This window comes from Nonomuraea sp. B1E8, assembly GCF_039871515.1.
In the GTDB taxonomy this organism is placed as follows: domain Bacteria; phylum Actinomycetota; class Actinomycetes; order Streptosporangiales; family Streptosporangiaceae; genus Nonomuraea.
Genome location: NZ_JBDPLS010000001.1, coordinates 799955 through 909609 on the forward strand (window position 1 = coordinate 799955; position 109655 = coordinate 909609).

Annotated in this window: 121 protein-coding genes and 1 tRNA gene (2 of these 122 running past the window's edge); 28 read left to right on the top strand and 94 right to left on the bottom strand. The window is 69.3% G+C overall.

What is annotated here, in order from left to right:
- A protein-coding gene (locus tag ABGA98_RS03620) for a DNA-processing protein DprA (RefSeq protein WP_347616725.1) crosses the window boundary here: on the bottom strand, positions 1-216 show its start. Its footprint begins 690 nt before the window's first position; 216 of the gene's 906 nt are visible here — the first part of the coding sequence; the start codon lies at positions 214-216; the stop codon falls past the left edge of the window.
- 82 nt (positions 217-298) lie between these two features.
- The gene (locus tag ABGA98_RS03625) at positions 299-862 is read right to left on the bottom strand and encodes a TetR family transcriptional regulator (protein ID WP_347616726.1); all 564 of its coding nucleotides are present in this window, start codon (positions 860-862) and stop codon (positions 299-301) included.
- Between the two features lie 78 nt (positions 863-940).
- Between ABGA98_RS03625 and ABGA98_RS03630 the strand changes: the two genes are divergently transcribed.
- Positions 941-1804 (top strand): SDR family NAD(P)-dependent oxidoreductase, encoded by an 864-nt coding sequence (locus ABGA98_RS03630; RefSeq protein ID WP_347616727.1) that lies wholly within the window; start codon positions 941-943, stop codon positions 1802-1804.
- Positions 1805-1827: 23 nt separating this feature from the next.
- Here ABGA98_RS03630 and ABGA98_RS03635 read toward each other — a convergent pair whose 3' ends face one another.
- Positions 1828-4233 (bottom strand): glycoside hydrolase family 2 TIM barrel-domain containing protein, encoded by a 2406-nt coding sequence (locus ABGA98_RS03635; RefSeq protein ID WP_347616728.1) that lies wholly within the window; start codon positions 4231-4233, stop codon positions 1828-1830.
- A 212-nt stretch (positions 4234-4445) separates the two neighbouring features.
- Between ABGA98_RS03635 and ABGA98_RS03640 the strand changes: the two genes are divergently transcribed.
- The gene (locus tag ABGA98_RS03640; protein ID WP_347616729.1) at positions 4446-5504 is read left to right on the top strand and encodes a hypothetical protein; all 1059 of its coding nucleotides are present in this window, start codon (positions 4446-4448) and stop codon (positions 5502-5504) included.
- Between the two features lie 413 nt (positions 5505-5917).
- Here ABGA98_RS03640 and ABGA98_RS03645 read toward each other — a convergent pair whose 3' ends face one another.
- Positions 5918-6310 carry a hypothetical protein gene (locus tag ABGA98_RS03645; RefSeq protein ID WP_347616730.1) on the bottom strand — a complete coding sequence of 131 codons (393 nt, stop codon included), beginning with the start codon at positions 6308-6310 and terminating at the stop codon, positions 5918-5920.
- 425 nt (positions 6311-6735) lie between these two features.
- Here ABGA98_RS03645 and ABGA98_RS03650 point away from each other — a divergent pair, with 425 nt between their 5' ends.
- Complete coding sequence (locus ABGA98_RS03650) at positions 6736-6918, top strand: hypothetical protein (protein ID WP_347616731.1); 183 nt, start codon at positions 6736-6738, stop codon at positions 6916-6918.
- A 78-nt stretch (positions 6919-6996) separates the two neighbouring features.
- Here the strand turns inward: ABGA98_RS03650 and ABGA98_RS03655 are convergent, their stop codons facing one another.
- Positions 6997-7233: a hypothetical protein gene (locus ABGA98_RS03655; RefSeq protein WP_347616732.1), complete on the bottom strand. Its 237-nt coding sequence runs from the start codon at positions 7231-7233 to the stop codon at positions 6997-6999.
- The gene (locus ABGA98_RS03660) at positions 7230-7418 is read right to left on the bottom strand and encodes a hypothetical protein (protein WP_347616733.1); all 189 of its coding nucleotides are present in this window, start codon (positions 7416-7418) and stop codon (positions 7230-7232) included. Before ABGA98_RS03660 ends, ABGA98_RS03655 begins: the two co-directional genes overlap by 4 nt.
- Positions 7419-7430: 12 nt before the next feature.
- Between ABGA98_RS03660 and ABGA98_RS03665 the strand changes: the two genes are divergently transcribed.
- Positions 7431-8018: a serine hydrolase domain-containing protein gene (locus ABGA98_RS03665; protein ID WP_347616734.1), complete on the top strand. Its 588-nt coding sequence runs from the start codon at positions 7431-7433 to the stop codon at positions 8016-8018.
- Here the strand turns inward: ABGA98_RS03665 and guaA are convergent.
- Complete coding sequence (guaA, locus tag ABGA98_RS03670) at positions 7960-9507, bottom strand: glutamine-hydrolyzing GMP synthase (protein WP_347616735.1); 1548 nt, start codon at positions 9505-9507, stop codon at positions 7960-7962. The genes ABGA98_RS03665 and guaA overlap by 59 nt on opposite strands.
- 96 nt (positions 9508-9603) lie before the next feature.
- Here guaA and ABGA98_RS03675 point away from each other — a divergent pair, with 96 nt between their 5' ends.
- Positions 9604-10542, top strand: a complete 939-nt coding sequence (locus ABGA98_RS03675; RefSeq protein WP_347616736.1) for a hypothetical protein — start codon at positions 9604-9606, stop codon at positions 10540-10542.
- Here the strand turns inward: ABGA98_RS03675 and ABGA98_RS03680 are convergent.
- Positions 10533-11354 (bottom strand): SDR family NAD(P)-dependent oxidoreductase, encoded by an 822-nt coding sequence (locus ABGA98_RS03680; RefSeq protein WP_347616737.1) that lies wholly within the window; start codon positions 11352-11354, stop codon positions 10533-10535. The two genes, ABGA98_RS03675 and ABGA98_RS03680, sit on opposite strands and share 10 nt — an antisense overlap.
- Before the next feature lie 52 nt (positions 11355-11406).
- Entirely contained in the window at positions 11407-12900 is a 1494-nt protein-coding gene (locus tag ABGA98_RS03685; protein ID WP_347616738.1) for a DUF885 family protein, read from the bottom strand.
- Between the two features lie 78 nt (positions 12901-12978).
- Between ABGA98_RS03685 and ABGA98_RS03690 the strand changes: the two genes are divergently transcribed.
- The gene (locus tag ABGA98_RS03690; protein ID WP_347616739.1) at positions 12979-13722 is read left to right on the top strand and encodes an N-acetyltransferase; all 744 of its coding nucleotides are present in this window, start codon (positions 12979-12981) and stop codon (positions 13720-13722) included.
- Here ABGA98_RS03690 and ABGA98_RS03695 read toward each other — a convergent pair.
- Positions 13680-14315 (bottom strand): TetR/AcrR family transcriptional regulator, encoded by a 636-nt coding sequence (locus tag ABGA98_RS03695; RefSeq protein ID WP_347616740.1) that lies wholly within the window; start codon positions 14313-14315, stop codon positions 13680-13682. The genes ABGA98_RS03690 and ABGA98_RS03695 overlap by 43 nt on opposite strands.
- Before the next feature lie 130 nt (positions 14316-14445).
- Here ABGA98_RS03695 and ABGA98_RS03700 point away from each other — a divergent pair, with 130 nt between their 5' ends.
- Both ABGA98_RS03700 and ABGA98_RS03705 read left to right on the top strand, forming a co-directional pair.
- A complete protein-coding gene (locus ABGA98_RS03700) occupies positions 14446-16704 on the top strand; it encodes a serine/threonine-protein kinase (RefSeq protein ID WP_347616741.1) in 2259 nt (752 codons plus the stop codon).
- Positions 16705-16736: 32 nt separating this feature from the next.
- The gene (locus ABGA98_RS03705) at positions 16737-18728 is read left to right on the top strand and encodes a beta-propeller domain-containing protein (protein ID WP_347616742.1); all 1992 of its coding nucleotides are present in this window, start codon (positions 16737-16739) and stop codon (positions 18726-18728) included.
- Positions 18729-18732: 4 nt separating this feature from the next.
- On the opposite strand, the gene ABGA98_RS03710 is transcribed toward ABGA98_RS03705, so the two are convergent.
- Together ABGA98_RS03710 and ABGA98_RS03715 are read right to left on the bottom strand one after the other, a co-directional pair.
- A complete protein-coding gene (locus ABGA98_RS03710) occupies positions 18733-20466 on the bottom strand; it encodes a glycerol-3-phosphate dehydrogenase/oxidase (protein ID WP_347616743.1) in 1734 nt (577 codons plus the stop codon).
- Positions 20467-20543: 77 nt separating this feature from the next.
- A complete protein-coding gene (locus ABGA98_RS03715) occupies positions 20544-21314 on the bottom strand; it encodes a DeoR/GlpR family DNA-binding transcription regulator (protein ID WP_347616744.1) in 771 nt (256 codons plus the stop codon).
- A 129-nt stretch (positions 21315-21443) separates the two neighbouring features.
- Between ABGA98_RS03715 and ABGA98_RS03720 the strand changes: the two genes are divergently transcribed.
- Genes ABGA98_RS03720 through ABGA98_RS03735 form a run of 4 tightly spaced genes read left to right on the top strand, consistent with a single transcriptional unit; the run spans position 21444 to position 25279 of the window.
- A complete protein-coding gene (locus ABGA98_RS03720) occupies positions 21444-22316 on the top strand; it encodes a sugar isomerase (protein WP_347616745.1) in 873 nt (290 codons plus the stop codon).
- The gene (gene nagA / locus ABGA98_RS03725) at positions 22313-23449 is read left to right on the top strand and encodes an N-acetylglucosamine-6-phosphate deacetylase (RefSeq protein ID WP_347616746.1); all 1137 of its coding nucleotides are present in this window, start codon (positions 22313-22315) and stop codon (positions 23447-23449) included. The genes ABGA98_RS03720 and nagA overlap by 4 nt, the downstream gene beginning before the upstream one ends.
- Complete coding sequence (locus tag ABGA98_RS03730; RefSeq protein WP_347616747.1) at positions 23446-24441, top strand: 1-phosphofructokinase family hexose kinase; 996 nt, start codon at positions 23446-23448, stop codon at positions 24439-24441. The genes nagA and ABGA98_RS03730 overlap by 4 nt, the downstream gene beginning before the upstream one ends.
- Positions 24442-24454: 13 nt before the next feature.
- The gene (locus ABGA98_RS03735; protein WP_347616748.1) at positions 24455-25279 is read left to right on the top strand and encodes a class II fructose-bisphosphate aldolase; all 825 of its coding nucleotides are present in this window, start codon (positions 24455-24457) and stop codon (positions 25277-25279) included.
- 7 nt (positions 25280-25286) lie between these two features.
- On the opposite strand, the gene ABGA98_RS03740 is transcribed toward ABGA98_RS03735, so the two are convergent.
- From ABGA98_RS03740 to guaB, 6 genes are all read right to left on the bottom strand, one after another.
- Positions 25287-26072: an aminoglycoside phosphotransferase family protein gene (locus tag ABGA98_RS03740; RefSeq protein ID WP_347616749.1), complete on the bottom strand. Its 786-nt coding sequence runs from the start codon at positions 26070-26072 to the stop codon at positions 25287-25289.
- Between the two features lie 9 nt (positions 26073-26081).
- Positions 26082-26288, bottom strand: a complete 207-nt coding sequence (locus ABGA98_RS03745) for a hypothetical protein (protein ID WP_347616750.1) — start codon at positions 26286-26288, stop codon at positions 26082-26084.
- Positions 26289-26417: 129 nt separating this feature from the next.
- Positions 26418-27626, bottom strand: a complete 1209-nt coding sequence (locus ABGA98_RS03750) for a sigma-70 family RNA polymerase sigma factor (protein WP_347617697.1) — start codon at positions 27624-27626, stop codon at positions 26418-26420.
- Positions 27627-27629: 3 nt separating this feature from the next.
- Entirely contained in the window at positions 27630-27884 is a 255-nt protein-coding gene (locus ABGA98_RS03755; protein ID WP_347616751.1) for a hypothetical protein, read from the bottom strand.
- 63 nt (positions 27885-27947) lie between these two features.
- Positions 27948-29069, bottom strand: coding sequence for a GuaB3 family IMP dehydrogenase-related protein (locus ABGA98_RS03760; protein ID WP_347616752.1), 1122 nt, complete (start codon positions 29067-29069; stop codon positions 27948-27950).
- A gap of 4 nt (positions 29070-29073) precedes the next feature.
- The gene (gene guaB / locus ABGA98_RS03765) at positions 29074-30555 is read right to left on the bottom strand and encodes an IMP dehydrogenase (RefSeq protein ID WP_347616753.1); all 1482 of its coding nucleotides are present in this window, start codon (positions 30553-30555) and stop codon (positions 29074-29076) included.
- Positions 30556-31039: 484 nt separating this feature from the next.
- Between guaB and ABGA98_RS03770 the strand changes: the two genes are divergently transcribed.
- Together ABGA98_RS03770 and ABGA98_RS03775 are read left to right on the top strand one after the other, a co-directional pair.
- Positions 31040-32050, top strand: a complete 1011-nt coding sequence (locus tag ABGA98_RS03770; RefSeq protein ID WP_347616754.1) for a helix-turn-helix transcriptional regulator — start codon at positions 31040-31042, stop codon at positions 32048-32050.
- 39 nt (positions 32051-32089) lie between these two features.
- A complete protein-coding gene (locus ABGA98_RS03775) occupies positions 32090-32467 on the top strand; it encodes a DUF5319 domain-containing protein (RefSeq protein WP_090930411.1) in 378 nt (125 codons plus the stop codon).
- Positions 32468-32576: 109 nt separating this feature from the next.
- Here the strand turns inward: ABGA98_RS03775 and ABGA98_RS03780 are convergent, their stop codons facing one another.
- From ABGA98_RS03780 to groES, 3 genes are all read right to left on the bottom strand, one after another.
- Positions 32577-33212: a sigma-70 family RNA polymerase sigma factor gene (locus ABGA98_RS03780; protein ID WP_347617698.1), complete on the bottom strand. Its 636-nt coding sequence runs from the start codon at positions 33210-33212 to the stop codon at positions 32577-32579.
- 427 nt (positions 33213-33639) lie between these two features.
- Entirely contained in the window at positions 33640-35259 is a 1620-nt protein-coding gene (gene groL / locus ABGA98_RS03785) for a chaperonin GroEL (protein ID WP_347616755.1), read from the bottom strand.
- Between the two features lie 71 nt (positions 35260-35330).
- On the bottom strand, positions 35331-35645 hold the full coding sequence (groES, locus tag ABGA98_RS03790) for a co-chaperone GroES (RefSeq protein ID WP_197093639.1): 315 nt from the start codon (positions 35643-35645) through the stop codon (positions 35331-35333).
- Positions 35646-36049: 404 nt separating this feature from the next.
- On the opposite strand from groES, the gene ABGA98_RS03795 reads away from it, so the two are divergent.
- Together ABGA98_RS03795 and ABGA98_RS03800 are read left to right on the top strand one after the other, a co-directional pair.
- A complete protein-coding gene (locus ABGA98_RS03795) occupies positions 36050-37228 on the top strand; it encodes a methyltransferase domain-containing protein (protein ID WP_347616756.1) in 1179 nt (392 codons plus the stop codon).
- A gap of 191 nt (positions 37229-37419) precedes the next feature.
- Positions 37420-39294, top strand: a complete 1875-nt coding sequence (locus ABGA98_RS03800) for a hypothetical protein (RefSeq protein WP_347616757.1) — start codon at positions 37420-37422, stop codon at positions 39292-39294.
- A gap of 35 nt (positions 39295-39329) precedes the next feature.
- Here the strand turns inward: ABGA98_RS03800 and tsaD are convergent, their stop codons facing one another.
- From tsaD to ABGA98_RS03860, 12 genes are all read right to left on the bottom strand, one after another.
- Positions 39330-40361: a tRNA (adenosine(37)-N6)-threonylcarbamoyltransferase complex transferase subunit TsaD gene (gene tsaD / locus ABGA98_RS03805; protein WP_347616758.1), complete on the bottom strand. Its 1032-nt coding sequence runs from the start codon at positions 40359-40361 to the stop codon at positions 39330-39332.
- Positions 40354-40785 carry a ribosomal protein S18-alanine N-acetyltransferase gene (gene rimI / locus ABGA98_RS03810; protein WP_347617699.1) on the bottom strand — a complete coding sequence of 144 codons (432 nt, stop codon included), beginning with the start codon at positions 40783-40785 and terminating at the stop codon, positions 40354-40356. The genes tsaD and rimI overlap by 8 nt, the downstream gene beginning before the upstream one ends.
- Before the next feature lie 11 nt (positions 40786-40796).
- Positions 40797-41444, bottom strand: coding sequence for a tRNA (adenosine(37)-N6)-threonylcarbamoyltransferase complex dimerization subunit type 1 TsaB (gene tsaB / locus ABGA98_RS03815; protein ID WP_347616759.1), 648 nt, complete (start codon positions 41442-41444; stop codon positions 40797-40799).
- 78 nt (positions 41445-41522) lie between these two features.
- The gene (locus tag ABGA98_RS03820) at positions 41523-42452 is read right to left on the bottom strand and encodes an aminoglycoside phosphotransferase family protein (RefSeq protein ID WP_347616760.1); all 930 of its coding nucleotides are present in this window, start codon (positions 42450-42452) and stop codon (positions 41523-41525) included.
- Positions 42453-42484: 32 nt separating this feature from the next.
- Entirely contained in the window at positions 42485-43021 is a 537-nt protein-coding gene (locus tag ABGA98_RS03825; RefSeq protein ID WP_347616761.1) for a class F sortase, read from the bottom strand.
- 3 nt (positions 43022-43024) lie between these two features.
- A complete protein-coding gene (locus tag ABGA98_RS03830; RefSeq protein WP_347616762.1) occupies positions 43025-43699 on the bottom strand; it encodes a hypothetical protein in 675 nt (224 codons plus the stop codon).
- A gap of 167 nt (positions 43700-43866) precedes the next feature.
- A complete protein-coding gene (gene tsaE, locus ABGA98_RS03835; protein WP_347616763.1) occupies positions 43867-44325 on the bottom strand; it encodes a tRNA (adenosine(37)-N6)-threonylcarbamoyltransferase complex ATPase subunit type 1 TsaE in 459 nt (152 codons plus the stop codon).
- On the bottom strand, positions 44325-45374 hold the full coding sequence (locus ABGA98_RS03840; protein ID WP_347616764.1) for an alpha/beta hydrolase: 1050 nt from the start codon (positions 45372-45374) through the stop codon (positions 44325-44327). The genes tsaE and ABGA98_RS03840 overlap by 1 nt, the downstream gene beginning before the upstream one ends.
- A 19-nt stretch (positions 45375-45393) precedes the next feature.
- Positions 45394-46542: an alanine racemase gene (gene alr, locus ABGA98_RS03845; RefSeq protein ID WP_347617700.1), complete on the bottom strand. Its 1149-nt coding sequence runs from the start codon at positions 46540-46542 to the stop codon at positions 45394-45396.
- An 80-nt stretch (positions 46543-46622) separates the two neighbouring features.
- On the bottom strand, positions 46623-48086 hold the full coding sequence (locus ABGA98_RS03850; protein WP_347616765.1) for an NAD(P)H-hydrate dehydratase: 1464 nt from the start codon (positions 48084-48086) through the stop codon (positions 46623-46625).
- Between the two features lie 9 nt (positions 48087-48095).
- On the bottom strand, positions 48096-48446 hold the full coding sequence (locus ABGA98_RS03855) for a holo-ACP synthase (RefSeq protein ID WP_347616766.1): 351 nt from the start codon (positions 48444-48446) through the stop codon (positions 48096-48098).
- Positions 48447-48456: 10 nt separating this feature from the next.
- Positions 48457-49869: an alkaline phosphatase PhoX gene (locus ABGA98_RS03860; protein WP_347616767.1), complete on the bottom strand. Its 1413-nt coding sequence runs from the start codon at positions 49867-49869 to the stop codon at positions 48457-48459.
- 161 nt (positions 49870-50030) lie between these two features.
- Between ABGA98_RS03860 and coaA the strand changes: the two genes are divergently transcribed.
- The 6 genes from coaA to ABGA98_RS03890 all read left to right on the top strand — a co-directional run bounded on the left by coaA (position 50031) and on the right by ABGA98_RS03890 (position 55454).
- The gene (gene coaA / locus ABGA98_RS03865; RefSeq protein WP_347617701.1) at positions 50031-50933 is read left to right on the top strand and encodes a type I pantothenate kinase; all 903 of its coding nucleotides are present in this window, start codon (positions 50031-50033) and stop codon (positions 50931-50933) included.
- Between the two features lie 169 nt (positions 50934-51102).
- Positions 51103-52029: a DUF389 domain-containing protein gene (locus ABGA98_RS03870; protein WP_347616768.1), complete on the top strand. Its 927-nt coding sequence runs from the start codon at positions 51103-51105 to the stop codon at positions 52027-52029.
- A gap of 39 nt (positions 52030-52068) precedes the next feature.
- Entirely contained in the window at positions 52069-52977 is a 909-nt protein-coding gene (locus ABGA98_RS03875; protein ID WP_347616769.1) for an ABC transporter ATP-binding protein, read from the top strand.
- A complete protein-coding gene (locus tag ABGA98_RS03880; RefSeq protein ID WP_347616770.1) occupies positions 52970-53827 on the top strand; it encodes an ABC transporter permease in 858 nt (285 codons plus the stop codon). The genes ABGA98_RS03875 and ABGA98_RS03880 overlap by 8 nt, the downstream gene beginning before the upstream one ends.
- Positions 53824-54738 carry an ABC transporter ATP-binding protein gene (locus ABGA98_RS03885; RefSeq protein WP_347616771.1) on the top strand — a complete coding sequence of 305 codons (915 nt, stop codon included), beginning with the start codon at positions 53824-53826 and terminating at the stop codon, positions 54736-54738. Before ABGA98_RS03880 ends, ABGA98_RS03885 begins: the two co-directional genes overlap by 4 nt.
- Positions 54738-55454 (top strand): ABC transporter permease subunit, encoded by a 717-nt coding sequence (locus tag ABGA98_RS03890; protein ID WP_347616772.1) that lies wholly within the window; start codon positions 54738-54740, stop codon positions 55452-55454. The genes ABGA98_RS03885 and ABGA98_RS03890 overlap by 1 nt, the downstream gene beginning before the upstream one ends.
- 169 nt (positions 55455-55623) lie before the next feature.
- Here the strand turns inward: ABGA98_RS03890 and glmM are convergent, their stop codons facing one another.
- The 3 genes from glmM to rplM form a co-directional block, all read right to left on the bottom strand.
- On the bottom strand, positions 55624-56982 hold the full coding sequence (gene glmM, locus ABGA98_RS03895; RefSeq protein WP_347616773.1) for a phosphoglucosamine mutase: 1359 nt from the start codon (positions 56980-56982) through the stop codon (positions 55624-55626).
- Position 56983: 1 nt separating this feature from the next.
- The gene (gene rpsI, locus ABGA98_RS03900; RefSeq protein ID WP_347616774.1) at positions 56984-57508 is read right to left on the bottom strand and encodes a 30S ribosomal protein S9; all 525 of its coding nucleotides are present in this window, start codon (positions 57506-57508) and stop codon (positions 56984-56986) included.
- Between the two features lie 75 nt (positions 57509-57583).
- Entirely contained in the window at positions 57584-58027 is a 444-nt protein-coding gene (rplM, locus tag ABGA98_RS03905) for a 50S ribosomal protein L13 (RefSeq protein WP_347616775.1), read from the bottom strand.
- Positions 58028-58413: 386 nt separating this feature from the next.
- Between rplM and ABGA98_RS03910 the strand changes: the two genes are divergently transcribed.
- The 3 genes from ABGA98_RS03910 to ABGA98_RS03920 all read left to right on the top strand — a co-directional run bounded on the left by ABGA98_RS03910 (position 58414) and on the right by ABGA98_RS03920 (position 62390).
- A complete protein-coding gene (locus tag ABGA98_RS03910) occupies positions 58414-59097 on the top strand; it encodes a CAP domain-containing protein (RefSeq protein ID WP_347616776.1) in 684 nt (227 codons plus the stop codon).
- A 24-nt stretch (positions 59098-59121) separates the two neighbouring features.
- A complete protein-coding gene (locus ABGA98_RS03915) occupies positions 59122-60027 on the top strand; it encodes a hypothetical protein (RefSeq protein ID WP_347616777.1) in 906 nt (301 codons plus the stop codon).
- A 101-nt stretch (positions 60028-60128) separates the two neighbouring features.
- On the top strand, positions 60129-62390 hold the full coding sequence (locus ABGA98_RS03920; protein ID WP_347616778.1) for a hypothetical protein: 2262 nt from the start codon (positions 60129-60131) through the stop codon (positions 62388-62390).
- On the opposite strand, the gene truA is transcribed toward ABGA98_RS03920, so the two are convergent.
- The 52 genes from truA to ABGA98_RS04180 all read right to left on the bottom strand — a co-directional run bounded on the left by truA (position 62355) and on the right by ABGA98_RS04180 (position 102509).
- Positions 62355-63239 carry a tRNA pseudouridine(38-40) synthase TruA gene (gene truA / locus ABGA98_RS03925; protein WP_347616779.1) on the bottom strand — a complete coding sequence of 295 codons (885 nt, stop codon included), beginning with the start codon at positions 63237-63239 and terminating at the stop codon, positions 62355-62357. The two genes, ABGA98_RS03920 and truA, sit on opposite strands and share 36 nt — an antisense overlap.
- 75 nt (positions 63240-63314) lie before the next feature.
- Positions 63315-63899, bottom strand: coding sequence for a 50S ribosomal protein L17 (gene rplQ, locus ABGA98_RS03930; protein ID WP_347616780.1), 585 nt, complete (start codon positions 63897-63899; stop codon positions 63315-63317).
- A 181-nt stretch (positions 63900-64080) separates the two neighbouring features.
- A complete protein-coding gene (locus tag ABGA98_RS03935; RefSeq protein ID WP_132337053.1) occupies positions 64081-65097 on the bottom strand; it encodes a DNA-directed RNA polymerase subunit alpha in 1017 nt (338 codons plus the stop codon).
- Positions 65098-65230: 133 nt separating this feature from the next.
- Entirely contained in the window at positions 65231-65857 is a 627-nt protein-coding gene (gene rpsD / locus ABGA98_RS03940) for a 30S ribosomal protein S4 (RefSeq protein ID WP_132509686.1), read from the bottom strand.
- A 21-nt stretch (positions 65858-65878) separates the two neighbouring features.
- Positions 65879-66283 carry a 30S ribosomal protein S11 gene (gene rpsK / locus ABGA98_RS03945; protein WP_132337049.1) on the bottom strand — a complete coding sequence of 135 codons (405 nt, stop codon included), beginning with the start codon at positions 66281-66283 and terminating at the stop codon, positions 65879-65881.
- A 45-nt stretch (positions 66284-66328) separates the two neighbouring features.
- The gene (rpsM, locus tag ABGA98_RS03950) at positions 66329-66709 is read right to left on the bottom strand and encodes a 30S ribosomal protein S13 (RefSeq protein ID WP_132617274.1); all 381 of its coding nucleotides are present in this window, start codon (positions 66707-66709) and stop codon (positions 66329-66331) included.
- A 221-nt stretch (positions 66710-66930) separates the two neighbouring features.
- Positions 66931-67044: a 50S ribosomal protein L36 gene (gene rpmJ / locus ABGA98_RS03955; RefSeq protein WP_003956441.1), complete on the bottom strand. Its 114-nt coding sequence runs from the start codon at positions 67042-67044 to the stop codon at positions 66931-66933.
- A 24-nt stretch (positions 67045-67068) separates the two neighbouring features.
- Positions 67069-67290: a translation initiation factor IF-1 gene (gene infA / locus ABGA98_RS03960; protein WP_030451477.1), complete on the bottom strand. Its 222-nt coding sequence runs from the start codon at positions 67288-67290 to the stop codon at positions 67069-67071.
- 272 nt (positions 67291-67562) lie between these two features.
- Entirely contained in the window at positions 67563-67748 is a 186-nt protein-coding gene (locus ABGA98_RS03965; protein WP_347616781.1) for a DUF4236 domain-containing protein, read from the bottom strand.
- Between the two features lie 84 nt (positions 67749-67832).
- Positions 67833-68234, bottom strand: coding sequence for a VOC family protein (locus ABGA98_RS03970; protein ID WP_347616782.1), 402 nt, complete (start codon positions 68232-68234; stop codon positions 67833-67835).
- Positions 68235-68324: 90 nt separating this feature from the next.
- Entirely contained in the window at positions 68325-68750 is a 426-nt protein-coding gene (locus tag ABGA98_RS03975) for a DUF1707 domain-containing protein (protein ID WP_347616783.1), read from the bottom strand.
- 14 nt (positions 68751-68764) lie between these two features.
- Entirely contained in the window at positions 68765-69574 is an 810-nt protein-coding gene (map, locus tag ABGA98_RS03980; RefSeq protein WP_347616784.1) for a type I methionyl aminopeptidase, read from the bottom strand.
- Positions 69575-69686: 112 nt separating this feature from the next.
- Positions 69687-70337, bottom strand: coding sequence for an adenylate kinase (locus ABGA98_RS03985; protein ID WP_132509682.1), 651 nt, complete (start codon positions 70335-70337; stop codon positions 69687-69689).
- Entirely contained in the window at positions 70337-71641 is a 1305-nt protein-coding gene (gene secY, locus ABGA98_RS03990; protein ID WP_347616785.1) for a preprotein translocase subunit SecY, read from the bottom strand. Before secY ends, ABGA98_RS03985 begins: the two co-directional genes overlap by 1 nt.
- A gap of 169 nt (positions 71642-71810) precedes the next feature.
- On the bottom strand, positions 71811-72278 hold the full coding sequence (rplO, locus tag ABGA98_RS03995; RefSeq protein ID WP_347616786.1) for a 50S ribosomal protein L15: 468 nt from the start codon (positions 72276-72278) through the stop codon (positions 71811-71813).
- Between the two features lies 1 nt (position 72279).
- Entirely contained in the window at positions 72280-72462 is a 183-nt protein-coding gene (rpmD, locus tag ABGA98_RS04000) for a 50S ribosomal protein L30 (RefSeq protein ID WP_080043226.1), read from the bottom strand.
- 2 nt (positions 72463-72464) lie between these two features.
- Entirely contained in the window at positions 72465-73094 is a 630-nt protein-coding gene (gene rpsE, locus ABGA98_RS04005) for a 30S ribosomal protein S5 (protein WP_132632155.1), read from the bottom strand.
- A gap of 49 nt (positions 73095-73143) precedes the next feature.
- A complete protein-coding gene (rplR, locus tag ABGA98_RS04010; RefSeq protein ID WP_132599495.1) occupies positions 73144-73527 on the bottom strand; it encodes a 50S ribosomal protein L18 in 384 nt (127 codons plus the stop codon).
- Between the two features lie 2 nt (positions 73528-73529).
- The gene (gene rplF, locus ABGA98_RS04015) at positions 73530-74072 is read right to left on the bottom strand and encodes a 50S ribosomal protein L6 (RefSeq protein ID WP_347616787.1); all 543 of its coding nucleotides are present in this window, start codon (positions 74070-74072) and stop codon (positions 73530-73532) included.
- 16 nt (positions 74073-74088) lie between these two features.
- On the bottom strand, positions 74089-74487 hold the full coding sequence (gene rpsH / locus ABGA98_RS04020; protein WP_132509675.1) for a 30S ribosomal protein S8: 399 nt from the start codon (positions 74485-74487) through the stop codon (positions 74089-74091).
- Between the two features lie 207 nt (positions 74488-74694).
- Positions 74695-74880, bottom strand: a complete 186-nt coding sequence (locus tag ABGA98_RS04025; RefSeq protein WP_132337023.1) for a type Z 30S ribosomal protein S14 — start codon at positions 74878-74880, stop codon at positions 74695-74697.
- Positions 74881-74882: 2 nt separating this feature from the next.
- On the bottom strand, positions 74883-75458 hold the full coding sequence (gene rplE, locus ABGA98_RS04030; RefSeq protein WP_132509674.1) for a 50S ribosomal protein L5: 576 nt from the start codon (positions 75456-75458) through the stop codon (positions 74883-74885).
- Positions 75458-75763 (bottom strand): 50S ribosomal protein L24, encoded by a 306-nt coding sequence (gene rplX, locus ABGA98_RS04035; protein ID WP_347617702.1) that lies wholly within the window; start codon positions 75761-75763, stop codon positions 75458-75460. The genes rplE and rplX overlap by 1 nt, the downstream gene beginning before the upstream one ends.
- An 8-nt stretch (positions 75764-75771) precedes the next feature.
- On the bottom strand, positions 75772-76143 hold the full coding sequence (gene rplN, locus ABGA98_RS04040) for a 50S ribosomal protein L14 (RefSeq protein ID WP_347616788.1): 372 nt from the start codon (positions 76141-76143) through the stop codon (positions 75772-75774).
- Between the two features lie 213 nt (positions 76144-76356).
- A complete protein-coding gene (gene rpsQ / locus ABGA98_RS04045) occupies positions 76357-76650 on the bottom strand; it encodes a 30S ribosomal protein S17 (protein ID WP_132599491.1) in 294 nt (97 codons plus the stop codon).
- A complete protein-coding gene (gene rpmC, locus ABGA98_RS04050) occupies positions 76643-76879 on the bottom strand; it encodes a 50S ribosomal protein L29 (RefSeq protein ID WP_132337013.1) in 237 nt (78 codons plus the stop codon). Before rpmC ends, rpsQ begins: the two co-directional genes overlap by 8 nt.
- Positions 76879-77298, bottom strand: a complete 420-nt coding sequence (gene rplP / locus ABGA98_RS04055) for a 50S ribosomal protein L16 (protein ID WP_347616789.1) — start codon at positions 77296-77298, stop codon at positions 76879-76881. The genes rpmC and rplP overlap by 1 nt, the downstream gene beginning before the upstream one ends.
- Before the next feature lie 2 nt (positions 77299-77300).
- A complete protein-coding gene (rpsC, locus tag ABGA98_RS04060; RefSeq protein WP_132599487.1) occupies positions 77301-78158 on the bottom strand; it encodes a 30S ribosomal protein S3 in 858 nt (285 codons plus the stop codon).
- The gene (gene rplV, locus ABGA98_RS04065) at positions 78158-78511 is read right to left on the bottom strand and encodes a 50S ribosomal protein L22 (protein WP_132599484.1); all 354 of its coding nucleotides are present in this window, start codon (positions 78509-78511) and stop codon (positions 78158-78160) included. Before rplV ends, rpsC begins: the two co-directional genes overlap by 1 nt.
- A gap of 24 nt (positions 78512-78535) precedes the next feature.
- Entirely contained in the window at positions 78536-78814 is a 279-nt protein-coding gene (gene rpsS, locus ABGA98_RS04070; RefSeq protein ID WP_090930455.1) for a 30S ribosomal protein S19, read from the bottom strand.
- A gap of 11 nt (positions 78815-78825) precedes the next feature.
- Positions 78826-79662: a 50S ribosomal protein L2 gene (rplB, locus tag ABGA98_RS04075; RefSeq protein ID WP_132509668.1), complete on the bottom strand. Its 837-nt coding sequence runs from the start codon at positions 79660-79662 to the stop codon at positions 78826-78828.
- 131 nt (positions 79663-79793) lie between these two features.
- Positions 79794-80096: a 50S ribosomal protein L23 gene (rplW, locus tag ABGA98_RS04080; RefSeq protein WP_080043238.1), complete on the bottom strand. Its 303-nt coding sequence runs from the start codon at positions 80094-80096 to the stop codon at positions 79794-79796.
- Positions 80096-80740, bottom strand: a complete 645-nt coding sequence (rplD, locus tag ABGA98_RS04085; RefSeq protein WP_347616790.1) for a 50S ribosomal protein L4 — start codon at positions 80738-80740, stop codon at positions 80096-80098. The genes rplW and rplD overlap by 1 nt, the downstream gene beginning before the upstream one ends.
- Positions 80737-81390 (bottom strand): 50S ribosomal protein L3, encoded by a 654-nt coding sequence (gene rplC / locus ABGA98_RS04090; protein ID WP_132336998.1) that lies wholly within the window; start codon positions 81388-81390, stop codon positions 80737-80739. Before rplC ends, rplD begins: the two co-directional genes overlap by 4 nt.
- Before the next feature lie 14 nt (positions 81391-81404).
- Positions 81405-81713 carry a 30S ribosomal protein S10 gene (gene rpsJ / locus ABGA98_RS04095; RefSeq protein ID WP_012887830.1) on the bottom strand — a complete coding sequence of 103 codons (309 nt, stop codon included), beginning with the start codon at positions 81711-81713 and terminating at the stop codon, positions 81405-81407.
- A gap of 254 nt (positions 81714-81967) precedes the next feature.
- Positions 81968-83161 (bottom strand): elongation factor Tu, encoded by a 1194-nt coding sequence (gene tuf / locus ABGA98_RS04100; protein WP_347616791.1) that lies wholly within the window; start codon positions 83159-83161, stop codon positions 81968-81970.
- Between the two features lie 287 nt (positions 83162-83448).
- A complete protein-coding gene (gene fusA / locus ABGA98_RS04105; protein WP_347616792.1) occupies positions 83449-85548 on the bottom strand; it encodes an elongation factor G in 2100 nt (699 codons plus the stop codon).
- Positions 85549-85737: 189 nt separating this feature from the next.
- Entirely contained in the window at positions 85738-86208 is a 471-nt protein-coding gene (gene rpsG, locus ABGA98_RS04110; protein WP_020542314.1) for a 30S ribosomal protein S7, read from the bottom strand.
- Entirely contained in the window at positions 86208-86582 is a 375-nt protein-coding gene (gene rpsL, locus ABGA98_RS04115; protein WP_043623420.1) for a 30S ribosomal protein S12, read from the bottom strand. Before rpsL ends, rpsG begins: the two co-directional genes overlap by 1 nt.
- A 729-nt stretch (positions 86583-87311) precedes the next feature.
- Positions 87312-91187 (bottom strand): DNA-directed RNA polymerase subunit beta', encoded by a 3876-nt coding sequence (locus tag ABGA98_RS04120; protein WP_347616793.1) that lies wholly within the window; start codon positions 91185-91187, stop codon positions 87312-87314.
- A 16-nt stretch (positions 91188-91203) separates the two neighbouring features.
- A complete protein-coding gene (gene rpoB, locus ABGA98_RS04125; protein ID WP_347616794.1) occupies positions 91204-94671 on the bottom strand; it encodes a DNA-directed RNA polymerase subunit beta in 3468 nt (1155 codons plus the stop codon).
- A gap of 435 nt (positions 94672-95106) precedes the next feature.
- A complete protein-coding gene (locus tag ABGA98_RS04130) occupies positions 95107-95604 on the bottom strand; it encodes a hypothetical protein (RefSeq protein ID WP_347616795.1) in 498 nt (165 codons plus the stop codon).
- Positions 95601-96101: a hypothetical protein gene (locus tag ABGA98_RS04135; RefSeq protein WP_347616796.1), complete on the bottom strand. Its 501-nt coding sequence runs from the start codon at positions 96099-96101 to the stop codon at positions 95601-95603. Before ABGA98_RS04135 ends, ABGA98_RS04130 begins: the two co-directional genes overlap by 4 nt.
- Positions 96102-96305: 204 nt before the next feature.
- Positions 96306-97307: an ABC transporter ATP-binding protein gene (locus ABGA98_RS04140; RefSeq protein ID WP_347616797.1), complete on the bottom strand. Its 1002-nt coding sequence runs from the start codon at positions 97305-97307 to the stop codon at positions 96306-96308.
- A gap of 302 nt (positions 97308-97609) precedes the next feature.
- Positions 97610-98005 (bottom strand): 50S ribosomal protein L7/L12, encoded by a 396-nt coding sequence (gene rplL / locus ABGA98_RS04145; protein WP_347616798.1) that lies wholly within the window; start codon positions 98003-98005, stop codon positions 97610-97612.
- Between the two features lie 69 nt (positions 98006-98074).
- The gene (gene rplJ, locus ABGA98_RS04150) at positions 98075-98599 is read right to left on the bottom strand and encodes a 50S ribosomal protein L10 (RefSeq protein WP_347616799.1); all 525 of its coding nucleotides are present in this window, start codon (positions 98597-98599) and stop codon (positions 98075-98077) included.
- A gap of 239 nt (positions 98600-98838) precedes the next feature.
- Positions 98839-99657, bottom strand: coding sequence for an LppX_LprAFG lipoprotein (locus tag ABGA98_RS04155; RefSeq protein ID WP_347616800.1), 819 nt, complete (start codon positions 99655-99657; stop codon positions 98839-98841).
- A 273-nt stretch (positions 99658-99930) separates the two neighbouring features.
- Positions 99931-100650 carry a 50S ribosomal protein L1 gene (gene rplA / locus ABGA98_RS04160; RefSeq protein ID WP_347616801.1) on the bottom strand — a complete coding sequence of 240 codons (720 nt, stop codon included), beginning with the start codon at positions 100648-100650 and terminating at the stop codon, positions 99931-99933.
- A 61-nt stretch (positions 100651-100711) separates the two neighbouring features.
- The gene (gene rplK, locus ABGA98_RS04165; RefSeq protein WP_132335276.1) at positions 100712-101143 is read right to left on the bottom strand and encodes a 50S ribosomal protein L11; all 432 of its coding nucleotides are present in this window, start codon (positions 101141-101143) and stop codon (positions 100712-100714) included.
- A gap of 120 nt (positions 101144-101263) precedes the next feature.
- Positions 101264-102031, bottom strand: coding sequence for a transcription termination/antitermination protein NusG (gene nusG / locus ABGA98_RS04170; protein ID WP_347616802.1), 768 nt, complete (start codon positions 102029-102031; stop codon positions 101264-101266).
- Between the two features lie 81 nt (positions 102032-102112).
- Positions 102113-102358, bottom strand: a complete 246-nt coding sequence (gene secE, locus ABGA98_RS04175) for a preprotein translocase subunit SecE (RefSeq protein ID WP_347616803.1) — start codon at positions 102356-102358, stop codon at positions 102113-102115.
- Between the two features lie 78 nt (positions 102359-102436).
- Positions 102437-102509: transfer RNA gene (locus ABGA98_RS04180), tRNA-Trp, on the bottom strand.
- A 178-nt stretch (positions 102510-102687) separates the two neighbouring features.
- Between ABGA98_RS04180 and ABGA98_RS04185 the strand changes: the two genes are divergently transcribed.
- Positions 102688-103896, top strand: coding sequence for a pyridoxal phosphate-dependent aminotransferase (locus ABGA98_RS04185; RefSeq protein WP_347616804.1), 1209 nt, complete (start codon positions 102688-102690; stop codon positions 103894-103896).
- Positions 103897-103905: 9 nt separating this feature from the next.
- Here ABGA98_RS04185 and ABGA98_RS04190 read toward each other — a convergent pair whose 3' ends face one another.
- Positions 103906-104472 carry a hypothetical protein gene (locus ABGA98_RS04190; protein WP_347616805.1) on the bottom strand — a complete coding sequence of 189 codons (567 nt, stop codon included), beginning with the start codon at positions 104470-104472 and terminating at the stop codon, positions 103906-103908.
- Positions 104473-104502: 30 nt separating this feature from the next.
- Positions 104503-105192 (bottom strand): hypothetical protein, encoded by a 690-nt coding sequence (locus ABGA98_RS04195; RefSeq protein WP_347616806.1) that lies wholly within the window; start codon positions 105190-105192, stop codon positions 104503-104505.
- 92 nt (positions 105193-105284) lie between these two features.
- On the opposite strand from ABGA98_RS04195, the gene ABGA98_RS04200 reads away from it, so the two are divergent.
- Positions 105285-106310 (top strand): adenosine deaminase, encoded by a 1026-nt coding sequence (locus ABGA98_RS04200; RefSeq protein ID WP_347616807.1) that lies wholly within the window; start codon positions 105285-105287, stop codon positions 106308-106310.
- On the opposite strand, the gene ABGA98_RS04205 is transcribed toward ABGA98_RS04200, so the two are convergent.
- Positions 106299-107273 (bottom strand): hypothetical protein, encoded by a 975-nt coding sequence (locus tag ABGA98_RS04205; RefSeq protein WP_347616808.1) that lies wholly within the window; start codon positions 107271-107273, stop codon positions 106299-106301. The genes ABGA98_RS04200 and ABGA98_RS04205 overlap by 12 nt on opposite strands.
- Positions 107260-107799, bottom strand: a complete 540-nt coding sequence (locus ABGA98_RS04210; RefSeq protein WP_347616809.1) for an RNA polymerase sigma factor — start codon at positions 107797-107799, stop codon at positions 107260-107262. Before ABGA98_RS04210 ends, ABGA98_RS04205 begins: the two co-directional genes overlap by 14 nt.
- Positions 107800-107923: 124 nt before the next feature.
- Between ABGA98_RS04210 and ABGA98_RS04215 the strand changes: the two genes are divergently transcribed.
- Complete coding sequence (locus ABGA98_RS04215; RefSeq protein ID WP_132637921.1) at positions 107924-108667, top strand: methyltransferase domain-containing protein; 744 nt, start codon at positions 107924-107926, stop codon at positions 108665-108667.
- 37 nt (positions 108668-108704) lie between these two features.
- On the opposite strand, the gene ABGA98_RS04220 is transcribed toward ABGA98_RS04215, so the two are convergent.
- Together ABGA98_RS04220 and ABGA98_RS04225 are read right to left on the bottom strand one after the other, a co-directional pair.
- Positions 108705-109592: a carbohydrate ABC transporter permease gene (locus ABGA98_RS04220; protein ID WP_347616810.1), complete on the bottom strand. Its 888-nt coding sequence runs from the start codon at positions 109590-109592 to the stop codon at positions 108705-108707.
- Positions 109592-109655, bottom strand: the end of a protein-coding gene (locus ABGA98_RS04225; RefSeq protein WP_347616811.1) for a sugar ABC transporter permease. It continues 821 nt past the right edge of the window; 64 of the gene's 885 nt are visible here — the last part of the coding sequence; the start codon falls outside the window, past its right edge — the gene reads right to left on this strand; its stop codon occupies positions 109592-109594. Before ABGA98_RS04225 ends, ABGA98_RS04220 begins: the two co-directional genes overlap by 1 nt.

Here is a 109655-nt window from a genome sequence, read left to right on the forward strand (position 1 = left end):
CTGCTCCCACGCGGCGATCTCCTCGTTCGCCTGGGCCATCGCCTCTTCCAACGGGTCGGAGAACAGATCGATGGGGGCAAGGCTCTCACGCAGCAACGCCTCCGCGGAGGCGCCTTCGGTGAGGTGCTGCACGAGCTCGCGTTCACCCTTCTCCGTGGAGATACGGCGAAGCAGCGCCACTGTCGCGGCGCGTTCCCTCTCGTCCCGATGGCTCACACCCACAGAGTAGTGTCCTGGCCCGCCCCACGTCATCCCCGCCATCGAACACATGATCCAATATTGACGAACGGTCCACGATTCAGGTGAGGAACGCCGGGCGGAGCATGGTGAAGGCGCGGTCGACCAGGGTGAGGCGGTCGACGGCGCCGCCGGTGCGCAGCCATTCGCGGGCCACCGCGTCCAGGGCCGCGCCCGCCGCTGCCGCCGCCAGGTCGGCCTCCAGCGGCGGCATCCCGCGGTCGGCCAGTGCCTGGATGATCCGGGTGCGGGCCTCGTCGCGTTTCTGCAGGAGCCTGGTGCGCAGCGCGGGCGTGGACTCGATGAGCCGCATCGCGTCGGCCTGCGCGCTGATGCGCGACTCCCAGCCGCGCAGCACTGCGTGCAGGCACTGCCACGGCTCCTCCTGCGGCGGCCGGGCGGCGATCTCCTGCGCGACCTGCTCCCCCATCGTCTCGATCTCGCCGAAGACGACGTCCTCCTTGGTCGGGAAATAGCGGAAGAAGCTGCGTTTCGACATCCCGGCCGCCCTGGCGATGTCGTCGACGGTCGTCTCGTCGAAGCCGCGCTCGGCGAACAACTCCAGCGCCCGCCCGGCCAGCTCGGCGCGTACGGCGCGCCTGGTGCGATCCCGCAGACCTTCCATTCGTGCATTCTACACTGATTGCCATCTGTGGCACTCGGTGTCATATTGGTCCATCGATCTCGAAGGTGGTGGATCTTCATGCACGGCAAGACCGTCCTGGTCACCGGCGGCACCGGTGGCATAGGCAAGGAGACCGCGCGCGGGCTGGTCGCGCGCGGCGCCCGGGTGATCCTGGTCGGCCGCGACCCCGTACGCGCGCGGCGGGCGGCGGACGAGCTCGGCGCGGGCGGTGGCCGGGTCGAGGCCCTGACCGCGGACGTGACCAGGCAACGCGACCTCGCCAGGCTCGCCGCTCAGGTGGCCGAACGTTGCGACCGGCTGGACGTACTGATCAACAACGTCGGTACGAACCCGCCGCGCCGCACCCTCACAGAAGACGGCGTGGAGGCCACCTTCGCCGCCCACGTGCTCACCCCGTTCACGCTCACCCGTCTCCTCCTGCCCCTGCTCGGCGGCCGGGTCGTCAACCTCACCGGAGGCATCCCCGGCGGCCCGATCGAGCTGGACAACCTGCAGGCGGAGCGGCGTTACCTGGGGTGGACGTTCAGCCAGTACAACCACACCAAGACGATGCTCATGGCGATGAGCCTGCGCTTCGCCGAGCAGGAGCAGGTGGCCGGCAGCGGCGTCACGGTCAACGTCGCCTACCCCGGCCACGGCCACACGCCGATGAACCAGTCGATGACGGCGGCCGGCTTCCCCTACGTGTACCGCCCGATCGTCCCGCTGCTGCGGGCCGTGACACCGCGGGTCTTCGGCGACCTGAGCAAGCCGTCCCGCTCCAGCGTCCACCTCGCCTCCAGCGGCGACGTGGAAGGGGTGACCGGGACGTACTTCACCAGCAAGTGCCGCCGCGCTCCCTGGCCGGCCAGCGCGCTCGACCGGCGCAACCAGGACACGATCTGGGCTCTGTGCGAGGACCTGACCAGGGAGACGGTCTGACGTCACGCCATCAGAAACGCTGGCTACCCGGCCTTGCCGGAAGGTGCGGGGGTTACCAGCCGAGGGCCGACGTTCCAGCCGTCGAGCAGCACCCGGCGCTCCTCCGGCGGTACGCCGTCCCACTCGCAGCGGAGCACCCGTTCCTCGCCGGGCAGCAGGTCGATGGCGTTGTCGTCCCAGCGCATCCAGCCCTGTGCGGCGGCCGGCCGCGCGTCGAGCAGGCGCAGGAACGGCGCCGCCGGCCCGTCCTCGTGCCGCACGCGCAGCGTCCACGTCGTGCCGGCGGTCTCCAGGTGCGTGGAGACCCTGGCCTCGCGGAGCGTGAGCAGCCCGGCGAAGTCGGGGCCGGAGGTCAGCAGGTAGCGGTTGCCGGTGGACAGGTCCAGGAGGAGCAGCTCCCCGTCACCGGCGCACCGGATCTCGCCCAGCGGCCGCGGCGGGCCGCCTTCGGTCGTCCAGTGCTCCTTCGCGAGCTCGCTCCCGTCCAGGCGGAGGAAACGGGCCGTGACCTCCGCCGGACCGTCCGACCAGGCCCAGACCGTGGCGGTGACCTCGCCGCCCACGCGCTGAGCCGGGAGCGCCGCGCAGACGTGGGCGTTGCGGTACGCCCGGCGTACGTAGTGGTAGACAGCCTTGGGCTCGCCGAAATAGTCGACGGCGGCCGTGCACCACCCGTTGGGGAAGGACTCGTTGAGCTGCCACGGCAGCACGCCACAACTCTCGGGCCGGCGCAGGTTGGCCTCCACGGCGTACCGCAGCCCGTCGGCCTGGAGGAACTGGCTGGCCCTCGACATGGTCGCGAGGTCGCCGATCGCGCCGCCGAACGCCTCCTGGACCAGCGGCTCGTTGTTCCACCACCGGCCGAGGTGGTCCCAGACGGGGTGGCGGGTCGTCGGAAGGCGGCGCGCCTGCTCGGGCACGACCGACTCGATCGCCCGTACGTTGCTCATCCCCTCGACCCCGAACTCGCTGAGCAGCAACGACCGCCCCCGGTCGTAGAAGCCGTAGTGATCGGACAGACCCTGGTGCTCCCACGGGCCGTGCGCGTCGTGCGGGCTCGGGCCTTCGAAGGTGTTGCCGAACACCGGCCCGGACGGTGAGGTCGGCAACCAGTGCCGGTCGGGGTCGAGCCGCGCCACGACGTCATGCAGCGCCTGGAGCACCGGGGATTCCGCGTCGGTCAGCGGGACGCCGTCGGCTCGCTGCAACTCGTTCCCGCCGCACCAGACGGCCAGGCTGGGGTGGTTGCGGCGGGCGGGCACGATGCGCTCGGCCTCCCACGCCATCCGCGCGACGAACGCCTCGTCCTCGCTGGGCACGCTGCGCATGCCGGAGCTGGACTGGGCGAACTCCTGCCAGACCAGAATCCCGTACTCGTCGCACAGGTCGTAGAACATGGTGCTCTCGACGAGCCCGCCGCCCCACACCCGCAACATCGTCACGCCGGCGTCGCGGGCCAGCGTGAGGAGGTGCCGCACCCTGGCCTCCTCGACCGCGCCGTAGAGAGCGTCGGCGGGCACCCAGTTCCAGCCCTTGATCGTGACCGGCTCCCCGTCGACGGTCAGCCGGTACGGGAGCGCACCCGTCTGGTCGGCGCGGAACCGTACGTCGCGGAAGCCGACGCGAACCCGGCGCTCGTCGCCCTTCACCGCGGTGGTCAGCTCGTAGAGGTGGGCCTCGCCGTGGCCGTTGAGGCGCCACCGGCGGGGCTGCCCGACCTGGAGGACCGCGTGCTCGCCGGTGGCCGTCGCGACCACCCGGCCGTCGGCGTCCCTGAGTGTGTGCTCGACGTCCACCTGCGGGCCGTCCACCTCGGTTCTCACGACGATTTCCGAGCCCGCGGGCCGGGCCCAGACGTCGGCCAGCCTCGTGGGCCCGGTGACGCGCAGCCGTACGGGCCCCCACAGTCCTTGGTGCACGATTCGCGGGCAGAAGTCCCACCCGTACCCCATCCGCCCCTTGTGCACGCTGACCTTGGCCGTGTAGCCGACCTGCGGCTCGCTGACGGGCGCCGGATCCACGACCACCGCCAGGCTGTGTTCGCCCGTGATGAGCCCGGTCACCTCGACGACCAGCGGGACGTACGTGCCCTCGTGCGTGGCGATGCGCTCGCCGTCGAGGTAGACGGAGGCGGAGTGGTCGATGCCGTCGAACTCCAGGAACGCCCGCTCCCCGGGTGCCATGTCCGGCGCGCTCAGCCTGGTCCGGTAGACCCAGGTCCGCTGGGACACCCACTCGGAGAGCAGGCTCTGCCTGCCGACGTACGGGCTCGGCACCTGGTCGGCGGCCAGCAGATCCGCCAGCACGCTGCCCGGCACCCTCGCGGGAATCCACCCGCCCGCGCCGCGGCCGTCCCTGGCGTGGAGCTGGGCCCGGTGCAACTGCCAGTCGTCCCCGAGGAAACCCCGAAGCTCCCATCGCTGATCCATGCGCGCCTTCCGTCCGCTTGTGTGGGATCGTTCCCACACAAGCCTAACGGTGGAAGGGCGAGGCTGCGTCGGCGGATCCCGTCACCCGGGTGGCGCGCCGGCGGCCATGGCCTTCACGTCCGCGGTCGTCACCGGCCGGAGCACTGCCTCGCGGACGGCGGTGAACCAAACCTCAGGTTCATCTGTCTGATGAGTAGAGCGAGGAGGTTCGCATGCCCATCAGACCGGTTGCCACCACCTTCATGGCCCTGGCACTGACCATGGCCGGCGTCCAGCCGACGAGCGCACAGGGGGCGAGCACGCCCACCACGAACGTCCAGTCCATCGAATCGAAACCGTGGATCAAACTCGCGGGCACGTCGGGCAAGCTCAACGACGGGCCGGGAGCGGTCCGCCTGGCCTCGTACTCCCTGGTCTTCGACGCCGGCCAGGGCTACTACGGCTACCTGCGCGAGGGCGACAGGTTCGTCAGGACGCCGTACCGCGAGGCGCTGGTAGCGCCCGGGCAGCGGTGGGTGGCCGGGATTCCGGACCACCGGCTGTGGCTGCCCATGAAGAAGATCGACCTGATCGATCGTCAGAGCCGCCGGAAGTACACCATTTCCCTGCCCGCGCCGGCGACGTCCCCCGAGTGGTCGCCGGACGGCCGCACGCTCCTGCTCACGGCGTACGACAAGCACCGTGACGGAAGCCTGACCATCATCGGCTTCATCACCGTGAACGTGGCCGACCGCGTTCCCCGCCTGGTCAAAGCCGGGCCCCGCCGCACCGTCTCCGACTGGTCCATCGGACGTACCCTCCGCTTCTACTTCGCCGGCAGGTCCGGCCGGGTGCTGGCCAAGCACAACGATGCGGACCCCTCTTCGCCCAAGAGCCGCATCGCCGTCTACGACCAGCGCGGGAAGTTGCGCAGGTTCTACACAGGCGTCGGCGCCTTCGACGTGTGGTCCGCCGTGACGGTCTCCTCGCCCTCGGGGCGGTTGTTCGCCACAGTGGTCCGCAAGGGCGACAACAGGGTGCAGATCGGCATCGTAGAGGCTTCGACCGGGAAGATCCTCCACCGGATCGGCAAGAAGGACGTCCGCGCCTTCGCCGGCTGGTACGACGACGAGCACATCATCGTGAAGCGGGTGAACGGCCTCACGCAGCTCTTCCAACGCGTCGACCTCTCCGGCAGGGCCGACCTCGACCTGATCAAGGAGAAGCTCGTCGTCGGCATCGCCGACTACAAGCCGCACCTGGAGCGGGTCAACTTCGTGCGCCCGAACTAGCCGCTCCAGCGTGCACCCCGGGTCCGACGTCACGCCACACGTGCGCTGCATCGCACCACTCCATGGTCAGGGCAATGAAGCGCAACGGGACCCTCTTCATCGGCGCGGCGCTGACGTTGATCGGCACGCTGGTCCACGTCTTCCCCCGCACCAGACGATGGTCACCGTGATCCTCGGGCTGGCCGGTGCGCTGTCGTACACCGTCGGCATCGGCGGGATACGGCGGGCCCGGAGCGCGAGCCGTACGTCGTGATCGCGGCCTGCGTGACGTGGGGCGGCTTGCCGCCCCACGTCACGCTCCGCCGGCCCCGCGAGGCTCTCCCCCTCCGTCCGCGCGCTGGCCCCGGCAGCCGCACCGCCGCTGACCGGCCGGTCCGTCGCCGACGACGCGGCTGCCTACGGTCGGGGTCCCGTCATCCGGTGAAGCGGATCGTGGCGCCCTTGCTGGTGATGGCCAGCACGCGGAAGGAAAGGGTGTTCTTGCCGTTGCTCTGCATGTTGCCCCGAGCCCCTTCACCCAGGGAAGTCGTCAAGCCGGGCGCCCGCACCACGACCATGTCCTGGTTGAAGATGCCGCCGACGAACTCCTTGGAGACGTACACCCTGGAGAAGCCGTAACGCTTCGCGGAGATGCGAAAGCTCACCTTCTTCGAGAACGTGAACTTGCATTTCCCGTCGTAGCAGCCGCGGTAGCTGGGCTTGGCCGTGGCGGCGGCGGGGGTGGCGGCCACGACGGGCGTCACGACCATGGCGCACGCAAGGGTCAGGGCGCTGATGGCCTTCCTGTGCATGGTCTTACCTTTCATCCGTTCAACGAAAGCGTGATCTTTCTATCGCGTCTCCGGCGGGAGGGGTCCCGACGCCGTGGCACGACACTGGTGGCTGATGTCGTCGCGCGAGCAAGGGAGCAGAGATGCCAGGCGTACCGACCGGGCGAATGGCGCTGGTGAGCGCGGTGACCGCAGCCGGACTGCTCACCGGCTGCGGCTCCCCGGCCGAGAAAATGGCCTCGCCGGCTACGTCCCCGCAGCCTTCCCTTTCTGAGGCGAGTCCCCCGTCGTCGGCCCCCTCCCCATCAGCGACGCCCTCGCCGTCATCGACCCCCTCGCCGACGCCGTCGGCGCTCCCGAAGGCCAGGAACGGTACGAGACTCCGGGCGTGCCGGGACGCGAAGTGCGAGGTGCTCATCTCGGACGGTCGGACCATCAGGCTGGACGACAAGTGGGGCTTGATGCCCATCAACGTCACCGTCGAGGACGACTCGGTCACCTTCCACGCCTTCACCGCGTCCGGCATGCAGGTCACCATGTCCGAGCAGACGCCGGACCAAGGAGGCCCCAGCACCATCAACGACGTCAGCTTCGAGGTCCTGGCGGTCAAGGGGAAGAAGGCCGTCATCAAGATCACGCACTAGGAGAGCGGTCACCAGGCGTCGCAGACGTACAGCAGGCTGTACGTGACCCACCGCGACGACCGTTACATCGAGAAGTGATCACACCGTCCCGTTGCCTGCCTGTGTTCGCCTCCAGAAGGCACGAAGCAGATCAAGCGCGCTGAAAAGGCCGGGGCTGGCGTACGTGAGGTCTTCGGCGAGCCTGGGGTACTCGGCCACCCATGCAGGTGGCGGATCGGGGATGTCCGCAGGCACCAAGTGGGTGTCTCGAGCGGCGAACACGTGGTGCACCACATCGAGCAACCCAAGGTTCACCGATGTCGTATAGCGGCTCATGTGAACTCCTGGATGGCCCGCTCCACGGCGAGCTCGGCCCGGGCACCGGCTCGTTGTGCGGCTTTCAGACGTTGCCCCTTGGTCGCGGCGCCACGATCGAGCAGCTCAGCCACGGCCAAGTCGATCAGGTCCTGGCCGGCCCGGTCCGCCGCGGACTCCGCGATCGCGCGTACGGGTTTCGTCACTCGAAAGCCCTCATGCTCTTCTACTTCATCACCGCGCAACCCGGCAGCCCACAGGACCTGCTGAAGACCGCCTTCGCCCACAAGGCGTCGTTCGCGCCGGGCAAGAAGTGGGAGTACAGCAACACCGGCTACATCGTGCTCGGCCTGCTCATCGAGAAGATCGACGGCAAGCTCGTCGACATCACCAACCTCGACCCGTCGTGGGGCGGCGCCGCCGGCCAGCTCATCGCCACCCCCAGCGATCTCAACCGCTTCTGGCAGGCCCTGATGGACGGCAAGCTCCTCAAGCCCGCGCAGCTCAAGGCCATGAAGAAGACCGTCAAGGCACCCGGCATGCCGGCTGGCTGGGAGTACGGGCTCGGCCTGATGAAGATGCCGGTGAGCTGCGGCACGGCATGGGGGCACGGCGGCGACATCGACGGCTACGAGACCCGCGGCGGCGTCACCGACAAGGGCGGGCCCTCGGCCGCGTGCGGCGGGTGGGGTGACCTTGGCCGTGCCGTAAAGGATGGTCCCGCAGAACCTCCGCGGACGGAAAGCGTCACTCCCACTCGATCGTGCCGGGGGGCTTGCTGGTCACGTCGAGCACCACGCGGTTGACCTCGCGGACCTCGTTGGTGATCCGGGTCGAGATGCGGGACAGCACGTCGTAGGGCACCTTCGCCCAGTCGGCCGTCATGGCGTCCTCCGACGTCACCGGGCGCAGCACCACCGGATGGCCGTAGGTGCGCCCGTCGCCCTGCACCCCCACCGAGCGCACGTCGGCCAGCAGCACCACGGGGCACTGCCAGATCTGCCGGTCGAGGCCCGCCCTGGACAGCTCTTCGCGGGCGATCGCGTCGGCCTCGCGCAGCAACTCGAGGCGCTCGCGCGTCACCTCTCCGACGATGCGGATGCCCAGGCCGGGGCCGGGGAACGGCTGGCGCCAGACCATGGCGGCGGGCAGCCCGAGCTCCTCACCGGCCCGGCGGACCTCGTCCTTGAACAGCGCCCGCAGCGGCTCCACCAGCGTGAACCGCAGGTCGTCCGGCAGGCCGCCGACGTTGTGGTGGGACTTGATGTTGGCGGTGCCGGTGCCGCCGCCCGACTCGACCACGTCGGGGTAGAGCGTGCCCTGGACGAGGAACTCCACGGGCTTGTCGGCCATGATGGCGCGCTGTTCGTCCTCGAAGACGCGGATGAACTCGCGGCCGATGATCTTCCGCTTCTCCTCGGGGTCGGTGACGCCTTCCAGCGCCTTGATGAAGCGGTCGGCGGCGTCGACGACGCGCAGCTTGACGCCGGTGACGGCCACGAAGTCGCGCTCGACCTGCTCGGCCTCGCCCTTGCGCAGCAGGCCGTGGTCGACGAAGACGCAGGTCAGCCGGTCGCCGATGGCGCGCTGCACGATGGCGGCGGCCACCGCGGAGTCGACGCCGCCCGACAGCGCGCAGATCGCGTGGCCGTCGCCGACCTGGCGGCGCACGGCCTCGACGGAGTCTTCGACGATGTTGAGCATGGTCCAGGACGGGCGGCAGCCGGCCGCCTCGAGGAAGTGCCTGAGCACCGCCTGCCCGTGCTCGGAGTGGAGCACCTCCGGGTGGAACTGCACGCCGTAGAGGCCCTTCTCGGGGTGCTCGAAGGCGGCGACCGGCGTCTGGCTCGTCGAGGCGGTCACCGTGAACCCCTCGGGCGCGCTGGCCACGCTGTCGCCGTGGGACATCCAGACCTTCTGGGCGCTCGGCAGGCCCGCGAAGATGACGCCCTCGTGGAGAACTTCGAGCGCGGTGCCGCCGTATTCGGCGACGCCCGTGCGGGCCACCTCGCCGCCCAGCGCCCGCGCCATGGCCTGGAAGCCGTAGCAGATGCCGAACGTGGGCACGCCCGTCGCGAACAGCCCGTGCGGCACGGGCGGCGCGCCGTCGGCGTAGACCGAGGAGGGACCGCCGGACAGGATGATCGCCTTCGGATTCTTCGCCATCATCTCCTCGACGGGCATCGACGAGGGGACGATCTCGGAGTAGACGTGGCACTCGCGCACCCGCCTGGCAATGAGCTGCGCATACTGCGCGCCGAAGTCGACCACCAGAACCGTGTCGAATTCAGACACTGAAGACCCTCCAGAAGGCGGAACGCGGTGAGTACAGTCTATCGGCCTTGTGCATTACGCCTGGCCTGGCTCCCGCTCTCGTGCTAACACAGAACAATGGATCTTGTCTGGCCGGCGACGACCTGGGCTCTCTGGGTCGCCACCCTGGCCGCCGCCTTCAAGGTGTCCGGTCGCGACAGGACCCCGGAACGGGAGCCGCGCCATCCGGCGCCCGCCCCCGTGGCGGAGCTCTTACGCGGCATGCGGGTGCAGGACGTGTTCCATTCGGCGCTGTTCGAGCTGGCGGGGCGCGGGTGGGCCATCGTGGAGGGCGACCGGCTGTCGCTGACGCCGCGGCGGGCGGAGCCCCTCCTGCCGTACGAGCAGTGGGTGCTCGATCAGGTGAGCACCCGGATGGGCGGGGCTCCGAGGGCCCCGGTGATCGCGCTCATGCCCGACGGGCAGGCGCTCGACCGCGAGTTCCTCCCCCTGGTCCGGCAGTGCGCCATCGACCTCGGGCTGGCGCGGCGGCGCTGGTCGAGCATGATCGTCCCGTTGCTGCTGGCCGGCGGGCTGGTGGTCCCGTGGTTCGCCACCGTGTCCGCGGCCGGCCTGTCATGGCCCGGGATGATCGCGACGATGGTGTCGTTCGTGGCCGGGTTCGGGCTGCTCCTGGCGGGCCGCGGGTTCCTGCTGACTCCCGCCGGACGTGAGGTCGCCGGGCCGGGGCACGTGGAGGTGAACCCGCAGCAGGAATGGATCTTCACGGGCAGCGGCTGGCGCGGCGTGGAGATCGTGCCGGCGGCCGCCGTCGCGCGGGGCCCGAAGCGGCAGGAGATCAGGGGTCACGTCGTCAAACGCTGGGTCGAGGTCGCCACGGACACAGAGAACACCTACCACATCGCGGTGCACGACGGCAGCTCGGAGACGGCCGTCGCGTTCCGGGTCAAGCAGGGCGTCTACCAGGACGTGCTGCCGGGTGACTCCGTACGCCTGCTGGTCAAGCCGCGCAGCGGCACGGTGGTGCGGGTGCTGGCCCACGAACGTCAGTGGTGAACCGGCAGCCGCCCGCTGAGCAGCGTCTCGGTCTGCAGGCGTAACCGCGCGGCGTGCTCCGGGTCGGTCAGCAGCAGGAACCTCTCGTCGCGGATGGCCTCCACCACCAGGCCGGCGACCTCGGACGGCTCCACGCCGCGCTCGACCGCCCTGCTCACCGCCTCCTGCGCGGCCACCTCGTCCTGGCCGGGCACGGTGGCCAGGCTCGGAGGTCGCAGCCGCGCCGAGTCGGCGATGCGCGTCCTGACCGCGCCGGGGCAGAGCGCGGTCACGCGCAGCTTGGAACCCGCATCGGCCAGGTCGTGGGCGAGCGCCTGGGAGGCGGCCAGCGCGGCGTGCTTGCCGACCGCGTAGCCGCCCGTCCCCGGCGTGGTGAACAGCCCGGCCACGGACACCGTGTTGACGATGTGTCCCTCGGTGTCCTGCTCGATCATGCGGGGCACGAACTCGCGGATGCCGTGCAGCACGCCCCACAGGTTCACCCCGAGCAGCCAGGCGAGGTCCTCCTCGCCGCGGGTCCACAGGTGACCGCCCTGGAAGACGCCCGCGTTGTTGCACAACACGTGTACGGCCCGCAGCTCCCCGAAACACCGGTCGGCCAGGTGGCGTACGGAGGACGCGTCGGACACGTCGGTGATCTGCGTGAGCACCTCGGCGTCGCCCGCCCGCGCGGCCGTCTCCGCGAGCGCCCCGTGATCGACGTCGGCGAGCATCAGCGTCATGCCCTCGGCCGCGAACCTGAGGGCCAGCGCCCGCCCGATGCCGCTGCCCGCGCCCGTTATCACGGCGACCTTGCCGGAGAGCTCGCGCACGGACAGACCTCCTCAGCGACCGGCACTGCAGGGTGCTCCGGATCACCAGACGCTACAGGATGCCACCGATCAAGCCCAGAGGCGGCGAACCGAGATCGAGCAGCGACTTGTGGAAGCGCTGCAGGGTGAAACCGGCGCCCCATTCCCTGCGGGCCTGCTCGCGCAGGTCGCGGATGAGCAGCTTGCCCCACGTGTAGCGGCCGTACGTCGGGTCGAACGACGCCCGTTCCGCCTCCGCCGTCGCGGCGGGGCCGGCCAGGTGCGTGTCCGACGCGAACCGCCTGGCGCCCTCCTCGACCGTCATCTGGCCGGTGTGCACGCCGATCGCGCAGGCCAGCCGGGTGACGCGGATCAGCGCCTCCAGCCAGACGCCGATCTCGAAGCGGGGGTCGCCGGCCTCGAAGCCCTCCTCGACGCAGAGCTCCTCGGCGTAGTGGGCCCAGCCCTCGATGAACGCGGTCGACTGCAGCAGCCTGCGCACCTCCGACGGCGCCCGCCGCAGTGCCCTGGCGTGCGAGAAGTGCCCGGGGGCGACCTCGTGCACGTTGATCGCGGGCAGCGTGGTGCGGCTGAAGACCTCCAGCCACTCCTCCTGGTCCTGCCGCGGCCAGCTGGGGTCGGGCGGCGTGACGTGGTACCAGGAGGGGCCCTCGGGCTCGCCGGGCGCGTTCCACGCCATCATGGCCATCGCCCAGCGGCGCGACTCGGGCGCCGGCCCGACCAGGCACTCGCCGTCGTGGTAGGGCACGAGGTCCTTCTCGCGGGTGAACGCGATGGCCTTCTCCGTGCCGACCCTGGCCGCCTCGATCACGCCGTCGGCGTCGGGGTGGTCCTTGACCAGCTCGCGTACGACGTCGAGGGGCGGGCGGCCCTGCTCGCCCAGCTTGGCGCAGGACTCGGCGAGCAGCGCCATGAGCCGGTCGCGCTCGGCGTCGGCCCGCTCCGCCAGCCTGCCCAGGTCGACGGGGAGCCCTTCGGCCGTGCCCATGAGACCGGCCAGGGCCTCGCCGCCGAGCGCCGCGTCGGGGTCGCCCTCGTCCGCCGCCCGCTGGATGTGGGCGACGAGCCTGCCGTGCGCCTGCAGCGCGGTCTCGTCCGTGACCCCGGCGGCCAGGCCCTTGGCGGTGTTCACCAGGGATTTCGCGACGGGGGCCGGGATCCGGTCGAGCGCGTCGATCGCGTTGCTCACGGCTTCCGGCCACAGTGCGAGGTGGGCGGCCTTGGCCTCGGCGCGGTCGCCGGCCGGGGCGTAGTCGCGGTCGTAGCAGGCCAGGTCGAGGTTGGACAGGTGGAGCAGCGGGTTCCTGCGGTGCAGGGCCAGCTCACCGAGCCGGGTGCGCAGGCCCTCCTCGAACACCTCCAGGTGCCTGGCGTCGTGTGAGCCGGCGGGCGCGGCTCCCTCGCCGAGCCGGGCCAGTCCGGCGCGTACGCCGTCGGGCGACAAATCCTGGATCCGGCCGTCGTACTCGTGCCTGCCGCCGCCCTCGCGCGCCTCGGGCACGATCAGGTCGGCGACGGCTCTCAACCTGGCGTCAAGTTCGGTCATGGCGCCGACGCTAGCGCACAACTTTTGCGCAGATTAATGGCGCGCGTCCCAGTAGACCGGAATGCGAAACTGGGCCGTATGGCCCTCCAGATCACGACGCTCGCGGAGCGTCCGGAGCTCGCGCCGGCGTTGTGGGACATGGACCATACGTGGCAGGAGTTCATGCTCAACGACCCGATCGCCGACCTGTTCTACGCGGTCGCCACCACCGCCTACGCCGACTACGTGCTCGTGGCCGACGACGACGCCGAGCCCGGCAGGCTGGTGGCGCGGGCGTGCATGATCCCGTTCGTGGCGAAGGGGTCCGAGCTGCCCGACGACGGCTGGGACGCCGTGATCCGCTCGGGCCGGCTGGCCCGCGACCGCGGCGCCCGGCCCGACGCCGTCTCCGCCCTGGAGATCACCGTGCGGCGCGACCTGCAGGGCACGGGGCTCTCCTCGCAGATGGTGGCGGCGATGCGCCGCCACGCCGCCGACCGCGGCTTCTACGAGCTCGTCGCGCCGGTCAGGCCCAACACCAAGCACCTCGAACCCCACACCCCCATGAGCGAGTACGCCTTCCGCACCCGCCCCGACGGCCTGCCCCATGACGCCTGGCTACGGGTGCACGTGCGGGCCGGCGGGAAGATCGTCAAGGTGGCGCCGCGCTCGATGGTGATCGCGGGCACGCTCGCGGAGTGGCGAGGGTGGACGGGCCTGCCGTTCGACCGTACGGGGGCCGTCGAGGTGCCGGGAGCGCTCAATCCCGTGCACTGCGACGTGGAACACGACCACGCCGTCTACGTGGAGCCCAACGTCTGGGTCTGCCATCCGCTGGGCTGACCCGGCTCAGGGCGGACGCGAAGTCCGTCGACGATCCGCCACATGGACCGGTGGCAGAGCGCGCGGAAGTCGTCCTCGTCCATCCCCATCCGGCCGCTCAGGAACTGCTGCACCAGGCCCTGCGTGCACGACGAGACGGTCAGCGCGGTCTCGAGCACGTCGTCCTCGCGCAGCAGCCCCGTGCGCATGCCCTCTTCTGCGAGCTCCGCGAGGACGGCGAACGGCGGGCCCTGCCCGTCGCGGAAGTCCTCGGGGAAGCGGCGTGCCCCCGTCCACGCGTCGAGGACCAGGAACCGGTACAGGTGCCGGTTGCCGAGCGCGAAGTCGAGGAAGTCGTCGAGCGCCGCCGAGATCCGTTCCAGGAGATCCCCCGAGGGGGATCGCCGCCGCCACTCCGCGGCCAGCTCGCTCGCGCTGCGGTTGGCGACGGCCCGCAGCAGCGCATCCCGGTTGGGGTAGTGCCGGTAGATGGCCATGGCGGTGATGCCCGCGGCGTCACCGACGCGCCGCATGCTGACCGCGGCGGCGCCCTCCTCGTGGAGGATGCGCTGCGCTACGGTCACGATGCGCTCGGCGGTACCAGCACCCGTCACGTTTACAGCGTATGCGCAGGAGCGAGATGGCGGTGCCCCGATGGACGCCATGTGCCGGGAGGAAGAAGATTCGGTATCGCTACCGGCAGGTAGTTTTTGCCGATGCATGGCATGGGGACACAATTCCTCCATGGCATCCATCGCTCCGCTACGACCCGGAGATCCGCCACGGCTGGGCGGCCTGGATCTCACCGGCAGGCTAGGCGAGGGCGGCCAGGGCGTCGTCTACCTCGCCAGCGACCCGTCGGGCACACGCGTGGCCGTCAAGTGGATGCGTCCCGACCTGGCGGGCGACCAGGTGAGCGTCGAGCGGTTCCTGCGCGAGGTCGAGGTGGCCCAGCAGGTCGCGCCGTTCTGCACCGCCGCCGTCCTCGGCACCGGCGTCGAGCAACACCGCCCCTACATCATCAGCGAGTTCATCGAGGGGCCGTCGTTGCAGCAGGTCGTGATGGAGGAGGGGCCGCGCTCGGGCTCCGTCCTGCACCGGCTGGCCATCGGCACCGCCACCGCGCTGGCCGCCATCCACCAGGCCGGCATCGTGCACCGCGACTTCAAGCCCGCCAACGTGATCATCGGCGCCGACGGGCCCAGAGTGATCGACTTCGGCATCGCGCGGGCGCTGAACGCCACCGCGACGATCACCGGCACGGTCGTGGGCACGCCCGCGTACATGGCGCCCGAGCAGATCATGGGGCACACCGCCGGGCCGGCCGCCGACATGTTCTCGTGGGCCAGCACGATGGTGTTCGCCGCCTCCGCCCGGGCTCCGTTCGGCAGCGACACGATGCCCGCGGTGATCAACCGCGTGCTCAACCAGCACCCCGACCTCGGCATGCTGGACGGCCAGCTGCGCGACGTGGTGGTCGCGTGCCTGGCCAAGGACCCCGCGCAACGGCCGACCGCGGAGCAGGTCATCATGCGGTTGCTGCAGCGCCCCGCGCCCAACGCCGGCATCCTCGCCGAGGCCGCCGCCGAGGCCGCGCCCCAGGCGCCCTTCGCCCATCACCGAGGACAACCCTCGGGGCCGCACTCAGCGCCGCACCCCGGGCCGCACTCAGCGCCGCACTCCGGGCCGCACTCCGGGCCGCACTCCGGGCCGCACTCCGGGCCGCACTCGGGCCCCCACCCGGGACCCCACTCGGGGCCGCCTTTCGGCCGGCCGCACGGACCGGTCGCGCCGCCGGAACCACACGCCGCCACCGTGCCGCCCCCGCACCATCCAGGGCCCTGGCCGCCGGCGCGGCACGAGCAGATCGCCCATCAGCCGTACGCCACGCAACCGCAACGCAAGAACAGGACCCCGCTGATCGTCGGCGTCACGGTGGCGGTCGCCCTGCTGCTGCTCGCCGGCGTGGTCGTGACCATCCAGGTCAACCAGGCCTCGCTCGCCGAGCCGTCCCGCACCAGGACCCACGGGCCGTCGCGGACCACCGCGACGCGCGACCCGTCGCCGGGCACCACGCGGGCCGCCGTGCCGCCCACCGGCACGAAGACGCGGCTTCCCGGCGGCGAGATCCACCTGTACGAGAATCCCGCCGACGCGATCTTCCTGACCTCCTACGAGATCAAGGACGAGAAGAAGGACGACTGGATCGACTACGCCAGGGACTCCCTGCACGGCTCGTTCACGAAGTACGCCGGCAATTGGGAGTCGATGGTCTCGCCCGACGGCCGCTACCTCGCGCACCGGGGCAGGAGCTACAGCTCCGACGACTTCGACTTCATCGTCATCACCGACCAGGACTCCGGCGAGCGTTCCACGATCAAGATCGTGAAGGAACCCCTGATCAGCACCATCAGGGCCTGGTCGAAAGACGGCGAGCGCATCCTGCTGAACACCGAGAAGAAGAACGGCGACGACTGGCTCCACCTGGGCTTCACCATCGTCGACGTGGCCACGAAGAAGGCCACCACGATCGACGTGGCCGACACCTCGATCCGCGGGACCGCCTTCGGCTTCGACGGCGCCGACGAGGGCACGGTCAACGTCTATGGCGACGAGAAGAACCAGGGCCTGCGCTTCTTCGACGCCGAGGGCAGGGCCACCCGCTCGTTCCCCGGCATCGGCACGATGTCGGCCGGCACGCAGGACATCTTCTCGCCCTCGGGCCGCGCGTTCGTCACCGACTGCCCCAACGGCGGTGGCGGGGACCACTGCATCTGGGACTCGGAGTCGGGCGAGCGCCTGCGCAAGTTCTCCTCCGACTGCGACAAGGTGCTCGGCTTCTACGACGAGAAGCACCTCTACTGCTGGGAGCAGGACAACGCGCCCAACGACGAGGTCCAGGTGATCGACTTCAGCGGGAAGCTGCTGCGCAAGCTGCTGGAAGTGCCCGACGACATCAACTTCAGCCCGGCGTTCACCATCAATCCGGACAGAGTTTCCTGAACCGCCCTGCCCGCACAACCGTGATGGAGGGCATGAAGACGCTGATCCGTACGGCCGTGACCGCTACGGCGCTGGCGACGGTGGCAGCCGCCTGCGCCTCCGCGCCGGAAGGGGCGCCGCCCGGCAGGACGAGCCTGGGCGCCGCCCGCCTGGTGGCCTACACCGGATGCGACGACCTGCTCGCGGGCCTGCGCGAGCAGGCCGCCAGGAACGTCGGCCCGTACGGCTTCGGCAACGCCATGCCCATGACCGCCAGGGCGGAGGCGAGGGCCGACACCGGGGCCTACACGCCCGAGCACTCCACGACCAACGTGCACGAGGCGGGGGTGGACGAGCCCGACCTGGTCAAGACGGACGGCGACCGGCTCGTCACGGTCACGGACGGCACCCTGCGGATCATCGACACCGCCACGAAAAAGGTCACCGCGTCCCTCGACCTGACCGGCGGCGACGGGCCCGGCGTCCCCGCCGACCTGCTGCTCTCCGGGGACCGCGCGCTGGTCATGTTGCGCGGCGGCGGCGCCGTGTACCGCTCCTTCGGGCCGCCGCGCGACACCCGGTACGTGCTGGTCGACCTGGCCGGCGAGCCCAAGGTGCTGAGCACGGTCGAGCCGCAGGGCACGTACGTCGACGCCAGGATGGTCGGCTCGACGGTCAGGCTCGTCACCCGCAGCCAGCCGGACATCACGTTCCCGCAGGTCAGACGGGGAGACGTCCCGGAGGCCGAGCGCGTCAAGCGGAACCAGGAGGCCGTGCGCAAGGCGCCGGCCGAGGCCTGGCTGCCCAAGATCAAGATCACGGACGCGTCGGGGACGGCCGAGGAGAGCACCGTCGCGTGCGACCGGGTCAGCCACCCCGCCGACTACACCGGCACCTCGATGTTGACCGTGCACACCATCGACCTGGCCCAGGGAGTCGCCGGCACCGACCCGATCGCTCTGGCGGCCGACGGCGACATCGTGTACGGCACGGGCGGCAGCCTCTACGTGGCCAGCAACCCGCTCTGGTGGGGCATGCCGTTCCGCCCGCTGCCGGTCGCCCCCACCACCTCGCGGGGCGTGGCCCCGGCCGAGGAGCCCACTCCCAGCGAACCCGCCGTGACGGGCACCATGGTCGATGTCCCGCCGACCAGGATGACGGTCACGGCGACGTCGCCTCCCGTGCCCCGGCCGATCCCCACGCTCCCGCCCGAGGAGACGCAGATCCACCGGTTCGACGTCTCCAAGCCGGGCCCGCCCGCCTACGTGGCGTCGGGGAAGGTGGCGGGACGCCTGCTGAACCAGTACTCGCTGTCGGAGCACGAAGGTCACCTCCGCGTCGCCACCACGCTCAACTCCCGGGACGGCCGGAGCAGTTCGAGCACCGTCCACGTGCTCGACGCCGCCACCATGGAGATGAAGGGCGAGGTCGGCGGCCTCGGCAAGGGCGAGCGCATCTACTCGGTCCGGTTCATCGGCCCCGTCGGCTACGCCGTCACGTTCAGGCAGGTCGATCCCCTCTACACCCTCGACCTGCGCGACCCGGCGGCGCCCAGGGTGACCGGCGAGCTGAAGATCACCGGCTACTCCGCCTACCTCCACCCGGCCGGCGACGGCCGGCTGATCGGCATCGGCCAGGAGGCGAACGAGGAGGGCAGGACGCAGGGCACGCAGGTGTCGTTGTTCGATGTCAGCGACCCCGCCTCCCCGCGCAGGTTGTCGCAGCTGTTCCAGAAGGACTCCGGCTCCGAGGCCGAGTGGGACCCGCACGCCTTCCTCTACTGGCCCAGGACCGGCCTGGCGGTGCTCCCGCTGAGGAGCGGCGACGAGTCGGGCGCGCTCGCGCTGAAGATCTCCGATTCGGGCGTGTCGAAGCTCGGCATGATCAGGCATCCGGCGCAGCGCGGGGAGAACGAGCGCGGTTTCCAGCCCGGCATCCAACGCTCGGTGGTCATCGGCGACTCCTTGTGGACGGTCTCCCCCCAGGGCGTGCAGGTCAACGACGCCACCACGCTCGCCGAGCAGGCGTGGATCCCGGCAGGCTGATCGGCTAGGACTCGGGCGCGACCACGGGGACGATCTCCGGCGCGCCGAGCCTGATCGCGTCGGCCTCCTGGTCGGAGTCCTGCTCCTGGGAGCGGCGCTCGGCCTCCACGCGTTTGGTGAAATATCCCACCTCCCGCTTGACCTGCTCGCCGTCCCAGCCAAGCGGCTCGGCGAGCAGTTCGGCCGACTCCTGCGCCACGGCCACGCCGCGGTGGAAGGTCTCGATGGAGATGCGCGTACGCCGGGTCAGCACGTCGTTGAGATGCCGGGCGCCCTCGTGCGTGGCGGCGTAGACGATCTCGGCGCGCAGGTAGTCGTCGGCCCCGCTCAGCGGCCTGCCCAGCGACGGGTCACGCTCGATCAGCTCCAGCACCTCGTCGATCAGCGAGCCGTAACGCTGCAGCAGGTGCTCGATCCTGGCCACGTGCAGCCCGGAGGTGTGGGCGATGCGGTGCCGGGAGTTCCACAGCGCCTGGTAGCCCTCCGCGCCCGCCAGCGGGACGCGGTCGGTGCACGAAGAGGGCACCCGCTGGTCGAGGCCGTGCGCCACGGCGTCGACCGCGTCACGCGCCATGACCCGGTACGTGGTGTATTTTCCGCCGGCGGTCATCACCAGGCCCGGCACCGGATGGGCGACCACGTGCTCCCTGGACAGCTTGGACGTCTCGTCCGACTCGCCCGACAGCAGCGGGCGCAGCCCCGCGTAGACGCCTTCGACGTCGTCGCGGCTCAGGGGCACGGAGAGCACGGCGTTGACGTGGTCGAGCAGGTAGTCGATGTCGGCCCTGGAGGCGGCCGGGTGGCCCTTGTCGAGGGTCCACTCCGTGTCGGTGGTGCCGATGATCCAGTGCCGTCCCCAGGGGATCACGAAGAGCACGGACTTCTCCGTACGCAGGATGATCCCGGTCAGCGACTGGATCCGGTCGCGCGGCACGACGAGATGGATGCCCTTGGAGGCGCGTACGTGGATCTGGCCCCGGCCGCCGACCAGTTCCTGGATGTCGTCGGTCCAGACCCCGGTGGCGTTGACGACCTGCTGGGCGCGGATCTCGAGCTCCTCGCCGCTCTCCAGGTCGCGCACCCGCACGCCGGTGACCCGCTCCCCCTCCCGCAGGAACCCCACCACCTGCGCCCGGGGAGCGATGTGGGCGCCGTAGGTGGCCGCGGTGCGCAGCATGGTCATCACGTAGCGGGCGTCGTCGACCTGCGCGTCCCAGTACTGGATGGCGCCCGTGAACGCGCTGCGCTTCAGCGCGGGCGCCAGCCGCCGCGCCCGCGACCTGGACAGGTGCCGGTGGCCGGGCACGCCGCGGGTGAGCCCTGAGGCGAAGCCGAGCGTGTCGTAGAGAGCCACGCCGGCGCCGACGTAGGCCCGTTCCCAGGCGTAGTGGGTCAGCGGGAAGAGGAACGGCACCGGCCTGACGAGGTGCGGCGCGATGTGCCGCAGCAGCAGCGCCCGCTCCTGGAGGGCCTCGCGCACCAGTTCGAAGTTGAGCTGCTCCAGGTAGCGCAGGCCGCCGTGGATGAGCTTGGAGGAGCGCGACGAGGTGCCCGAGGCGAAGTCACGGGCCTCGACCAGCCCCACGTCGAGCCCGCGGGTGGCGGCGTCGAGAGCCACCCCCGCCCCCACGATGCCCCCGCCGACCACGACCACGTCGAGCTCTCGTGAGGCCATGCGTTCCAGCGCCTCGGCGCGCTCGGCGGGCCCGAGACGGGCCACGGTCCTTCCCGACGCCATATTTCCCCCTGGAATGGCTTTGTCGCCTGTGTCCCATTCCTACCCGCACCGACAACATCCTGTAACGCCTGAGCGGGTCAGGCGCGTACGACCTTTACCCCCGCCTCTGTCAGCTCACCGGCAAGATCGTCGGAGAGCTGGGTGTCGGTGACGAGTGTGTCGATCTGTCCGATCGGGCAGATGCGGGAGAACGCCCGCTTGCCCACCTTGGAGGAGTCGGCCACCACGACGACCTGCCCGGCGCGGCTGATCAGCAGGTTGTTGACGCTCGCCTCGCCCTCGTGGTGCGCCGACGCGCCCAGCCCGGTGTCCAGCGCGTCGACCCCGAGGAAGGCCACGTCCAGCGTCACCTGCTCCAGCACCCCGGTCGCCAGCGGCCCGATGAGCTCGTACGACTGCTGCCTGGCCACGCCCCCGGTCACCACGATCTTGACGTGCTGGCGGACGGTGAGCTCGGCGGCGATGTTGAGCGCGTTGGTGACGATGGTGAAGCCGCTCTCCAGCGCGGGCGCCGTGGCGAGGGTGCGGGCCAGCTCGGAGGTGGTGGTGCCGCCGTTGAGCCCCACCACGCCGCCCGGCGTCACGAACTCCGCCGCGGCGGCCGCGATGCGCTGTTTCTCGTCGGCGTGCCGGGCGGTCTTGTAGCGCAGCGGCAGATCGTAGCTCACGCTCTGGGCCACCGCGCCGCCCCGCGTGCGCATGAGCATCTGCTGCTGGGCGAGCTGGTCGAAGTCCCGCCGGATGGTCGCGGTGGAGACGTCGAGCGCCTGCGACGCCTCCTCGACCGAGAGCCTGCCCTCCTGGGAGAGCAGCTCGAGGATGGCGTTCCAGCGGTCGTAGCGGGACACGAGGCCTCCCTGATGGACGAGGTCAGGAGCAAGCGTCGCACACCCTGGAGAGCCGGAGCCACCAGTGTCCGTTTATGCTCCTACCTGGTATAAAAAACGCAGAAACAATCAATCATGGGGAGGCACGTGGTGACCAGCCACACCGAGGCCGAGATCGTGTCCCAGCCGTCGTGCTGGCGCCGCGCCGTCGCGAACGTTCCCGCCGACGCGCTGCCGCGCCACGGGGAGCGGGTGGCCGTCGTCGGCTGCGGCACGTCATGGTTCATCGCGATGGCGTACGCGGCGCTGCGGGAGCGGGCCGGGCACGGCGAGACCGACGCCTTCGCCGCTTCCGAGGCGCCCTCAGGCCGGTCGTACGACCGCGTGCTCGCGCTGACCCGCTCGGGCACCACCACCGAGGTGCTGGAGTTGCTCGCCCGCACCACCACGAGGACCACGGCCATCACCGCCGACCCGGAGACGCCGATCATGCGGGCCGCCGACGAGCTCGTCGTGCTCGACTACGCCGACGAGCGCTCGGTCGTGCAGACCAGGTTCGCCACCACGCAGCTGGCCCTGCTGCGGGCCAGCCTCGGCGAAGACCTCACCCAGGCGATCGAGGACGCCGAGCAGGCCGTGGCCGCGCCGCTCCCCGACGAGCTGGTCGAGGCCGAGCAGTTCAGCTTCCTCGGCGCCGGCTGGACGGTCGGGCTGGCCCAGGAGGCCGCGCTGAAGATGCGCGAGGCGTCCCGCTCGTGGACGGAGGCGTACCCGGCGATGGAATATCGGCACGGCCCGATCAGCATCGCCGGCCCCGGGCGCGTCACCTGGATGCTCGGCGCCGCGCCCGCCGGCCTGCGCGCGCAGGTCGAGCAGGCGGGCGGCACGTTCTTCGAGAGCGGGCTCGACCCCATGGCCGAGCTGATCCGCGCCCAACGGGTGGCCGTCGCGCGCGCGTTCGCCCAGCAGCTGAACCCCGACGAACCCATGCACCTCACGCGATCTGTGATTCTGTCTCCATGAGCCTTACTCTTGCCGACGCCAGGATCGTGACACCCGCGGGAGTTCACGAGGGGTGGCTGACCATCGAAGACGGCCGCATCACGCATGTCGGCCACGGATCCGCCCCCGGTCCCGGCCTGAGCGTGGGCGGAAGGCACGTCGTGCCCGGATTCGTCGACATCCACAACCACGGCGGCGCGGGCGGCTCCTTCCCGACCGGCGATCTCGACCGGGCCCGTGACGCGGTGGCGCTGCACCGGCGCCACGGCACCACCACGACGATGGCCAGCCTGGTCACCGAGACCCCGGACAACCTGCTCAGAGCGGCGTCGGCGCTGTCCGAGCTCTGCGACGAAGGGCTGCTGGCCGGCGTGCACTTCGAGGGCCCCTACATCTCCAGGGCCCGCTGCGGCGCGCACGACCCCGCGCTGCTGCGCGAGCCCTCGCCACAGGAGTTCGCCGAGCTGGTCAAGGCCGGGCGCGGCCACGTACGCATGGTCACCATCGCGCCCGAGCTGCCCGGCGCGCTCGACACGATCCGGCTGGCCGTCTCCGAGGGCGTGATCGCCGCCGTGGGCCACAGCGACGCCGGCTACGACCAGACCATCGCCGGCATCGAGGCCGGCGCGAGCGTGGCCACCCATCTCTACAATGCGATGCCGCCGCTCGGGCACCGCGCCCCCGGGCCGATCGCCGCGCTGCTCGACGACGAGCGGGTGACGATCGAGCTGATCAACGACGGCGTGCACGTGCATCCGGCCATGTTGCGGCTGGCCTACGAGGTGGCGGGCCCCGGCCGGACCGCGCTGATCACCGACGCGATGTCGGCCGCCGGCCTCGGCGACGGCGACTACGTGCTCGGCTCGATGGCGGTGCGCGTGGACGGCGGCGTGGCCAGGCTCGTCGAGGGCGGCTCGATCGCGGGCTCCACGCTGACCATGGACGTCGCGTTCCGGCGCAGCGTGCGGGAAGTGGGCATGTCGCTGCCCGACGCCGTGCAGGTGGCCTCGCTGACGCCCGCGCGGGTGCTCGGCCTGGCCGACCGGATCGGCTCGATCGCCGTCGGCAAGGCCGCCGACCTGGTGGTGTTGTCCGACGCGCTGGAGGTGACCGGGGTGATGAAGGACGGCGTCTGGGTGACGGAGCCCGGATGATCCTCACCGTGACGCTCAACCTCGCGCTCGACGTGACCTACCGGCTTCCCGAGGTCGACTGGGACGGCGTCAACCGGGTCGGCGCGGTGCACCGGCGGGCCGGCGGCAAGGGTGTCAACGTGGCCCGCGTGCTGGCGACCCTGGGCCACGAGGTGCTGGTCGCCGGCCTGGCGGGCGGGCCGACGGGGCAAGCGATCGCAGGCGATCTGCGCGCGGCCGGGCTGCCGAGCGACCTGACGCCCATCGCCGCCGACTCCCGCACCACCCTGGCCGTCACGGAGACACCCACCCCCCGCCCGTCCCCGGCACGCGCCCGACCCGGTTCCGGGCAGGCCCGCACACAAACGCCCGGCGTCGCGGAGCGCGGCGCCTGGGCCGGGCGTACGGCGCTGTTCAACGAGCCCGGGCCCGAGGTGACCCCCGGCGAGCTGGAGAGCTTCGTGCGGCGCTACGAGCCGCTCGTGGCCGCCGCCGACGCGGTCGTCCTGTCGGGGAGCCTGCCGCGCGGCGTGCCCCTCGACACGTACGCCGCCCTCGCCGCGATCGCGGCCCGCGAGGGCGTGCCCGCGATCGTGGACGCCGACGGCGAGCCGCTGCGCCACGCGCCCGATGGCCGTCCTTCCGTCGTCAAGCCCAACGCGGAAGAGCTGGCCAGGGCGGTGCCCGGCGGCGACCCCGCTGAGAGCGCCCAGGCGCTGCGCGAGCGGGGGGCCGAGGCCGTGGTGGTGTCCATGGGCGCAGGCGGGCTGCTGGCGGTCACCGAGGAGGGAACATTCAGGGCGCGCATGCCGTACACCGTGGGGGGAAACCCGACCGGGGCGGGCGACTCGCTGGTCGCCGGGCTGGCGCTGGGGCTGGTGGAGCGGGCGCCGTGGCCTGACAGGCTGAGGCGGGCCGCGGCGCTGGGCGCGGCGGCCGTGGCCGCGCCCGTGGCCGGCGACTTCGACCCCGACGTGTACGCCGACATCCACCCCAAGATCATCATTACGTAAAGGAGCAAGTGCCATGCCCCTCGCCGCCATCGGCGACATCGTCAGCCAGTCGCCCGCAGGGGTGGGCGCGTTCAACGTGATCCAGCTCGAACACGCCACCGCCATCGTGACCGGCGCCGAGGCGCTGGGATTGCCGGTCGTGTTGCAGATCAGCGAGAACTGCGTGCGCTACCACGGCGCGCTGGAGCCGGTCGCGCTGGCCGCGCTCGCGGTCGCCCGCCGGGCCGAGGTGCCGGTCGCGGTCCACCTCGACCACGCCACCGACAGGGCACTCGTCGAGGAGGCGGTGGAGCTGGGGCTGGGCTCGGTGATGTACGACGCTTCCGCCCTGCCCGACGAGGACAACGTCGCCGCCACCGCCGAGGTGGTCGCCTGGTGCCACGGGCGCGGCGTGTGGGTGGAGGCCGAGCTGGGCGAGGTCGGGGGCAAGGACGGCGTGCACGCGCCGGGCGCCCGTACCAAACCGCACGAGGCCGTCGACTACGTGACCAGGACGGGCGTGGACGCGCTGGCCGTCGCGGTGGGCACCTCGCACGCCATGACGTCCAAGGACGCGGTGCTCGACCTGGAGCTCATCGCCGAGCTGCGGGCCGCGGTGCCGGTGCCGCTGGTGCTGCACGGCTCGTCGGGGGTGCCTGACGACGTGCTGCGCGAAGCCGTCGGGAAGGGCATGAAGAAGATCAACATCGCGACCCACCTGAACAAGGCGTTCACCGGCGCCATCCGCGACTATCTGGCCCACGACGAGCGGGTCGTCGACTCCAGGAAATATCTCAAGGCAGGACGCGACGCGGTGTCCAGAGAGGTCACGCACCTGCTCGGCGTGCTCACGGGCTGAGCCGCGTTCAGGCGCCCAGCGCCGCCAGCACCCGCCCGGCCTGCCGCTCGAAGGTGCCGGGCGGGTTGCGCGGGGACTCGGGGGAGTCGTGGGCCAGCAGGAACAACCACATCAGGGCGTGCAGCCTGCGGTGCTCGCGCATCCGCCGCTCCTCCTGCGGGCTCAGGCCGAACGCGGACGCGATCTCCACCTCGCCGTCCACCCACATCGACACGTGCTCGACCACCTCCGCCACCTCGTACGCCACGTCGCTGCGCCCGGAGTCCTCGAAGTCGACCAGGCGGACGCGAGAACCGTCCCACAGGAAGTTGGCCAGGTTGCCGTCTCCCGCGCCGAACGCGGGCGTGACCCCCGACTCGCCCGGCGACCAGCTCTCCAGCCACCGCGACCCCTCGTCGACGGCCTTGCCGTCCAGCGGCCCCCTGGGCTGCCAGGCCGCGGCGCGCCGCCTGATCCAGTCGGCGACCGCCGTGTTCGACCACGGGCGCACGGGAATGTCCCGCAGGACGCCGTACGGGATGGCGGCGTGCAGCCGGGCGCGCGCCTCGGCCATGGCGGCGACGTGCTCGGCCCGCACCTCGATCCCGCGCATCGGCAGCCCGTCGATCCTGGTCATCGTGACCGAGCGGCCGTCGAAGGCCACGGGCTCGGGGGCCAGCCCCGGAGCGTGCTCGGCCAGGAGGGTCAGCGCCCGCCATTCGCGCTCGGCCGCGCCCGGCTTGCCGTCCACGTACCGCTTGATGATGAGATCGCCTTCTTGGACGAGCTCGTGCGTGTGCCGATGATCAGCCATCCCCGCATGCTAGGGGAGCAGCCGTTCGACGGCGGCGCTCACGAGCGCGTGCACCTCCCCCTCGCCGAACACGTCCGGCAGCGTCAGCCGCTCGACGATCAGCCAGTTGAGTGCCAGGTAGAGCAGCACCACGGTGGTGTCGTCGCCGGGCAGGCCCGCCTCGCGGTGATGGCGCACGTTGGCCTCGACGTCGGCGCGGATCCGCTCGGTCGGCACCTCGCGCAGGCGAGGCCTTTCACGGCGGGTTCCGGCCGACGACGTTCACCCTGACCGGCACCGAGACGTTCGGCAACGGCACCCTCCTGACGACCTACACCCGCTGACGCACGCCGGCGGTCCCGTGGATCAGCCGCGGGAGGGCCCTCCCGCCCTGCTCCGCAGGAAGTCCCGCTCCACCTCGTTGCCCGCCCGTTCGATCGCCGCCGCGTACGCCTCGGCCGCCTCCGGCGCGCGTCCCAGCCGCCGCAGCAGATCGGCCCGTACGGCATGGAACAGGTGATAGTCGTCCGCCGCCGGCCCGTCCAGCAGTTCCAGCGCCGCCTCCGCACCCTCCACCTCGGCCACGGCGACCGCCCGGTGCACCGCCACGACCGGCCCCGGGTCGAAGGCCATCAGCAGGTCGTAGAGCCGCACGATCTGCCGCCAGTCGGTGTCCTCGGCGGTCCGCGCGTCGCCGTGCACGGCGTTGACGGCGGCCTGGACCTGGTAAGGGCCCGGCCGGTCCCGCTCCAGGCACCACCGCACGATGGCCTGACCCTCGTCGATGAGCGCGCGGTCCCACAACGTCCGGTCCTGCTCGGGCAGGGGCACCAGCTCGCCGGCCTGTCCCGTACGCGCGGCGCGCCGCGACTCGATCAGCAACATCAGCGCCAGCAACCCCATGACCTCGGGCTCCTCCGGCATGAGCCCGGCGAGCAACCGCCCCAGCCTGATGGCCTCCGCGGAAAGATCGTCCCGGACGAGCCGGTCACCCGAGCTGGCCGTGTACCCCTCGTTGAAGATCAGGTAGATCACGGCGAGCACGGCCCGCAGCCGCTCGGGCAGGTCGGCCTCGTACGGGACCCGGTAGGGGATGCCCGCATCCCTGATCTTGCGCTTGGCCCGCACGATCCGCTGCGCCATGGTCGGCTCGGGCACCAGGAACGCGCGGGCGATCTCCGGGGTCGTGAGCCCGCCCAGCAGGCGCAGCGTCAGCGCGACCCGGGCGGCGGGCGCGAGCGCGGGGTGGCAGCAGGTGAAGATCAGCCGCAGCCGGTCGTCCCGCACGGGGCACTGCTCCACGGGCTCGTCCGGGGCGTTCAGCAGCGCGGCCTGCGCGTGCTTGCCGGACCGCGCCGACTCCCTGCGCAGCCGGTCGATGGCCCGGTTGCGCGCGGTGGTGATGATCCACCCGGCCGCGCTCGGCGGCGGCCCCGCGGACGGCCACTGCCGCACCGCCACGGTGAAGGCCTCCTGGACCGCCTCCTCGGCGAGGTCGATGTCGCCGAAGGCGCGGACGAGCACGGCGACGGCCCGGCCGTACTCCTCCCGGAAGATCCGCTCAATCTCGGAAATGGCTCACCTCCGGCCGGAAACCTGCCGCTCCATCTGCTCGACCGCGTTCTTCGCGTTCAGCAGCGACGCCCCGGTGGCCTCACGGTAGATCTTGATCGCCTGGATCGTCTTCCCCTTCCGCAACGCCACGTAGAAGTCGGGCGGCAACTGCGGGCCCTGGTCAACGGAGTCGATCAGCGCGGGGTCGATGCCGAGGTGCCGCTGAAGGTAGGCGATCTGCGTCTCAAGCCGGGCAACTCTCTCTTCAAGGGATTCCATGCCCGAAACACTAGCTGCACCGCGGCCCGGCGGGCAGGGCCGCGGTGACGGGATCGTGACTGGTCAGGGATGGGTCGGGGCGACCACGACCTCGACCCGCTGGAACTCCTTGATGTCGGAATAGCCGGTGGAGGCCATGGTGCGCTTGAGCGCGCCCATGAGGTTCATCGAGCCGTCGGCCACGCTCGACGGCCCGTGCAGGATCTGCTCCAGCGTCCCCACCGTCCCGAACTCGACCCGCCGCCCCCTGGGCAGATCGGGGTGGTGCGCCTCGGATCCCCAGTGGAACCCGTGACCGGGCGCCTCCACGGCACGGGCCAGCGGCGAACCCACCATCACGGCGTCGGCCCCGCAGGCGATGGCCTTGGCGATGTCACCGGACGTGCCCATACCGCCGTCGGCGATCACGTGCACGTAGCGCCCGCCCGACTCGTCCATGTAGTCGCGCCGGGCGGCGGCGACGTCGGAGATCGCGGTGGCCATCGGCACGGCCACCCCGAGCACGTTGCGCGTCGTGTGGGAGGCGCCGCCGCCGAAGCCGACCAGCACCCCCGCCGCACCGGTGCGCATCAGGTGGAGGGCGGCCGTGTGGGTCGCGCAGCCGCCCACGATGACCGGCACGTCGAGCTCGTAGATGAACTGCTTGAGGTTGAGCGGCTCGGCCCGCCCCGACACGTGCTCGGCGGAGACGGTCGTGCCGCGGATGACGAAGATGTCCACGCCCGCGTCGATCACGGTTTTGTGGTATTGGACCGTGCGCTGCGGCGACAGTCGTACGGCGGTCGTGACCCCGGAGGCACGGATCTCCTCGATCCGCCGGCCGATCAGCTCCTCCTGGATCGGCGCCGCGTAGATCTCCTGCAGCCGCTTGGTCGCCGCCGCCGCGTCGAGCGCCGCGCACTCCTCCACCAGCGGCGAGGGGTCTTCGTAGCGGGTCCAGAGCCCTTCGAGGTCGAGCGGGGCCAGCCCGCCCAGCCGCCCGATCGCGATGGCGGTGGCCGGCGAGACCACGCTGTCCATGGGCGCCACCACCACGGGCAGCTCGAACCGGTAGGCGTCGATCTGCCAGGCGATCGAGACCTCCTCCGGGTCACGGGTGCGCCGCGAGGGCACCAGCCCGATCTCGTCAAGCGAGTATGCCCGCCGCCCGGTCTTGCCCCGGCCGATCTCCACCTGCTGAGTCATGAACTTACCTTCTGTGATAGTTCGGAGCTTCCACCGTCATCTGGATGTCGTGGGGGTGGCTCTCCTTGAGACCTGCCGCCGTGATCGGCATGAGCTCGCAGTCGGTGTGCATCTGCGAGATCGTGCGGCAGCCGGCGTACCACATGCCCTGGCGCAACCCGCCGACGAGCTGGTGGGCGACGGCCGCCACCGGGCCGCGATAGGGCACCTGACCCTCGATGCCCTCGGGGATGTATTTGTCCTCGCCGCCGACGTCGGCCTGGGCGTAGCGGTCCTTGCTGAAGGAGGCGCCGCCGCGCTCGCGATTGCGTACGGCGCCGAGCGAGCCCATGCCGCGGTAGGACTTGAACTGCTTGCCGTTGATGAAGATCAGCTCGCCGGGCGACTCCTCGCACCCCGCGAGCAGCGAGCCCAGCATGACCGTGTCGGCGCCGGCGGCGATCGCCTTGACGATGTCACCGGAATATTGCAGGCCGCCGTCGCCGATCACCGGCACGCCCGCGGGCGCGCACGCCTTGGAGGCTTCGTGGATGGCGGTCACCTGCGGGGCGCCGACCCCGGCGACCACCCGCGTGGTGCAGATGGAGCCGGGGCCCACACCCACCTTGACCGCGTCGGCGCCCGCTTCGACCAGCATCTGCGCGCCCGCCCTGGTCGCGATGTTGCCGCCGATGACCTCGACCTTGCTGTTGGCCTTGATCTTGGCGATCATCTCGGCCAGGCCCTTGGAATGGCCGTGGGCCACGTCGACCACCACCACGTCGACCCCGGCCTCGATCAGCGCCTTGGCCCGCACCTCCGCGTCACCGCCGACGCCGACGGCCGCCCCCACGATGAGCCGGCCGTCGGCGTCTTTGGTGGAGAGAGGGTACTGCTCGCTCTTGGTGAAGTCTTTGACCGTGATCAGGCCGCGCAGCCTGCCCTCAGCGTCGACGAGGGGCAGCTTTTCGATCTTGTTCTTCCTGAGGAGGGCGAAGGCGTCGTCACGTGACACCCCCACCGGCGCGGTGACCAGCGGCATCTTGGTCATGACCTGGTGCACGGGCCGCGACTGGTCGGTCTCGAAGCGCATGTCGCGGTTGGTCACGATGCCGACCAGCGTGCCCGACACGTCGGTGACGGGCACCCCCGAGATCCGGTAGGTCGCGCACAGCCGCTCGACGTCGGCCAGCGTGTCGTCGGGGCTGCACGTCACCGGATTGGTGACCATGCCGGCCTCGGACCGCTTGACCAGATCGGCCTGCTGGGCCTGCTCGTCGACCGACAGGTTGCGGTGCAGGATGCCGATGCCGCCCTGCCGCGCCATGGCGACCGCCATGCGGGCCTCGGTCACGGTGTCCATGGCGGCGGAGACCAGCGGGATGGACAGCGTGACGCCACGGGACAGGCGGGACCTGGTGTCGGCGTCACCTGGTTGGAGATCGGAATATCCGGGCACCAGCAGCACGTCATCGAAGGTCAAACCGATCTCGGTGAACTTGGACATGCTGCGGCCCCCTCCTGCCGATGCGCTGATGCAGCCAAGTCTAGGGCCTGCCTCCAAAAGCGCATTCACGGCCTCGGGCCCGGCGCGGGAGAAAGTTTTCCCGGCCTCACGGCTCAGCGCTGGAGAGTTGGTGCCGGGAGCACGATGACCCCCACGGCCCGTCGTACTCCCGGCATCTCACAGCGCTGGGAGACGGACGGACGGTGACCCGCCCCATCCCCCAGCCACCGGCATCCAGGCGTGGCGGCGCGTACGCACCACCGAACCCCCCTCCGCGTCCTGATGGGCGGCGCAGCCACACCTGCTTTCGGGATGCCGACGCTAGGTAAAGCCTGGGTCACTCACCGGCACATCGCAAGGTGAAAACGTGCAATTGCACGAAGTTGCACGCCTCCCCCGGCCAGTCGACGGAACGAGCGGACACGGGCGCAATGCGGCGTTATTCTCGCGGCACGCCCGTGTCCCCCCTACGGAGCCGCCCACGATGCGCAACGAGTCCAGAGCCGCGTCAGATCCCTACGAGACGCTGGGCCTCGACCCTGCCCAGAGGGCTCTCTACTCGACGGTGCTGCGCCTGCACAGAGCCACCCGCACCGACCTCGCGCAGGCCATCGACGGCCCCGTCGAGAAGGTCACCCGCCAGCTCGACGACCTGGTCAAGCTGGGTGTGGTGGACGAACGGTCGGGCGAATACCTGGCCCGCCACCCAGCGGCGGCGCTCGGGCGGGTGATCGCTGAGCGGCTCGACCGGCTGGCCGAGGAGAGCCGGATGATCGATTCGGCGCTCGCCTCCATCCGGGGTTTGATCCACGACTACGACGCCGGCCGCGACTACCAGAGCGGGCCTTTCACGGTGGAGATGTTGAACGGGGCCGACGTCCTGTTCGAGAGCGTGGTCGGCATGGCCGTGCAGTCGCCGCCGCTCGAATTGCACACAGCAATCCCGGATGAACGCACAATGAGCGATTTTGCTCGTAAATTTGCGGATCCATGGATTGATGCGCAGCAACGAAATCTTCTTGCCGTTCATGTGATCTTGCCGGTTTCCGCCCTGGCACTCCCAGGCGTACGCGATCTGCTGACCCGCCTGGTCGAAGCCGGCGGCAACGTGCGCACCCTGGATCGTGTGCCGAGCTGGTTCATGGCCGCCGGCGCCGACGTGGCCGGCCTGCCCGCGTTCTGGGGCGGCAACCTGCCCGACCACGCCTACCACTTCTATCTCGTACGCACGCCGATCGTGGTGGGCACGCTCCGCGCCCTCTTCAACGAGTTGTGGGGGCGCGCCACCCCCCTGCCGTGGGGGCGCGGGATCGACGGGATGGCGCAGGTGCTGCGCCTGGCCGCCCAGGGCCTGTGCGACGAGTCGATAGCCCGCCAGCTCGGAGTCTCGGTCAGGACGGTACGCGCCAGGTTCGCCGGCGCCATGGCCGAACTGGGCGCCCAATCCCGCTTCCAGGCAGGCGTGGAAGCCGCCAGGCGCGGATGGCTGAGGTAATATCCACCGCTCGGGCCGCATCGGTCATATGGTGGGAAGGTGCTGGAAGACGTCCCCCGCGACCCGTTCGCGGACGACCCTAACGACCCTTCCTCGGCGATGGGCGCCCTAGACGACGCCGAGCCACTCACCGCGGCCGAACGCGACGAGGCCATCACCGACCTCGCCGACGTCGAGGTCTTCCGCTCCCTGCTCGAACCGCAGGGAGTGCTGGGCCTCGTGCTCGACTGCCCCGAATGCGGCGAGCAGCACTTCTTCGACTGGGAGCTGCTGCGCGGCAACCTGCGACAGATGATCGAGAAAGGCCAGCCACAGGTCCACGAGCCGGCCTTCCACCCTGACCCCGCCGACTACGTCAGCTGGGAATACGCCAGAGGCTATGTCGATGGTGTCATCGACACGGAGGAGCGCCGCTGATCCACGTCGTCGAGCAGCACGGCCAGCAACCGTGCGGCCGGATCGCCTGAGTCCGGCATCTCTCCACGACCTAGCGCGTCGAGCAGCGCATCGGTCTCGTGCTCTGGGGTCAAGCCGACTCCAGCTCGGCCATCTGCCGCAACCTGGCCAGCGCCCGATGCTGGGCGACGCGGACCGCACCCGGTGACATGCCGAGTACATTACCGGTCTCCTCCGCCGAAAGCCCCGACACCACCCGCAGCAGCAACAACTCCCGCTGGTTCTCCGGCAGCCTGGCCAGCAGCCTGCGCGCGTGCTCCACCTCGATGTAGCGGACCACCGTCTCCTCGGGCCCAGGCCCGTCGTCAGGCCCGTCGGGCAGGTTTTGGGTCGGAACGGCCGAGCGCACGGAGCTCCGCAGCGCGTCGGCCACTTTGTGCGAGGCGATCCCGAACACGAAGGAGGCGAACGGCCGCCCCATGTCGCGGTAGCGCGGCAGCGCGGACAGGACCGCGATGCACACCTCCTGGGCGACGTCATCGGCAATGTGATATTGCCCAGAAACCCTGCCCAGCCTGGCACGGCAATACCGCACCACCATCGGACGCAACTCGCCGAGCAGAGATTCGATCGCACTGCGATCTCCCTGCACGGCGAGGCTCGTCAGTTCCCTAAGGTCGGAGTCATCCGTCCGTGCCGGAAGTCTCGACGCGAGCCTTACCCCAATTTTGGCGTCGGCGACGCTTCCCTCGCTCACGATAGGCATGATGCCCGCACTGATCCGGCCTGTCGTCATGGCGAACGGCTACGGATTGGTCACATTGAAGCGACGATAACTATCGGTAATCAAATGGGCACACTACGGCGAAACGGCTGACATAATGTTTCATCCCATAACCGGGAATGCACGACATTTGTCAGACCCTCGACGCATATCACCCTCTACCGGTTTACTGCAATATTCCACCTTTTCCCCCACTTCTCCCCAGAACCCTGCGCCCTCCCGCACCGCGAGCCCCCAACGGAGACGACGGCGACGCCTGAGCAGCGGAGTCCACGCCGTTGACCGCGTCAACGCAGAGCCAGCCGGTGCCCGGAGGGCATCGTCCCCGGGGCCGGCCGGAAGCGCGGCGAACGAGAACGGCCCGCACCCCCGAAGGGATGCGGGCCGTGACGCGAAGCAGGAGAAACGGTCAGTGGCCGTGGCCGTGACCGTGACCCTGGCCGTCGGCCGGGGCCTCCTCCTCGGGCTTGTCCACCACGAGCGCCTCGGTCGTGAGCAGCATGCCCGCGATCGAAGCGGCGTTCTGCACCGCCGACCGGGTGACCTTGACCGGGTCGATGACGCCCTGCGCGATCATGTCACCGTATTCGCCGGTCGCGGCGTTGAGGCCGTGACCGGCCTCCAGCTCGGCGATCTTGTGGGTGACCACGTAACCCTCGAGACCGGCGTTCTCGGCGATCCAGCGGGCCGGCTCGACCAGCGCGCGGCGCACGATGCCGACGCCGGTGGCCTCGTCGCCGGACAGCTCGAGGTCGTCGAGGCCCTTGCCGACGTGGATCAGCGCGGTGCCGCCGCCCGAGACGATGCCCTCCTCGATCGCGGCGCGCGTCGCGGAGATCGCGTCCTCGAGGCGGTGCTTCTTCTCCTTCAGCTCGACCTCGGTGGCGGCGCCGACACGCAGCACGCACACACCGCCGGCGAGCTTGGCCAGGCGCTCCTGCAGCTTCTCGCGGTCCCAGTCGGAGTCGGACTGCTCGATGGCAATCTTGATCTCCTTGACGCGGTCCTCGATGGCCTGCGCGTCACCGGCGCCGTCGACGATGGTGGTGTTGTCCTTCGTCACCACGACGCGGCGGGCCTGCCCGAGCACCTCGAGACCGACGTGCTCCAGCTTGAGGCCGACCTCCTCGCTGACGACCTGGCCGCCGGTGAGGATGGCCATGTCCTGCAGCATCGCCTTGCGGCGGTCGCCGAAGCCCGGGGCCTTGACGGCCACGGAGGTGAAGGTGCCGCGGATCTTGTTGGTCACCAGAACGGCCAGGGCCTCGCCCTCGACGTCCTCGGCGACCACGAGCAGCGGCTTCTTCGTCTGGGCGATCTTCTCCAGCAGCGGCAGGAAGTCCGCGATGGAGGCGATCTTGCCCTGGGTGAGCAGGATGTAGGCGTCCTCGAGGACGGACTCCATCCGCTCGGGGTCGGTCACCATGTAGGCCGACAGGTAGCCCTTGTCGAACTGCATACCCTCGGTGAACTCGAGCTCCATGCCCATGGCGTTGGACTCTTCGACGGTGAGCACACCGTCCTTGCCCACCTTGTCGAACGCCTCGGCGATCAGGTCGCCGATCTGCGCGTCCTGGGCGGAGATCGTCGCAACGTTGGCGATCTCCTTCTTGTCCTCGACCGGCCGGGCGCTGGCGAGCAGCTTGTCGCTGATCTCCTTGGCGGCCTTGTCGATGCCGCGCTTGAGTGACAGCGGCGAGGCGCCGGCGGCCACGTTGCGCAGGCCCTCGCGGACCATCGCCTGGGCCAGCACCGTCGCGGTGGTGGTGCCGTCACCGGCGATGTCGTTGGTCTTGGTGGCAACTTCCTTGGCGAGCTGGGCGCCGAGGTTTTCGTAGCGCTCGTCCAGCTCGATCTCACGAGCGATGGTCACACCGTCGTTCGTGATCGTCGGCGCACCGAACTTCTTGTCGATGACGACGTTGCGGCCACGCGGGCCAAGGGTCACCTTCACGGCGTCCGCGAGGGCGTTCACGCCACGCTCAAGCGCGCGGCGGGCGTCCTCGTCGAACTCCAGGATCTTCGCCATAGCTGAAAGTCCTCTCCTAGCGTCGAAAGCCCCGGTCGCCCCTTGGAGCGCCCGGGGCTCGACGCACCGGCTTACTTCTCGATGATCGCGAGAACGTCGCGGGCGGAGAGCACGAGGTACTCCTCGCCGCCGTACTTGACCTCGGTGCCGCCGTACTTGCTGTAGAGGACGATGTCGCCCTCGGAGACGTCGAGCGGAATCCGCTTGTCGCCGTCCTCGTCCCAGTTGCCGGGGCCCACCGCGAGGACCTTGCCCTCCTGCGGCTTCTCCTTGGCGGTGTCCGGGATGACCAGGCCGGAAGCGGTGGTCTGCTCGGCCTCAAGCGGCTGAACCACAATGCGGTCGCCGAGCGGCTTAACGGGAACCTTGGTGGCGGTCGTCACGATCGGACCTCCCCTTCAGATTTGAATGATCTAGAAGAGGCGACCAGCTGGGCCTGCCGTCGCGGGTGTCAGACCTGCCTCGTCGCACGTTGGCACTCTCAAGGGGAGAGTGCCAACAGGAAACATATGCAAGAGGGGCTTGACAGTCAACACGAACGCGTCTGCTGAGAGCGATCAGAGCGCCGGCAACAAGGCTCTATCAGCGTAATGGCCGGTCATACAGGGGTTCGTAAAGATCCTCCTGCCGCGAGATTCGCGAACGCGTGTCGCGCCGTCCTGACAGCCCGGCGTCTTCTGGTATGCGACCGGCCCGCCGTTCCACGCCGTCCCCCGCGCCCCAGCGATCCGGTCGCGTCCGCGCCCCGCGCGGGTCGAGTGCGTCCCCGGTGCCGCTAACGTCGTGTGACGTGGACCTCGACGCCTTCAACGAGCTGCTGACCCCGCGCGGGCGGCGGGCACTCGCGGAGGCCGGCGAGCTCGCCGGCGCCGACCCGGTGGCCGCCGCCACGAGGCTGCGCAGGACGTACGACGCGGCGCTCACCTCGGCGGCGCTCACCCAGGCGGGGCTCAGGGAACGCGCCACGGCCAAGTTCGGCGAGGACGCCCGGCTGATGTACTTCACGCCGCACGGCCTGGAGCAGGCCACCCGGACGGAGGTCGCCGGGCACCGCGCCGCCCGCCTGGTGGCCGCCGGCGTCCCCGAGCCCAGGGTCGTGGACGCGTGCTGCGGCATCGGCGGCGACCTGCTGGCGCTGGCCCGCGCGGGCTGCACCGTGGAGGCCGTCGACACCGACCCGCTGACCGCCGCCGTGGCCAGGGCCAACGCCGAGGCGCTCGGGCTGGGCGACCGGGTGACGGTGCGCGTGGCCGACGCGGCCGGCGTCGAGCCGGAGCGCTACGACGTGCTCTTCGCCGACCCGGCACGGCGTACGAGCAGGGGCCGTACGTTCGACCCCATGGCCTACTCGCCGCCGTGGCCCGTGGTGCTCGACCTCGTCTCCAGGGCCCGTACGGCCTGTCTCAAGGTCGCCCCCGGCATCCCCTACTCGTTCATCCCCGACGAGGCCGAGGCCGAGTGGGTGTCCTTCAAGGGCGAGGTCAAGGAGGCGACGCTCTGGACCGGGGCCGGCCGGAAGGCGGACCGGCGGGCCACCCTGCTGCCCGGCGGCCACACCCTCACCGCCACGGGCGTCCAGGCCGCCACGGGCCCGCCGGGCCGGCACGTCTACGAGCCCGACGGCGCCGCCATCCGCGCGCACCTCGTGGGCGAGGTGGCCGAGATCGTCGGCGGCCGCCTGCTCGACCCGATGATCGCGTACATCACGGGCGACGACCCCGTGGACACCCCATGGGCCACGAGATACGAGATAGACGACGTACTCCCGTTCTCGCTGAAGAAACTACGCGCCGCACTCCGAGAGCGAAGAATCGGAAATGTCACTATCAAGAAGCGCGCCTCAGCCGTCGACATCGAACGCCTGCGCAGCGATTTGCGACTCAACGGGGACAGAACAGCTGTCGTCATCCTGACCCGCATTCTTGATAAACCATCGGCCATCATCTGCAATCCGCTATCACCCCGCTGAGCTGGCATCTCGGGCATTCTTCGGTTTCGATCGATCTTTCCATTCGGCGCTGACGGACCTTGATCAAAAGGCTAAGGTGGGCGGGCGGGAGTTCTCCCCAGTGCGGTTAACCGTGTTCTCGCTCTTTCATCTGCAAACCTGACCTACCCCACCGCTGCGCGGCAGACCGTCGGCGAGCGAAGGAGCTTTCGGTGGATCATTCCAACCACACCACCCTTCTTCAGGCAGGCGGCCATCTGGCCATTTCAGAGAGAATGCGAGACCTGCTGCAGCGCGCCTCCCAGGATCACGTCTACGAGCAGCGCACGCAGGGCGCCATGCTCGACGAGATCCGCCAGCGGCTCGAAGGCATGGAGTGGCTCCTGCGCGAGGTGCGCGAGCGTGAGCTCGGCGGCCTGAGCGGCACCCTTGAGGCGGTCAACGGACGGCTGGACGACATCACCGCCAAGCCGCCGATGTGGGCCGAGGGCCTGGCGCAGCACGTGGAGGCGGTCCGCGACCACGTCGACGCCGTCGGCGAGCGGGTGAGCGGCGTGGACGCCCGCGTCGCCCCGGTGTCCGAGCTGCCCAGCCTGCAGGCCGGCGTCGGCACCGTCGGCGAGGGCGTCGACGAGGCGCTCAACCGCCTGCAGGCGGTGCTCGACACCGCCGACGGCATCACCAAGGGCATGTCCGACTTCGCCGCCAGGCTGACCACGATCAGCTCCAGCATGGAGGCCGCCGCCGGCCGCTTCACCAGGCTCGACCGGTCGATGGCCGACCTGGCCACCCGCACCGACCGCATCGAGGGCGTGATCAGCGATCTGTCCGAGGGCGTCGCCGACTCGGCCGAGCAGACGCGGGCCCGCCTCGACGCCGCCGAGCAGCGCATGGCGGCCCGCCTCGACGAGACCGACCAGCGCCTCACCGCCCGGCTCGACGAGGCGGGCCAGCACCTCGCGACCCGGCTCGACGAGACCGACGAGCGGCTCACCGTGCGCCTGGAGGGCACCGACCGGCGCCTGACCGCCCGGCTCGACGAGACCGACCAGCGGCTGGCCAGGAGCCTCGTCGAGGCCGACGAGCGGCTCGCCATCCGGCTCAAGGAGGCCGACGACCAGCTCACCGGCCACCTCTCCGACGTCGAGCAGCGGCTCGCCGCCAGGCTCGACGAGACCGACCGCCACCTTGCCGTCCAGCTCGGCGAGAGCGAGCAGCGCCTGACCGCCCGGCTCGGCGGCGTGGACGCCCGGCTCGACCGGGCGGAAAGCGCGCTCTCCGGCCTCGACACCCGGGTCGCCGACTTCGGCGGCCGGCTGGAGTCCGCCGACGAGTGCCTGGCCGACATCGACACCAGGATCGACGGCCTCGACACCCGGGTGGGCGGCGTCGACAAGCGCCTCGCGTCGATGGACGGCCAGCTCGGCGCGGTCGACAAGCGCCTGGGCGTCCTCGACGGCCACCTGGGCCGCCACGACGACCGCTTCGACGCGCTCGACGTACGCGTCGACGCCCGCTTCACCGCGCTCGACGAGCGCATGGCCGCCACCGAGCAGCGCGTGGGCGAGAGCACCACCCGCACCGAGGGCCGCTTCAACCGGCTCGACGGCCAGATGGACGCCATCGACGAGCGCCTCGGCGAGGCCGAAGAGCACCTGAGCAGCCGCTTCGACGCCATCGACGGCCACCTCGGAGGGCTCGACAGCCGCTTCAACGTCCTCGACACCCACGTCAACGGCCTGGCCACCCGCGCCGAGCAGGCCAGCGAGCACCTGGAGTCCGTCGACGACCGCATCGAGTCGGTCAACCAGCGCGTCGGCGAGCTGCCCGCCACCCTGGCCATCCCCGAGCGGATCGGCGAGCTGATCCGCTCGCAGACCGGCGACCAGGCCGAGCGGCTGGCCACCGCCGCCACCGCGCTCACCGAGCTGGTCAGGACACGTCCCGACCGCGACGAGCTGGCCGAGACGGTCACCGGCATCGTCCAGCCCGCCGCCGAAGACCTCAACAAGCGTCTCGGCGCCCTGGAGGAGACCATGCTGGCGCTGGCCGAGGCCCTGCTCCGCCCGACCAGGGCGAAAGACTGACCCCTCGCGCGGGCACGCGCCGGCCTGCCCGCGCCCTACACGTGGACCGTCGTGATCGGGAGCGAGGAGTCGGCCGGGATTTCCAGGGTCGAGGGGGTGATGCCGGCCGCGACCAGGTCGGATCCCAGGGCGGCGACCATGGCGCCGTTGTCGGTGCACAACCCGGGCCGCGGCACCCGCAGGCGCACACCGGCCGCCTCGCAGCGCTCCTGCGCCAGCGCGCGCAGCCGGGAGTTGGCCGCCACACCGCCGCCGATCAGCAGATCATCCACCCCGTATTTCCTGCACGCCTGCAGCGCCTTGCGGGTCAGCACGTCGACCACGGCCTCCTGGAACGAGGCGGCGACGTCGGGCACGTGCACGGCCTGCCCTGACGCCTCGCGGGCCTCGACCCAGCGCGCAACGGCCGTCTTGAGCCCGGAGAAGGAGAAGTCGAGCGTGCCGTCGTCGATCTTGCCGCGCGGGAACGCGATCGCCTCGCCGGAGCCCTCGCGCGCGGCCCTGTCGATGTACGGCCCGCCGGGGAAGGGCAGCCCCAGCACCCGCGCCACCTTGTCGAACGCCTCACCGGCCGCGTCGTCCACGGTGGAGCCGAGCGAGATCACGTCTTCGGCGACGTCGGGCACGAGCAGCAGCGACGAGTGGCCGCCCGAGACCAGCATGGCGACGCACGGCTTGGGCAGCGGCCCGTGTTCCAGCTGGTCGACGGCGACGTGGGCGGCCAGGTGGTTGACGCCGTAGAGGGGCACGCCGAGGCCGAGCGCGTAGGACTTGGCCGCGGCCACTCCGACCAGCAGGGCGCCGGCGAGCCCGGGGCCCGCGGTCACGGCGACGGCGTCGATGTCGGAGAACGTCAGCCCGGCCTCGGCGAGGGCGGCCTCCACGGTCGGCGTCATGGCCTCCAGATGGGCGCGCGAGGCGACCTCGGGCACCACGCCGCCGAACCTGGCGTGCTCCTCCATGCTGGAGGCGATGGTGTTGGCCAGCAGCGTGTGACCTCTGACGATGCCGATGCCGGTCTCGTCGCAGGAGGTCTCGATCCCCAGGACCAGCGGTTCGTCAGCCATCGAGCTTCCTTCTCATCATGATCGCGTCGGTGCCGTCGTCGTAGTAGCGGCGGCGGGTGCCGATCTCCTCGAACCCGAAATGCCGGTAGACCGTCTGCGCGCGCGCGTTGTCGGCGCGTACTTCCAGGAAGATCTCCCGCGCTCCCCTGCGCTGCGCCTCTGCCAGCAGTTCGGTGAGCATCGCGCTGCCGATGCCGGTGCCCTGGTGTTTCTCCAGCACGGCGATGGTCTGGACGTCGGCCTGGTCGGCCGCGGCGGCGAGCCCGGCGTAGGCGACGATCTCGCTGTCGACCAGGGCCACGACGTAGTGGCGCGTGCGCGGCATGTCGGCCAGCTCGCCGCGCATCATGCCCTCGCTCCACGCGTCGAGCGGGAACGTGGCCTGCTCGATCGCCATGACCGCCGGCAGGTCGGCCTCGGTCATCGGCCTGAGCTTCACGCCGTCACCCTCTTCGGCGCGCCCGGCACCACGGCGTCGGGCCTGCGCAGGTAGATCGGGCGGGGCGGATCGAGCGGGGCGCCCTCGGCGAGCCGCCCGGCCGCGAGCGCGGCCAGCGCCCCCGCGCTGGGGTATGGGGGCACGTCGCTCCCGTTTCCCAAAATTTCTGGATATAGCGCAGCACCCGCCCCCACGACCGGCAGCCCCTCCACCGGCACCTCAGCGGGCCGGTTGACGAACGGCCCCTCGACCCGGGTGCGCATGTCGGCATAACGCCCCCAGAACACCTCTTTGCGCCGCGCGTCGGTGGCCACCAGGAACGGCTCGGTCAAGCCGCTGCCGAACGCGACCGCGTCGAGCGTGCACACGCCGTAGGAGGGCACGCCCAGCGTCGTGGACAGCCCCTGCGCGGTCATCAGGCCGACACGCAGCCCGGTGTAGGGCCCGGGGCCACTGCCCGCCACGACGGCCGTGACGTCGCGCAGCGACGCCCCCGACTCGGCCAGGACACGCTCGATGGTGGGGGCGAGCAACTCGCCGTGGCGTCGGGCGTCGATCGTCGTCGACTCGGCGAGCACCCGCTCCCCGTCGTGGAGGGCGGCGGTGACGGCGGGTGTCGCGGTATCAAAGGCCAGGACCAGCACGACTGTTTAGCGTACCCGCCGTAAGGGTCTCTCCCGGCCGTTACCGGTACGCCAGGCGACAAGCCGGTGCAGGGCGCGTCAGGCCCAGCCCGTACGCCGCCGCAGCCAGTCGAGCGCCACCACGCCCTGCGCCCGCTGGAACGCCCTGATGGTGGGCAGGCCCGGCGGGCCGGGCAGGCGGCCGTGGTGGACGAAATAGCCCGCCATGGCCGCGACCGTCGCGGTCACGGCGGGATCGGGGTCGGTGCACAGTTCGTACGGCGGCGGCCCGCCCTGCATGCCGACCGACGGCAGCAGGTAGACCCGGTCGACCCAGGGCGCGCCCAGGCAGGCCCACGGCCAGTCGACGAAGTAGACACGATCGTCGGTGAGCAGGATGTTGTCGGCCCGCACGTCGGCGTGGACCAGGCTGTCTCCCGCCGCGGCCGCGGCCCAGCCCGACTCCAGCGCGGCCAGCTCATCGAGGTGGCGCAGCGCCCACGGGTCGAGGCCGGTGGTGTCCTCGTCGAGCAGCCTGCGCCAGCCGCCGAACGACGAGCCGAACGTCTCGCCCATCCGCGGCACGTCGATCGGCGAGGGAGTGAGCGCGGCCGACATCTCGTCGAGGGCGGCCAGCACCCGGTCGAGCTGGTCGCGCCGCCACGGCAACTCGGGATGCGCGCCCTCGACGTCCTCGAAGACCAGCGTCACCCAGCCGTCCAGCTCGAAACCCGTCAGCAGGCGGGGCGCGGGCACGGACGCGGGCAGGGCTGCCGCGATCTTGAGCTCGTTCTGGTACATGCGGACGCTGTCGGCGTTCGGCTCGGGGCCGACGGCCTTGACGAACGCCCGCCTGCCGCCGTCGGTGCGCAGCCGGACGGCGGCCGCCGGCGAGAAGCCGCCGGGCTGCGTCGTCGCCTCCGCCACGCGCCCGCCGAGGAAACGCTCGACCGCCGCGCGCACCGGCGGGTGCACGGCGTGCCACGGCACGCGGGCGCCGGACGCGGGCGGGATGGTGTCCACGCTCATGTCTTCATCGTCCCTGAGGGGGCAACCGCTTTTCAGGCCCGGGACGCGTACACGATGATGTTGTCCAGGTATTCGCCCTTGGCATAGTCGAACTTGCCGCCGCAGGTGACGAGCTTGAGCCCGTCCTCGACGTAGACGCGCTTGGCAGGGAAGTCGTCCTTGTGCACCTGCTCGATCCCGTCGACCTTGAAGGTCACGGTCTTGCCGTCGCTGCGTTCGACCTTGACGGTCTCGCCCTTGCGTAAGTTCCTGAGCTTGTAGAACACGGCGGGCGCCGTCTTGGTGTCGACGTGGCCGATGATGACCGAGGCGCCCTTCTCGCCGGGCACCGCGCTGCCGGTGAACCAGCCGGCCATCTTCGGCTTCTCGTAGGGCGGCAGCTCGATCTCGCCGTTCTTCAGCAGGTCGAGCTCCATCAGCGGGGCCTCGACGTCGATCGACGGGATGTCGATGCTCTCCGGCACGACGGCCTGTGCTGGGGTGGTGCCGGTCTTCAGGTTGTTGCCGAACGCGACCAGCAGCAGTCCCGTCACGGCGCCCGCGAGCACCACCCGTCCTGGGCGGGCCACGGTCTATGCCTTACGGCGCTTGACCGCTATGCCGACGCCGGCCGCCAGCGCCAGCGCGATCAGCGCGCCGGCGGGGCCGAGCGGGATGGACGACTCGTCGTCGGCGTCCTTCGCGTACGTGCCGCCGCCGCCTGCCTTGGGCGCCTTGGTGGGCACGCCGGTCGGGTCGTCGTCGGGCTCGGCCGCGACCACCCTGAGCGTGGCCCTGCCCATGTCGTTGGTGCCGTCGCACTTGACGTCGACGCGGTAGCTGCCGCGCCGGACCGTCCCGGAGACCTGCGCCTCGCCGCGCACCCATGGCGAGCCGTTGGCCGGGGTGGCGGTCGGGGTGGGGGTCACCGACGCGGCGGGGACCGGGTTGAGCGTGACGCCGTTGATGAAGGCCTTGGACGTGGCGGTGCCGGTGTGGGCGGGGCCGCCGGTCGGGACCGGGCAGTTGGCCAGGATCCACACCGTGGACGTCTCGCCCGCGGTGACGCGGTCGGGGTTGAGCTGCACCGAGATGGTCTGCCTGGTGGCCGTGGGGCTCGGGCTGCCGCTGGCGGTCGGGGCGGCGGTGGTGCCGCTGGCCGTGGGCGAGGGTGTCGTTGTCGGATCGGTCTCGGCCGAGGCTGTGCAGCCGGTCAGACCGAGAATGACGATGGCTCCCGCGTACGCGACTCGCCTGACCCTGAGCACCGGCCGCACCCCACTTTGCCGTGTTACACCCCAGCATCCACCAAAGAGATGGATGTCGCCCCTCCTGATACCCAGAAATTCTGGGCGAACCCTAGTCAACGATCATGATTTACATCATCGGCCGGGTACGTCAAGGGTGCCAGCATTGCCGGAACTTGACCGCCGTTTTACTCTTCCGGCGGCTCAGACGGCGTGTCGGCCCATCTTTCGCCCACGCCGCGCAGGGTCACGACGCGGGCCTCGTCGCCCGCCTCGCGGTCGATGTGGATCTCCAGCCGGTCGTCGGCCAGGCCCTCGACGAGCCCCTCGCCCCATTCGACGACGGTGACCGACTCCTCCAGCGAGGCGTCGAGGTCGAGGTCGTCGACCTCCAGGTCGCCGCCCAGCCGGTAGGCGTCGACGTGGACGAGCGGCGGCCCCTGGCCCAGGGACGGGTGCACCCTGGCGATCACGAAGGTGGGCGAGGTGATCGGGCCGCGTACTTTGAGGCCTTCCGCGATGCCCTGCACGAGCGTGGTCTTGCCCGCGCCGAGCGGGCCGGACAGGACCAGCAGGTCTCCGGGGCGCAGCCGCGCGGCCAGGCGGGCGCCATAGGCGCGCATGTCCTCAGGGGTCGCGAGTCGCATTAGAGCTCCACCCTCTTCACCAGGTCGCGCAGCGCGTCGTTGACGATGCCGGGGCGCTCCAGCTGGATCAGGTGGGAGGTGTCGGGCACCTCGGTGAGCTGCGCCTTGGGCAGCGCGGCGGCGATGGCCCTGCTGTGCTCGGGCGGGGTCAGCCAGTCGCCGTCGCCCACCAGGATCGCGGTGGGCACCGGGTCGAGGACGTGCAGGGCGGAGAGCTTGTCGTGGTTCATCAGCGCGGGGTAGAAGTCGGCGACCACCTCGGTCGGCGTCGCCCTGATCATCGACTCGGCGAAGTCGACCAGGGTCGGGCTGACGTTCTTGGAGTCACCGAAGCCCATGTAGCGGGTGATCAGGAAGGCGATGTCGCTGCCCGCGTGGCGGGTGCGGTCGACCAGCGCACCCCGCTTGCCCAGCATCGACACCGTGGTGGGGGCCATCTTGTGCACGACCTTGGACAGCAACGCGGGCAGGCCGAGGGTGATCTCGGCCAGCTTGCCCGCCGAGGTCGCGACGAGCGCGGCCGCGCGGATCCTCTCGCCGAACAGCTCGGGACGGCGGTCGGCGAGCGCCATGATCGTCATGCCGCCCATGGAGTGTCCGACCAGCACGCACGGGCCGGGCACGTGGGCCTCGATCACCTCGGCCAGGTCATCGCCCAGCCGGTCGATCGTGCTGTCGTCGGAGCCCCCGCGCTGCGAGCGCCCGTGGGAGCGCTGGTCCCACAGCACGAGACGGTAATTCTCCCGCAGATCCTTACGCTGGTAGTGCCAGGACTCCAGGCTGAGGCAGTAGCCGTGGCAGAAGACGATGGTCAGCGGCGCGTCGTCCGGCCCGTCGATCTCGACGTGCAGCGCCTTGCCGTCGGAGGTGACGAGCGTGCGCTCCCTGCCCCGCAACTCGCCGAACGGCTCGCTGGCCTCGTCGTCGGGGCGCAGCCTGATGCGGCCGACCGCATAGCGCTTGGCCAGCGCCGCCGCCGCGACACCGGCGGAAGCCGCACCGACGAGCGCGCCGGCGATCCCCACCCTGCGCCGTCTTGTCGTCGTCATCTCCCGACCCTTCTCCCGCTCATGCCCGCCGCGAGGTGCTCCGAGTCCTGTGCGCGTAGACCCTCGGCACACGCGAACCGATCCTGGTCACGATCTCATGCGTGATCGTGCCGAGAGTATCCGCCCACTCCTGAGCGGTCGGCTCGCCCTCGTCACCCGGCCCGAACAGCACGATCTCGTCGCCCGCCGACAGCTCGTCGTCGCCCATGTCGATCATGAACTGGTCCATGCACACCCGGCCGGCGATCGTCCTGCGCCGCCCGCCCGCCATGACCTCGGCCTTTCCCGTCGCGTGCCGCAGGATGCCGTCGGCGTATCCGAGCGGCACGAGCCCGAGCGTGGTCTCGCGTCCGGTGACGTAGAGGTGGGCGTAGGAGACCCCGGCGCCCTCGGGGACCCGCTTGACCAGCCCGGCCTGGGCCACCAGCGTCATGGCCTGCCTGAGGCCGAAGTCGCCCAGCTCGGGGATGGGGCTCAGGCCGTAGATCGCGATGCCGGGCCTGACCAGGTCGTAGCGGGCCTCGGGCAGTGTCACGGTGGCGGCGGAGTTGGCGATGTGCCTGATCACGTGGGAGCCGGCCGCGCCCGCCTGCTCGGCGAGCTTCAGCGCCGCCTCGAACGCCTCCAGCTGCCGCCCGATCGACGGATGGCCGGGGATGTCGGCGCAGGCGAGATGGGACCACAGCCCGGCGATCTCGACGGCGCCCTCGGCCTGCAGCCGCAGCGCCGCGGCCAGCAGCGCCGGCCAGGCGGCGGGCGGGCAGCCGCCCCTGCTCATGCCGGTGTCGGCCTCCAGGTGCACCTTCGCGGTGCGGCCCGCGCGCCGTGCGGCGGCGGCGATCTCGCCGAGCATCCCCTCGTCGGAGGCCGACAGCTCGACGTCAGCCTGCACGGCCTCGTCGAGCGGCTCTCCCGGGGTGAGGAGCCAGGACAGGATCGGCGCCGTCACGCCGCCCTCGCGCAGCGCGAGCGCCTCCCTGATGAACGCGGTGCCGAGCCGGCTCGCGCCGCCCTCCAGGACCGCCTCGGAGGAGGGCACCAGACCGTGGCCGTAGGCGTCGGCCTTGACGGCGCCCATCAGCTCCGCGCCGTCGGCCCGCTCTTTGAGCAGGGCCACGTTGTGCCTGATCGCGGCCAGGTCGACCCGAGCCTGCGCGGGCGTGGTCATCGGGGAGTACATCCTTCTAGTGTGGCAGGTCACGCACATGGTCGAGCGCGATTATCCTCCCTCGCGACCCCCGCCGCCCGCTAGGCCGTACCTCCTGCTGGGGCGCCGCTCAGGGCGCGGATGGCCGCGGGGACGGCGGTGGCCACGTCGGCCGCCGTCAGCGGCGCGTCCCCGGCGGCCAGCCGCCCGGCCAGCCCGTGCAGGTAGGCGCCGCAGGACGCGGCGTCGTAACAGCTCAGCCCCTGGGCGAGCAGCGAGCCCGCCACCCCCGACAGCACGTCGCCCGTGCCCCCCGTGGCCAGCCACGGCGAGCCGGTGACGTTGACCCGCACCGGCCGCGCGTCTTCGGCCACCACCGTGGTGGAGCCCTTGAGCAGCACGGTCACGCCGAGCTCCGCCGCCGCCCTGCGGGCGTATTCCAGCCGGGCCGCCTCGATGTCGTCGCGCTCGGCCCTGATCAGCCGCGCCAGTTCGCCCGCGTGCGGGGTGATCAGCACGGGCGCGCCGCGGCGCAGCAGCCCGCGGTCCCTGGCCACCAGCGTCAGCCCGTCGGCGTCGATCAGCACGGGCACGCTGGAGGCGAGCACCTTGGCCGCCAGCTCGTGCGCCCAGTCATCGGTGCCGAGCCCCGGCCCGAGCACCCACGCCTGCACCCGCCCGACGCCGTCGATCGAGGGCCGGTCCAGCTCGGTGACGACCGCCTCGGGCCAGTGCGCACGCACCTGCGCCACGGGCGCGTGCCGCCCCGCGTAGCGCACCATGCCCGCCCCGGCGCGCAGCGCGCCGCCCACGGCGAGCACGGCGGCGCCGGTGTAGAGGTCGCTGCCCGCCGCGACCCCCAGGACTCCCCTGCGGTACTTGTCGGACTCGGTGGCCGGCCGCGGCAGCAGGAGGTCGACGTCGCCGCCGGTCAGCGCGGCCACGTCGGGATCGGGCAGGTGGTCGCCGAGCCCGATGTCCACCAGCTCGACCGCGCCCGCGCAGGCCGCGCCGGGATCGACGAGCAACCCCGTCTTGTACGCCCCCATCGTCACGGTCACCTTGGCCCGCACGGCCGCACCCGGCACCCGGCCGCTGCTCGCGTCGGCCCCGCTCGGCACGTCCACGGCGACGATCGCGGCGCGGGCGGCGTTGGCCTGCGCGGCGAGCTCCGCGTACGGCTCCCGCAGCGCCCCCGCCGCCCCGATGCCGACAAGCCCGTCGATGATCAGGTCGGCGCCGTCGATCGCCGCCCGGTCGACGACCCGGCCGCCCGCCTGCTGGAACGCGCGCAACCCCGCCTCGTGGGTCTTGGACCCGGCAAGGACCGCGCCTGCCCGGGCGCCGCGCCGGGCCAGCCGCTCGCCCGCGTAGAGGGCGTCGCCGCCGTTGTCGCCGCTGCCGACGAGGAGCACGACGCGCTTGCCGTACACCCGGCCGAGGAGGTCGGCGCAGACGGCGGCGAGCCCCGACGCGGCCCGCTGCATCAGCGTGCCCTCCGGCAGGAGGGCCATGAGCGCGTGCTCGGCGCCACGGATCTGGTCGGCGGTGTAGGCGGTGCGCATGATCCGAAGCTATCCCTCCGCGATCACGTAGGCCACGGCGACGCCCGCGTCATGGCTGAGTGAGAGGTGCCAGCGTTTGATGCCGAGCTCGTACGCCACCTCCGCGGCCCGCCCAGTGATCACCAGCTCGGGCTTGCCGAGGTCGTCGCAGCGCACCTCGGCCTCCTGGTGCCCCAGCCCTTGTGGAGCGCCGAGCGCCTTGGCCACGGCCTCCTTGGCGGCGAACCTGGCGGCCAGCGAGTGCACCGGCAGCGGCCGCTCGGCCTCGGTGAACAACCGCTCGCGCAGGCGCGGCGTGCGGCGCAGCGTCGCCTCGAAGCGGGAGATGTCCACGATGTCCACCCCGATGCCCAGGATCACCGCACCAAGCCTAGAACAGCCCTTTCTCCCAGGGCCCCCAGATGGCGATCGACATGCCGTGTTCGGCCTGGATGTTGACGTAGAGCGTGTGGCCGCCGGGCCCGAACGTGGACCCGGCGAACTCGGCTCCCCCGTCGCCGGGGATCGGCTCCAGGCGGCAGAAGTCGAAGATCTTTCCCGCCCTGCTGAGCCCGCGCAGGTAGTTGGCGCCGTCGCCGTCCTCGCACAACACCAGCGTGCCGCGGCGGCTGACCGTCACGTTGTCGGGCAGGTCGAGCACCTCCGAGCGCGGCGACTCGTAGGCGAGCCTGAGCCGGCCGCTCCATGTCTCGTACGCCCACACCTGTCCTCGTCCCTTGCCGAACCCGTCGGGCGGCGTGTCACCGGACGCGGTGGCCCCACCCTGCGTCGAGACGAAGTAGACCGTCCCCTGGTGGTAGACCGCGCCCTCCAGGCGGGAGAAGATCGCCGCGCCGGCCGCCCTGCCCTGCCGGCCCACGGCCTGGACGGCCTCGTCGTTGGACGGCGTGCCCGTGAAGCGGGGGTCGGGGTCGTCGATGTCCACCCACGTGGTGGCGTACGAGGCGCCCGGCTCCTGGCCCTCGGACAGGTCCTTGCGCTTGGCGCCCTTGACGGCGAGCATCTGCAGTCTGCCGCCGTCGAGCAGCCGCCCCGCCACGGCGGGATGTTCGGGCGGGAGGTAGCGGTAGAAGCCGGACGGGAAGCCGAAGTTGTCCTCGGTGAGGTAGATCGCGCCCGTGGACGGGTCGAAGGCGGCCGACTCGTGCGGGAAACGCCCCGCGGACCTGATCGGCCGGGCGGCGGCGGGGCGGTCGAGCGGCACCTCGAAGATGTAGCCGTGCGGGCGGGTGAGCTTGGAGTTGTCGCCGCCGGAGAAGTCGTCGCCCACGTCGGGACCGTTGACCGTCTCCTCGCAGGTCAACCAGGCCCCCCATGACATGGGGCCGCCCGAGCAGTTCATCATGGTGCCGCTGAGCGAGGGGCCACTCCTGATCACCTCTCCGTAGCGGGTGACCTGCAGCGTCGAGGTGCCTCCCCCGGCCATGGGGTCGTAAGCCCTGCCCTTGTCGCCGAACGCGCCGACAGGCCCGTTGACCTCATGGTTGCGTACCAGGACGGCGCTGCCCTTGGGGCCGGCGAAGGCCGCCATGCCGTCGTGCCTGCCGGGCACGGCCGAGCCGTCGCCGAACCGGTCGCCCGCGGGGCTGAACGAGCGGTACTTGAACCCGTCGGGCAGGTGCAGGCGCACCTTGCCGTCACGAAGATCTTGTACGGGACGCAGCGGCCCGTACGCGCGGACCGGCTTCGCCCCTCCCTGAGCGCCCGCGCAGGCGACCCCGGCGAAGGGGCCCGCGACGCCGGCTGCGGCGACCACGCTGGTGATGAAACGACGACGGTCCACGGAAGCCTCCCGCCAGCAACAGTAGCTCCCGGCAAACCTTCGCATACCGGAATCGGCGGTATTCTCCGGCCGCCGTCCACAACCTGTGGACAGCCGGCCCGTGCCCCGCCAAGATCCGCTGTTTCCTCCATCGCTACGCTGCCTAGGTGAACAACGGCTACGTGGAACTGAGCAGGGAGCAGTGGAGCGAGCTCCGCAAGAACACGCCCTTGACTCTCACCGCAGACGAGCTGGAAGAGCTGCGCGGCGTCGACGACCCCATCGACCTCACCGAAGTCACCGACATCTACCTCCCCCTGACCCGGCTGCTGAACCTGCACTTCACCGGGTCCAAACAGCGCAGCAGCGTGCTGAGCGCCTTCCTCGGGCGTGACGAGCAGCGGGTGCCGTACATCCTGGGCATCGCGGGCAGCGTCGCGGTCGGCAAGTCGACGACGGCGCGGCTGCTGCACACCCTCCTCGCCCGCTGGCCCGAGCACATGCACGTGGAGCTGGTCACGACCGACAGCTTCCTCTATCCGAACGCGGTGCTGGAGTCGAAGGGCATCATGCATCGCAAGGGCTTCCCCGAGAGTTATGACCGGCGGGCGCTGGTCAGGTTCGTGGCGGAGGTCAAGGCCGGGGCGGCGGCGACACGGGCGCCGGTCTACAGCCACCTCGAGTACGACATAGTCCCCGGCGCACACCAGACCGTGAAAAGTCCGGATATCTTGATCATCGAGGGCCTCAACGTCCTCCAGCCCGCCCCGCCCACCTCCCTCGCCGTCAACGACTACTTCGACTTCTCCATCTACGTCGACGCCAAGGTCGAGGACATCCGCACCTGGTACGTCGAACGGTTCCACAAGCTTCGCCGGACCGCCTTCGAGGACCCGAAGTCGTACTTCCGGCACATCGCGGAGCTGTCGTACGACGAGGCCACGAACTTCGCGGTCAACGTCTGGCGCGACATCAACGAACGCAACCTCGTCGAGAACATCGCCCCCACCAGAGGCCGCGCCGACCTCGTGCTCAAGAAGGGCGCCGATCACTCGGTGCAGCGCGTACGGCTCCGCCAGACCTGAACGCCTCCTCGTACACGTAACGTGCGAACCTGCCCCCGCACTCCTGGTCGTCGATGCCGGCGAACCAGCACTCCTCACCGTGGTCGTGGCAGTTGAAGCGGCACATGCGAGAAACCCTCGCGCACGGCTGTCAAAACCACGTCAACGTCCGATCGACGACAATGGCCGGATGCTCCATCTACGGCTGATCAGCCCGCCCTCACGCGCTGATGAGGCGACGGCGGTGTTGGAGGACTGCCCTGGCGTCACCAACATCGTCGTCCTCTCCGGGGCGGCCCGCGTGCCGAGCGGCGACGTGATCCTCTGCGACGCCGCCAGGGAGTCGGCCAACGAAGTGCTGGGCCGGCTCAAGTGGCTGGAGAAGGAGGGCTCGATCGCCATCGAGCACGTCGACCTGTCGTTGTCCAGGACCGCGGAGGAGGCGGTCGAGGAGGCGCCGGGCGAGCCCGACGACGCGGTCATCTGGGAGGAGTTAGCGCACCGGGTGCAGGGCGAGTCCGGCATCACGTGGGCGTTCCTGGTCTTCCTCGCCATCGCCACGCAGTTGGCGGGCATCGGCGTGCTACAGAACTCCGTCGTCCTCATCATCGGCGGGATGGTGCTCAGCCCGGAGTTCGGGCCGATCGCGGCCGTCTGCTTCGGCCTGCTGCGCCGCAGGTGGCAGCTGGTCGTCCACGCGTTCCGTACGCTGGTCACGGGGTTCGCGGCGGCGATCGCGGTCACCTTCGCCTGCGCCCTCGTCTCCCACTGGCTCGGCTGGATCGGCCCCGGCGACCTCGCCACCGGTGAGGAGGTCAGGTTCATCGTCACGCCCGACCGGTGGTCGTTCATCGTGGCGCTGCTCGCGGGCGTGGCCGGAGTGCTGTCGATCACGGCGGGCAAGTCGACGGCCCTGATCGGCGTCTTCATCTCGGTCACCACGGTGCCCGCCGCCGGCTACCTGGCCGTCGCGCTCGCGCTCGGCCAGTGGGCGCAGGTCGCGGGCTCGGTGTCGCAGCTGTCGATGAACGTGGCCGGCATGATCCTGGCGGGCACCACGACTCTGATGGTCCAGCGGAAATTCTGGCCTCAAGTAGGACGCCGTTCATCCGTGTGAACGAGGCCACGGCGCTGATCGCCCGGTAGTGTCCGGCACATGCACATCCTCGCCACCGAGGGGCTGACCAAGCGCTTTCCCACCGTCACGGCGGTCGACCAGCTCTCCGTCACCGTGGGGCCCGGTGTCACCGGCCTGGTCGGGGCGAACGGCGCGGGCAAGTCGACACTGATCAAGATCCTGCTCGGTCTGCTGCCGCCGTCCGGCGGCACCGCACGGGTGCTCGATCTGGACGTGACCGCGCAGGGCGCGGACATCCGCAGGCTCGTCGGCTACATGCCCGAGCACGAGTGTCTCCCGCCCGACGTCTCCGCCACCGAATTAGTCGTCCACCTCGCCCAGATGTCCGGGCTGCCGCGCACGGCGGCCCGCGAGCGCGCCGCCGACGTCCTGCGCCACGTCGGCCTGGCGGAAGAGCGCTACCGTCCCGTCGGCGGCTACTCGACCGGTATGAAGCAGCGGGTCAAGCTGGCCCAGGCCCTGGTCCACGACCCGAAACTGATCTTGCTCGACGAGCCCACCAACGGGCTCGACCCGCGGGGCCGCGACGAGATGCTGAGGCTGATCCGGCGCATCGGCACCGAGTTCGGCATCAGCGTGCTCGTCACCTCCCACCTGCTGGGCGAGCTGGAGCGCATCTGCGACCACGTGATCGTCATCGACGCGGGGCGGCTGCTGCGCTCCTCGACGATCGGCGAGTTCACCCAGGCGACGCAGACCGTCACGGTCGAGGTCGACGAGGGCCTTGACGCGCTGACCGCCCGCCTGACCGGCGACGGCCAGACCGTCTCGCCGCAGGGCCGCATGCTGGTGGTCAAGGTGCTCGGGCCCGAGACGTACGACGCCATCCGCGACGCCGCCGTCGACCTGGACCTCTGCCTCATCCGCCTGGAACAGGGACGTCACAGCATCGAGGACGTCTTCCGGGAGGAGAGCACAAGTGTCTGAAATTTACGACATCGGCTATCGGCACTACGACGGCCCTCGGCTCGGCCGCGGCTACGCCACCAGGGCACTGACCCTGCACAGCCTGCGCGGCATCTTCGGCCTCGGCCGCCCGGCCCGCAGCAAGATCATGCCGTTCTCCCTGGCCACCATCATGCTGGTGCCGGCGATCGTCAACATCGCGCTGATGGCCCTGCTCAGGAGAAGCGAGATCCCCTACAGCGGCTACGCGGTCATCATGCAGGCGGTGGTGGCGATCTTCCTGGCCTCGCAGGCCCCCACCGTCGTCGCCCCCGACCTGCGCTACCGCGTGCTGCCGCTCTACCTGTCGCGCCCCGTGGCGATCAACGAGTACGTCGGGGCCAAGGTGGCCGCGATGACCGCGTCGGTGTTCCTGCTGATCGCCGTGCCGCTCACGCTGATGTACGTGGGCGAGCTGGTGATCGACCTCCCCGGCCCCCCGGCCACCGGGGAGTACGCCGGCTCCATGACCATGGCGCTCGTGCTGGCGCTGCTCCTGTCGGCCTTCGGCCTCGCACTGGCCTCGTTCACGCCCCGGCGCGGGCTCGGCGTGGCCTCGGTGATCACCGTCTACCTGTTGTCGTTCGCGGCGGTCCCGGTGATCTACGGCACGCTGGCCTCCACCGGCAACGAGTCGCAGGCCGCCTGGGCGTGGCTGATCAACCCGTTCTGGCTGGTCGACTCCGTGCAGTCGTGGGTGTTCGGCACACCGCCCCACTCCATCGAGGGCGACTACCCGAACGGCCCCGCCTCGGCGGCGATCCTCGTCGTGCTGATCTGCGCCGGGCTGGCCGCCCTCGCGCTGCGCTACAGGAAGGCGGCCGCGCGATGAAGATCGAGCTCTCGCAGGTCTCCCGCTGGTACGGCAACGTGGTGGCGGTCAACGACGTGACGATGACGATCGGCCCCGGCGTCACCGGCCTGCTCGGGCCCAACGGCGCGGGCAAGTCGACGCTCCTGCACATGATGGCCGGCTTCCTGGCCCCGTCGGGCGGCTCGGTCACGCTGGACGGGACCAAGGTCTGGAAGAACCACCGCATTTACCGAAATATCGGCCTAGTCCCGGAACGGGAAGGTGTGTATGGCTTCCTGACCGGCTGGCAGTTCGTGCTCTCCGCCGCCCGGCTCCATGGCCTGCCCGACCCCGCGGAAGCCGCCCGCAAAGCCCTGGCCACGGTCGAGATGGAGGAGCCGAAGGACCGCCGCGTCGAGACGTACTCGAAAGGCATGCGCCAGCGCGTCAAGGTCGCCGCGGCGCTCGTCCACGACCCGCCGGTGCTGCTGCTCGACGAGCCGTTCAACGGCATGGACCCCCGCCAGCGCCTCCAGCTGATGGAGCTCATCCGCTCCATGGGCGCAGGGGGCAAGACGATCCTGTTCAGCTCCCACATCCTGGAGGAGGTCGAACGGGTCGCCCAGCACATCGAGGTCCTGGTGGCGGGCCGCCACGCGGCGTCGGGCAACTTCCGCGAGATCCGCCGGCTGATGACCGACCGGCCACACCTGTTCATGATCCGTTCGAGCGACGACAGGAAGCTCGCAGCCGCGCTCATCCGCGACCCCTCGGCCGGCGGCATCACCCTCCGCCCCGACGGCCTGGAGGTTCAGGCCATCGAGTTCCGTCGCTTCGCCCGGCTCCTCCCCCGGGTCGCTAAAGAGGAAGGCGTGCACCTGCACCAGATCTCCCCCGCGGACGAGGACCTGGAAAGCGTCTTCTCCTACCTCATCACCAGGAGCACCTGATGAACACCGTGGTCGCGGGTATCACCTACCGCGCCCTGCTGGGCCGCCGGCGCATCATCCTGCTGCTGGTGCTGCCGCTGGGTCTCATCGGCCTGGCGGTGCTGCTGCGCCTGTTCGGCGAGACCGGCCAGCGCTCGGCCATGCTGCTGATGGACAACTTCGCGATCAACACGATGCTGCCCCTCCTGGGCCTGATCGCGGGCACGGGCGTCATCGCCCCGGAGATCGACGACGGCACGATCATCCACCTGCTGTCCAAGCCGATCTCCCGCCCCGTCATCATCCGGACGAAGTTCCTGGTGGCGGCGTCGCTGCTGGCCATGTTCGGGGCGGTCCCGACGTACGTGTCGGCCTGGCTCCTGGTCAGCAACGAGGACGGCATCGCCTCGGGGTTCGCCCTGGGGGCGCTGCTGGCCGGCATCGCCTACGCGGCAGTCTTCCTCCTGCTGGGCGTCCTGACGCGGCACGCGGTGGCGATCGGCATCATCTACGCCCTGGTGTGGGAGACCCTGGTGGGCGGGTTCCTTCCGGGGGCCCGCAAGTTCTCGATCCAGCAGTGGGCGAAGTCGATCGCCGACCAGATCTCCGATTCGGCGTTCCTCAAGGCCGACGTGACGCTCGGCTTCGCCGTACCGGCCCTGCTCATCGTCACGGTCGCCGCCGTCTTCTGGGCGGGCCGCAGGCTGCGGGCCTTCTCGCTCACCGGCGACGAGTAGTCCCCTTTGACCTGCTCCCGCGGCTGCCGCCTGCTCCATCCCCGTGACCACGGCGATCGGGACCGGCAACCATGTCGCGCAGGTGCCTGACGGGCGGGGCGAGCAGCTCAGGTCCCGCTCATAATCGTCGGGTACGGCACCGCGTGCCGTACCCGACGTGAGGAACTCTTCAGATGCAGGCCTTGCGCACCACGTCGGCGAGGCGGCCGGCCACCAGGGTGGCGTGCTCTTCCGACGCGGCCTCGACCATGACCCGGATCATCGGCTCGGTGCCGCTCGGCCTGATCAGCACCCGCCCCGTCTCCCCCAGCTCGGCCTCCGCCTGCTGGACGGCGGCGACGAGCTCGGGAACGGAGGCCTTGCCCTTGTCGACGTCCTTGACGTTGAGCAGGATCTGCGGCAGCGGCGTCATCACCGAGGCCAGTTCCTTCAGCGGCACGCCCGTCTTGGCCACCACGCCCAGCAGGTGGAGCGAGGTGAGCAGGCCGTCGCCGGTGGTGGCGTGGTCGAGCATGATGACGTGCCCTGACTGCTCGCCGCCGAGGTTGTAACCGTTGTGCTTCATGCGCTCCAGCACGTAGCGGTCACCCACCGCGGTCTCGACCACGGTGATGCCCGCGTCGCGCATCGCCAGCTTGAAACCGAGGTTGGACATCACGGTCGCGACCACGGTGTCCTTCGCCAGCAGTCCCTCGCCGTGCATGGCGGCGGCGAGCACGGCCATGATGCGGTCGCCGTCGATGATCGAGCCGGTGTGGTCGACGGCCAGGCAGCGGTCGGCGTCGCCGTCGTAGGCCACGCCCAGGTCGGCTCCGCGCGAGACGACCACCTGCTGGAGCTTGTCCAGGTGGGTCGAGCCGTGGCCGGCGTTGATGTTGAGCCCGTCGGGCCTGGAGCCGATGGCCTCGACCCTGGCCCCCGCGCGTACGAGCGCCTCGGGCGCCACCATGTGGGCGGCGCCGTGCGCGCAGTCGACCACGATGTGGAGGCCGTCGAGTGAGGCGCTCATCGTGGTCAGCACGTGGGAGATGTAGCGGTCGGCCTCACCGTACGCGTCGCGCACGCGGCCCACGGCCGAGCCGACAGGGAAGCTCCACTCCTCGCCCAGCCGCCGCTCGATCTCGTCCTCGACCGCGTCGGACAGCTTGAAGCCGCCGCGGGCCAGGAACTTGATGCCGTTGTCGGGCGCCGGGTTGTGCGACGCCGACAGCATGACGCCGAGGTCGGCGCCGAGCGCGGCCGTGAGGTGGGCGACGGCCGGGGTGGGCAGCACGCCGAGGCGCAACACGTCCACTCCAGACGCCGCGAGGCCGGCGACCACCGCGGCCTCGAGAAACTCTCCCGAGGCGCGTGGGTCCCGGCCTACGACCGCTACCGGCCTGCTCTTACGGCTGGGCCCGGTAGCGGAGAACGCGCCCGCATCGCCGAGGACATGAGCCGCCGCGACCGAAAGGTCCATGGCGAGCTCCGCCGTGAGGTCGCGACCCGCGACCCCGCGAACCCCGTCGGTGCCGAAAAGGCGCGCCAACTCAGCGCTTGCTGTACTGCGGAGCCTTGCGGGCCTTCTTGAGGCCGTACTTCTTCCGCTCCGTGGCGCGGGCGTCACGAGTGAGGAAGCCGGCCTTCTTCAGCGGCGGGCGGTTGACGTCGACGTCCAGGATCGCCAGGGCGCGGGACAGGCCCATGCGCAGCGCGCCGGCCTGACCGGTGACGCCGCCGCCGTCGATCCGCGCGATGACGTCGAACGCCTCCTCGGCGCCGAGCACCACGAACGGCTCGTTGACGATCTGCTGGTGGACCTTGTTCGGGAAGTAGACGTCCAGCGAACGACCGTTGATCGTCCACTTGCCGGTGCCGGGGACGATGCGCACGCGGGCGATCGCCTCCTTGCGGCGGCCGGTGCCGTACGAGTTGCCCGTGGTGACGGGCTTGCGCACGGGAGCGTCAGCGCTGGCGGTGGATTCTGTGGTGTATTCGGACGGGAACTCCTCGCTGGAGAAGTCCTCCACCTCGGCCGTCTCGACGGCCGTCTCGACACCGGTGGGCTCAGCCACGGTTCTCCTCTTACTTTCGAAACTCGGCGCTACCCCTTGCGGGGGCATGCGACGGGGTCTCCCCCGCGGGTCTACTTACTGGGCGATCTGGCTGATCTCGAACGGCACCGGCTGCTGGGCCTGGTGCGGGTGCTCGGAGCCCGCGTAGACCTTCAGCTTCTTCGCCATCTTCCGGCCCAGGGAGTTTTTCGGCAGCATGCCCTTGACAGCCTTCTCGACGGCCTTCTCCGGCCGCTTCTCCATGAGCTCGCCATAGGTGACGGAACGCAGACCGCCCGGGTATCCCGAGTGACGGTACGCCTTCTTCTGCTCGAGCTTGTTGCCGCTCAGCGCGATCTTGTCCGCGTTGATGACGATGACGAAGTCACCGGTGTCGACGTGGTTGGCGAAGATCGGCTTGTGCTTGCCGCGGAGCAGGGTCGCGACGTGGCTGGCCAGCCGGCCCAGCACGACATCGGTCGCGTCGATGACGTACCACTGACGCTGGACGTCGGCGGGCTTCGGTGAGTACGTGCGCACGGTCGTAGCCTTCTTTATGCTCGCGTCTTCGGCGCTGTCGGATGCGACAGCAACATTGGTCGGTCGGTGCGGGCACACGACGGCCCGGACCTTCCGTCTCCGCAACACGGGAGATGACGCCGGACGCGCCGCGCATTGGTCACGCTGGACCTATGCACACAACGAACGATTAGGCTACCCGCCCGGAGGCGCGCTGGTCAAAAGACCGGTAACCTCGCACGAGTCTACCCGACCGCAGAACGGTTCGATTTCGTTTCCCTGGGACCCCTTCTTTCCCAGGACCAGACATCCCTATCGTTGATGGCGGTATGTGGCAGAACTCTCACACCCGGCCAACCCAGCGGGGCGCTCGGCGCCGGAATCACCTGGGTGTGCTGACCTGCCTGATGGCGGTTCTGTTCACGGGCGTGCTGATCGGCCGGCTGACCGACGACGCCGAGCCCGCCCGCCACGTCTACCTCGAAGAGACCGTCCCGCCCGCGGCCGCCACCGCCCACGCGACGCCCAGGGCTTCGAAGAAGGCCCGGCCGCACGCCGAGCGGATCCCCAGGGAGATGACGACCAGACCCACACCGCGCGGCAGGACGACCCCCAGGGTCACCAAGAAGCCCGACGGGCAGATCCCCGGGTTCACCAGCGACGGCGACGGCTCCGCCGAGCTCCGCACCGACGGCGAGGGCGTGCGCGTCATGGCGGGCATGGCGTCCAGGGTCGTCACGCTCACCAACGCCGCCAGGGCCAGGCATGGCTGCGGAGCGCTCAGGGTCGACCGCGGGCTCACCCGCTCCGCCCGTACGCACTCGCTGGAGATGGCCCGCACCGGGCGGCTCGTGCACAACTCCCCCGACGGCGGTTCCCCGTGGGACCGCATGGAGCGCGCGGGATACCACTGGGGCGCCGCCGAGAACATCGGCGCCGGCTACGCCACGCCTGACGAGGCCGTACGCGGCTGGCTGGACAGCCGCGACCACCGCAGGAACATCCTCGACTGCCGGCTGAAGGCCATCGGCGTCGGCGTCGCCGACGGCCCCAACGGTCCGTGGTGGACCCAGGACTTCGGAACCCGATGACGAACATCACGGTAATGTCTCCCCATGGTTTCCAACGGCAACGGGGAACGTGAGAGCGGCTCGGGCGGCGCCCCCTACGGGATGGGGAACGCGCCCGAGGAGCCGGGCAGCGCCTTCCGCCGCCCGCGCCGCAAGGAACGCGCCGCCGGCGAGCCCCAGGAGCAGGCCCCGAAGAGCCCGCAGAGCAAGGTCGGGTGGAGTCCGTACGACGAGGGCTCGCGCTCGCGTGCCCCGTTGTGGTTCGCGATCAGCGGCGTGGCCGTGCTCGGCCTGCTCGGCGGCGGCCTGGTGCTCATGTGGAACGCCGACGACCCCGTAGCCACCGAAACCGGCAGGCCCCGCATGACCACCGCGCCCCTGCCGTCCGCGCCTCCCGGCGAGTACGGCTTCGCCGCCAGCCGTTCCACGGACCCCGACCCGATCTCGGTGAAGGAGATCTTCGGCAGCAAGACGAAGATCACCGTGTCGAAGCGTTCGTACGAGCGGACGATCACCAAGAAGGACAAGAAGTGCTCCGACGGCGCCCTGGGCGACGATCTCAAGAAGGCACTCAAGTCCGGCAAGTGCACCCAGCTCGTCCGCGCCAGCTTCCGCGACAAGGCGGGCAAGGTGATCGGCACGATCGGCGTGGCCAACCTCACCAGCACCAAGGCAGCGAGCAAGGTGGCCAAGGTCGGCGACACGGAAAACTACGTCAAACCGCTGGCGGGTAAGGACAGTGTCACCAAGTTCATCGGCTCGGGCAGTGGCGGCACCAGGATCCTGACGCACGGACACTACGCGATCATGGTGTGGTTCCAGAATAAGGACGGCACAAAGCCCGACAACAAGGGCAGCAAGCAGCTCTTCGCCGCCGTAGACGACATCACGAAGGCCACGGTGTTCGAGGCGCTGGACAACCGGTCGGTCACCGGGAGCCCGCGAATCTGAAACCCGGCTTCGCACGCGTAATGCCCCAAACGGGATGCCGGATCCTTTCGGGAACGCTCATACCGACGTAACGATCTCGTCTCTCTCGCTAGGCTCGCCCTATGCGTGGCCAGGAACCCGGGTCTGAGCACGATCGCAGGGAAGCCGACAACTCGGCCGCACCAGCGACGCCACCGCCGAGCTTCGGCCAGACCGACGGGCGAGACGTTCCACCGGCGTTCACCCCATCCGACACCACTACCGGCACCACTACCGGCATCCCGTACGGCGGCGCCCCCTACGGCACCCCATCGACCGGAGCCGCTTCCGGCGAAGGGGCGGCGACCAGGGCGCGCCCCGCCATTCCCGTCTTCCAGGGTCCGCCCCCCGACCTGCCGGCGCCTGACGACCGGCCGGGTGCGCAGCCGTGGGAGGTGTCGGGCGACGACACCGCGCCCTACGACTGGTTCGCCGACCACACCGGCGTCGACCCCGCCGACCAGGGATGGGCCGACCATCCGCACGCCCACCAGGCGTTGCCCGGCCGCCCTTCGGCCGCGCGGGAGCTCCTCAGCGGCCCGCGGACCGGCCGCGAGCAGGCCGATCCCGCGCGTCCCGGTCACACCCCGGCCCACCGGCCGCCGGTCGAGCCCTCGCAGGCCACGCACGAACAGGACACACGGGGACGCCAGGCACACGGCGCGTGGGACGCGCCTGCGACAGAGGAGACCGGCCGCCGGCCCGCCACTCCGGTAACGCCCAGCGCGCCGTCGTGGGAGCCGCCACCCGCGTTCACCGCCGCCGCGGCCGGCATGCCCGTGTGGCCCGCGCCCACCGGCGACCCGCACGCCATGCCGCCATGGCCGGCCGCCACCGGCGAGCTCGTGGCCGACCCCGATCCCGACGAGCCCGGCTCCCCGCCCTCCTCCTTCGACCCGAACGCCACTGATCCGGAGGGCTTCACCCGCCCGGCAGGCCTCCCGTCGAGCACCACACCCCTCCCGAGCAGCCCACAGCCCGCGGACGCCCACGCAGACGCGGCCCACCCGGGGACCGGCCAGGCCGACGTCCCCCGGCCCGGCACCGACCAGCCAGAAGCCCTCCGAGCCACCGCCCCCGGCCCCGTCGGAGCCACCGCACCAGCCGCCGAGCCGGAATCCACCCCGCCCGGCACGGCCCAGCCCGCGGCCACCCCACCCGGCGTCCCCGGGGAGGCGGACGTCACAGAGCCGCCGGGCGCCGCGAAGCCCCAGCCCGGCGACGCGTCCGGCGAGCCTCCCCTTTCGGCCCCGGTCACCGCCGAAGACACCCGGCCCTTCGCCCACAACGACATCGCCCGCCCAGCCGGGCAGGAAGTCACGAAGTCCAAGAAGCCGGCCCACTACTTCGACCCGAAGGCTGCCAGGCGTGATGCCGCGCGTCAGGGAGAAGCGTCCGGGCCCGGCGACACGCCGGCGCGCCCGCCCGAGCCGGGCGACGTACCCGTCTGGCCGCCCCTCCCCTCAGAGGAGGACAAACTTCCCGATCTCCCCTTCCCCCGGGACACCTGGGGCCAGAGGCAACCGGTCCCGCTCGACTCGCCCACACCGCCTGCGGGCAGCCCCGCCTTCCCGGCTGGAGCGTTCAAACAACCCCCGTTCCAGACCCCGCCCCCACCTCCCGCGTCGCCGGGCAAGAGCAGGCGCGCCCTGCTCGTCACGCTCGGCGCGCTGGCCCTGGCGGGTGTGGCCACCGGCGGTTTCTTCGCCTGGCAGGCCGTGAGCGACCCCGCGCCGACGACCGCCGCCGCCCGGCCGAGCACGTCCGTCCAGCCGAGTTCGGAGCCGGCCGCCTCCCCACCCGCCGAGGGCACGTCCGCGCTCAACTCCGAGCGGACCGACCCGCAGAAGTTGTCGCTGTCGGAGGCGTTCCCCGACAAGAAGGTGAGCGCGGCCGGCACGACGTTCACGCGGGTCAAGGCCGGCATCGAGACGGCCTGCGACAAGGCGGCCATGGGTGCCTTCGCCGACGCCCTCAAGGAGCAGAAGTGCAGCCGCGTGCTCAGGGCCACGTACGTCGACAGGAAACGGCGCTACGCCGTGACCACGGGCATCGCCGTGCTGCCTGACAAGACCGCCGCCGAGGCCGTCGACCGGGCGAAGAACCTGTCACGCAACGTCTGGTTCCGCCCGCTTCCCGGCGGTGAGGGCTCGGGCGGCGAGCGGGTGCACATCGCGGGCGGCTACGCGGCGGGCCTGGTGTGGGGCCGCTACATCGTCTTCAGCTACGCCACCCACGCCGACGGCCACACCCCGTCGTCCGACGAGAAGACGCTGCCCAAGGTGAGCGGGGCGTTCCGCGACGAGACGTCACTCGTCCTCGACCGCCGCGTCAACGGCGGCTGAGCCCGCCGGCGTGCGCACCCGCCGGGTGGCCGCGGCCCGCGCGGCGAGCTCCGCGTCCGGCGGGTAACCCACCTCCTCCAGGCAGAGCCCGTGCGCGGGCGCCACGTGCACGCCCGAGTCGCGTACGGCCCTGCCGAGCACCTCGCCGGGCCACTCCACCGGCCGCCGCCCGTCACCGGCGGCCAGCAGGGAGCCGACCAGGGCCCGCACCATCGAGTGGCAGAACGCGTCGGCCACGACGGTGGCCACAAGGGTGCCGTCCGGCTCGCGGACCCAGTCGAGGCGCTGCAGTTCCCTGATCGTGGTGGCCCCTTCGCGCTTCTTGCAGAACGCGGCGAAGTCGTGCTCGCCGATCAGCCGCGCGGCGGCCGCGTTGAGCGCGCCGTCGTCCAGCGGCCGGTTGTGCCAGACGACCTCGCGGCGGCGCAGCGGATCGACGCCGCCCACCGCGTCGCTCACCCGGTACGCGTACCGCCGGAAGAGGGCCGAGAACCGGGCGTCGAAGCCCTCAGAAGCCACCGAGACCCGATGAACGCGTACGTCCGGGGGCAGAACCCCGCCCAGCCGCCTCACGAGCGCAGCGAGCCGCTCATCGACGCTCAGCGGCCCTCTGTTGCCGTCCAGCTCGGCCATGGAGCCCTCCGGCACGTCCACGTGGGAGACCTGGCCGCGCGCGTGCACCCCGGCGTCGGTACGGCCGGCCACGGTCAGCTGGGCGGGCTCGCCGAGGCGCAGGATCCGGCCGAGCGCCTGCTCGATCTCGCCCTGGACCGTGCGCCGCCCCGGCTGCCGTGCCCACCCGGAGAATTCGGTCCCGTCGTACGCGAGGTCGAGGCGGAGCCGTACCACGATGATTCTCCTTCGTACGAAACGGGCCCGAACCCCCGCAGAGGGGTCCGGGCCCGTTTCAGCCGATCTGAACGATCAGGCCTCGTCCTTCTTCGCCTCGGCCTCGGCGGCCGGGGTCTCCTCGGCGGCGACCTCGGGGGCCTCGGCCTTGGTCTCCTCAGCCTCGGTCTCCTCAGCCGGAGTCTCCTCGGCCTTGGTCTCCTCAGCCTCGGTCTCCTCAGCCGGAGTCTCCTCGGCCTTGGTCTCCTCGGCGGCGGGCGCCGGGGCGGGGGCCTCGGTGCGGCGGGTGGTGACGCCGCTCATCGGCTCGGTCACCAGCTCGATGACCGCCATCGGCGCGTTGTCGCCCTTGCGCGCGCCGACCTTGGTGATGCGGGTGTAGCCACCGGGCCGCTCGGCGAACGTCGTCGCGATCTCGGTGAAGAGGTGATGAACGACGCCCTTGTCCCTGACGACGGTCAGGACCTGGCGACGGTTGTGGATGTCGCCCTTCTTCGCCTTGGTGATTAGGCGCTCCGCCACCGGACGCAGGCGCTTGGCCTTGGTGACCGTGGTGCGGATCTTGCCGTGGCGGAACAGGTCGGTGGCGAGGTTCGCCAGGATCAGCCGCTCGTGCGCCGGGCTGCCGCCAAGACGTGCACCCTTGGTGGGCTTGGGCATGTCATCTCTCCTTGTGGATTAACCCGCCCCGGCCGTATCAGGTACCGGAGTCGGGCCGGCGCCGCGGTCGCGCGGCGCCGTTACGTTCACCCGCCTGCCCCGCGCCTCGTGAGGACGGCGGCCGGTCCGCGAACCGGCCGCCGTCCTCACGGAGAACGCGCTGACGAACCGCGGGACGTTGTCAGTACTGCTCGGTCTCGACGTACGCGCTGTCGTCGTCGTCGTAGCCGCCGCCGGCCACCGCGCTCGGGTCGAACCCGGGCGGGGAGTCCTTGAGCGCCAGCGACATCTCGTGCAGCTTCTGCTTGACCTCTTCGATCGACTTGGCGCCGAAGTTCCTTATGTCGAGCAGGTCCTGCTCGCTGCGCGCGACGAGCTCGCCCACGGTGTGGATGCCCTCGCGCTTGAGGCAGTTGTAGGAACGGACCGTGAGGTTGAGCTCCTCGATGGGCAGCGCCAGGTCGGCGGCCAGGGCGGCGTCGGTCGGCGACGGGCCGATGTCGATGCCCTCGGCCTCGACGTTGAGCTCGCGGGCCAGGCCGAAGAGCTCGACGAGGGTCTTGCCGGCGGAGGCCACCGCGTCGCGGGGCTTCATCGCGGGCTTGGTCTCGACGTCGAGGATGAGGCGGTCGAAGTCGGTACGCTGCTCGACTCGGGTGGCCTCGACCTTGTAGGTGACCTTGAGCACCGGGGAGTAGATCGAGTCGATCGGAATGCGACCGATCTCCTGGCCCGGCTGCTTGTTCTGGGCTGCGGAGACGTAGCCGCGACCGCGCTCGACGGTCAGCTCCATCTCCAGCTTCGCCTTGCCGTTGAGCGTGGCGATGCGCAGCTCGGGGTTGTGCACCTCGACACCCGCCGGCGGCGCGATGTCGGCGGCGGTGACCTCACCCGGGCCCTGCTTGCGCAGGTACATCACGACCGGCTCGTCGTGCTCGGAGGAGACGACCAGTTCCTTGAGGTTGAGGATGATGTCGGTGACGTCTTCCTTGACCCCGGGAACGGTCGAGAACTCGTGCAGCACGCCCTCGATGCGAATGCTCGTCACGGCCGCGCCCGGAATGGACGACAGCAGCGTGCGGCGCACGGAGTTGCCGATGGTGTAGCCGAAACCCGGCTCCAGCGGCTCGATGACGAATCGGGACCGGGTGTCGTCGATCGACTCTTCGAGAAGAGTCGGACGCTGAGCGATCAGCATGAGTGGGATCTCCCCTTTTTCGTGTGGCGCCCGCTATATGACGCCACTCCGATGAACAGCCTAGCCCGGGTACGCGCAGCCGCGAGAAGCTCGCGACGGCACCGAAACGTATCCGGGCCGGGCAGGCGAGTGACTACTTCGAGTAGTACTCGACGATCAGCTGCTCCTGGACCTGGGTGTCGATCTGCTGGCGAACCGGCAGCTGGTGAACCAGGACGCGGAGCTTGTCGGGCACGACGCCGAGCCACGCGGGAATCGTGCGCTCGCCGGCGGTGGCGCGGGCCACCTCGTAGGGCAGCAGATTGCGCTTGGTCTCGCGGACCTCGATGATGTCGTGCTCGCGAACGCGGTAGGACGGGATGTCGACCTTCTTGCCGTTCACCATGATGTGGCCGTGGCGCACCTGCTGGCGGGCGGCGTCACGCGACTGGGCGAACCCGGCGCGGTAGACGACGTTGTCGAGGCGGCTCTCCAGGATCTGGAGCAGCACCTCACCCGACTTGCCGCTCTTGCGGGCGGCTTCCTCGTAGTAGTTGTGGAACTGCTTCTCGAGGACGCCGTAGATGCGGCGGGTCTTCTGCTTCTCGCGAAGCTGAAGCTGGTACTCGGTGTCCTTCGGACGGCCTCGGCCGTGCTCACCCGGCGGGTAAGGACGGATCTCGATGGGGCACTTGGCGGACTCGCACTTGCTGCCCTTGAGGAAGAGCTTGGTCTTCTCGCGACGGCAGAGCTTGCAGTCCGCGCCCGTGTAACGAGCCATTTCTCTATATCTCCTGGGATGTCAGACGCGGCGGCGCTTCGGCGGACGGCAACCGTTGTGCGGGACCGGCGTCACGTCCTGGATCGAGCCCACCTCGAGGCCGGTGGCCTGCAGCGAGCGGATCGCGGTCTCGCGGCCGGAGCCGGGGCCCTTGACGAAGACGTCGACCTTGCGCATGCCGTGCTCCATGGCTCGGCGAGCGGCGTTTTCCGCGGCCATCTGCGCGGCGAACGGGGTGGACTTCCGGGAGCCCTTGAAACCCACGTGGCCGGCGCTGGCCCAGGAGATCACGTTGCCCAGCGGGTCGGTGATCGAGACGATCGTGTTGTTGAACGTGCTCTTGATGTGGGCGTGCCCGTGAGCGACGTTCTTCTTTTCCTTGCGGCGCACCTTCTTCGGCGCACCCTGGCGGCTCTTAGGAGGCATTGTTTGCCATAACTCCTGAGGTCTTCGGTCCCGCGGCTGCGAGGACTACTTCTTACCGGGCTTCTTCTTGCCGGCGACGGTCTTCTTCTTGCCCTTACGGGTGCGCGCGTTGGTCTGCGTGCGCTGACCGTGGACCGGCAGGCCCTTGCGGTGCCGGATGCCCTGGTAACAACCGATTTCGATCTTGCGACGGATGTCGGCCTGAACCTCGCGGCGCAGGTCACCCTCGATCTTGTAGTTCGCCTCGATGTAGTCACGCATCGGGACGAGCTCGGTGTCGGAGAGCTGGTGGACGCGGAGGTCGCCGCTGACCCCGGTGGCCTGGAGAATCTCCTGGGCGCGGGTGCGGCCGATTCCGTAAATGTAGGTGAGAGCGATCTCCAGCCGCTTGTCGCGGGGGAGGTCGACGCCAACCAGGCGAGCCATGGCGGGCATTCTCCTTCTTGTGTGGCGGAGGTCTAGCGCCTCACTGCCCCTCCCCAATGCCCGGGGTGAGGGCCCCGGCCTCCGACCGGGGGTCTCCCGAGTGGTTCGAACCCTTCGCGAAAGGTCCGCCTGCCCGGGTGTGACACGCGATTACTGACTCAGGCTTCTCATGCGTCGAGCCCGCTCCCTGTCGGGGCGGACTCGGAGAAGCCTTGCGGCGACTAGCCCTGGCGCTGCTTGTGGCGCAGGTTGTCGCAGATCACCATGACGCGACCGTGCCGGCGGATCACCTTGCACTTGTCGCAGATCTTTTTGACGCTCGGCTTTACCTTCATTGTCCTTTGTGTTCCTCAGACGTCTTACTTGTATCGGTAGACGATCCGCCCACGAGTCAGGTCGTAGGGGCTCAGTTCAACAACAACCCGGTCGTCCGGCAGAATCCGGATGTAGTGCATCCGCATCCGTCCGCTGATGTGGGCCAGGACCTTATGGCCGTTGTCGAGCTGCACCCGGAACATGGCGTTCGGGAGCGACTCGACCACAGTGCCCTCGATCTCGATGGCGCCGTCTTTCTTGGCCAAAATTCCTCGCGTTTCACTGATCGATCGTCTGAGGCTCCGGTTCACTAAGCAGCCGCGACCTCACGCTTCGAAGAGAGCGGCGATCGGCAAAGACCGCCGACGCGTGTAGGTCATAGTGAGCCGACTAAGGAGTGTACGACACCTGAGCCTAGAACGCGAAATGCGTGCCAGGTGTCCTGACACAACCATCTGTGAGTCTACCCGACGTTTGCCGCGCCCGAGCCCGCCAGGCCGGAGGCTCGGCGCCTCCGGCCCGTCCGTATCCCCACCCATCAGCGAGTGCTGCGGGTCTTGCGCCAGTGGAAGCCGCCGGGCAGGTTGACCGAGACCGTACGGCGTCCGTCGGCCGTGCGGGTCACCCGGAACAGCCGGTTGCCCCAGCTGTGCCCCACCCCGCGGCGGGACAGGTTCAGCCGGAACGGCCCGAACTTGATCGACTTTCGATGGCTCCATCCCATGTCGCTTGCCTCCAAAGTGCGGGAGGTCTTCCAGCTACCCAATCAAAAGCGATATATCGGGTTTGGTAACAGTCTGTTTGCTCTTCAGAGGTAGAGACAGAAAGGATGCCCGTCCGGATCCAGCATCACGCGCACGTCCTCCTGCGGCTGGTACGCCGCCTCGACCGCCCCGCAGGCCAGCGCCCATTCCACGGCCGCGGACAGGTCGTCGACCTTGATGTCGAGGTGCTGCGTGGCGTTCGGGGCTCCAGGCTCGCTCGGCCACACCGGGCGGACGTAGGAGCGCTCGTACTCGAAGCCCACCGCCGGGCCGCTCCTGCCCGCCGGCGGCCGCAGCAGCAGCCAAGCCGCATGCTCGGGCTCGTCGGGGCCGGGCCCCTCCTCCTCGACCACCTCGTACTCGAGCAGACGGGCGTAGAAGCGGGCGAGCTCGCGCGGCTTCGACGTGCCGACGGTCACGGAGGTCAACTGAAGGCGAGGCGGCATATGACGCTTTCCTTACGATGGACGGAACCAGCCGCATCGTACTTCCCAGCGCCTGGGGCCCGCCACGCCCGATCTTGCCGACGCTGGGCCCTATTCCGTCTTGGGTTTGGAGGCGCCGAAGATGGTGCTCATGAGCAGGACCACTCCCCACGGGCCCATGACCCACAGCGGCCACGGATAGACCAGGTCGCTCGAGGTGATGCTCACGATCAGCCAGATCACCCAGTTGATGCCGCTGGCCACGGCCCACGTCTGCCAGGCCGCCACCAGGCCGGGATGCGCGCCCTTCTTGACGGACTTGGACTCGACCTTGGCCGGGCGGTTGCGCAGGTCGACGTCGGGCAGGTCGGAGGTCAGCCTGGCCAGCTCGCCGTACGTCTTGGTCTGGTAGAGCTGCTCGAGCCGCTCGTTGAACTCCTCCATCGTGAGGCGGCCCTGCGCCGTGTGCTCGCGCAGGATGGCGGCCACCCGGTCGCGGTCGGCGTCGGACGCTCGCATCTCGGGGCTCTTCGCCATCCCACCACTCCCGGTCAGAATCCCAGCTGGGTCAGGCGCTCTTTGCCCCCATCCAGGGCAGTAAGCACCCAAGGACCATTATGTGTCACCGCGACGCTGTGTTCGAAGTGCGCGGAAGGCTTGCCGTCGACGGTCACCACGGTCCAGTCGTCGGACAACACGCGGGTGCGGTCGGTGCCCAGGTTGACCATGGGCTCGATGGCCAGGCACATGCCCTCTTCGAGCGCCGGGCCCCGGCCGGGCTTGCCGTGGTTGGCGATCCACGGGTCCATGTGCATCTCGGTGCCGATGCCGTGGCCGCCGTACTCCTGAGGGATGCCATAGCGGCCCTGCGACCTGACGTACCGCTCGACCTCGTAGCCGATGTCCGACAGGTGGCGGCCGACGGTCAGCGCGCCGATGCCGCGCCACATGGCCTCCTCCGTGACGCGCATCAGCTCCGTCAGCTTGGGGTCGACCTCGCCGATCGGCACCGTCACGGCCGAGTCGCCGTGCCAGCCCTCGAGGATCGCGCCGCAGTCGATCGAGATGACGTCGCCCTCGCGCAGCTTGCGGGCGTTCGTCGGGATGCCGTGGACCACTTCCTCGTTGACCGACGCGCAGATCGTCGCGGGGAAACCCTGGTATCCCTTGAACGACGGGATCGCGCCCTCGTCCCTGATCGCCTTCTCGGCGATCACGTCGAGGTCCAGGGGTGTCATGCCGGGCTCGACAGAGCGCTTGAGCAGGTCGAGCGTGCGACCCACCACCAGGCCCGCCGCCCGCATCTTCTCGAGCTGCTCGGCCGACTTGATCTGGATTCCGTGCCGGTTGCGCTTGAACATGTACTGCCCCCCTGGGTCTCAACGGGCCACCTGGGAGCCCAGTTCCCCCACAATAGCCGCGAGGTGGCACGGAATCCCGTGCCACCTCGCCCAATTCGGTTGATAGCGGAACTCAGCCCATATACGGCCTGATCGCGTCCATGGCCCGCTGCGTGACCTCTTCGACCGGGCCAGTGGCGTCCACACCGACCAGGATGCCCTCGTCCGCGTAGTAGGAGACCAGAGGCGCCGTCTGCTCCTGATAGACCTCCAGGCGGTGCCTGACGGTCTCCTCTTTGTCGTCGTCACGCTGGAACAACGCGCCCCCGCACGCGTCGCACTTGTCGTCTTTCTTGTCGTCGAACTCGACGTGCCAGATGCGGCCGCACTGGCTGCAGGTGCGCCGGCCAGCCAGCCGCCTGACCACCTCGTCGTCGTCCACGACGAGCTCGAGAACCAGGTCGAGCGCCTGGCTCCAGTCTTTGAGCATGTCGCGCAGGATCTCGGCCTGCGCGACGTTCCTCGGAAACCCGTCGAGCAAGAAGCCGTCCTGCGCGTCGTCCTCGGACAGCCGGTCACGCACCATGGCGATGGTGACCTCGTCGGGCACCAGGTCCCCGCGGTCCATGTACGTCTTGGCCAGCTTGCCGAGGTCCGTGCCCCCCGAGACGTTGGCACGGAAAATGTCACCTGTCGAGATCTTCGGGATGGACAGGTTGGATGCGATGTACTGGGCCTGTGTCCCCTTACCCGCTCCGGGGGGCCCGACCAGAACGAGACGCACTACCTCAGGAAACCTTCGTAGTTACGCTGCTGCAGCTGGCTCTCGATCTGCTTCACCGTGTCAAGGCCGACGCCTACCATGATCAGAATGCTCGTCCCTCCGAACGGGAAGTTCTGGCTCGCACCGGCAATCGCCAGCGCGACGATCGGGACCATGGAGATCAGACCCAGATAGAGCGCGCCGGGCGCGGTCAGACGGGTGAGCACGAAGTTCAGGTATTCAGCCGTCGGACGGCCGGGGCGGATGCCCGGAATGAAACCACCGTACTTCTTCATGTTGTCGGCGACTTCAGTGGGGTTGAACGTGATGGACACGTAGAAGTAGGTGAAGAAAACGATCAACAGGAAGAACGTGGCCATGTAGATCGGCGTGTCGCCCGTCGCGAGGTTCTGCGAGATCCACTGGATGACCATGTTGTCGCTGGTCTGGAACAGCGACGTGATCAGCTGCGGCAGGTAGAGCAGCGAGGAGGCGAAGATGACCGGGATGATGCCGGCCTGGTTGACCTTGAGCGGGATGTAGGTGGACGTGCCGCCGTACATCCTGCGGCCCACCATCCGCTTGGCGTACTGGACCGGGATGCGCCGCTGCCCCTGCTCGACGAAGACCACCGCGGCGATCATGAAGACGCCGACCACCATGACGACCGCGAAGGTGAACTTGTTGGCCTGGAAGATGTTGGCGAGCTCGGAGGGGAAGACCGCCACGATCTGAGTGAAGATCAGGATGGACATGCCGTTGCCGACGCCGCGGTCGGTGATGAGCTCACCGAGCCACATGATCACGGAGGTGCCGGCCGTCATGATCACGACCATCGTGACGATGCCGAAGATGTTGTCCGGGTCGAGCAGGACGTCCTGCTGACAGTTGGGGAACAACTGGCCGGTGCGCGCGAGCGCGATGAAGGCGGTCGACTGCAGGACGGCGAGCCCGATGGTCAGATAACGCGTGTACTGCGTGATCTTCGTCTGACCGGCCTGGCCTTCCTTCTTGAGCGCCTCGAGGCGCGGGATCACCACGACGAGCAGCTGCAGAATGATGCTCGCGGTGATATAGGGCATGATGCCCAGCGCGAACACCGACAACTTCAGGAGCGCGCCGCCGCTGAACAGCTGCACCATCCCGTAGATGTTGCCGGTTTCTCCACTGCGCGCCTGGTCGAAACAGGCGGCGAGGTTCTCGACGTGGACTCCCGGAGTCGGAAGAACCGAGCCGAGACGGAACAGCGCGATGATGCCCAGGGTGAAGAGCAACTTCTTGCGCAGGTCCGGTGTCCGGAACGCCCGGGTAAACGCGGTCAGCACGGTCCCTCCTGCGCGCCTTTACGGCGGTGTGAGTATGCGATGGTGCGGGGATCTGCCATCTGAAAGTCTCAGGTCAAACGAGCCGGACAGAATCCTGCCGTCTGGCGAACTCTAACGCACTACGGGCGTGGGGGCCCATTGTCAAAGCCCCCACGCCACGTAATAGCTCTTACAGCTCGGTAACGGAACCACCGGCTGCGGCGATCTTCTCCTTCGCGGACGACGAGAAGGCGTGGGCCTGCACGTTGACCGCGACCGAGATCTCGCCGGTGCCGAGCACCTTCACCAGCTGGTTCTTGCGAACGGCGCCCTTGGCGACCAGCGCCTCGACGGTGACCTCGCCACCCTCGGGGAACAGCTCGCCGAGCCTGTCCAGGTTGACGACCTGGTAGGTCGTCTTGAACAGCGCGTTGGAGAAGCCCTTGAGCTTCGGCAGACGCCGCTGCAGCGGCACCTGGCCACCCTCGAAACCGAGGGGGACCGTCGTGCGGGCGTGGCTGCCCTTGGTGCCCCGACCGGCCGTCTTGCCCTTGGACGCCTCGCCGCGACCCTTGCGGGTCTTGGCCCTGTTGGCACCAGGAGCAGGACGCAGGTCGTGGATCTTGAGCGGAGCAGCGTTGTTGGAGCTGTCAGTCACGTCAATCGACCTCTTCCACCTCGACGAGGTGCGTCACCACGGAGACCATCCCGCGAATCTCGGGGCGGTCCTCCTTGACGACGACGTCGCCGATTCGCTTCAGGCCAAGCGAACGCAGCGAGTCACGCTGGTTCTGCTTGCCACCGATCTTCGAGCGAACCTGAGTGATCTTCAGGCGTGCCACGACTAGCTCACCGCCTTGGCGGCCGCGGCCTCGGCGAGGCCCTCACGCTGCGCCTTGAGCATGCGAGCCGGGGCCACGTCCTCGATCGGCAGGCCACGGCGGGCGGCGATCTCCTCGGGGCGCGAGAGGCCCTTCAGAGCCGCCACGGTGGCGTGCACGATGTTGATCGGGTTGTCCGAGCCGAGCGACTTGGACAGCACGTCGTGGATGCCGGCGCACTCCAGGACCGCACGCACCGGGCCACCGGCGATGACGCCGGTACCGGCCGAGGCCGGCCGGAGGAAGACGACGCCCGCCGCCTCCTCGCCCTGCACGGTGTGCGGGATGGTGCCCTGGATCCGAGGCACCTTGAAGAAGTGCTTCTTCGCCTCTTCGACACCCTTGGCGATGGCCGCGGGCACTTCCTTGGCCTTGCCGTAGCCGACGCCGACCATGCCGTTGCCGTCGCCGACGACGACGAGGGCGGTGAAGCTGAAGCGACGACCACCCTTCACGACCTTGGCCACTCGGTTGATCTTCACTACGCGCTCGATGTACGAGACGCCCTTGTCGGCGGCGCCACCGCGGCGATCGTCACGACGGTCCCGCCGCTCGCCACCGGTGCCGCCACCGCGACGCGGAGCTGCAGCCATCAGTGGTTCCTCATCTCAGTTGCCATTAGTTGCGATCCCCGGGCCCTCATCAGAACTCGAGCCCGCTCTCGCGCGCGCTGTCTGCCAGCGCCGCGATCCGACCCGCATACCGGTTGCCACCGCGGTCGAAGACGACCTTGGTGATCCCGGCGTCCTTGGCCCGCTGAGCGAGGAGCTCGCCGACCTTCTTGGCCTTCTCGGTCTTGTCCGCCTCCAGCGAGCGCAGCGAGGCGTCCATGGTGGACGCGCTCACCAGCGTGTGGCCGACGGTGTCGTCCACGATCTGGACGAACATGTGACGGGTCGAGCGGTTGACGACCAGGCGCGGACGCTCGCTCGTGCCGACGACGTACTTGCGGACGCGGCGGTGACGGCGGGCCCGCGAGACCGTGCGGGCAGCCGTGTGCTTGCTGAACGCAGTCTTCGGAGCCATGCCTACTTACCAGCCTTTCCGACCTTGCGGCGGATCTGTTCGCCCTGGTAGCGCACGCCCTTGCCCTTGTACGGGTCAGGCTTGCGCAACTTGCGGATGTTGGCCGCGACCTCGCCCACCTTCTGCTTGTCGATGCCGTCCACGTGGAACAGGGTCGGCTTCTCGACGCGGAAGGAGACGCCATCGGGGGCGTCGACGATGACCGGGTGACTGAAGCCCAGGGAGAACTCCAGTTGCGTCGGGCCCTTGGCCTGGACGCGGTAACCGACCCCGACGATCTCAAGGCTCTTGGAGTAGCCCTGGGTGACGCCCTGCACCATGTTGGCGATGAGCGTCCTGGACAGGCCGTGCAGCGCACGGACCTTGTTCTCGTCACTGGGCCGGGAGACGGCGATGCTGCCGTCCTCGTCACGAGCCACCGCGATGGGCTCGGCGACCGTGTGAGTGAGCGTGCCCTTCGGGCCCTTGACCTGGACATCCTGGCCGTTGATCGTGATGTCTACGCCACTCGGCACAGGGATGGGCAGCCGTCCGATTCGCGACATGCTGTGTTCCTCCCCTCTACCAGACGTAGGCGAGGACTTCCCCGCCCACACCACGCTTGCCGGCCTGCTTGTCGGTCATGAGGCCGGCGGACGTCGAGATGATCGCGACGCCCAGCCCGCCCAGGACCCGAGGCAGGTTGTCCTTCTTCGCATAAACCCGCAGACCGGGCTTGGAAACCCGGCGCAGGCCCGCGAGCGACCGCTCACGGGTAGGCCCGAACTTCAGCTCCACCACGAGGTTCTTGCCCACCTTGGCGTCTTCGACGGTCCAAGCCTGGATGTAACCCTCCTGCTGGAGGATCTCGGCGATGTGCGCCTTGATCTTCGAGTACGGCATCGCCACGCTCTCGTGGTACGCCGAATTCGCATTGCGCAGACGTGTGAGCATGTCTGCGATCGGGTCGGTCATCGTCATGGCCAGTGGCCTTCCTCGCCGCGGTTTCCAGTCGGCCAAGCAGCACCCGTGACCGGGGCTCTCTGCCGGTGGACCTTCGGCGTGGTCATGGACGTTCCCCTGAGGAAACATCCTGGTCTTCTTCGGAAATATGGGAGGCGGGCGGTCACCCGCGGGCGGCACGAAGGCCGCCCACAGGTTATCCGACGGAAAATCCGCTCGTCGGGACTACCAGCTCGACTTGGTGATGCCGGGCAGCTCGCCCCGGTGCGCCATCTCGCGGAAGCACACGCGGCACAGCCCGAACTTGCGGTAGACGGCGCGCGGCCGGCCACAGCGCGAGCAACGAGTGTACGCCCGGACCTGGAACTTCGGCTTGCGCCCTGCCTTGGCGATCAGCGACTTCTTCGCCATGATCAGGCCTCCTTGAAGGGGAACCCGAGGAGCTTCAGCAGCGCCCGGCCCTGGTCGTCGTTCTTCGCGGTGGTCACGATCGTGATGTCCATGCCCCGCGGCCGGTCGACCTTGTCCTGGTCGACCTCGTGGAACATGACCTGCTCGGTCAGACCGAACGTGTAGTTGCCGTTGCCGTCGAACTGCTTCGGCGACAGGCCGCGGAAGTCCCTGATGCGCGGGAGCGCGAGGGACAGCAGCCGGTCGAGGAACTCCCACATGCGGTCGCCGCGCAGCGTGACATGGGCGCCGATCGGCATGCCCTCACGCAGCTTGAACTGCGCGATCGACTTGCGCGCCCGGACGACGGCCGGCTTCTGGCCGGTGATCACGGTGAGGTCGCGGACGGCGCCTTCGATGAGCTTGGAGTCACGAGCCGCCTCGCCGACACCCATGTTGACCTTGATCTTGGTCAGGCCCGGGATCTGCATGACGTTCTCGATGCCGAACTGCTCGCGAAGCTGGGCCGCGATCTCCTCGCGGTACTTCGTCTTCAGCCGTGGCGTCGGGCGCTCTGTCTCAGTGGTCGTGGCAGTCATCAGCTGTCCTCACCCGTCTCGTCGGCCTTGGCCTCGGACTTCTCCTCGGCGGGCTTCTTGTCGGCGGGCTTGTCGTCCTTGAGCTTCTTCACGTTGCTCACGTGGATGGAGGCCTCCATGGTCTGCACGCCGCCGGTCTTGGCGCCGCGCGGGCCCTGGTGGGTCTCCTTGGTGTGCTTCTTGATCATGTTGACGCCCTCGACCACCACGCGGTCCTCGCGCGGGAAGGTGGCGATGACATGACCCTTGGCACCCTTGTCCTTGCCGGCGATGACCTGGACCAGGTCACCCTTCTTCACATGCAGCTTCGGCATTACAGCACCTCCGGGGCGAGCGAGATGATGCGCATGAACTTCTTGTCGCGCAGCTCGCGGCCGACCGGGCCGAAGATACGGGTGCCACGAGGGTCGCCGCTTTCCCTGATGATGACGGCGGCGTTCTCGTCGAACCGGATGTAGGAGCCGTCGGGCCGGCGGCGCTCCTTGACCGTGCGGACGATGACGGCCCGGACCACGTCGCCCTTCTTGACGCCCGTGCTGCCGGGCAGCGCGTCCTTGACAGTGGCGACGATGATGTCGCCGATACCGGCGTAGCGTCGGCCCGAGCCACCGAGAACACGGATGCAGAGGATCTCCTTGGCACCCGTGTTGTCGGCGACCTTGAGCCGCGACTCCTGCTGGATCACTTTCACTCCTGTTAGTCGCGCCGGTTCTCACGCGGGGGCGCTGCCCTTCCGCGTGAGCCTGGCGGAACCTGCTGTTGTCTTGTTCCTCCGGCCACAACCCTCCGTGGAGGGCCGCACCGCAGGCGACGCGAGGCCTGGCGGCCCCGCGTCCTTGGACGCCGTCATGGGGGCTACGAGAGCCCCCACGAGACGCGGTATATCCGAGAAGGAGTGTTACTTTGCCTTCTCGAGGATCTCCACGACCCTCCACCGCTTGGTGGCGGAGAGGGGGCGGGTCTCCATGAGCAGCACGCGGTCGCCCACGCCACAGGCGTTGGCCTCGTCGTGTGCCTTGTACTTCGTCGTACGGCGGATGACCTTGCCGTACAGGCGGTGCTTGACGCGGTCCTCGACGGCGACGACGACGGTCTTGTCCATCTTGTCGCTGACGACGAGGCCCTCACGAACCTTGCGGAAGTTCCGCGCGTCCTTCGTCTCCGTGGTCTCGGTGGTCTCGGTCTCAGCCATCGCTCGTCTCCTTCTCGACCGTGACGATGCCGAGCTCGCGCTCGCGCATCACGGTGTAGATACGGGCGATCTCGCGGCGGACGGCCCGCAGCCGCCCGTGGCTCTCCAACTGACCGGTAGCCGACTGGAAACGAAGGTTGAACAGCTCCTCCTTCGCCTCCTTCAGCTTCTGGACGAGGGTCTCCTCGTCCTCGAGCCGCAGCTCTCCGGCGGTCAGGCCCTTAGCCATCACGCCTCACCCACTTCACGCTTAACGATCTTGCACTTCATAGGGAGCTTGTGGATCGCACGCTGAAGCGCCTCGCGAGCGACCGACTCCGTCACGCCCGACAGTTCGAACATCACGCGTCCGGGCTTGACGTTGGCCACCCACCACTCCGGCGAACCCTTACCGGAACCCATGCGGGTCTCGGCCGGCTTCTTCGTGAGCGGACGGTCGGGGTAGATGTTGATCCACACCTTGCCGCCACGACGGATGTGACGGGTCATGGCGATACGGGCGGACTCGATCTGGCGGTTGGTCACATAGGAGTGCTCAATCGCCTGGATGCCGAACTCGCCGAACACGACCCTCGTGCCGCCCTTGGCGGCGCCGCTACGGTCGGGCCGGTGCTGCTTGCGGTGCTTGACCCTGCGCGGGATCAGCATGGTCAGCTCCCTTCAGCACCCGGCTGCGCAGCCGGGCCGGTCTCGGGAGTCCCCTGGGCGGGTGCCGCCTGGGACTCGGTGCGGGGGGCACGGTCACGGTCGCCACGACCACCGCCACGACGCGGACGGTCACCGCCACCACGGCGCGGACGGTCGCCGCCACCACGACGGTCGTCACGGTCACGACGCTGGCCGGCACGGGCGCCTGCGGCGGCCGCCTCGCGCTCGGCGCGGCTCGTCGGAGCCTCGCCCTTGTAGATCCAGACCTTCACGCCGATGCGGCCGAAGGTCGTACGGGCCTCGTAGAAGCCGTAGTCGATGTCCGCGCGGAGGGTGTGCAGCGGCACGCGGCCCTCGCGGTAGAACTCCGACCGCGACATCTCGGCGCCGCCCAGACGGCCGGAGCACTGGACACGGATGCCCTTGGCGCCGGACTTCATGGCCGACTGCATCGCCTTGCGCATGGCACGGCGGAACGAGACACGGCTCGACAACTGCTCGGCGACGCCCTGCGCGACGAGCTGGGCGTCGATCTCCGGGTTCTTGACCTCGAGAATGTTGAGCTGGACCTGCTTCTTGGTCAGCTTCTCCAGGTCGCCGCGGATGCGGTCCGCCTCGGCTCCGCGCCGGCCGATCACGATGCCGGGCCGCGCGGTGTGGATGTCCACCTGCACGCGGTCGGTGGTGCGCTCGATCTCCACCTTGGAGATGCCGGCCCGCTCCATGCCCTTCTGCAGCATGCGGCGGATCGACACGTCCTCGGCGACGTACGACTTGTACAGCTTGTCGGCGTACCACCGGCTCTTGAAGTCGGTCGTGATGCCGAGGCGGAACCCGTGCGGGTTAACCTTCTGGCCCACTATCGGGTCCTTCCCTTCGGCTCGCGGGACTCCACGATCACGGTGATGTGGCTCGTCCGCTTGTTGATCCGATAGGCACGACCCTGTGCACGCGGACGGAACCGCTTCAGCGTCGGGCCCTCGTCGACCCACGCGCGGCTCACGACGAGCGTGCTGGGGTCGAGATCGAAGTTGTGCTCAGCGTTGGCCATGGCGCTGCTGAGCACCTTGAAGATCGGCTCGCTCGCCGACTGGGGAGCGAACTGCAGCACGGCCTGCGCCTCCGAAGCGGGCAGCCCGCGAATAAGGTCCACCACGCGGCGGGCCTTGAGGGGCGTGACACGGACGAACCGCGCCTGAGCCCTGGCTTCCATCGCTTTCTCCTACTTCCGGGACGCTTACCGCCGACTGCGGCGGTCTTCCTTGACGTGGCTGCGGAACGTACGCGTGGGAGCGAACTCTCCGAGCTTGTGACCGATCATCGACTCGGTGATGAACACCGGGACGTGCTTGCGGCCGTCGTGTACGGCGATCGTGTGCCCGAGCATGTCGGGAACGATCATGGAGCGCCGCGACCACGTCTTGATGACGTTCTTGCTGCCCTTCTCGTTCTGGGCGTCCACCTTCTTCTGAAGGTGGTCGTCCACGAAGGGACCCTTCTTAAGGCTACGTGGCATTTCGGCTGCTCCTACCGCTTCTTCCTCTTGCTCCGCCGACGGATGATCAGCCGGTCGCTGGCCTTGTTGGCCTGGCGGGTGCGGCCCTCGGGCTTGCCCTTCGGGTTCACCGGGTGGCGACCACCGGAGGTCTTGCCCTCACCACCACCGTGCGGGTGGTCGACCGGGTTCATGGCGACACCGCGAACGGTGGGGCGCTTGCCCTTCCACCGCATACGGCCGGCCTTGCCCCAGTTGATGTTGGCCTGCTCGGCGTTGCCCACCTGACCCACCGAGGCCCGGCAGCGCACGTCGACCATGCGCATCTCGCCGGACGGCATACGCAGCGTGGCGTACTGGCCCTCCTTGGCGAGCAGCTGGATCTGGGCGCCCGCGGAACGGCCCAGCTTGGCGCCACCACCCGGACGGAGCTCCACCGCGTGGATGAAGGTACCGGTCGGGATGTTGCGCAGCGGCAGGCAGTTGCCCGGCTTGATGTCGGCCGAGGGCCCGTTCTCGATGCGGTCGCCCTGCTTGAGGCCGGTCGGCGCGATGATGTAGCGCTTCTCGCCGTCGGCGTAGTGGAGCAGAGCGATATTGGCGGTGCGGTTGGGGTCGTACTCGATGTGAGCGACCTTGGCCGGAATGCCGTCCTTGTCATGCCTACGGAAGTCGATGATCCGGTAGGCGCGCTTGTGACCGCCGCCCTGGTGGCGAGCGGTGACCCGGCCGTGTACGTTGCGGCCGCCCTTACTGTGAAGGGGCGCAAGCAACGACTTCTCGGGCGTGCTGCGGGTGATCTCGGAGAAGTCCGAGACACTCGACCCGCGGCGACCCGGGGTCGTCGGCTTGTACTTACGGATGCCCATCTTTTTCGTTCATCCTTCGTCGGAATCCAGAGTCCAGAGGATTCTGGATCATTCAATCGTGCAAAGCCCCCAGAGACTTTGTCGCCCGAAGGCGACACGGGGGGAATGCGGGGGGCTGAGCCCCCCGCAGGTCAGCCGATCTGACCGAAGATGTCGATCCGATCGCCTTCGACCAGGCTCACGATCGCGCGCTTGGTGTCGGGACGCTTGCCGTAACCGGTGCGGGTGCGCTTGCGCTTGCCCTGCCGGTTGATGGTGTTCACGCTGGTGACCTTGACCCCGAAGATCTGCTCAACGGCGATCTTGACCTGAGTCTTGTTCGCGGTCTTCTTCACCAGGAACGTGTACTTGTTGTTCTCGTCGATCAGGCCGTAGCTCTTCTCAGAGACCACCGGCTTGATGATGATGTCGCGCGGGTCGGCGATCTTCTCCATCAGGCGTCTTCCTTCCCGCCACTCAGCCGCGCCACGACCTGGTCGTACGCCTCCTGGGTGAAGACCACGTCGTCGTGCACGAGCACGTCGTAGGTGTTGAGCTGCCCGGCGTCCAGCAGGTGGACCTCGGGAGCGTTGCGCAGGCTCAGCCAGGTCAGCTCGTCGTTCTCGTCGACCACGACGAGGACGCGGGGAGCCTGGGTGATCTTGCGCAGGGCCTCCAGGGCGGCCTTGGTCTTGGGCGTCTCGCCCGAGACCAGCGAGCTGACCACGTGGACGCGCCCACCGCCGGCCCGGTCGGACAGGGCGCCACGCAGCGCGGCGGCCTTCATCTTCTTGGGCGTGCGCTGCGAGTAGTCGCGCGGCACCGGCCCGTGGACGATGCCACCGCCGGCGAACTGCGGAGCGCGGGTCGAACCCTGACGGGCCCGGCCGGTGCCCTTCTGGCGGTACGGCTTCTTGCCGCCGCCGGAGACCTCGCCACGGGTCTTGGCCTTGTGGGTGCCCTGCCGGCGAGCGGCGAGCTGGGCCACGACCACCTGGTGGATCAGCGGAACGTTGACCTTGGCGCCGAAGATGTCTCCGGGCAGGTCGACCGTGCCGGTCTTGGCACCGCTGGCGTCGAGGACGTCAATGCTTGTCACTTCGCAGCCCCCTTCTTGGCAGCGGTGCGGACGAGGACGAGGCTTCCGTTGGCGCCGGGGATCGCACCCTTGATCAGGATGAGACCCTTCTCGGCGTCCACGGAGTGAACCTTCAGGCTCTGCACAGTGGTGCGGACGTTACCCATCCGGCCAGCCATGCGCAGACCCTTGAAAACGCGGCCCGGGGTGGCGCAGCCACCGATGGAACCCGGCGAACGGTGCTTGCGCTGCGTACCGTGCGACGCGCCCAGACCACCGAAGCCGTGCCGCTTCATGACACCGGCGAAGCCCTTGCCCTTGCTCTTGCCCGTCACGTCGACGAACTGGCCCGCCTCGAAGGTGTCGGCCAGCAGCTCCTGGCCCAGGGTGTAGTCGTTCGCGTCGTCGGTGCGGATCTCCGCGAAGTAACGGCGCGGGGTGATGTCGTGCTTACGCAGGTAGTCGCCGAGCGGCTTGTTGACCTTCCGTGGGTCGACCTGCCCGAAGCCGAGCTGGACGGCGGAGTAGCCGTCCTTCTCCGGAGTGCGGACGCGGGTCACCACGCACGGACCGGCCTCGACCACGGTCACCGGCACCATCCGGTTGTCCGCGTCGAAGACCTGGGTCATGCCGAGCTTCTTGCCCAGGACGCCCTTGATCGTCTTAGCCATGTCAGTGCGTTCCCTCAGAGCTTGATCGAAATGTCGACACCCGCGGGGAGGTCGAGTCGCATGAGCGAGTCGACCGTCTTGGGGGTCGGGTCGATGATGTCAATCAGCCGCTTGTGCGTGCGCATCTCGAAGTGCTCGCGGCTGTCCTTGTACTTGTGCGGCGAGCGGATGACGCAGTACACGTTCTTCTCGGTCGGCAGCGGCACCGGGCCTGCGACCTTCGCGCCAGTCCGCGTCACCGTCTCGACGATCTTCTTGGCCGAGCTGTCGATGACCTCGTGGTCATAGGCCTTAAGCCGGATGCGGATCTTCTGTCCCGCCATAGTGGCCTCGGTGTCCTTCGCTGTCGTCTGGAAAAGTATCGTGCGGCCTTGTGCCGCTTCCTTCACTGCAGGTCAGGACCTGCGTGACCCCACGAGGCAGACGAGTCGATCTGCCTTTTTCTTCCGTGATCCGGCAGTCACTTCGGTCACTGGGCCGAAGCTACTGCTGGATCACGGCGCTTTTGCGCGGAGTCTGCGACGTGGCGCGGCGGTCGGTCCCGGATCCGGGGCCGACCGCCGCCCCAGCGGTCAAGCTACTTGATGACCTTGACGACCCGACCGGCGCCGACGGTGCGGCCACCCTCACGGATCGCGAACTTGAGGCCTTCCTCCATGGCGATGGGCTGGATCAGCTCAACGCGCATCTCGGTGTTGTCGCCCGGCATGACCATCTCGGTGCCCTCGGGGAGGTTCACCACACCGGTCACGTCAGTCGTACGGAAGTAGAACTGCGGACGGTAGTTGTTGAAGAACGGCGTGTGGCGGCCGCCCTCGTCCTTGGACAGGATGTAGACCTGGCCGGTGAACTCGGTGTGCGGGGTGGTCGTGCCCGGCTTGATGATGCACTGGCCGCGCTCGACGTCGTCGCGCTTGATGCCGCGGAGCAGCAGCGCGGCGTTGTCGCCGGCGTGACCCTCGTCGAGCATCTTGTTGAACATCTCGATGCTGGTGACGGTGGTGCTCGTCTTCTCCGGCTTGATGCCGACGATGTCGACCTGCTCGTTGACCTTGACGATGCCGCGCTCGATACGGCCGGTGACGACCGTGCCACGGCCGGTGATCGAGAAGACGTCCTCGACCGGCATGAGGAACGGCTTGTCCGTCTCACGCGGGGGCTCGGGGACGTTCTCGTCGACGGCGTTCATCAGCTCGACGATGCTGTCGGCCCACTTCTCGTCGCCCTCAAGTGCCTTGAGCGCGGAGACGCGGACGACGGGCAGGTCGTCGCCGGGGAACTCCTGAGCGGAGAGAAGCTCACGAACCTCGAGCTCGACCAGCTCCAGGATCTCCTCGTCGTCGACCATGTCGGACTTGTTGAGGGCCACGACGATGTAGGGGACGCCGACCTGGCGGGCCAGGAGGACGTGCTCCTTCGTCTGCGGCATCGGGCCGTCGGTGGCGGCGACCACGAGGATGGCGCCGTCCATCTGAGCGGCACCGGTGATCATGTTCTTGACGTAGTCGGCGTGACCCGGGCAGTCAACGTGCGCGTAGTGACGCTTCTCCGTCTGGTACTCGACGTGCGCGATCGAGATCGTGATGCCGCGAGCCTTCTCCTCCGGCGCCTTGTCGATCTTGTCGAACGGCGTCGCGGCGTTCAGCTCGGGGTAACGGTCGTGGAGCACCTTGGTGATCGCCGCGGTCAGTGTGGTCTTACCGTGGTCGATATGCCCAATGGTGCCGATGTTCATGTGCGGCTTGTTCCGCTCGAACTTGGCCTTGCCCACTGGTTCTCTCCTTGAGAATCTGACTGACTTTCGTCTGCACACTTGGGCCCGGGAACTCCCGAACCCCTTGGCGGCGGGGTGGCTTTCACCACCCTGCCAGGGACCTGGGCGCAGGTCCTGGATCGGCCCCCGGAGGGACCGGCCCAGGAACTGTTCGCCCCGGGCCCCTCGGTGGCGGGGCGACGATCTCCGCCACCTCAACCACCTCGGGACCTGGGGCTACTCGCCCCGGGCCCCTCGGCAGCGGGGCGACGATCTCCGCCACCTCAACCACCTCGGGACCTGGGTTATTCGCCCCGGGCCTTCGCGACGATCTCCTTGGCGATGCCCGGGGGCACCTCCGCGTAGGAGTCGAACTGCATGCTGTAGCTCGCGCGCCCCTGCGTCTTGCTACGCAGGTCACCCACGTAGCCGAACATCTCAGACAGCGGCACGAGCGCCTCGACGACACGGGCGCCGGCCCGCTCGTCCATCGCCTGGATCTGCCCGCGGCGACCGTTGAGGTCACCGATGACGTCACCCATGTAGTCCTCGGGCGTGGTGACCTCGACGGCCATCATCGGCTCGAGAAGCACGGCGTCCGCCTTGCGCGCGGCCTCCTTGAAGGCCATCGATCCGGCGATCTTGAAGGCCATTTCCGAGGAGTCGACGTCGTGGGCGGCGCCGTCGGTCAGCGTAACCTTCACGCCGACCATCGGGTAACCGGCCAGCACGCCGAACTCGGCGGCCTCCTGGGCGCCGGCGTCGACCGACGGGATGTACTCCCTCGGGACGCGGCCACCGGTGACCTTGTTCTCGAACTCGTAGCCGTCGTTGCCTTCGCCCAGCGGCTCGAGGTTGATGATCACCCGCGCGAACTGACCGGAACCACCGGTCTGCTTCTTGTGGGTGTAGTCGACCTTCTCGATCTTGCGGCGGATGGTCTCGCGGTAGGCCACCTGCGGGCGGCCCACGTTGGCCTCGACCTTGAACTCGCGCCGCATGCGGTCGACGAGCACCTCCAGGTGCAGCTCGCCCATGCCCCAGATGACCGTCTGACCGGTCTCCTCGTCACGGCGGACCTGGAAGGACGGGTCCTCCTCGGCCAGCCGCTGGATGGCGGTGGACAGCTTCTCCTGGTCGCCCTTGGTCTTGGGCTCGATGGCGACGTTGATGACCGGAGCCGGGAACGTCATCGACTCGAGCACGACCTGGTTCGCCGGGTCGGACAGGGTGTCGCCGGTCGTGGTGTCCTTCAGACCCATGACCGCGACGATCTGGCCGGCGATCGCCGACGGGCGCTCCTCGCGCTTGTTGGCGTGCATCTGGTAGATCTTGCCGATCCGCTCCTTCTTGCCCTTCACAGAGTTGACGACCTGTGAACCGGCCTCGAGCGTGCCCGAGTAGATGCGGAGGTAGGTGATCTTGCCCAGGTGCGGGTCGCTGGCGATCTTGAAGGCCAGGGCTGAGAACGGCTCGGTCGGGTCCGCGTGCCGCTCGATGACCTTCTCCTCGTTGCCGACCGCGTGGCCCCTGAAGGCCGGGATGTCGGTCGGGGCGGGGAGGTAGGCGACGATCGCGTCGAGCAGGGGCTGCACGCCCTTGTTCTTGAACGCGGTGCCACACAGGACCGGGTTGATGGCGCTCGACAGCGTCGCGCGGCGCAGGGCCGCGACCAGCTGCTCCTCGGTGGGCTCGGTGCCCTCGAGGAAGAGCTCCATCAGCTCGTCGTCGTTCTCGGCGACGGTCTCGACCAGCTTGTCGCGCCACTCACGGGCGGCCTCGGCGTGGTCGGCCGGGATGTCGACGGTGTCGTACATCTCGCCCTTGGCCGCCTCGGCGCTCCAGATGAGGGCCTTCATCGTGATGAGGTCGATGACGCCCTTGAAGTCGGCCTCAACGCCCCAGGGGAGCTGGATGACGGCCGGGGTGGCGCCCAGACGACTGATCATCATGTCGACGCAGCGGTGGAACTCAGCGCCGACACGGTCCATCTTGTTGACGAAACAGATGCGCGGGACGTTGTAGCGGTCCGCCTGTCGCCACACCGTCTCTGACTGCGGCTCGACACCCGCAACACCGTCGAACACGGCGACGGCGCCGTCGAGGACACGCAGCGAACGCTCCACCTCGATCGTGAAGTCGACGTGCCCAGGGGTGTCAATGATGTTGATGGTGTGACTGAGCCACTCACAGGTCGTCGCGGCAGACGTGATCGTGATGCCGCGCTCCTGCTCCTGCTCCATCCAGTCCATCGTGGCTGCGCCCTCGTGGACTTCACCGAGCTTGTAGTTGATGCCGGTGTAGAACAGGATGCGCTCAGTCGTGGTGGTCTTGCCCGCGTCGATATGGGCCATGATCCCGATGTTGCGGACCTTGGCCAGGTCAAGAGCGGTCGTGGTGGCCACTTCTCTCGCGTCCTCTCCTGCGGGGGGCGGGCCCCCCGCACGCCCCTTACAACTGCTAGGGCCTACGGTCGTTTATCCGCGGGGAACGAATTCCCCGCACACCCCTCAGTTGCAAGGGCCTACGGTTGTCCTTCGGCGAGTCGCCACCAGGGTGACGGCTCCAGGCCGGCAACCAGCGCGCCGCGCTGCCTACCAGCGGTAGTGAGCGAAGGCCTTGTTGGACTCGGCCATCTTGTGCGTGTCCTCGCGCTTCTTGACGCTCGCCCCGAGGCCGTTGCTGGCGTCGAGGAGCTCGTTCATGAGGCGCTCGGTCATGGTCTTCTCGCGGCGGGCGCGGGAGTACTGCACCAGCCAGCGCAGGGCCAGGGTGGTGCTGCGTGCCGCGCGCACCTCGACCGGCACCTGGTAGGTCGCGCCACCGACGCGACGGCTGCGAACCTCGAGGGTCGGCTTGACGTTGTCGAGCGCGCGCTTCAGGGTGACGACCGGGTCGTTGCCCGTCTTCTCCCTGCAGCCCTCGAGGGCGCCGTAGACGATGGACTGCGCGATGGAGCGCTTGCCGTCCAGGAGCACCTTGTTGATCAGTGCGGTCACCAGCGGCGAGCTGTAAACCGGGTCAGCCATGAGCTGACGACGGCCAGGAGAACCCTTACGAGGCATTAGCTCTTCTCCTTCTTCGCGCCGTAGCGGCTACGGGCCTGCTTGCGGTTGCGGACACCCTGGGTGTCGAGCGAACCGCGGATGATCTTGTAGCGAACACCGGGCAGGTCCTTCACACGACCGCCACGCACGAGCACGATGGAGTGCTCCTGCAGGTTGTGACCCACACCGGGGATGTAGGCCGTGACCTCGATGCCGTTCGTGAGCCGAACGCGGGCCACCTTGCGCAGTGCCGAGTTGGGCTTCTTCGGGGTGGTGGTGTAGACGCGCTGGCACACGCCGCGCCGCTGAGGGCTCCCCTTGAGGGCAGGAGTCTTGGTCTTGGCGACCTTGTCCTGCCGGCCCTTGCGGACCAACTGCTGAATAGTGGGCACTGCCACTCCGTTTCGTGCCTTGGCCGGTGTTACGTCAGTTGTGGTGCATGTGCAGGTTCTGCCGGTGTCATGACCTGCTGTCTTTCGCTGTCCCGGTGCCCCCGCGCTCGGGCGTGTCGCGCTATTCACACAGACACGTCCGCGAGGATTACGAGCCAGGAAGCCGTCCCACGCTCGCAATTGAGCGCACGGTCGAGAGCCCGCATAGAGACGGGCACGATGTCCAAGACTACCCAGACCCATGCGACACGTCAAAACGGCGCGACAAGGCGGACAAGCCTTGCCACTCCGGATCGCCGGGGCCTATTTCATCCAGCCCATCTACAGCTCCGCGACCATGATATAGGCCCGCAGACCCTCTCGTCCCCCGGACCGGCGTGTTCGTCCCCGCGGGAGATCACGATCAACCCCCCTTCCTTCCGGTACGGCGGTGCCGACGTCACCCAGACGCCGTACAGGGCTGGGGACCTCCAGGGAGACGCCCTCTGACCCCGCACGTGGCACAGCACCGCTACGGCGCCCTGTGGGCCGTCTCCGTGGCGGCCGGGCACCGGCACGCCCCCGCGGGTCGCCCCCGCGACGCGCCCCACATCCACGCCGAGGCCCGGACCACGCAAGGAGCCGGAAACCACCCCGGAAATCACCCCGGACACGCCCGGGTGCGAACGCGAAGCGCCCGGGTCCCCTGATCGGGAACCCGGGCGCGTTCAGCTGCCGTTGACTAAGAGATCACCGGTTGTACTGGCCGAAGTCGTATTCCTCCAGCGGCACGGCCTCGCCGCTGCCGGTGCCGAAGGTGTAGTCGGCCGCCGAACCGTCGTAACCGCCGACGGTGTACATGGCCGCCTTGGCCTCTTCGGTCGGCTCCACCCGGATGTTGCGGTATTGCGGCATGCCGGTGCCCGCAGGGATGAGCTTACCGATGATGACGTTCTCCTTCAGGCCCAGGAGCGAGTCGGACTTGGCGTGGATCGCCGCGTCCGTCAGGACCCTGGTCGTCTCCTGGAAGGAGGCCGCCGACAACCACGACTCGGTGGCGAGCGACGCCTTCGTGATGCCCATGAGCACCGGACGACCCGCGGCCGGGGAGCCGCTCTCCGCCACCGTCTCGCGGTTCATCTGCTCGAAGCGCGGACGCTCGACGAGTTCGCCGGGCAGCAGGTCGGTGTCACCGGACTCCAGCACGTTCACGCGCTTGAGCATCTGCCGCACGATGATCTCGATGTGCTTGTCGTGGATCGACACACCCTGCGAGCGGTAGACCTGCTGGACCTCCGCCACCAGGTGCAGCTGCACGGCCCGCGGGCCGAGGATGCGCAGCACCTCGTTGGGGTTGACCGCACCGGCGACCAGCTGCTGGCCGACTGTGACACGCTGGCCGTCCTGCACGAGCAGGCGCGAGCGCATCGACACCGGGTAGGCGATCTCCTCCGAGCCGTCGTCGGGGGTGATCACGACCTTCCTGGTCTTGTCGGTCTCGTCGATGCGAGCCCGGCCCTCGGCCTCGGAGATCGGGGCGACACCCTTGGGGATGCGCGCCTCGAACAGCTCCGTGACACGGGGCAGACCGTGGGTGATGTCGGCGCCGGCCACACCACCGGTGTGGAACGTACGCATCGTCAGCTGCGTGCCGGGCTCACCGATCGACTGGGCGGCGATGATGCCGACCGCCTCGCCGACGTCCACGAGCTTGCCGGTGGCCAGCGAGCGGCCGTAGCAGGTCGCGCAGACACCGATCTTGGCCTCGCAGACGAGCGCGCTGCGGGTGCGGACCGTCTCGACGCCCGCCTCGACCAGGGCCGCGACGTGGTTGTCGTTGATGTCGACACCCGCGGGGACGATGACCTTGCCGTCGACCTCGACGTCCTCGGCCAGGATGCGGCCGTGCACGTTGGACTCGGCGTTCTCGGCCTTGACCAGGTTGCCGCTCGCGTCGCGCTCGCCGACGTGCAGCGGGACGGCGCGGTCGGTGCCGCAGTCGATCTCGCGCACGATGACGTCCTGGGCGACGTCCACCAGACGACGGGTCAGATAGCCCGAGTCGGCGGTGCGCAGGGCGGTGTCGGCGAGACCCTTCCGCTGGCCGTGGGTGGAGATGAAGTATTCCAGCACCGACAGGCCCTCGCGGAACGAGGCCTTGATCGGCCGCGGGATCGTCTCACCCTTGGTGTTGGACACCAGACCGCGGATGCCGGCGATCTGCCGGACCTGCATCTTGTTACCGCGGGCGCCGGAGTTGACCATCATCCAGACCGGGTTGGTCGCCGGGAAGGCGGTGACCATGTCGGTCTCGACGTCGGCCGTCGCGTGCGTCCAGATCTCGATGAGCTCCTGACGGCGCTCCTCGTCGGTGATCAGACCGCGCTCGTACTCGCGCTGGACCTTGTCGGCCCGGCGCTCGTAGCTCTCCATGATGTCGGTCTTGTTGGGCGGCGCGACGACGTCCTCGATCGAGATCGTGACGCCGGAGCGGGTCGCCCAGCGGAAGCCGGCGTCCTTGAGCGCGTCGAGCGCGTTGGCGACCTCGATCTTGGGGTAGGTCTCCGCCAGCTCGTTCACGATCGTGGACAACTGCTTCTTGCCGACCTGGAAGTCGACGAACGGGTAGCTGTCGGGCAGCGTCTGGTTGAACAGGCACCGCCCGAACGTCGTCTCCAGCCGGATCGGGTCGCCCTGCTCCCAGCCTTCGGGCGCGACCCAGTCACGCGGCGGCAGGACGTCCTTCAGCCGGATCTGGATCTTCGCCTGGATCTCCAGCTCGCGGCGGTCGAAGGCCATCTGCGCCTCGGCGATCGAGCCGAAGACGCGGCCCTCGCCCAGCGCGCCGTCCTTCTGGGTGGTCAGCCAGTAGAGGCCGATGACCATGTCCTGGGTGGGCATCGTCACGGGCTTGCCGTCGGCCGGCTTGAGGATGTTGTTGGTCGAGAGCATCAGGATGCGTGCCTCGGCCTGGGCCTCAGCCGACAGCGGCAGGTGCACGGCCATCTGGTCGCCGTCGAAGTCCGCGTTGAACGCGGTGCAGACGAGCGGGTGGATCTGGATGGCCTTGCCCTCGACCAGCTGCGGCTCGAACGCCTGGATGCCCAGGCGGTGGAGCGTCGGCGCGCGGTTGAGCAGCACCGGGTGCTCGGTGATGACCTCTTCGAGGACGTCCCACACCACGGGACGTGCCCGCTCGACCATCCGCTTAGCCGACTTGATGTTCTGGGCGTGGTTGAGGTCGACCAGCCGCTTCATCACGAACGGCTTGAACAGCTCCAGCGCCATCTGCTTGGGCAGGCCGCACTGGTGCAGCTTGAGCTGCGGGCCGACGACGATGACCGAACGGCCGGAGTAGTCGACGCGCTTGCCCAGCAGGTTCTGGCGGAAACGACCCTGCTTGCCCTTGAGCATGTCGCTCAGGGACTTCAGCGGACGGTTGCCGGGCCCGGTGACCGGGCGACCGCGACGGCCGTTGTCGAACAGCGCGTCGACGGCCTCCTGCAGCATCCGCTTCTCGTTGTTCACGATGATCTCGGGCGCGCCGAGGTCGAGCAGACGCTTGAGCCGGTTGTTGCGGTTGATGACCCGGCGGTAGAGGTCGTTGAGGTCGGAGGTCGCGAACCGGCCACCGTCGAGCTGCACCATCGGGCGCAGGTCCGGCGGGATGACCGGGATGCAGTCGAGCACCATGCCGCGCGGCGAGTTGGTCGTGTTGAGGAACGCCGACACGACCTTGAGCCGCTTGAGCGCGCGGGCCTTCTTCTGGCCCTTGCCGCTGCGGATGGTCTCGCGCAGGTTTTCGGCCTCGGCGTCGAGGTCGAAGCTGACCAGGCGCTCCTGGATCGCCTGCGCGCCCATACCGCCCTTGAAGTAGCGGCCGAAGCGGTCGCGCATCTCGCGGTAGAGCAGCTCGTCGCCCTCGAGGTCCTGGACCTTGAGGTTCTTGAAGCGGCTCCAGACCTCGTCGAGCCGGTCGATCTCGCGCTGGGCGCGGTCGCGCAGCTGACGCATCTCGCGCTCGGCGCCCTCACGGACCTTACGGCGCTGGTCGCCCTTGGCGCCGGCGGCCTCGAGCTCGGCCAGGTCGCTCTCGAGCTTCTTCTGCCTGGTCTCGACGTCGGCGTCGCGGCGCTGCTCGATGTGCTGCCGCTCGACGGAGATCTTCGCCTCCAGCGAGGGCAGGTCACGCTCGCGCATCTCGGTGTCGACATGCGTGATCATGTAGGCCGCGAAGTAGATGACCTTCTCCAGGTCCTTCGGGGCCAGGTCGAGCAGGTAGCCGAGGCGCGACGGAACGCCCTTGAAGTACCAGATGTGCGTGACCGGCGCGGCCAGCTCGATGTGGCCCATCCGCTCACGACGCACCTTGGCACGGGTCACCTCGACGCCGCAGCGCTCACAGATGATGCCCTTGAACCGGACGCGCTTGTACTTGCCGCAGTAGCACTCCCAGTCGCGGGTCGGGCCGAAGATCTTCTCGCAGAAGAGTCCGTCCTTTTCCGGCTTGAGCGTGCGGTAGTTGATGGTCTCCGGCTTCTTGACCTCGCCGTGCGACCACTGACGGATGTCGTCGGCCGTCGCCAGCCCGATCCGAAGCTCGTCGAAGAAGTTGACGTCTAGCATTTGTGCGATCTCCCCCTCAGACTTCTTCCACGCTGCTCGGCTCACGCCGGGACAGGTCGATTCCGAGCTCCTCCGCGGCGCGGAAGACGTCCTCGTCGGTGTCACGCATCTCGATGGACATGCCGTCGCTGGAAAGCACCTCGACGTTCAGGCACAGCGACTGCATCTCCTTGATGAGGACCTTGAAGGACTCGGGGATGCCCGGCTCGGGGATGTTCTCGCCCTTGACGATGGCCTCGTAGACCTTCACCCGGCCGAGAACGTCGTCGGACTTGATGGTCAGCAGCTCCTGCAGGGCGTAGGCGGCGCCGTAGGCCTCCAGCGCCCACACCTCCATCTCACCGAAGCGCTGGCCACCGAACTGGGCCTTACCGCCGAGCGGCTGCTGAGTGATCATGGAGTAAGGACCGGTCGACCGCGCGTGGATCTTGTCGTCGACCAGGTGGAGCAGCTTGAGAATGTAGATGTAGCCCACCGAGATCGGGTAGGGGAACGGCTCGCCGCTACGGCCGTCGAACAGCTGGGCCTTGCCGCTCGGCTGCACCATCCGGTCGCCGTCGCGGTTGGCGACGGTGTTCTGCAGCAGACCGACGATCTCCTCTTCGTGGGCGCCGTCGAAGACCGGCGTGGCCATGTTGGTGCGCGGGGCGACCTTGTCGAAGCCCTTCTCGCGCAGCCGCCCGGCCCAGGCCTCCTGCACCCCGGAGATGTCCCAGCCCCTGGCGGCGATCCACCCCAGGTGGGTCTCCAGCACCTGGCCGACGTTCATCCGGCCGGGCACGCCCAGCGGGTTGAGGATGATGTCGACCGGGGTGCCGTCCTCCAGGAACGGCATGTCCTCGACCGGCAGGATCTTGGAGATGACGCCCTTGTTGCCGTGCCGGCCGGCCAGCTTGTCACCGTCGGTGATCTTACGCTTCTGGGCCACGTAGACGCGGACCAGCTCGTTGACCCCCGGCGGCAGCTCGTCGCCCTCCTCACGGCTGAACACCCGCACGCCGATGACCTTGCCCTGCTCACCGTGCGGCACCTTCAGCGAGGTGTCCCGCACCTCACGCGCCTTCTCACCGAAGATCGCGCGCAGCAGCCGCTCCTCGGGCGTCAGCTCGGTCTCGCCCTTCGGGGTGACCTTGCCGACCAGGATGTCGCCGGGCACGACCTCGGCGCCGATGCGGATGATGCCGCGCTCGTCGAGGTCGGCCAGGACCTCCTCGGAGACGTTGGGAATGTCGCGGGTGATCTCTTCCGGACCCAGCTTGGTGTCACGGGCGTCGACCTCGTGCTCCTCGATGTGGATCGAGGACAGCACGTCGTCCTGCACCAGCCGCTGGGACAGGATGATCGCGTCTTCGTAGTTGTGGCCCTCCCACGGCATGAACGCCACCAGCAGGTTCTTCCCGAGCGCCATCTCACCCTGGTCGGTGCACGGCCCGTCGGCGATCACCTGGTTGACCTCGACCCGGTCGCCCTCGGCGACGATGGGCTTCTGGTTGAACGAGGTGCCCTGGTTGGAGCGCTTGAACTTGGCGACGCGGTAGGTGGTGCGGGTGCCGTCGTCGTTCATGACGGTGACGTAGTCGGCCGAGACCTCCTCGACCACGCCGGCCTTCTCGGCGCTGATGACGTCGCCGGCGTCGGTCGCGGCGCGGTATTCCATGCCGGTGCCGACCAGCGGCGCCTCGCTCTTGAGCAGCGGCACCGACTGGCGCTGCATGTTGGAACCCATGAGCGCGCGGTTGGCGTCGTCGTGCTCGAGGAAGGGGATCATCGCCGTGGCCACCGACACCATCTGGCGCGGCGACACGTCGATGTAGTCGACCTCCTCGGCACGGGCGAGCTCGGTCTCGCCGCCCTTGGTGCGCACGAGGACCCGGGAGTCGGCGAACGACCCGTCGGGGTTGAGCACCGTGTTGGCCTGCGCCTTGACGAAACGGTCTTCCTCGTCGGCGGTGAGATAGTCGATCTGGTCGGTGACCTTGCCGTCGACCACCTTGCGGTAGGGCGTCTCGACGAAGCCGAAGGCGTTGATGCGGCCGTAGGAAGCCAGCGACCCGATCAGGCCGATGTTGGGGCCTTCAGGGGTCTCGATCGGGCACATCCGGCCGTAGTGGGACGGGTGCACGTCACGGACCTCGAAGCCGGCCCGCTCACGCGACAGACCACCGGGGCCCAGCGCGGACAGGCGCCGCTTGTGCGTCAGCCCGGCCAGCGGGTTGGTCTGGTCCATGAACTGCGACAGCTGCGAGGTGCCGAAGAACTCCTTGATGGAGGCGACCACCGGGCGGATGTTGATCAGGGTCTGCGGCGTGATCGCCTCGACGTCCTGCGTGGTCATCCGCTCGCGCACGACACGCTCCATGCGGGCCAGACCCAGGCGGACCTGGTTCTGGATGAGCTCGCCGACGCTGCGCAGGCGGCGGTTGCCGAAGTGGTCGATGTCGTCGATCTCGACGATGACCTCTCCGTTGGCGCCCGGCATCGACTCCTCGCCCGCGTGGAGGCGGACGATGTACTCGATCGTGGCGACGATGTCGTCCTCGGTCAGAGTGCCCTGGGTGATCTCGGCGTCGACCCCGAGCTTCTTGTTGATCTTGTAGCGGCCCACCTTGGCCAGGTCGTACCGCTTGGGGTTGAAGTAGAGGTTCTCCAGCAGGGTCTGCGCCGACTCCTTGGTCGGCGGCTCACCCGGCCGCAGCTTGCGGTAGATGTCGAGCAGCGCGTCATCCTGGCCGGCCGTGTGGTCCTTCTCCAGGGTGGCCCGCATCGACTCGTACTGGCCGAAACGCTCGAGGATCTTCTCGTTGGTCCACCCCAGTGCCTTGAGAAGCACGGTGACGGCCTGCTTGCGCTTGCGGTCGATGCGCACACCGACGCTGTCGCGCTTGTCGATCTCGAACTCCAGCCAGGCACCCCGGGACGGGATGACCTTGCAGCCGTACAGATCCTTGTCGGACGTCTTGTCGACAGTGCGCTCGAAATAGACGCCAGGCGAACGGACCAGCTGCGAGACCACGACACGCTCGGTGCCGTTGATGATGAACGTGCCCTTCGGCGTCATGAGCGGGAAGTCGCCCATGAACACCGTCTGGCTCTTGATCTCACCGGTGGTGTTATTGATGAACTCCGCCGTCACGAACATCGGGGCGGAGAAGGTCATGTCCTTGTCTTTGCACTCGTCTACGGAGTACTTCGGCGGCTCGAACCGGTGGTCGCGGAACGACAAGGACATGGTCCCCGAGAAGTCCTCGATCGGACTGATCTCTTCGAAGATCTCTTCGAGACCCGACTGGGTCGGGACGTCCCTGCGCCCGGCCTGGCGAGCCGCCTCTACCCGGGCCTTCCACTTCTCGTTGCCGAGCAGCCAGTCGAACGACTCGGTCTGCAGAGCGAGAAGGTCAGGAACTTCCAGAGGCTCCTGGATGCGCGAAAATGACACGCGACGGGGACCGGCGGGTACGGCGGAGGCGTTGCGCGAGGCTGCCAACAGATGTCCTTCCGAGGGCTCGCGGCGGACTGACTACACGCACGCCAGACAACCTCGCAACGTGAGCAAGCATCGCGGGTCGTCAAAGGGCAGCGCAAAGGGGCAGTGTAGCCGAACGGCACACGCCTGTCCACTTCACTCTCGCTGCATGCTCCACGTTGGTCGCAGCATCGCCCGTTCAGGCGGATCCGTCAAGCCCACAAGCGCGACTTTTAGCCGACTAGGGGCCCGGACGCTGGGTTTTCTCCCCTGTGTGACCGATCGCCTACCGCCAGGCCCAAGACGATACCCGCGAACGGGGGCGGTTAACGCTCTGTCACACCGAGGGCCGAACCCATGCCGGCAACCGGTGTAGCTGTGACTGAGGTACCCCTGGCATTGACCGCACTAAACCTGTTTTTTGATAACAATTGGAGGAAGCGGCGCGCCGGAGGGTCAGGCGGTCCCGAGCAGGGTCGACAGGTCGGCCACCAGCCATCGGGACTCTTGCCGAACCATCACCAACCTTGCCCGGTTCTGAGTGAACCCTTGCTGGGGCCCGTCCTTGCCGGAAACCTCCTTGACCGTACCCGTGTTCACGATGAGCAGAACCTCCACCCGGTCGGGTTCTGCCCGCTCGACGCCGGCCCCGGCCACGGACACGGTCTGGATGATCTGCTGGGCCTTCGCCCTGGACGCCAGGCTCGTCGCCAGCTGCCCGTAGTAGGTGGTCAGTTCCCCCGTGGTGTGCTCCTTCGCACGCGCCAGATCCTTCTCCACCGTCCGGTAGTCGTACGAGAGCAGGTCGGGCGCCACCCTCTTGGCGGCGGTCAGCGCCTCCGCCGCGGCCTCGTCGGCGGCGCGCAGGTCGCGCAGATCGAACCACATCACCGGGACCAGCACCCCCGCCACGGCCACGAGGAGGCCGAGCAACGCGATCGTGAAGATCCTCACGTGACCTGCACCACCTTCGACACCAGCCAGGCGCCGCCGGTCCTGGTGACGTCCATCGACCACCGGTAGTAACGCTCCTGCGGCGGGTTGTCCGAGCCGTCCCAGCGGATCTCCACGTCGGCCACGACCAGCACCTTCGCGACGGCCCCCGTCAGCGAAACCAGCCCGGCCGCGCGCAGGACGCCGTGCTGGACGACCTTGTTCGCGATGGTGGTCGACCGGAGCTTGCCGGCGTCGGCCTCGTATTCGGCCCTGGCCGGTCCGGTGGAGGTGTCGAGGATACGTTTCATGTCGTCGTCGACGGTGCGGTGGCCGAGCGAGATCAGGTTGATCGCGTGGGTGCTCGCCGCCTGGAGCGCGGCCTGCTTGTCGTCCGCCCTGGCCTGCTCGTCGCGCGTCTGCGCGGCGAGCCACACGCCCGTGCCCACGAGCGCCACCAGCACCCCGCCGAGTGCCGCGATGAGGATGCGAGCGGGCCGAACCGCGAGCCCTGCCACGACGCGCTCACCCCTTCCACGGCCGGTCGCCGGGATCATAACCTGGCGCTTACGCGTGGAACCCTCAACCAACCGAGGCGGCATTTCACCAGCTCATAACGAGTCAGCCGAAAACCCCTGAATGCCCCTGAGCGGGCCTGAGAGCCCCGCTGAGGCATCGGCGACGCACGACGCCTGTCGAGTGGCGACCTGGCCGCCTGTGCGCTATCTGGCGCCGTGGAGGTGGGAGTTGACCAGGCGCGGATACTCCTCCAGCCAGTTGCGGCCGCGCTCGTCCACGAACGAGCCCTGCGGCGGAATCACGCCGTTGGCCGCCAGCCACGTGCCGGGCGGCCGCTGGCTGTGGCGGATCGAGTTGTCGCTCGGCATGAGCTGCGGCGGGATCGGGGGCAGCGCACCGGGGTCGTGCCCCAGCAGCGCCTCGGCCTCCAGCTCCGAGACGTCCTTCTCCTCGGACATGCCGATCGGCCCGTGCTTCCTGGCGTTGAGGAACTGGCGCACCACCGGCTCGTCGCTCGACAACAACATCTCGCGCGGGCCGAACATGACCAGCTCGCGCCTGAAGAGCAGGCCGATGTTGTCGGGGACCGTGCGGGCGGTGTTGATGTCGTGGGTGACGATCAGGAACGTCGCCTCGATCTCGGCGTTGAGGTCGACGATGAGCTGGTTGAGGTAGGCGGTGCGCACGGGGTCGAGGCCGGAGTCGGGTTCGTCGAACAGGATGATCTCAGGGTCCAGCACCAGCGCCCTGGCCAGCCCCGCCCGCTTGCGCATGCCGCCGGAGATCTCCCCCGGCAGCTTCGACTCGGCGCCGAGCAAGCCGACGAGCTCCATCTTCTCCATCACGACCGCGCGGATCTGGCTCTCGGACTTCCTCGTGTGCTCGCGCAGCGGGAAGGCGATGTTGTCGTAGAGGCTGAGCGAGCCGAACAGGGCGCCGTCCTGGAACAGCACGCCGAACAGCCTGCGCAGCTCGTAGAGCCTGCCCTCGTCGCAACGGGCCAGGTCGTAGCCGTCGATCCAGATGTGGCCGCGGTCGGGCCTGAGCAGGCCGACGAGGGACTTGAGGAAGACCGACTTGCCGGTGCCCGAGGGGCCGAGCAGCACGGAGATCTCGCCGGGCGGGAGGGTGAGGGAGACGTCCTCCCAGATGACCTGCCGACCGAACGACTTGGTCAACCCGTCGACCACGACTTCGACGCCCACTGGCCACCTCGGCATTCCGGGGGATGTGGCCCCACGGTAACGGCGATCCGCTCGATGTGAACCCGATCCGGCAACTTGTTACGGGCCGGTTATGAGACGTCTGGTCCAGTAAGCGTGCGCAGGCTGGGACGGAGCAGCCGGGCGATCTCCTCCGGCGGCACCCCGCGCAGTTCGTCGAGCTCGAGCAGCTGGTTGCGCGGGTCCGGTCGGCGGGGGCACCCCCGGAAACGCGAAAAGAGGCGGACGCACCCGGCACCAGGGTGCAGCCGCCTCTTTCCGAAGAGCGAGCGTGAAGGGGGAAGTTACTTCACGGTGACGGTGGCGCCGGCGCCCTCGAGGGCAGCCTTGGCCTTCTCCGCCTGCTCCTTGTTGACCTTGCCGTCGAACACGGGCTTGGGAGCGCCGTCGACCAGGTCCTTAGCCTCCTTGAGGCCCAGGGACGTGAGGGCGCGGATCTCCTTGATGACCTGGATCTTCTTGTCACCGGCGGCCTCGAGGACGACGTCGAACTCGTCCTGCTCCTCGACAGCGGGGGCCTCGGCGCCGGCGCCACCGCCGGCGGGGGCGGTGGCGACCGCGACGGGCGCGGCGGCCTTGACGTCGAAGACCTCTTCGAACTGCTTCACGAACTCGGACAGCTCGAGGAGGGTCATCTCCTTGAACGCGTCGAGCAGCTCGTCGGTGCTGAGCTTCGCCATGATGGTTTCCTTACGTTAGGACGTGCTGAGAACTAGGAACGGGACCGCGGAGTTGCGGCAACCCCCGTGTTACTCGCCGGCCTCTTCGCGCTTCGCGCGCAGGGCGTCGGCCAGCTGGGCCATGTTGGTCGGCAGCGCGGCGAACATCGCGGCAGCAGCGCTCTGCTTCGCCTTCATGGCGCCGGCCAGCTTCGCGAGGAGGACCTCGCGGGACTCGAGGTCGGCAAGCTTGGTGATCTCGGTGGCGTCAAGCGTCTTGCCGTCAAGGACGCCGCCCTTGATCACCAGAAGGGGATTGGCCTTGGCGAAGTCACGCAGACCCTTGGCCGCCTCGACAACGTCGCCGTTGACGAAGGCGATCGCGGTCGGGCCGGCGAGCAGGCTGTCGAGGCCCGCGAGACCGGCCTCGTTGGCCGCGATCTTGGTCAGGGTGTTCTTCGCCACGGCGAACTTCGCATTCTCACCGAGAGAGGTGCGCAGCTCCTTGAGCTGGGCGACGGTGAGACCGCGGTACTCGGTCAGAACGGCGGCAGCGCTGCCCTCGAACTCGTTCTTGAGCTCGGCAACCGCTGTCGCCTTATCCGCCCTCGCCATGGGCCTCCTTCCAGATGTGCCACCGGCGAAGGCCCTTCGACATGAGAACAGCCCCGAGCGCAGGGCGCACGGGGCTCACGCACACGGATCACACCATGTGGGAAACTCGCATCACACCTGCGCGGGCCGTCCACATGATGTGGATCCTTCGGTCGCCAGGCTTTGAGGCACCTGACGACGACCGGCGGTCTTCGGCAACGACCAGACTACGTGCTGGCCGCCGAGTTTCCAAATCGTTCTCAGCTGGTCTTGCCCTTGGGCAGCTCACCCACCTGGTCCGCGGGCGGCGCCTCGATGGCGACCGGCTCGTTGAACCCCTTGAAGAACAGGGTGGCGTCGAGCGTGCCGCCCTCCTTCGAGCCGTTCAGGGTCAGCTTGCGCGGCAGGCCGTCGGCGGCCACCCAGATGTCGAACTTGACGTCCTTCAGTTCCGCCAGCCCCTTCCTGGCGTGCTCCTGCTTGTCGGCGGGAAGTTGCTGGACGGCCGCGTCGACCGGGAAGGTGCCGCTGTAGTGGGTGGTGTCCTCGCCGTTGACGCTCTCGTTGCCGACCGACTTCACGTCCTGCGAGGCCGTGATGAGCTTGGTCATGTTGCCCAGGTCGAACTGCTGGATCTGGGTGAGCACCTGGTTGACCTGGTTGGAGTCGCCCATCCCGCTGAGCGGGACCTTGATCCACGGCTTGGTGGCGCCCACGAGGTCGTTGAGCGCCTCGACCTTGATGTAGACGGTGTCGCCCTGGAGCACGGCGCGCGCGCCGCCCGGCAGGCTCCTGCCTCCCATGTCGGCGGTGTCCAGGGTGAGGTCGACGGCGAGCTGGGGCTTGCTCTGGTAGAGCATGCGGCCCTGTGCCTTGCCGGTCCCCTCCTGGGGATGCGTCACGTTGACGACGGCGTCGACGGTGTAGCTGGTCACCTCCGCGGTCTTCTGCGCGGCCTGCGAGAGGACCTCCGAGGCGGCCAGGTTGACCTGGAGGGGCTGGGCGTTCGATCCACAACCGGCGACCGCTGCCACGACGAGCGCGGCGCCGGCCGCGGAGAGACTTATGCGCTTCAGCATGTTTTGACCTTACGTTTAAGTTCCGCCGCCGTGGCGCCTTCCCCGGACAAATAAGGGAAAACCCAGGGTTAACCCTCACAGTCCCCACACATCTCCTCCACAAGTGGTGCCCCGCCGCCCGGCACTCCACGCCTCGACGGGTGCCGCCCCGAACCCGACGGTGCACCTCCCCCGCGCACGAGCCTCGGAGCTCCGGGAAGGTTCGCGACGGCGGCAACAACGAAAGAGCCCCGCCCTGAACACGGGCGAGGCTCTTCGAGGGAGTGCGGAAGGTCAGGCCTCCAGGTCGGCGGTGAGGCCGCGGGTGACGTTGGGGTCGACGGGAACGCCGGGGCCCATCGTCGTGGAGAAGGTGACCTTCTTCAGGTAGCGGCCCTTGGCCGCCGACGGCTTGAGACGCATCACCTCGTCAAGGGCGGCGGCGTAGTTTTCGACGAGCTGGCGCTCGTCGAACGACGTCTTGCCGATGACGAAGTGCAGGTTGGCCTGCCGGTCGGTGCGGAACTCGATCTTGCCGCCCTTGATCTCCGTGACGGCCTTGGCGACGTCGGGCGTCACGGTGCCGGTCTTGGGGTTGGGCATGAGGCCACGCGGACCGAGCACACGGCCCAGACGGCCGACCTTGCCCATCAGGTCGGGCGTGGCCACGACGGCGTCGAACTCGTTGAGCCGGTTGCCCTTGGAGATCTCGTCGATCAGCTCGTCGGCGCCGACGATGTCGGCGCCCGCCTCGCGGGCTGCCTCGGCACGGTCACCGGTCGCGAAGACCAGGACCCGGGCGGTCTTACCGGTGCCGTGCGGGAGGTTGACCGTGCCGCGCACGATCTGGTCGGCCTTACGAGGGTCGACGCCCAGCCGCAGTGCGACCTCGACGGTGCCGTCGAACTTGGTGGGCGACGTCTCCTTGGCCAGCTTCGCGGCGTCGGCGGGCGAGTAGAGCTTGTCGCTGTCGACCTTGGCGGCCGCGTCTTTGTACGCCTTGCTGCGCTTCATGTCTTGTGACTCCTGAGTGGTCTGCGGGCCCGCTGGGCCCTCCCACGAACGGGAAAGGGTGTCAGTCGGCGATCGTGATGCCCATCGACCGGGCGGTGCCGGCGATGATCTTCTCGGCCGCCTCGACGTCGTTGGCGTTGAGGTCGGGCATCTTGGTCTCGGCGATGCTGCGCAGCTGCTCGCGGCTCAGCTTGCCGACCTTGTCACGGTGCGGGACCGCGCTGCCCTTGTCGAGACCGAGAGCCTTCTTGATCAGCTCGGGCGCCGGCGGCGTCTTCGTGATGAAGGAGAAGCTGCGGTCTTCGAAAATGGTGATCTCAACGGGGATGATGTTGCCCCGCTGGGCCTCGGTGGCAGCGTTGTACTGCTTGACGAAGTCCATGATGTTGACGCCGTGGGGGCCGAGGGCGGTGCCCACGGGCGGCGCCGGGGTGGCCTGACCGGCCGGCAGCTGCACCTTGACCAGTGCGGCGATTTTCTTCTTCGGAGGCATGTGTCCTTCTCCGGGTCCTGATTGCGATGCTTGCCGGACTGCGGATGCAGCCCTGACATGTCGGAAGGCCACCCCTCGCGACAGGGCGGCCAGCCGAACGTCTAAGTGTAGGTGATCGTCCTAGATCTTCGAGACCTGGTTGAACGAGAGCTCGACGGGAGTCTCGCGGCCGAAGATAGAGACGAGCACCTTGAGCTTCTGCGACTCGGGGCTGATCTCGCTCACCGAGGCGGGCAGCGTGGCGAAGGGGCCGTCCATGACCGTGACCGACTCGCCGATCTCGAACTCGACGGTCGGGCCCGTGGTCGTCTTGGCCGCGGCCTTCTTGCTCTCCTCGGTCGGCTCCGGCGCCAGCAACTTGGCGACCTCGTCGAGGCTGAGCGGGCTGGGCTTGTTGGACAGGCCCACGAAACCGGTCACACCGGGCGTGTTACGGACGGCGGCCCAGGACTCGTCGGTCAGCTCCATGCGCACCAGCACGTAGCCGGGCAGCACGCGCTCCTTGACCGGCACCTTCTTGCCGCTCTTGAACTCCTGGACGGTGTGCGTCGGCACCTCGACCTGGTAGATGTAGTCCTCCATGTTGAGCGAGACGTTGCGGCTCTCGATGTTGGACTTCACGCGGTTCTCGTAGCCGGCGTAGGAGTGGATGACGTACCACTCGCCGGGCAGGCCGCGCAGGGAGCTCTTGAACTCCTCGACCGGATCGACGTCAGGAAGAAGAGCAGCATCGTCCTCGACGGCGGAAGCCTCGGCATCGGCCGCCTCGTCGCTCTCCGCGACCTCGGCCTCGGAGACGACCGACTCGGCGGCCTCCTCGGCAGCCTCTTCCAGCTCGTCGCCCCACTCGCCGCGGGGCTCCTCGGCCGGAACTGAAGACTCGGACACGGTGACTCTTCCTCTTTCGTCTTGTCGTTTGCTCTCGTATCGAATGGCGACTCCGTCAGACGACACCGGCCGGGGTCTCGATCAGGCTCCGCCGAAGATCCGCAGAACCAGCCATCCAAGGCCGCTGTCGAGCCCGTAAACGATCGCAACCATGATCAGAACGAATATCAGAACGACCGTCGTATAGGTGACGAGATCCCTGCGTGTCGGCCAGATGACCTTACGGAGCTCGTTGACGACCTGCCGATAGAAAAGGGCAGGTGAAGTGCGTGTCTTCTTTTCGCCACCCGGCTTGCCTGCGGTCTCGCCGCGCGTGTCGATCGCCACAGTCCTCACCTGAATCAGTCGTATCCAACGCAGTTTTGCGGCGCGCTTACACGCCCATTATTGCGCGGACCGCACTCGCAGGGCACGAGGGACTCGAACCCCCAACCGCCGGTTTTGGAGACCGGTGCGCTACCAATTGCGCCAGTGCCCTATGTCATCGACCAGACTACCCTGATCGACTCACTGCCTGGACCGAACCGCTCGCCGACATGCGGCGGAAGGACCACGCGAAAGCATACGGGGGAATGCCTGCCACGTCGAACCAAATCCTGATGGCCCAGGTCACGCGGGCGTGTGGCCCGCGAAGTGCCCCGTGGGAGCATGGACGCATGTCCACTCGATCCCGCATCTCAGCGAGAATTTCCGCGATCTCCGAGTCGGCCACGCTGGCCGTCGACGCCAAGGCCAAGGCCATGAAGGCGGCCGGACGCCCCGTCATCGGCTTCGGTGCGGGCGAGCCCGATTTCCCGACGCCCGGCTACATCGTCGAGGCGGCGATCGAGGCGGCCCGCGACCCGCGCTTCCACAAGTACACGCCGGCCGGCGGCCTGCCCGAGCTCAAGCAGGCCATCGCCGACAAGACGCTGCGCGACTCCGGCTACCAGGCCGAGGCGTCGCAGGTGCTGGTCACCAACGGCGGCAAGCAGGCCGTCTATCAGGCGTTCGCGACGCTGCTCGACCCCGGTGACGAGGTCCTCGTCGTGGCCCCCTACTGGACGACCTACCCCGAGGCGATCAAGCTGGCCGGGGGCACACAGGTCAGCGTCGTGACCGACGAGTCCACCGGCTACCTCGCGAGCGTCGAGCAGCTCGAGGCGGCGCGCACCGAGCGGACGAAGGCACTGCTGTTCGTCTCGCCGTCCAACCCGACGGGCGCCGTCCACTCGCGCGAGGAGACGGTGGCGATCGGCCGCTGGGCCGCCGAGCACGGGCTGTGGGTCGTCACCGACGAGATCTATGAGCACCTCGTGTACGGCGGCGCCGAGTTCACCAGCATCGCCACGGCCGTCCCCGAGCTGGGCGACCGGGTCGTGATCCTCAACGGCGTGGCCAAGACGTACGCGATGACCGGCTGGCGCGTGGGCTGGCTGATCGGCCCGTCCGACGTGGTCAAGGCGGCGACCAACCTGCAGTCCCACGCCACCTCCAACGTCTCCAACGTCGCCCAGATGGCCGCGCTGGCCGCGGTTTCGGGAGATCTGTCCGCGGTGACGGAGATGCGCGCGGCGTTCGACCGGCGCCGCCAGACGATGGTTCGGATGCTCAACGAGATCCCGGGCGTGTTGTGCCCGGAACCAAAGGGGGCGTTCTACGCGTACCCCTCTGTAAAGGAGCTGCTCGGCAAGGAGTTGCGCGGCCACAGGCCCGCGTCGTCCGGCGAGCTGGCCGAGCTGATCCTGGAGGAGGCCGAGGTCGCGGTGGTGCCCGGCGAGGCGTTCGGCACCCCCGGCTATTTCCGGCTGTCCTACGCGCTGGGCGACGACGACCTCGTCGAGGGCGTCAGCCGGCTGGGCAAGCTGCTGGCCGAGGCCCGCTGAGGCCACCGTTCACTGGGCCACGCTCTGCGCGATCTCGGAGGCGAGGGGCCTGATCTCGGCGGCGAGGCCGGGTGTCGCGCCGATGTAGACGGCGGTGCCCGGCCGCTCCAGCCACATGAAGTTGCGCAGGCCGTTGCGCGTGGTCCAGTGCAGCGCCGGCCTGCCCCAGTACGCGCTCAGCGTCGACCTGGGCACCAGCGTCACGAACTGCTCGGCGGTGCGCACGCCGCACACCACGCCGGCATACAGGCGCTCGTCGTCCCGCAGCCAGGTCAGACCCCTGACCTTGGTCCGGCGCCGGAGTGATTCGAGGCGGTTGAACGAGCCCGCCCGTGCCAGGCCGGCGGGCGAGGCGGGAATGTGCACCTCGGTCGAGCCGCAGGCCAGCGCGACGGTCCGGCGCTGGGTGTCCGGTTCGGGGTGCGGCGACGCCGAGAGCGCCGGCCGGCTGCCCGTCTCGGTGCCGGTGTCCGTCGGCGGCGCCTGGCCGGCGAGGGCGTCGCAGGCGGCCAGCCCCGGCATGAGCCCGCACATGAGGAGCACGGCTGCCGTACGCCGCATTGACGAACCCCCCATGACGTGAGTGCATATGCCGGGCAAAGGCTCTTAGTCTCCTACAGGAGCCCTGACCGAGGTCGCAATTGTGACCAGTTCACCGGCAAGAGAGTCGCTGACCCTGACCCACGCGCCGGTGCCCGCCCGTTCCAGCCAGGCGATCATCCGGCCGCCCTCCGGGTGCTCGCCCACCACGGCGGGCCTCCCCCGTACGGTGATGGGGCGGGCGTTCAGCACGGCGACCCGCTCGCGGTAGCGCGCCCAGCCGGCCGCCACGGAGCCCTGCTCCACCCGGGCCTCGACGACGTCGCCGCCCGCGCTCCACCTGGCCCAGCGGCCCTCGACGCCCGGCTCCGGCCCGATCGCTCCGCCGCCGGAGCGCGCCAGCCCCGCGGGCAGGTAGGTGAGCCAGAGGTCGTCGGAGATCACCGCGAGCGCGGGCGCCACGGCACGCCTGGCAGGAACGGCCGCCGCCGCCGCGGCCCGGTCCTCCGCCGCGGGCGCAGGCGTGCGGCCCTCCACCGCGGTCGCGGGCGGCCTGTCCCCCGCCGCGGTCGCGGGCGGGCGGTCGTCGGCTGGGGACGGTGCGGGAACGGGCTGCGGGGTCTCCACGGCGGCCCGCGGGGGACGGCCGAACCCTGAGGAGAAGAGACCGTAGATGATGAGGGCCGTCGCCGCGAACGCCAGCGCCGCCAGCGCCGTGCGCCATCCCTGCCTGCCGGCCCGCGCCTCGGGGATCATTCCTCGATGATCCCCCGTGGGGTCTCCCCCGTACCGCGTGTTCCCGCAGACTCCTGCCGCGATCTTTTCGGCCCTGGTGGCAAAATATGCGGATGCCAAGGCCCCTGCACGCGCTTCCCAAGGCCCATCTCCACCTGCACTTCACCGGCTCGATGCGCCACTCGACGCTGATCGAGCTGGCCAGGGAGCAGGGCCTGCACCTGCCCGACGCGCTGGAGCAGGACTGGCCGCCGAAGCTGCGGGCCACCGACGAGCGCGGGTGGTTCAGGTTCCAGCGGCTGTACGACATCGCGCGGTCCGTGCTCACCCGGCCGGAGCACGTCTACCGGCTGCTGGCCGAGACCGCCGAGGACGAGGTCGCCGCCGGGTCGCGGTGGCTGGAGATCCAGGTCGACCCGTCGGGTTACGCGCCGCGGTTCGGCGGGCTGACGGCCACGCTCGAGCTGATGCTCGACGCGGCGGACCGGGCTGCCGAGCACGCCGGGATCGGGATCGCCGTGATCGTGGCGGCCAACAGGATCCGGCATCCGCTCGACGCGAACACGCTGGCCAGGCTCGCCACCCGGTACGCCGGCAAGGTGGTCGGGTTCGGGCTGTCCAACGACGAGCGGCGGGGGGCGGCGCGCGACTTCGAGCGCGCGTTCAGGATCGCCAAGCGCGGCGGGCTGCTGGCCGTGCCGCACGGCGGCGAGCTGATGGGGCCGCGCAGCGTGGCCCAGTGCGTCGACGACCTGGGGGCCGACCGCGTCGGCCACGGGGTGCGGGCGGCCGACGACGAGCGGCTGATGCAGCGGCTGGCCGACCGGCAGATCTGCTGCGAGATCTGCCCCTCGTCCAACGTGGGGCTCGGGGTGGCCGAGCGGGACGCGGACGTGCCGTTGCGCCGGCTGTTCGACGCGGGGGTGCCCATCGCCCTGGGAGCCGACGACCCGTTGCTGTTCGGCACGCGGCTGCTGCGCCAGTACGAACTGGCCAGGGAGGTGCACGGCTTCAGCGACGCCGAGGTGGCCGAGCTGGCGCGGCAGTCCGTACGGTCGTCGACGGCTCCTGAGGCGGTGCGCAAGGAGCTGCTGCAGGGCGTGGACGAGTGGCTGACGAGCTCGCCCTCACCCGAGTGACGTGGCGACGGCGACCGCCTCGTCCACGTCGCCGGCGCCTTCGAGCCGGTAGTTGAGCGTTCCCTGCTGCCAGACGAGAGTGGAGGCCGCCTGGCGCAGGGGCACGTGGGTGCCGTCCTGGCGCCTGATGTAGCCGAGCGGGTGCTCCCCGGGCAGCCACCAGGCGCTGTACGTGCCCACCATGACGTGGTCGGGCCACGGCGGGCCGAGCTGCTTGTAGAAGTACGGCCCCACCGTGCCGCTGAACTGGTCGAGCCGCACACCGCCCGGCCAGAACATCGACACCACCCTGCCGTGGTCGGCGACCGTGACGCGCCGCGGTTCCCCGAGCCTGGCCGGAATCCTGACCGCGAAGTCCACCAGCTCGGGGAGGTCGGCGAGGGACACCGTCCGCTCGGCGGGCAGGGACGTCCGGGTGGTGACCGGCTCGGGCGGGGTGCCGCCGATCTCCACCTCGACCCCGGCGAAGCGCAGGATCGTCGCCACGGCGGCGCGGCCTTGGGGGGTGGCGGCGGTGACGGCGAGGACGGCCACGACGGCGGCGGCCACGACCTTCCACCGCGCCCGCCTTCTCCCCACCGTCCGCCGTCCACGTCCCGCCGTCCCCCGCCGACCGCCATCCCGCCGGCCCGCCATCTCACGAGGGCTCGCGTCGCCTCCGGAGGCTCCCGGGTCGGACGTCCCGCCATGGGACACCTCTCCCTCGGGCTTGTCCCTCTCGGGCGGTGCGGGGGCGTCGGTCGCGGAACCTGGGGTCCCCATTGCGGGTGTCCCGGGGCCGGAGAGCTCATCGACGGGTCGGTCCAGGGCGGGCGGGTTCAGAGTGGGTGGTTCGGCGGCGGGTTCGAGGCGGGCGCGTACGGCGGCGGCGACGTCGGAGGGAGGCGGGCCGGGGACGTCGATGAGGTCGCCGAGCGCCAGCAGTTCGGCCTCGAGGTCGTCGTACGGCTCAGGCGAGTTCATCGCCCACCCCCTTCCTCAGCCGGGCCAGCCCGCGGTGGGTGCTGGACTTGACGGTGCCGACGGGCCAGCCGAGCACCTGCGCGGTCTCCGCCTCGGTCAGCTGTAAGAAATACCGGCAGACGACGGCCTGGCGTTCCCGTTCCGGGAGGTCGCGTACCGCCGCGAGGAGCCGCGTGCGCCGGTCGGCGGCGACGGCGGCGCCCTCGGGGTCGTCGGGCGCCGCCGTGTCGGCGGTCGCCCCGAGCCGGAGCGCCAGCTCTCCCCTGCGCCCTCGCGACCGGGTCAGGGTGTGCGTCTCGTTGGCGACGATGCGCAGCAGCCACGGGCGGAACGGCGCGTCCCTGCGGAAACTCGCCAGGTGCCGGTACGCCTTGACGAACGCCTCCTGCACGACGTCCTGCGCTTCGTCGCCCGCGCCCAGCATGACGGCGGTACGGTGGGCGAGCGCGCTGTAGCGCGTGACCAGCGCTTCGTAGGCGGCCAGGTCACCGGTGAGCGAGCGCGCGATCGCCTCGTCGTCGTCCATGGCGGCTCAGATTCCATCGCATCCGGGCGGCGCGCGGAAGGGTGTTTCGCTGTTCAGGTGAACGTGGCCGTTGATCGGGGCATTAGACTCGGGCAATCCATCAGCCCCTAGAAGGAACGGGATTATGTCTTCTGGGTATGACCGTGTAGTACAACCGGCGGCCGGTGACGAGGCCCTGGAGAACCACCTGGGTGGGGACGAGGCCAAGAACTATCGGCAGTACGAGTTCGACATGGTCGCCCCGCATGTCGGGCGCTCGATGCTGGAGATCGGCTCCGGGCTCGGCCACTTCGCCGAGCAGTTCCTGCCGCGGCTCGACCGGCTCGTCGTGAGCGACTTCGACCCCTACTGCGTCGAGCAGCTGGAGAAGCGTTTCGCGGGCCGTGACGAGATCGATGTCCTGCAGTTCGGGCTGCCCACCGACATCCCGCTGGAGAACAAGGTCGACACCGTCGTCATGATGAACGTCCTCGAGCACATCGAGGACGACGCCGAGGCGCTGCGCTCGCTGGCCCGCGTGACGCTGCCCGGCGGGCGGATCATCATCTGGGTGCCCGGCTACATGCAGCTTTATGGTGACTTCGACCGCAAGGTGGGTCACGTCCAGCGTTACACGCCCAAGACGCTGGGCACCGCGGTCGCCAAGGCCGGGCTCGACGTCGAGGTGCTCAAGCCGATCAACTTCCTGGGCGGCATCGCCTGGTGGGCGGCCGTGCGCCGGGGCGGCGTCGGCTATCCCGACCCGCGCCTGGTCAAGGTCTACGACCGCACGGTGGTCCCGCTGACCCGCTTCATCGAGCGTTTCGTCCGCCCGCCGTTCGGCCAGACGGTGTTCTGCGTCGCGCGGGTGCCCAAGCCCAAGCAGTGAAGGTGAGCCCGGCCGCGCGTGGCGGCCGGGCCGCGCGTCACTTGATGGACCCGGCGGTCAGCCCGCCGACCACCTTCCGTTCGATCAGCGCGAAGAGGATGATCACGGGGATGGTGGCGATCACGGAGCCGGCGAACAGGTTCTGCCAGTCGACCTGATACTGGCCGATGAACGAGTTGAGCGCCACGGTCAGCGGCTGGTTCTCCGGGGTCGTGGTGAGGGTCAGCGCGACCACGAACTCGTTCCACGCGGCGATGAACGTGAAGATCAGCGCTGTGATGACGCCCGGCAGGGCCAGCGGCAGGGTGATCCTGAACAACGCGCCGAACCGCCCGTTGCCGTCGATGAACGCCGCCTCCTCCAGCTCGCGCGGGATCGAGGCGAAGTACGCGTTCAGGATCCACACCGCGAACGCCAGGTTGAAGCCGCCGTTGACGAGGATCAGCGACCAGATCGAGTCGACCAGCCCGAACTGGAAGAACTCACGGTAGATGCCGACCAGCATGGCGGTGGGCTGGAACATCTGGGTGATCAGCACGAGGATCAGGAACGCCGTACGCCCCCTGAACCTGTGCCGGGCCGAATAGTAGGCCGCGGGCAGCGCCACCAGCAGCACGAGCACCGTCGAGCCGGCGGCCACCTTCAGCGTCACCCACAGGTTGCCGGCCAGGCCGCTGGTCCAGAAGTTGGCGAGGTTGGACCACACCCACTCCTCGGGCCAGAACGACACCTCGCGCAGCGAGTCCTGGGAGCGCAGCGAGGTGAGCAGCATCACCACGTACGGGAACAGGAACAGGAACGAGATGACGTACGCGGCGGCCGCGACGATCACGGTCTTCAGCCTCGGCATGCGGCGCGGCGCTCCGTGATCGGGCCGGACGTGGGAGCGGGCACTGGTCCGCGGCGGCATGGTGTTGACGGCCATCACGTGACCTCCTTGTTCCAGCGGGAGACCTTGAGGAAGATCACGGTCAGCACGATCACCATG

What these genes read in the sequence shown, in the direction of transcription:
- rpsK (WP_132337049.1), bottom strand. Translation starts at nt 66,283, where the DNA reads ATGCCTCCTAAGAGCCGCCAGGGTGCGCCGAAGAAGGTGCGCCGCAAG.
- guaB (WP_347616753.1), bottom strand. Translation starts at nt 30,555, where the DNA reads ATGTCCAAGTTCACCGAGATCGGTTTGACCTTCGATGACGTGCTGCTG.
- ABGA98_RS03645 (WP_347616730.1), bottom strand. Translation starts at nt 6,310, where the DNA reads ATGAAAGGTAAGACCATGCACAGGAAGGCCATCAGCGCCCTGACCCTT.
- ABGA98_RS03970 (WP_347616782.1), bottom strand. Translation starts at nt 68,234, where the DNA reads ATGCCGCCTCGCCTTCAGTTGACCTCCGTGACCGTCGGCACGTCGAAG.
- rpmJ (WP_003956441.1), bottom strand. Translation starts at nt 67,044, where the DNA reads ATGAAGGTAAAGCCGAGCGTCAAAAAGATCTGCGACAAGTGCAAGGTG.
- ABGA98_RS04200 (WP_347616807.1), top strand. Translation starts at nt 105,285, where the DNA reads ATGCCAAGGCCCCTGCACGCGCTTCCCAAGGCCCATCTCCACCTGCAC.
- ABGA98_RS03820 (WP_347616760.1), bottom strand. Translation starts at nt 42,452, where the DNA reads ATGAGCGTGGACACCATCCCGCCCGCGTCCGGCGCCCGCGTGCCGTGG.
- rplV (WP_132599484.1), bottom strand. Translation starts at nt 78,511, where the DNA reads ATGGAAGCCAGGGCTCAGGCGCGGTTCGTCCGTGTCACGCCCCTCAAG.
- ABGA98_RS03755 (WP_347616751.1), bottom strand. Translation starts at nt 27,884, where the DNA reads ATGGAATCCCTTGAAGAGAGAGTTGCCCGGCTTGAGACGCAGATCGCC.
- rpsJ (WP_012887830.1), bottom strand. Translation starts at nt 81,713, where the DNA reads ATGGCGGGACAGAAGATCCGCATCCGGCTTAAGGCCTATGACCACGAG.
- nagA (WP_347616746.1), top strand. Translation starts at nt 22,313, where the DNA reads ATGAGCCTTACTCTTGCCGACGCCAGGATCGTGACACCCGCGGGAGTT.
- ABGA98_RS03665 (WP_347616734.1), top strand. Translation starts at nt 7,431, where the DNA reads ATGCTCTTCTACTTCATCACCGCGCAACCCGGCAGCCCACAGGACCTG.
- ABGA98_RS03700 (WP_347616741.1), top strand. Translation starts at nt 14,446, where the DNA reads ATGGCATCCATCGCTCCGCTACGACCCGGAGATCCGCCACGGCTGGGC.
- rpsD (WP_132509686.1), bottom strand. Translation starts at nt 65,857, where the DNA reads ATGGCTCGTTACACGGGCGCGGACTGCAAGCTCTGCCGTCGCGAGAAG.
- rpsS (WP_090930455.1), bottom strand. Translation starts at nt 78,814, where the DNA reads ATGCCACGTAGCCTTAAGAAGGGTCCCTTCGTGGACGACCACCTTCAG.
- ABGA98_RS04025 (WP_132337023.1), bottom strand. Translation starts at nt 74,880, where the DNA reads ATGGCGAAGAAGTCGCTGATCGCCAAGGCAGGGCGCAAGCCGAAGTTC.
- rpsE (WP_132632155.1), bottom strand. Translation starts at nt 73,094, where the DNA reads ATGGCTGCAGCTCCGCGTCGCGGTGGCGGCACCGGTGGCGAGCGGCGG.
- tsaE (WP_347616763.1), bottom strand. Translation starts at nt 44,325, where the DNA reads ATGCGACTCGCGACCCCTGAGGACATGCGCGCCTATGGCGCCCGCCTG.
- ABGA98_RS03640 (WP_347616729.1), top strand. Translation starts at nt 4,446, where the DNA reads ATGCCCATCAGACCGGTTGCCACCACCTTCATGGCCCTGGCACTGACC.
- rplP (WP_347616789.1), bottom strand. Translation starts at nt 77,298, where the DNA reads ATGCTGATCCCGCGCAGGGTCAAGCACCGCAAGCAGCACCGGCCCGAC.
- rplJ (WP_347616799.1), bottom strand. Translation starts at nt 98,599, where the DNA reads ATGGCGAGGGCGGATAAGGCGACAGCGGTTGCCGAGCTCAAGAACGAG.
- ABGA98_RS03710 (WP_347616743.1), bottom strand. Translation starts at nt 20,466, where the DNA reads ATGGCGTCGGGAAGGACCGTGGCCCGTCTCGGGCCCGCCGAGCGCGCC.
- rplE (WP_132509674.1), bottom strand. Translation starts at nt 75,458, where the DNA reads ATGACTGCCACGACCACTGAGACAGAGCGCCCGACGCCACGGCTGAAG.
- ABGA98_RS03885 (WP_347616771.1), top strand. Translation starts at nt 53,824, where the DNA reads ATGAAGATCGAGCTCTCGCAGGTCTCCCGCTGGTACGGCAACGTGGTG.
- ABGA98_RS04190 (WP_347616805.1), bottom strand. Translation starts at nt 104,472, where the DNA reads ATGGGGGGTTCGTCAATGCGGCGTACGGCAGCCGTGCTCCTCATGTGC.
- rplW (WP_080043238.1), bottom strand. Translation starts at nt 80,096, where the DNA reads ATGGAGAAGATCGCCGACCCGCGCGACATCATCATCAAGCCGGTGGTC.
- ABGA98_RS04210 (WP_347616809.1), bottom strand. Translation starts at nt 107,799, where the DNA reads ATGGACGACGACGAGGCGATCGCGCGCTCGCTCACCGGTGACCTGGCC.
- ABGA98_RS03690 (WP_347616739.1), top strand. Translation starts at nt 12,979, where the DNA reads ATGGCCCTCCAGATCACGACGCTCGCGGAGCGTCCGGAGCTCGCGCCG.
- ABGA98_RS03685 (WP_347616738.1), bottom strand. Translation starts at nt 12,900, where the DNA reads ATGACCGAACTTGACGCCAGGTTGAGAGCCGTCGCCGACCTGATCGTG.
- ABGA98_RS04205 (WP_347616808.1), bottom strand. Translation starts at nt 107,273, where the DNA reads ATGAACTCGCCTGAGCCGTACGACGACCTCGAGGCCGAACTGCTGGCG.
- map (WP_347616784.1), bottom strand. Translation starts at nt 69,574, where the DNA reads ATGTTCAAGCGCAACCGGCACGGAATCCAGATCAAGTCGGCCGAGCAG.
- ABGA98_RS03780 (WP_347617698.1), bottom strand. Translation starts at nt 33,212, where the DNA reads ATGCCTATCGTGAGCGAGGGAAGCGTCGCCGACGCCAAAATTGGGGTA.
- ABGA98_RS03625 (WP_347616726.1), bottom strand. Translation starts at nt 862, where the DNA reads ATGGAAGGTCTGCGGGATCGCACCAGGCGCGCCGTACGCGCCGAGCTG.
- ABGA98_RS04185 (WP_347616804.1), top strand. Translation starts at nt 102,688, where the DNA reads ATGTCCACTCGATCCCGCATCTCAGCGAGAATTTCCGCGATCTCCGAG.
- ABGA98_RS03875 (WP_347616769.1), top strand. Translation starts at nt 52,069, where the DNA reads ATGCACATCCTCGCCACCGAGGGGCTGACCAAGCGCTTTCCCACCGTC.
- ABGA98_RS03740 (WP_347616749.1), bottom strand. Translation starts at nt 26,072, where the DNA reads ATGGCTGATCATCGGCACACGCACGAGCTCGTCCAAGAAGGCGATCTC.
- rplB (WP_132509668.1), bottom strand. Translation starts at nt 79,662, where the DNA reads ATGGGCATCCGTAAGTACAAGCCGACGACCCCGGGTCGCCGCGGGTCG.
- ABGA98_RS03915 (WP_347616777.1), top strand. Translation starts at nt 59,122, where the DNA reads ATGGTTTCCAACGGCAACGGGGAACGTGAGAGCGGCTCGGGCGGCGCC.
- rpsQ (WP_132599491.1), bottom strand. Translation starts at nt 76,650, where the DNA reads ATGGCTGAGACCGAGACCACCGAGACCACGGAGACGAAGGACGCGCGG.
- rpsH (WP_132509675.1), bottom strand. Translation starts at nt 74,487, where the DNA reads ATGACGATGACCGACCCGATCGCAGACATGCTCACACGTCTGCGCAAT.
- rplA (WP_347616801.1), bottom strand. Translation starts at nt 100,650, where the DNA reads ATGAAGCGCAGCAAGGCGTACAAAGACGCGGCCGCCAAGGTCGACAGC.
- rplL (WP_347616798.1), bottom strand. Translation starts at nt 98,005, where the DNA reads ATGGCGAAGCTCAGCACCGACGAGCTGCTCGACGCGTTCAAGGAGATG.
- ABGA98_RS04195 (WP_347616806.1), bottom strand. Translation starts at nt 105,192, where the DNA reads ATGATCCCCGAGGCGCGGGCCGGCAGGCAGGGATGGCGCACGGCGCTG.
- alr (WP_347617700.1), bottom strand. Translation starts at nt 46,542, where the DNA reads ATGACCACGCCCGCGCAGGCTCGGGTCGACCTGGCCGCGATCAGGCAC.
- ABGA98_RS04220 (WP_347616810.1), bottom strand. Translation starts at nt 109,592, where the DNA reads ATGGCCGTCAACACCATGCCGCCGCGGACCAGTGCCCGCTCCCACGTC.
- ABGA98_RS03920 (WP_347616778.1), top strand. Translation starts at nt 60,129, where the DNA reads ATGCGTGGCCAGGAACCCGGGTCTGAGCACGATCGCAGGGAAGCCGAC.
- rplR (WP_132599495.1), bottom strand. Translation starts at nt 73,527, where the DNA reads ATGGCTCCGAAGACTGCGTTCAGCAAGCACACGGCTGCCCGCACGGTC.
- ABGA98_RS03730 (WP_347616747.1), top strand. Translation starts at nt 23,446, where the DNA reads ATGATCCTCACCGTGACGCTCAACCTCGCGCTCGACGTGACCTACCGG.
- ABGA98_RS03910 (WP_347616776.1), top strand. Translation starts at nt 58,414, where the DNA reads ATGGCGGTTCTGTTCACGGGCGTGCTGATCGGCCGGCTGACCGACGAC.
- rplF (WP_347616787.1), bottom strand. Translation starts at nt 74,072, where the DNA reads ATGTCGCGAATCGGACGGCTGCCCATCCCTGTGCCGAGTGGCGTAGAC.
- rplK (WP_132335276.1), bottom strand. Translation starts at nt 101,143, where the DNA reads ATGCCTCCGAAGAAGAAAATCGCCGCACTGGTCAAGGTGCAGCTGCCG.
- ABGA98_RS03760 (WP_347616752.1), bottom strand. Translation starts at nt 29,069, where the DNA reads ATGACTCAGCAGGTGGAGATCGGCCGGGGCAAGACCGGGCGGCGGGCA.
- ABGA98_RS03850 (WP_347616765.1), bottom strand. Translation starts at nt 48,086, where the DNA reads ATGCGCACCGCCTACACCGCCGACCAGATCCGTGGCGCCGAGCACGCG.
- ABGA98_RS03675 (WP_347616736.1), top strand. Translation starts at nt 9,604, where the DNA reads ATGGATCTTGTCTGGCCGGCGACGACCTGGGCTCTCTGGGTCGCCACC.
- rpmC (WP_132337013.1), bottom strand. Translation starts at nt 76,879, where the DNA reads ATGGCTAAGGGCCTGACCGCCGGAGAGCTGCGGCTCGAGGACGAGGAG.
- ABGA98_RS03840 (WP_347616764.1), bottom strand. Translation starts at nt 45,374, where the DNA reads ATGACGACGACAAGACGGCGCAGGGTGGGGATCGCCGGCGCGCTCGTC.
- rpsM (WP_132617274.1), bottom strand. Translation starts at nt 66,709, where the DNA reads ATGGCTCGCCTGGTTGGCGTCGACCTCCCCCGCGACAAGCGGCTGGAG.
- rpsG (WP_020542314.1), bottom strand. Translation starts at nt 86,208, where the DNA reads ATGCCTCGTAAGGGTTCTCCTGGCCGTCGTCAGCTCATGGCTGACCCG.
- ABGA98_RS03705 (WP_347616742.1), top strand. Translation starts at nt 16,737, where the DNA reads ATGAAGACGCTGATCCGTACGGCCGTGACCGCTACGGCGCTGGCGACG.
- tsaD (WP_347616758.1), bottom strand. Translation starts at nt 40,361, where the DNA reads ATGGCTGACGAACCGCTGGTCCTGGGGATCGAGACCTCCTGCGACGAG.
- ABGA98_RS04155 (WP_347616800.1), bottom strand. Translation starts at nt 99,657, where the DNA reads ATGCTGAAGCGCATAAGTCTCTCCGCGGCCGGCGCCGCGCTCGTCGTG.
- ABGA98_RS03870 (WP_347616768.1), top strand. Translation starts at nt 51,103, where the DNA reads ATGCTCCATCTACGGCTGATCAGCCCGCCCTCACGCGCTGATGAGGCG.
- rimI (WP_347617699.1), bottom strand. Translation starts at nt 40,785, where the DNA reads ATGACCGAGGCCGACCTGCCGGCGGTCATGGCGATCGAGCAGGCCACG.
- ABGA98_RS03630 (WP_347616727.1), top strand. Translation starts at nt 941, where the DNA reads ATGCACGGCAAGACCGTCCTGGTCACCGGCGGCACCGGTGGCATAGGC.
- rplQ (WP_347616780.1), bottom strand. Translation starts at nt 63,899, where the DNA reads ATGCCCAAGCCCACCAAGGGTGCACGTCTTGGCGGCAGCCCGGCGCAC.
- ABGA98_RS03655 (WP_347616732.1), bottom strand. Translation starts at nt 7,233, where the DNA reads ATGAGCCGCTATACGACATCGGTGAACCTTGGGTTGCTCGATGTGGTG.
- ABGA98_RS03650 (WP_347616731.1), top strand. Translation starts at nt 6,736, where the DNA reads ATGCCCATCAACGTCACCGTCGAGGACGACTCGGTCACCTTCCACGCC.
- ABGA98_RS03965 (WP_347616781.1), bottom strand. Translation starts at nt 67,748, where the DNA reads ATGGGATGGAGCCATCGAAAGTCGATCAAGTTCGGGCCGTTCCGGCTG.
- ABGA98_RS03935 (WP_132337053.1), bottom strand. Translation starts at nt 65,097, where the DNA reads ATGCTGATCGCTCAGCGTCCGACTCTTCTCGAAGAGTCGATCGACGAC.
- ABGA98_RS03890 (WP_347616772.1), top strand. Translation starts at nt 54,738, where the DNA reads ATGAACACCGTGGTCGCGGGTATCACCTACCGCGCCCTGCTGGGCCGC.
- ABGA98_RS04215 (WP_132637921.1), top strand. Translation starts at nt 107,924, where the DNA reads ATGTCTTCTGGGTATGACCGTGTAGTACAACCGGCGGCCGGTGACGAG.
- ABGA98_RS03975 (WP_347616783.1), bottom strand. Translation starts at nt 68,750, where the DNA reads ATGGCGAAGAGCCCCGAGATGCGAGCGTCCGACGCCGACCGCGACCGG.
- rplC (WP_132336998.1), bottom strand. Translation starts at nt 81,390, where the DNA reads ATGGCTAAGACGATCAAGGGCGTCCTGGGCAAGAAGCTCGGCATGACC.
- ABGA98_RS04120 (WP_347616793.1), bottom strand. Translation starts at nt 91,187, where the DNA reads ATGCTAGACGTCAACTTCTTCGACGAGCTTCGGATCGGGCTGGCGACG.
- ABGA98_RS03735 (WP_347616748.1), top strand. Translation starts at nt 24,455, where the DNA reads ATGCCCCTCGCCGCCATCGGCGACATCGTCAGCCAGTCGCCCGCAGGG.
- ABGA98_RS03770 (WP_347616754.1), top strand. Translation starts at nt 31,040, where the DNA reads ATGCGCAACGAGTCCAGAGCCGCGTCAGATCCCTACGAGACGCTGGGC.
- ABGA98_RS03635 (WP_347616728.1), bottom strand. Translation starts at nt 4,233, where the DNA reads ATGGATCAGCGATGGGAGCTTCGGGGTTTCCTCGGGGACGACTGGCAG.
- groL (WP_347616755.1), bottom strand. Translation starts at nt 35,259, where the DNA reads ATGGCGAAGATCCTGGAGTTCGACGAGGACGCCCGCCGCGCGCTTGAG.